The sequence below is a fragment of the Flavobacterium aquariorum genome, assembly GCF_003254745.1.
In the GTDB taxonomy this organism is placed as follows: domain Bacteria; phylum Bacteroidota; class Bacteroidia; order Flavobacteriales; family Flavobacteriaceae; genus Flavobacterium; species Flavobacterium aquariorum.
Genome location: NZ_QKXH01000003.1, coordinates 288358 through 403700 on the forward strand (window position 1 = coordinate 288358; position 115343 = coordinate 403700).

Sequence of the window (115343 nt, forward strand, 5' to 3'; positions counted from 1 at the left end):
AAACTACATTTACTTTGGTTTCATTTGCAGCACCAGCATGAATAAAAGCTTCCAAAATTGATTTATAACAATCTTGCATTTCTACATACTTTCCAATCAAACCTATATTCACAGTATGTTTTGGAAATTTCAATCGACGTAAGAAAGTATTCCAGTTTTTTAAATCTGGAGCTGCTTTTTTAGGTAAATCCAATTTTTTCAAAGCAACAACATCTAGTCCCTCTTCCAACATTAAATTTGGCACTTCATAAATTGTAGAAGCATCAATAGATTGAATAACTGCTTCTCTTTTTACATTACAAAATAAAGCCAATTTATTACGAATTTCATCTGAAATCTCATGTTCGGTTCTGCAAACTAAAATATCAGCTTTGATTCCGCTTTCCATTAAGGTTTTTACAGAATGTTGTGTTGGTTTGGTTTTTAACTCACCCGCAGCAGCCAAATAAGGAACTAAAGTTAAATGAATAACAATCGCATTGTTTTCACCTAAATCCCATACCAACTGACGAACTGACTCAATATATGGCAAAGACTCAATATCCCCGACCGTACCGCCAATTTCGGTAATAACAATATCATAATCACCTGATTTACCAAGCAATTGCATTCTTTCTTTAATCTCGTTAGTGATATGAGGAACAACCTGAACTGTTTTACCTAGAAATTCTCCCCTACGTTCCTTTTCTATTACCGAAAGATAAATTCTACCAGTAGTTACATTGTTCGCCTGAGAAGTTGGAACATTCAAAAAACGCTCGTAGTGACCTAAATCCAAATCAGTTTCTGCACCATCATCAGTTACATAACATTCTCCGTGCTCATAAGGATTCAAAGTTCCTGGATCAACATTGATATAAGGATCAAATTTTTGGATTGTAGTCCTATAACCTCTAGCTTGTAACAATTTTGCCAAAGATGCCGCTATAATTCCCTTTCCTAAAGAAGAAGTCACACCACCTGTAACAAAAATATATTTCGTTTGATTCATTCTGTTGTTGTTTGTATTGTAGTTATGTAAAAAACGTGGCAAAAGTACAAATTTAATTGGAATAGTAGACTGTCCAATTATTAGAATTTTAGACTAAGTAGATTATTGGCTAATTAGCAAACAACTTTAATCCAGCCACCTAAAAATCTAATAAATTAACACTGCAATTAAGGTTTTGGGTACTTCTTTTTTATGTTTCGAATTAATTCTTCGAGTCCGTTAAGTTTTAACTCATAAATTAATTTCAATTGATTCCCCAGTTCTCCTTTAGGAAAACCTTTATTGCTATACCAAACAATGTAGTATTCTGGGATATCAATAAGAAACCATCCTTCATATTTACCAAAGGGCATTTTGGTATGGGCTAGTTTTATGAGTTGTTTTTGATTTTGGTCCATTTTTTTAAGAGAAAAGAAAATAAAGAATAGATGAAATGAAGAAATCTTTATTTTATATTCTGTTTTCTATTTTCTCAATTTTATTATTTCCAATTAAAAGTAATTCGTTTTTCAATATCTGTATTTAAGCTTAGAAAAACAGGGCAAGTCATTGCTGCTCTTTCCAAAATCGTTTTGTCTTTTTGTTCGGTAACACCCTGCATTTCAAAAACAATTTCGATAGCTCCAATTCGTCTAGGTTCGGCATTCATGATTTTGGTAACTGCAGCAGTTGAACCTTTAAAATCAATATTCATATCTCGCGCTTTTATACCCATAATAGTCATCATACAAGTAGCCAAAGCATTGGCAACCAAATCCGTTGGAGAGAAAGCCTCTCCTTTTCCATTATTATCAACCGGAGCATCTGACAGGATTTGAATTCCAGATTGTACATGTATAGAAGAAGTTCGCAAATCTCCTAAATAAGTTACTTTTGAAGTCATCTTTTTTTAAATTATGAGTTGTGAATTATGAGTTTTGGATTATCCGTAATTTACTTTTTGATTACAAAAGACTGCAGACTGCGACCTAAACACTCAATACGCTGTTCTACTTTGCTTCTTTAATAGTCAAATCAGTGTCATAATACAGGATATAAACTCCTTTATTAACATATCCACCTTCTTCTTTTTTGTGATATTCAAACTTGCTTTCAACTTGTTCGGTTATCATCGTTTCGGCAGTTTCCTGATAAGTTTTGTCTTGTGACAAACGCATCATAGTATCAAAAGTAATATCAAAACCACGAATTGCGTAAGTACTTGGATTGACTTTATTCTTTTTTCTATAACTCTGCATGAATATCTGAGCTTCAGGAGAATTATTTTCACGAGTTGCAGAAGGATACATCAAATGAAGTTTGGTCAAATTCTCAAAACTGATTTCATCGGTATCCAAAGTTTCATTTGGCTCCAAAATAACTAATTGTATTTGGTAATTAGACATAACTCCAAGCATTGCATTCATTGTGTATTTAATCATTCCTGTATTACCTGTCTCCAAAATAACATAATTCATTTTGTCTCTTACCAATAATCTTTTAAAATTTTCCACATCCAAACCACCTGTTGCGGTTAATGGCGCAATTTTAACTTCTTTTTGATTTTCTAAAATGTATTTCCTGATCGTTTCTTTTTTCTTATCAATCACCGCTATTACATTTCCTTGCTTAGCGGTCAAAAAATCAAACATCGCTGATTTCATAACAGATGTTGATACAATTGATTGGTATAAATTCGGCATTGGATTTCCAGCATCCTTAGACAATGGCGAAATAACCGGTACATTATTTTGACTAAGTAAACTAGCTGTTCTTTCGACATTGCTTTGATAAAATGGCCCCACTACCGCATCAGCATTGGCGAGATTGTTATCACTAAAAACGGAAGCAACATTTGAAGTTGTTTTAGTTTCATTGGAATCAAAAATTTTCACATCCATAGACACACCTACTTGTTTCGCAGAATCTATTGCCATCAAAGCACCCGAATAAAAATCCAAAGTCATATTCAGAAATTTATCATTGTTCAATCGATTAACGGTTGATGTGATAGTATCTCCCCCATTTTTGGCAATATTAAAAGGAAACAACAATACTAAAGTCTTTTTGTCCTGACTGTTTTTTTTAGTTAAAACAACTTTCTGTTTCGCAGAATTTACCGAAATTTGATTTGATTTTGATGGTACTTTCAAAACCATTCCTTCTTGGACACCTGCTGATAAAGCAGGATTCAATTCGATTAATTGTTGCTGTGTCAATCCAAACACTTTAGATAAACTATAAAATGTTTCTTTTGCTTTCACCGTATAATCAATATAGTTTACTGGTTCAGGAACACTAATAGCTATTTGCTTTTCACTTACAGCTTTAGTTTCCACAGGAACAATTTTGGCAACTGGTTTAGGCCCATTTCCTTTTATCAACAACTCGTATCCCACAGCCAAATTCGAAACAATCTCAGGATTTTTGCGTTCCAATTCTTCAATGGTAATATCATATTTCTTAGCTATCGAATACTTGGTTTCTTTAGGCTGTACCACATGATAAATTGCAACATTCTTTGCTACCACAGGAGTTTTTGAATTGCTTTTTGAAGGAATATTTTTTGAAGGAATATTCAAAACTTGACCTACCTGCAAACCATATTTTTCAAGATCTGGATTGGCTTTTTTCAAAGCTTCATCGCTTACATCGTATTTATTTTCAATTCCAAATAAAGTTTCCTTGGCAATCACTACATGCGTTTTTGGCTGCTGCGTTACCGTTTTTGCCGAAGTCACGCTGCTTTTTCCGGTACTTTTTGGAATCAACAATATACTATTAGGTTTCAATCCGTTTTGTGCATCTGGATTGAGTTTGTAAATTTCGTAGGGAGTTGTTTTAAACTTTTGGGCTATCTGGGCAATCGTTTCTCCTTTACCAACGACATATTTCTCTATTTTTTCTTGCGAAAAACTTGAAGTGACAGAAAATAAAATAGTACAAAATACTACTGAAAAATAGTTCATATTAGCGTGGTTCATTTGTGTTTTTAATTCAGTAAAAATACTGTGTTTATGGCAAATATTCTTTCAATCCTTGTTAATTTATTCCTTAATTGTGTTTTCGGAAATTATATTGGCAAGAAACATTTTTTCAAAAAGCGGTTTCCCTTGTTTTTGAATAAACTCATATTGTGCCTCTTCTTTTGTTGTAAAGGATTTGGAGTAAACATAATACGAAAGTATATTTATATTATAGAAAAAATTAGCATCCAATGAACCTGAATCGGTTAATTTCCGAATAAAAGCATCTCTTTCGCTTGCCACTTGAAAATTCCCCAACACAACATAATATCCAGATTTCAAATCCTTTACACCTTCAACTTTTTCAATTTTAATTGCTTTAACTTTAGCTGGTTGTTTCGCCAATTCTTTTTTAATTTGATCCAAAGTAAGTGAATTAAATACCACTGCTGTTTTAGCTTTAGTATGAGACTCGTGTGCTTTATTCTGATAACTTTGATTTTTCAATTTAGCCAAATTATCATCAAATAATCGCGCTTGCTTACTATAAAAAGTAGCCTTACTGATATGTAATTTCAATTCCGATTTACTCTCATTATTTAAGGAATCCAGTTTAGTAATCAACTTCATGTTGTTCAAATCACGAGTCTGCTGTTCCATTTCCATGTTTTTCAAATCCACCGGAGTGAATTTCACAGTCTTTTGATCAGCTTTTGCTTTACTGTTTTCTCTTATACTTTTCTTATATTCTTGATTCTCTTCCACAACAATTCGCTCCGCTTTGTCCATCAAACCAGAATATACTTTTCTGTTTTCTGCCAATTGTTTTTTGAGTTGTTGTGACAATTCATTCGTCTTTTGAATATTTTCATTGGAAATTTTTTGCAAACGAATGGATTCATCAAGATCAACCAATTCAGTTTTTTTCAATTCATTCAAATCTTTACCCATGGTTTTCACCAATGAATCCAATTTGACCAAAAGAATTTCCTGAATATTTTTGTTAGCCTCCAAAACCAATTTAAGTTTTTCAGCCGAACCTTCTTTCGTATTTTCAATCTCTTTCAGATTCACCAAAAGACCATTAACATTAATTACCTTTTGATTTATTTCTTCTTGTAATACGAGTTTTTCTTTAAGGCTATTAATTTCTTTGGCATTAGCTTTGGATTTTTCAACCACAACTTGTTTTTCTGCCAAAGCGAGCATCAACTCTTCATTTTCATTGGTTGGCTTCACCTCTTTTACATTGATTGCCAATTTATTTCCTTCAGTCAATCCGTTTACAATTTCTGGGTTTTGGGATTCCAATTGTTCTACGGTGATTCCGAATTGTTTCGCTATAGAATACTTGGTTTCTTTGGCTTTTACCACATAAAAAACAGTTTCGGCATTGATAACTCTTACTCTACCGTCAAGAGTTTTCTTTTTATTTGGAATTTTAATTTCTTGTCCAACCTGCAATCCGTCTTTTAAAATAGCCGAATTCGCTTTATCTAAATCTTCAACAGATACATTATAAAGTCTGGCAATACTAAACAATGACTCTTTCGGCTGAACCAAATGAGTATTTTTGGCAATACCTGTTTCTGCTTTCTGAGTAGTATCTTGTGGAATAACTAATTGTTGTCCTACTTGCAGTCCATTGGCTAGAGCTACAGCATTTGCACTTTGAATGGCTTCAACTTTGACATTATATTTTGTCGCTAACCCAAACAAAGTTTCTTTTGGGGCAACAGTATGATTAATTGTATTTTTGGCTTGAGGGAGTAATTCTGGAACTGAAAGAATTTGATTTTCTGTGATTCCGTTTTGAGCTTCTGGATTAAGTCTGTAAATTTCAGAAGGAGTAGTGTTATAGTTTTGAGCGATTTGGGGGATTGTTTCGCCTTTTAAAACTGTGTGTTTTGTTACAGATTGCTGCCCAAAAGAGACATTTGAAACAAAACCGATAAATAATAAAACTCTTAAAAGTCCTTTCATAAATATAATTTTAAAAATTAAGTCGTTACAAATGTAACGACTTAATGTTAAAAAAATTATATTATTCCCACTCAATTGTTGCTGGTGGTTTTGAACTTATATCGTAAACTACACGATTCACTCCTTTTACTTTATTGATAATATCATTAGAAACTTTCATCAAGAAATCATAAGGAAGATGAACCCAATCAGCAGTCATTCCATCTGTAGATTCTACGGCTCTTAGGGCAACAACTTTTTCATAAGTACGCTCATCGCCCATTACTCCAACGCTGTTTACAGGTAATAAAATAGCTCCTGCTTGCCAAACTTTATCGTATAATCCCCAAGATTTCAATCCGTCAATAAAGACTTTATCTACATCTTGTAAAATTTGAATTTTTTCTGGTGTGATGTCTCCCAAAATACGAATAGACAATCCAGGTCCTGGAAAAGGATGTCTTCCCAATAATTCGGGATCAATTCCTAATGTCGCTCCTACTCTGCGTACTTCATCTTTAAAAAGCATACGCAAAGGTTCAACAATTTTAAGTTTCATGTAATCCGGTAAACCACCAACATTATGATGTGATTTGATTGTTGCCGATGGTCCTTTTACAGAAACCGATTCGATAACGTCAGGATATATCGTTCCTTGTGCTAACCAAGTAACATCTTCAATTTTATGTGATTCATCATCGAAAACTTCGATAAAGGCGTTACCAATTGCTTTTCTTTTCAATTCTGGATCACTAACCCCAGCTAAGGCATCGTAAAAACGTTGAGAAGCATCTACTCCTTTCACATTTAATCCCATTCCTTCGTATTGATCTAAAACACTTTGGTATTCATTTTTACGAAGCAATCCGTTGTTTACAAAAATACAATACAGATTTTTACCAATTGCTTTATTTAATAAAACAGCAGCTACAGTTGAATCCACACCTCCAGAAAGACCTAAAACAACTTTGTCATTTCCGATTTTTTCTTTCATTTCAGCTACAATTTCTTCAACGAAAGCGTTTGGTGTAAAATTTTGTGGTACGTGAGCTATTTTTACAAGGAAATTTTCCAACATTTGTTTTCCATCCGTAGAGTGAAAAACTTCTGGATGATATTGAATTGCATAAGTAGTTTCTCCTTCAATTTTGTAAGCAGCAAATTCTACATCGTGTGTACTGGCCAGTTTTACTCCATTAGTTGGTAAGGCTTTAATACTATCACTGTGACTCATCCAAACTTGACTGTTTTCAGAAACACCGTCGAAGAAAGTTTCGTCTTCTTTAATATAAGATAAATTAGCTCTACCGTACTCTCTAGTATTAGAAGCCGCTACTTCGCCTCCACTAAAATGAGATAAATATTGCGCTCCGTAACAAACGGCTAGCATAGGAAGCTTACCTCTAATTTGTGATAAATCTGGATGTGGCGCATCTTCTCCTCTAACAGAAAAAGGGCTTCCTCCAAGAATTACGGCTTTATAACTTGATAAATCATCTGGAAAATGATTGTAAGGAAAAATTTCGCAGAATATATTTAATTCGCGAACTCTACGCGCAATAAGCTGTGTATATTGCGATCCGAAATCTAAAATAAGTACGTTGTGTTGCATGCGCAAAAATACTTTATATATTCGGAATTGAAAAATTGTATTTTGAAAAATTTTTATTTTATTTTTATCGAATAACTTTTCTATATTTTAAGCAAAAGAGTCAAATTAATTCAAGAAAAAGCAGCAAAAAACAAAGAATATCTAATTTATAACCAATTATAAAAAAACAAAACCTATTATTAATTAAAACCAAATCTACAAGCTATGGCAAAAAAAATCTATTATTTCGGTATACTCGGGTTATTGTTATTTGAGATTGCAAATGTTTATTTCATTATGCCAATGCCTGGAAGTCAGGAAATGAACAGCATCGATTTGGCCTATTTTTTATATTCTTGGCGATGGATTTTTAGATTGGTTTTTATACTAATGGTACTTTTTGGCTTTAAAACCGCTTTTCAAAAATCAAAAATTTTCTCTCTATTTTTTTTAGTTATCGCTATTGGGATTGGTTACGCTACAAATTATGTCATGGCAGCAGATTCTATGTTTCATCAAACCACTAACCTAAAAATGAGTGATGCCTCAAAAAGCAAAGTTGATACAAGCCGAATTGTTATTGGCATAACTTACAAAGGAGAATCTAGAGCTTATCCAATACAGTTTTTAGGATACCATCACCAAGTGTTTGACACTATTGCCCAAAATCCGATACTTGTTACTTATTGTACCGTTTGCAGATCTGGACGTGTTTTTGAACCAATAGTAAATGGTAAAAAAGAAACTTTTAGATTAGTAGGCATGGATCATTTTAATGCTATGTTTGAAGACAAAACAACAAAAAGCTGGTGGAGACAAGCTACTGGAGAAGCAATTGCAGGAACATTAAAAGGGCAATCCTTACCGGAATTACAAAGCAATCAAATGTCATTAAAAAAATGGCTCGACTTAAACCCAAAAAGTTTAATCATGCAAGTTGACAAAAATTTCAAAACGGAATACGACAGCTTGAGTAATTACGAATCCGGAAGAAGAAAAGGAAACCTAACGAGGAGAGACACGCTTTCATGGAAAGATAAATCATGGATTGTTGGCATTACCGTTGACAATCAAAGCAAAGCTTATGACTGGAATCATTTTGTCAAGAAAAAAATCATCTACGATGCAATAAACAACAAACCCATCGTATTAATTTTAGCCAATGATAACAAGAGTTTTATAGTACTGGAAAGAAACAATAAAGAACAAAAATTTACTCTTGAAGGAAATTTATTAAATGACGGACAAAACAGCTATACATTCCTTGGCAAACCAACAAACCCATTAATTAATGAGCTAAAGTCCATAAAAGCGTATCAAGAATACTGGCATAGCTGGAGAACATTTCATCCATTGACACTGAAATAATATTCATGCATAATTTCGATTCATATAATAATTACATGGCAAAATCGTTAAATGATGAGATTGTATGTCTAGTTAGATTACATTTGCAAGAAACTCCAAATTATAAATTTGCCTCAAAAAAAATGAAAACAAAAAAAATCACAATTTTAGTTCTTTTAGCCTTAATGATAGTTTCATGTAGTGAAGTAGACAAGTTATTGACTTTTACTATTTCCGACCAGACTACATTTACAGTAAATAGTGGATTGCCTTTTAACTCTCCTTTTGAAGCGGCAACTCCAGATGTTACGACAAATTCTACTTCAGAATTTAAGAACAACAACACGAATGTGGATTTAGTTAAAGATGTAAAACTGGAAGAATTAAAATTGAGTATCACAAGTCCTGCCGATAAAACATTTAGCTTTTTAAAATCGGTTCACATGTACATTTCCACAAATGCCAATGATGAAATAGAATTGGCTTTTCAGGATAATATTAGCTCAACCACAAATATGCTGAATCTAACATGTACTTCACAAAAATTAGACAAATACATCAAGGCTTCAAGCTATAAAATAAGAACATCTGTAACCACAAAAGAAACCTTAACTCAAGAGACTACAGTAAAAGCGGATATGAGATTTAAAGTTACTGCCGATCCGTTTTAATCTTTAAAAAAATCAAAACTACTCTTTGACAATAATAATAGTGGCTTTAAAGCCTGTCCCAAGATTCCATTCACTAGCCGAAACCAGATTTTTTTTATCATCATAAACTCTGAATTCGGCTGTATTGGGGCCTGAGTCTCCTTGATTTAATGCTTCAAAATCTATTTTATTGAATCCTTTTTGCAAAGCAATTTCAAAACCTTTAAAGTTACTATCCAAATACACTTGGGATTGAATAACTTGTCCGTTTAAATATACCCTAATTAAATCACCATCTACATACTGAGCATCTCTATACATTACTTTAGCTGATTCAGAAGTGGATTTATAAGTGCCTAAATTCTGATTGCGACGGTAAGCAACTCCTTCCTGACGATCAGTCTTTTTATTTAATCTGTCTTTTACTTCATCCCCAGGATTAATGAACTCATTCGTAGGAATCATGGAAATCTCACTCTTAACTTTTAGTTTATAGTCTGAAACAGGATTAGGAGGTGACTGTACATTCGGACTTTTATAAACATTGGGAGGAATAATCACAGAAGAATCTATTGGAGGCGTAGGCTTCTTTTCCTTTGGTTTTATATTAACTGGCGGAATGCCTTTGAACTTTGTACTCGACTCAAATTGAGCATACGTACAAGTCGAAAAACCTATTAGAAAAATAAATAAAATTTGTTTCATAGTATTAAAAAAGTAGGTTTTATATCTAAAAACATTTTTTCCAAAAATAAAAAAACAGTGATTATAAAATCACAAAACTAACATAATTTATTTCTCCTGACTTGTTAAGAAATCCTAAATTAAAAAAAACAAAACTACTCAATAAAATTATCGACCAATCATTGAACATCCACCAGAAATTAAAACATCTTGTTTATTTTGTTATAAAAAACGAAAAACTACCTCAAGATACCCTCTCATCGGAATGTGATTCTTTTTTTAATTCTAATTTTTATAAATTGCGCGCTTTAAAGGAAACCGAAGACTCAGCAACCTTTAAACAGCAATTAACAAAACTAAAAAACTAAATAATGAAAAGAGAAAACATCTTAACCGGATCTCCATGGGAAGAGAAAATGGGATATTGCCGTGCGGTTCGCATTGGAAACATCATTGAAGTATCAGGGACTGTTGCAATAGTTGACGGCGAAAAAGTAAAAGCTGATGATGCTTACGCACAAACCCTAAATATCTTAGAAAGAGTAGAAAAAGTATTGGAAGATCTTAAAGTAGGAATGAAAGATGTGATTCGAACCCGAATTTTCACTACTGATATTTCTACTTTTGAAGAAGTTGCAAAAGCTCATGCTACTTTTTTCAAAGATGTAAAACCAACCACCGGTTTTTATGGTATCAATCAATTGGTTGCTCCAGAATACTTAGTTGAAATAGAATTTACAGCAATAGCATCAGAATAGTTCAAAAAATAGTATGAATTGTAATACTTTAGCATAAAATTTATTTAAAAAAAGTAACGCAATCGATGAATTTTGAAAAAATAAAACGAATAATGCTTATCACACTCAAATGGATTTCCATTTGTTGTTTGATAGGCATTTTTTCTGGATCGGCCTCAGCCTTTTTCTTGGTTTCATTAGAGTTTGTAACACAAGTTAGAGATCACCATAACTGGATTATCTGGCTCCTTCCGCTTGGAGGTTTACTTATTGGTTATGTTTACTTTTACTTTGATTCCAAAATTGCAAAAGGGAATAACCTATTATTGGAAGAATACAATAAACCCGAAAAAAAGATTCCGTTCCTGATGGCTCCGTTAGTTCTTTTGGGCACATTAATAACGCATCTATTAGGAGGATCAGCGGGTAGAGAGGGTACCGCAGTGCAAATGGGTGGTGCCATTGCCGATTTATGTACCAATATTTTCAGACTAAATCATTCCGAACGAAGAACCTTGATTGTTCTGGGAATTAGTGCTGGTTTTGCTTCAGTTTTTGGAACACCATTAACTGGAGCAATATTCGCATTGGAAGTTATTTTTTTTCACAAAATTAATTTCAGAAGTATTGTCTGCTCTTTTCTGGTAGCTTATATTGCTTATTTCACTGTTGAATTCTGGGAAATAAAACACACTCATTATAATATCCCTGAAGTTCCAGAAATGAATTTCACCGCTATATTTTGGATACTTATCGTCAGTATTTTGTTTGGCCTGGCAGCTTTGCTTTTTTCAAGAAGTACCCATTTTTGGGGTAAATTATTTTCTAAAAACATAAATTATCCACCATTAAGACCTTTCATAGGTGGAATTATTCTAGCTATATCCATTTATTTTATTGGCACTACAAAATATATTGGATTGGGAGTTCCTATGATTGTAAATGCTTTTTCTATTCATAACGCTCCTTATGATTTTCTTTTAAAAATCCTTTTTACTGGTTTTACACTTGGAGCTGGATTCAAAGGAGGCGAAGTAACCCCACTCTTTTTTGTTGGGGCAACACTGGGAAGTGCTTTATCGGTTCTTGTTCCGTTACCAATTGCTTTATTGGCTGGAATGGGATTTGTGGCCGTGTTTTCGGGTGCGACACACACTCCTATCGCTTGTACGGTTATGGGTATGGAACTTTTTGGTATAGAAAGCGGCGTTTACATCGGAATTGCCTGTATCATTGCTTACTTTTTTTCAGGCTCTATTGGGATTTACAAATCTCAAATTGTGAGAGGTCCAAAATCTATTTTATATCAAAGCATTAGAAAAAAAGGATTGAAATACCTATAGCCTATATTTCTTTATAATTTCTTAAAAGCTTTCAAGTTTTAGTTTAAAAAATGTAATTTCGCAAACTATGAATATACAAGACATACAAGCGATACAGTTGTTATTATCAACTCCAAAAAAAATTGCAATAATTCCACATAGAGGTCCAGACGGAGACGCCATGGGCTCGACATTAGCATTATATCATTTTTTATTAAAAAACAATCACTATCCTACAGTGATTTCTCCCAACGACTTTCCTGATTTCCTAGCTTGGATGCCAGGCTCTGAAACAGTAAAAATTTACGAAAAAGACAAAGAAGTTTGCACTAAAATCTTAGAAGAATCGGAGCTTATTTTTACTTTGGATTTTAACGCTCTTCACAGAGTGGGGGAAATGGAACAGGTTTTAGAAAAACTTACCGTTCCTTTTATCATGATTGATCATCATCAATGGCCAGATGATTATGCTACATATACCTATTCAGATGTTGCTTTTGGTTCTACTTGCGAAATGGTTTACAACTTCATTTCTTTATTGGGCAAAAAACAAGATTTAGATAAAACGATTGCTACTTGTATTTACACTGGAATCTTGACTGATTCTGGTTCGTTCCGTTTTCCAAAGACTACAGGAACAACTCATAGAATAATTGCAGACTTAATTGACCTAGGAGTCGAAAATTCATTGATACCAACCTTATTATTTGACAATAGTTCCTATAATCGTTTGCAACTGCTAGGTCGTGCTTTACAAAATATGAAAGTGATGATGGATCATAAAACATCTTACACTTCATTGACACAAGAGGAATTAAACAGTTTTAATTATGTAAAAGGTGACACCGAAGGCATTGTTAATTATGGTTTAAGCATAAAAGGAATTGTTTTCACAGCTATTTTTATCGAAAACAAAGAAGAGGGAATTATCAAAATCTCTTTCCGTTCTCAAGGAAATTTTGATGTAAATCAATTTGCCAGAGATCATTTTCAAGGCGGAGGACACAGTAATGCTGCCGGAGGAAAATCGGAAGTTTCAATGGAGGAAACGCTGCACAAATTTGAAAGTTTAGTACAAAAATTAAAAATATAATAGCCCATGACCTATTTTAAAGTATTACTAATTACCTTTTTTGCTGCCGTTTTATTGACGAGTTGCAAACAGCATCAAGAAGCCAGAAGACCTGTTTCACAATCATCCGGAAGCTTCATGAAACAATCTATAGCCCGAAACAAGAAAATGATCGCTGGAGAAGAAGACCAAATCGAAGCTGTAATAAAGAGTGATCCCACAAAAAAATACATAGCCTCCAAAAAAGGATATTGGTATTACTACGAAACCAGAAACCTGACCGATAGTCTTACTCCTAAAAAAGGAGATATTGCTTTTTTTGACTATGAAATAAAAGATTTGAAGGGAAATATTATTTATTCTCAAGAAGAATTAGAACCTCAAATCTACAAAGTGGACAAACAGGAAATCATGATGGGATTGAGAGATGGAATAAAACTAATGCGAAAAACAGAAAAAGTACATTTCCTTTTTACTTCGCATATGGGATATGGGTATCATGGTGATAACAACAAAATAGGCACCAATCAACCTCTGTTTTGTACGGTTACACTTCGTGACTTTATGCCTGAATCTAAGTATAATGCGCAAATTCAACCAAATGTCGTTGCAAAAGCCACCACACCGATGCCTATTAAACCAAAATCAACCATAAAAGACACGTTAACAAATTAAAAAAAGAGAATGAAAAAAAATATTTTATTTGCACTACTCCTCATTACAACTTTAATTTCCTGTAACAAAGAGCATAACAATTTACCTGATGGTTTATATGCCGAAATAGAAACCAATAAAGGAAGTATCCTATTAGAATTGGATTATAAAAAAGCTCCAGTAACAGTTGCGAACTTCATTACATTGGCTGAAGGCGAAAATGAATTTGTTGTCAATGATACTTTGAAAGGAAAACCATTTTACAACGGATTAAAATTCCATCGAGTTATCAAAGATTTCATGATACAAACTGGTGATCCATTAGGAACAGGATCTGGAGATACAGGTTACAAATTCAAAGATGAGTTTAGCGATTTGAAATTTGACAAAGGTGGAATTTTGGCAATGGCCAATAATGGACCTGGAACCAATAGCAGTCAATTTTTCATCACCCATTTAGAGACTCCATGGTTAGACGGAAAACACACTATTTTTGGACATGTAGTAGATTACAACCTTGAAGTGGTGAATAAAATAGAGCAAGATGATTTTATAAAAAACGTAACTATCATCCGAAATGGTGAAGATGCCAAGAAATTTGATGCCAAAAAAACTTTTTACGATTATTTCAAAATAGAATCTGAAAGTCAAAAACAAAAAGTAGCCGCTGAAGCCGCTGCTAAAAAAGAATATGAAGCCAAATACAAAGCCGTTTGTGATCAAAAAGTAGCTTCTTTTACGGAATTAAAAAGTAAAGCTAACAAAACAGCAACTGGACTTCAGTATGTAATCACCAAAAAAAGTGGCGGTAAAAAACCAGCAATGGGTTCAACTGTTTATATTCATTATGCTGGATTTTTAGAAAACGGTACTTTATTTGACACCAGTATTGAAGACGTATCCAAAACTTTTGGAAAATTTGATCCAGCAAGAGCGGCAGCTAATCAATACACTCCAATCCCATTTCAAGCAGGAAGAAAAGATGGTTTAATTCCTGGATTTATTGAAGGAATAGAAAAAATGTCCATTGGAGACAAAGCGGTTCTTTTTATTCCATCACATCTTGCGTACGGAGAAGCTGGTGCAGGTGATGTAATTCCGCCAAATACCAATATCATTTTTGAGATTGAGTTAATGGAAAAAATGCCTAATTAATTCAAAAAGCTCAAAGAAGCTAAGAAACTAAGTGACTAACTTTTTAACTTATTTCTATGTTAGCTTCTTAGAGATTTAGTGTCTTAGTATCTAATCAATAATAAAATGAATCTTATAAAAATTCTAAAAAATGAAATCTAAAATCACATTATTACTCTTTTTAGGGTTATTCAATTTACATGCACAAACCACAAAAAAACCAGTCACAACAAAAAAAACTGGATCAACAACGGTAAAAGCTCCTGCTGTTGTAACTCCTGAGGGTATTTATGCCACTATTGCAACCAACAAAGGGAATATCACTGTTGAATTGTTTTACAAAAAAACTCCTGTTACAGTCGCCAATTTTATAAGTTTGGCTGAAGGAAAAAATCCATTTGTAACCGTTGAAAGACTAAAAGGAAAGCCTTTCTTTGATGGCTTAAAATTTCATAGAGTAATCAAAGATTTCATGATTCAAGGTGGAGATCCTGATGGTAATGGTTCTGGTGGACCTGGTTTTGCTTTCAAAGATGAATTTACCGATTCAAAATTTGATAAAGCTGGAATTCTTGCCATGGCAAATTCCGGTCCAGCTACCAATGGAAGCCAATTTTTCATTACTCACAAAGATACTCCTTGGTTAAACGGAAAACATACTATTTATGGTCAAGTAACGCAAGGAATGGCAGTAGTAAATGCTATTGCGCAAGATGATGTGATCACAAAGATTACTATTTCCAGAAAAGGAGAAGCTGCCAAAAAATTTGATGCTGCAAAAGTATTTACCGACTATTACGGAAATAAAGCGGTTGAAGAAAAATTGAAAGCTGAGAAAGAAGAAAGTGAAAGAGCTGCAGCAAATGCTATCGCTTTGAAAGAATTCGCTAACGGACAAACAACAGCAAGTGGTTTAAAATATATTGTTTTAAAAGAAGGTACGGGTGCAATGCCAACCTTGACCAGTAATATCAAAGCACATTACACAGGAAGTTTTGTCAATGGTACTATTTTTGACAGCAGTGTTCAACGTGGAGAGCCAATTGATTTTAATTTAAATCAGGTAATTAAAGGCTGGACAGAAGGGCTTCAATTGATGAAGGAAGGTGCAAAATATAAATTTTATATACCTTATACTTTAGCTTATGGAGAACGAGGGTATCCTGGTGCTATTCCTCCGAAAAGCGATTTAATCTTTGAAGTAGAATTGATTAAAATAAATCAATAAAATAGCATTCAAGCTTAAGTGCTTAGTACTCAATTTATTTTTAGAACTCAGTTCCTAATGATAAATGCAAATTAAAATTTAGCCCCAAATTTAACGGATAAGTTCGTAAAATTTGGGGCTAATTCATAAAATAAACCTTTAACATGAAAGACATAGAATTAGTAAAAACCAAACAGCATTACGAAATCCTTGATGGACTCAGAGGTGTAGCCGCCATATCTGTGGTTGTTTTCCATTTTTTAGAATGGGTATATTCTCAGCCTAGTGAAAATTTGTTTGCCCATAGTTTTCTTGCCGTGGATTTCTTCTTTTGTCTTTCGGGCTTTGTGATTGCATACGCTTACGAAGACCGAATTGAAAAATTGGGAGTTGTCGAATTTTTTAAATCGCGTCTTATCCGATTGCATCCTTTGGTTATAATTGGATCAATCTTGGGATTGATTGGTTATTTTCTCATTCCTTACAGCGATATCGCAAATAGAAGTGTATCTGAAGTCCTACTCCTTTTTGTTTGTTCTCTGCTACTAATTCCGCTTCCTATAATGAAAGAGCGCTTTGGCAATAACTTCGGTTTAAATGCACCTGCTTGGTCATTGTTTTGGGAATATATCGCAAACATCATTTATTCTTTAATCTTGTGGCGTCTGTCCCGTCGTATTTTATTACTGCTGACATTTATAGCCGGAATTGCATTGGCTTATGTTTCATACAACGCAAAAGGCCTAGTGGGCGGTTGGAGTGGTGATACGTTTTGGGATGGTTGTACACGTGTTTCTTATTCCTTTTTGGCGGGTATTTTGGTGTACCGCTCCAAATGGATAATTCAAACAAAATTAGGTTTCTTAGGGCTTACGCTTCTTTTAATTCCTGCCTTTTTATATCCTTTTAATCCAGAATGGAATTTTTTGACAGAACCACTTATTGTATTATTCTACTTCCCTTTTCTGGTTTCACTAGGTGCAGGAGCAATAACTTCTGCTAAAACAAAAAAAATATGTGCTTTTTCGGGAAACATATCCTATCCATTATATATGACTCATTACTTTGCAATATGGATATTCGCAACTTATCAAAATAGCTATAAATTCAGTGGAATTTCACTCTTTGCAGTCGTTTCTTTAGGCACACTCACTTTGATTGGATTAGCCTATCTGACGATGACTTATGTAGATGTTCCGTTACGTAATTATTTGACAGAAAAAAGAAAATCGCATTTAATCGAAAAACAATAAATCCATTCAACTTTTCTTTACGTATAACATGATAAAAATATGGCTTACCGTTTAGTAAGCCATATTTTTAAACCTTTTTATTACTCAATGCTGTTTCCTAAAACTACTGAACATTACTTTTTAAACTTCCAATCAAATTCGTCCTTGTCATTGATTATTGCTCCAATTTCAAATTTAACTACCTCGTCAAATTCAGTTTGAAGAATAATCCAATTTTCTTCATTGAAATAGTTTTCGAATGTATCAAATTCTTCCTGGGTAAATTTGGTTATCCCTTTTTGAGCCAAATCCTTTTTGACATCTGCAATTTTTCTATTGATGATTTTATTACCAAGTAATTCCAAACTTGGGCTTGAGGCCACTAAATACCCCAATTTTAAATCTTCTTCTTCATAAAAAGTCAAACGAATTTTAAGCTCATTATAAACAAAAATCACATTATCATCTTCGTCTTTGTAATTTTTATTAGGCTTACCGTAAACAGTAATAACATCATTTTGCTTCATTCCGAAAATGAGTTTGTCAATTCCGTTTTTTGGATTTATTTTCATATAGATACCTTTTAATTTATTTATTCCTTACTGTCCACAAAGGTATCCTTTTTTAAGGGAATTCCATTTTTACAAAACAGAAACAAAGAATACAATTAAAAAAGAAAAGTTCAATTCTTTAGAAAAATGAAATGAATATTTATGGTTAAATCCAAATTTATATCTTTTGACAAAACAATTCTTAATCAATAATTTACATTAAAAGATGGTCATTATCCCAAATACATTATAGCATCTTAAAAAGACATTCTTTTAAAAATAAATTTAATACTACAAAAAATAATATATTATGAATTTTACCTATTAAAAAGTATCATACATCTATATGTTTACTATTTTTGGTACGATTGTTGAATAACGACAAGACAATATTTTCTATTTCAATATTATTTTAATAAAAAGTTCTACAAAAGCTACAATGAATGTCCTTCATAAAATAAATAAATGGATAATCTGCCTAATCATACTAGGCAACTATGCTTATAGTCAGGATCAAAATTCAGAATCAGTAGCAACATTAAAAATAAAACTTCAGAAAACGATCGCTGATACGACCAAAATAAATATCCTAAACGAAATTGCCTCAACATACAAATATTCCAATCCACAAGAGGGACTGAAATATGGAAGAAAAGCACTATCATTATCCAATAATTTAAATTGGAAAAAAGGAATGGCTGAAGCAAATGAAAATCTGGGAATTTGCTACCAAACTGAATCCAATTATACTGAAGCCACAAATCATCTACAGAAAGCGTTAAAATTGTACACACAAATACCTAAAAAATCAGCTATTTCAGGTACACTAAAAAATATTGCTCTTGTCTATTTGGTACAAAAAAAATATCCAGAAGCACTTTTATATTTTGAGAAAGCATTAAAAATTAACCAACTCAATAACAACAAATTGCTAATCGTTTATGGTTTAAATGATATTGCCGATGTTTATTTCAGACAAAATAATAACTCAAAAGCACTTAAACATTACAAGCAATCCATTAAAATAAATGAAGAAATAAAGGACAATAATGGCCTCGCTTATTGCTACGCGCGTATTGGCGAGATTTATTCAAAACAAAAAGAATATTCAAAAGCAGTAAGTTATTTATCAATAGCTATAAAGAAATACGAAAAAAATCAAACAGCAAACATTGACAATGCACTTAAGCAATTGAGCGAAATTTATCTTCTAATGTCCAAGTCGGATATTATAAATAAAAACAAATATATTGCGCTTTCAAAGAAGGCTTTGAAACAAACATCATCAAAACAAAAACAATATTCCCAGTCAATAGAATCTTTGAAAGAGTCACTCGAAAAAGTGACTGAAGACACCACAAGAATCAACATTCTAAACAGATTAACAAGCAGTTATTTTTACACCAATCCAAAAGAAGGAATTCCTTATGGACAAAGAGCTCTTAAACTGGCAACAAAAATAAACTGGAAAAAAGGAATTGCTTTGGCATACAACAACCTTGGGGTATGCCAATGGGTATTAACTGACTATAATAAGGCCATTAACTATTTTGACCTGTCATTACACAAATATGAAGAACTAAATGACCAAACAGGTATTTCGGAAGCGTATAACAATTTAGGATTAGTATATGTTGAAATAGAAAAACACAATCAAGCGTTTAAATACTTCTATAAGGCATTTGAAATAAACAAAAAAACGGGTAACAAGATATCGATGGTTTATAACTTGAATAATATTGCCTCGGCCTATTATAATCAAAAAAAATATGAAAAAGCTCTTGAGTATTATACCAAATCAAAAGATCTAAATCTTTCAATGCATGATTTAAATGGTTTAGGATATTGCTATTCAAAAATTGGGCAAATATATTCTGACCAAAAAAGATTTGCAGAGAGTCTGGATTACTTCAAAAAAGCTTTAAATAGTTACGATAAAAGTCAAACCTATAACATTGGTAATAACTACATAGAAATGGGAATTACCTATTATAAAATGGCTTTAGTAAATTCAAACAATAGAAAGCAATTATTGACAAAATCCGCTCAATCTCTCAATAATGCTGTGCATTTATTTACAGAAAAAGGTATAATAGACCGATTGAGCATTTGCTATCTTGAACTTTATAAAACCAAAAAAGAACAGGGTAATTTCATCGAAGCCTTAAATTATTTTGAAAAACACAACACAATAAAAGATTCTCAATTTTCAAATGAAAGCCAAAACAAATTAACGAATCTTCAATCCAAACGAGAAATTGATTTAAGGGATAAACAGATTGAGATTCAAAAACTTAAAATAAATAGTAATTATAAGAAAGTATATTTGTTAGTAACTATTACCATCTCAATTGCAATACTTTTTATTTTATTCTTCTGGCTGTATATCATCAAAAGAAATACAAACGAATTATTACTTGACAAAAACGAAGAAATATCAAATATCAATAAGCAAAAGGACAAATTTTTCTCCATCATTGCTCATGATTTAAGGGGACCTTTTAATGGTTTTTTAGGACTGACAGAACTACTGGCCGAAGAAATTGATGATATGGATAAAGAAGAAATTCAATTTGCAGCTATCAACATGAGAAGTTCTGCAAACAATCTGAACCGTCTTTTGGAAAACTTACTTGAATGGTCCAGAATGGAACAGGGATTGATTCCATTTTCTCCTCAAGAAAGCAATTTGGTCGAAGTCATAAAAGAATGTGTAGAATCCTTGCAAGATGCTGCCAACAAGAAATTCATAACAATTGAAACTATTATAGATCAAAATCTCAAAATTTTTGCAGATCATCACATTTTGCAATCTGTTATCCGAAATATTTTATCTAATGCCGTGAAATTCACCCCAAAAAAAGGAATCATAAAAATACATGCATTAGAAGATAAAAAAAACACTATCATAGCAATTGCTGATTCTGGAATAGGAATGAATAATAAAATGATTGAAAATATATTCCAACTCGATGTCAAAACAAACAGAAAGGGAACTGACGATGAGCCAAGTGCAGGATTAGGGCTGATACTTTGCAAAGAATTTGTGGAAAAACACAAAGGAGAGATTTGGGTAAAAAGTAAAGAAGGTAAAGGTTCTACTTTTAATTTTAGTTTTCCAAAAAATAATACAATAAATGCCATTTAAAGTGGCTTTAAAATAATCAAAATGAAAAAATATATCATTTTAATTTGTTTACTTTTTATTGGCATTAATTCATTTTCACAAAAAAGTCAGGAACAGAAAATTGACTCTTTAAAAACAGTAATAAGTCACACAACGGTAGATACCATTAAGATAAAAGCGCTTAGCGATTTATCTGCTTTATTGTATTATAGCGACTCTCAAAAAAGTCTATATTATTCTAACTCTGCATATGCTCTTTCAAAAAAAAACAACTACAAAAAAGGAATAGCTCTTTCATACAATAATTTTGGAGTTTATTACAGGATAAGAGCTGATTTTCCAAAAGCGCTAGATTATAATTATAAATCGCTTCACTTATTTGAAATTCTAAACGACAAAAATGGCATTGCCAAAGCAAATAATGGCCTTGGCACTATCTACGTGGAATTTAAAAATTATAAACAGGCGCTAACTTGTTATAAAAAAGCATTGAAAGAAAGTCAAGAAATAAAGGATCGAAAATCAATTGCCACATATTTAAATAACATTGGGGATGTCTATTTAAGAATGAAAGAGTATCAGAAAGCATTAAGCTATTTTGATAAAGCAATTAAAATGAACGCTTATGAAAAAAGCAGTTATGAGTCTGGGCTAAACTATACCAATATTGGCATTACTTTAAACTTTCTTAAACAATATAAGAAATCTATTGAAGCAACTAACAAATCTATTTCAATTTACAATAATGACCTAAGCCTATTCAATGCCTTCAACAAATTAGAATTAGGTAAATCTTATTATTATCTTGCTTTAGAAGAAAAAAACAAAACAAATCAATTCCAACTTTTACAAAAATCTTTGGATTACATCAAAGAGTCTTTGAAAATTTTTAAAAGAGAAAAATCATTAATAGACATTAGAGATTCCTATTCTTATTTATCTAACATTTATAAAACTCAAAACAAACCAGAACTGGCACTTATGTTTTTTGAAAAAAGTTCAAATCTAAACGATTCCATTTTTTCAAATGAGAACAAAATACAAATAGAATTTCTAAAATCACAGAGAGAAATCGACCTGAAGGATAAAAAAATTGAAATTCAAAATCTTAAAATTAAAAATGAGGCTCGCAAAGTATATTTATTATACACCATAACCATTGCGGTTATAATTCTTTTAACCTTGTTTTTTTGGTTATACTTATCAAAAAGAAAAACGAACTTACAATTAAAAGAAAAGAACAAAGTAATATCCAACATCAACAAACAAAAAGATAAATTCTTTTCCATAATCGCACATGACCTAAGAGGTCCTTTCACTGGTTTTCTGGGATTAACAGAACTATTGGCGCAAGATATTGACAATATGGACAAAGAAGAAATCCAGTTTGCAGCAATAAATATGAGAAGCTCTGCTGTCAATTTAAATCGTTTATTGGAGAACTTACTAGAATGGTCGAGGATGGAACAAGGTTTAATTCCTTTTTCTCCTCAAAAGAGCAAATTTCTTCCTTTAGTAAAGGAAAGCGTTAACACCCTACAAGACGAAGCAAATAAAAAAAGAATCAAAATTCAAATAAAAATACCCGAAGACTTAACCATCTATGCTGATTATCACATTCTGCAATCTGTTATTCGAAACCTACTATCCAATGCAGTGAAGTTTACACCACGAAATGGAAGCATAAAAATAGAGGCTCATGATGATTCGAAAAGTACTGTCGTTTCAATATCTGATACTGGTATTGGAATGGATGCCAAAATACTTCAGAATTTATTCCAACTTGAAGTTAAAACCAATAGAAATGGAACTGAAAATGAACCCAGTATCGGGTTAGGATTGATATTGTGCAAAGAATTTGTGGAGAAACATAATGGAAAAATTTGGGTAGAAAGTGAAGTAAATATAGGCACTACTTTTTATTTTAATTTTCCTCATACCATTTCATAAATTAGTGTATTTTTGAAAAAAATACCGCACTAAATGATTCAAAAAACTACTCAATTATTACTTTTTTTTATCTTTTCAATAGTTCCAACACAAGCACAAAATCCTATTTATAAAACCATTGATTCGTTAAAAATAGCATTAAAACAAACAAAAGAAGACTCGGACAAAACAGTTTTATTAACAAAACTCTCCTCCTATTCAGAATACATTGGACCCGATGAAGCAATAAAACATGCAAAAAAAGCACTTTTTTATGCTCAAAAAAAACATAACGAACATCAGATTGGCGATACCTATGCCAATTTGGGAACCGCATATGAGATAAAATCAGACTATGCTCATGCTTTAAAAAACCTTTATAAAGCACTCGCAATTTATGAAAATTTAAATGATGTTAAAAGTCTAACTACTGTTTACAATAACATAGGACTAATTTACATTGACCTCAAAAATTATAAGCAAGGGCTTATTTTTTATAACAAAGCACTTCAACTAAGCTACCAATCCAAAAAAGAAAGAAATGTTTCGTTGCTATTAAATAATATTGGGGATGTCCATTTGCAAAAAAAAGAATATCCAAAAGCATTAAACTATTTTTACAAAGCCTTAATAATAAATAAAAAACTTGACGACACAGAAGGAATTGGCTTAAATCTTTCCAATATAGGTATTTGTTACATTAACTTAAAAAATTATGAAAAAGGCATTGAAATGCTAAATAAATCAATTGCAACTTATGATGATGATTTAAACCTTTACAATAATTATAATACTTATGATCTTGGTAGAGCTTATTACTTAATGTCCCAAGATGAGAAATATAAAAAGGACAAAAAAGCACTTATTGATAAATCTATCTCTTTATTTGAAAATGCTTTACAAATTTTTAAGAAATATAAATCTTTAAAAGACATTCAAGAAACCTATTTCTATCTTTCCAAAACTAACAAAGCGAAAAGCAATTATGAAGTAGCGCTGGATTGTTTTGAAAAATATTCCCGCATAAAGGACTCTATATTTTCGAAAGAAAGTGAGAAAAAATTAGCTAATCTTGAATTTCAGAGAGAAATAGATTTAAGAGATAAACAAATAGAAATTCAGACCCTTAGAATAAATAGAGATTCAAGAAAAGTATATTTTCTAATTACCATATCTACTGCAGTTGCCGCCTTTTTAGGTTTATTCTTGTTCCTATATGATTCTAAAAGAAGAAATAACCTCTTGCTCAAAGAAAAAAACATATTAATTTCGAATATAAATTCTCAAAAAGATAAATTTTATTCCATTATAGCTCACGATTTAAGAGGGCCATTCAATGGTTTTTTAGGCTTAACAGAGTTAATGGCTGAAGATATAGATATGATGTCCACGGAGGAAATAAAATTTGCCGCCGTTAATATGAGAAGTTCTGCCAAAAATCTTTTTGCTCTTTTGGAGAATTTATTGGACTGGTCACGAATGGAACAAGATTTAATTCCATTTGTTCCAAAAGAATACCCGCTAAAATCAACTTTATTGGAAAGCATTGTCACATTACAAGACAATGCAGATAAAAAAGGAATAATCATCAATACAACTATTTCAAATGCAGCAACTCTTTTTACTGATAAAAATATGTTCCAAGCTATAATTCGTAATATTGTTTTAAACGCTATAAAATTTACACCAAAAAATGGATCAATTGACATCCAAGAGAAAGAAGATTTTTACAACACTGTTATCGTAGTTAAAGATACAGGAATTGGAATGAACCCAAAGACAGTGGAAAACCTATTCAAATTGGATGTACAAAACAACCGAGTTGGAACTGAAGAAGAACCTAGTACAGGGCTGGGATTAATTTTATGCAAAGAATTTATCGAAAAACACAAAGGCAAAATATGGGTTGAAAGTGAAGAAGGAAAAGGAAGTACATTTTACATTAGTTTCCCTAACAAAAACTCGGGCCTTATTTAATTCATTACGCTCTTTTACATTAACCTTATACAAAACCTAAAATCATGTTCAAAAAAATAATTGCATTACTAACACTTTTTATAGTCCTGTCGTCATGTACTTCAAAAACAGAACCTTCATCCGCAAATATAAGTGGATTATGGGCAGATGTAAACTCCAGTAATTTTAAGAATTGCTATGTAATAATTGCCCAAGACGGAAATAAAATAGTCATGACCCATTATCTCGAATTTAAAGGCGATAAAATGGTCGAATATGGTATTGGAGAAATAAAAGAAACAACCGTTACTTATGATGCTGTTGTTACAAAAGCTATCCCTGGTTGGGCAAAAAAAGGAAAGCATCACCTTACATTAAACAAACAAGAAGATACTTTAAGAGGATACTACGAGGATGAGAAAGGAAATAATGGTCCAATTGTATTTGCCAAATTAAAATAATTATAATTTTGCTTTTAAATTTCCTTTAACCTCATTAAACCATTCGTCTTTAAGAATACTCAATACAATGCTATCCCTGCGAACATCACTATCTGCCGTTGGCATCTGACTTCGCATAACTCCTTCAACTTTACACCCAATGCTTTTCATGGCAGCAATGCTTCGCTGGTTATTGTTGTCGGCGCGGAATTCTACTCGCTCCATTCCCAATGTTTCAAAAGCAAATTGCAGTAAAAGATACTTACAGTGTTTATTGAGTCCCGTACCTCTAAAATCTTTTCCATACCAAGTGTATCCCAATTGCAGTGTTTTGAACCCCATGTTGATGTCATAAAAACGCGTACTGCCTGCATATTTCCCCGTTTTTTTGTCTTGAACGATAAAAGGGTATTCGGTTTGATTTTCTCTTGCTTTTAGAGCAATTTGAATATAATTTTGAAGATTTTCCTTTCCGTTGGCACGAACTAATGAATACTCCCAAGTTTCGGGTTCGTTGATTGAAATATCCAATAAGTTTTCGACATCGGTTGCTTGTAGGGGGCGAAGCAAAACCATTTCGTCTTCGAGTATTATATCTTGCGGAAATTGAGAAGTAGACATTATTATTTTTTTTTACTAATTTATAAAAAAAAGACAAATCACAGTATTTTTCTAAATATGCACAGATGTCTTAGCCCAGATAGAAACGAAAAGTCCACGCTGTAAAACACTAATTTTTCTTGTTATAAAAGAGCGACAAACGGAAGCTCCTTTTATGACTTGGAAAAATGGTGTTTTGCAGTGTGGACTTGCAGTGGATAGCTGGATTAGCTCCTTAAAAAAGCTATTCATTCATTTCGTCGTAACGTTCTGGTACTTGAGGATCATATAGCGGGCATTTGAATTCGGCCATAGTATCTACAAGTAAATTCATGGTCTTGCCTTCGGTGCCGTAACAATCTATTTTGATGCTTTGTGGCGTTGTTTTTATTTGAAAAGCGCCTTTCCCATTAGGGTTTTTCCAGCTATTTTCATCTACTTTTTCCCAATTTGAAAAAACGGTATGAAATCTATTTAGGATTACAGTAATAGGAAGTGTTTCCAAACCTTCTACTTCTTGCTGCTCATCAATGGCTTCATAAACTAAATGATGATTTAAATAAAAACCTTCCAAGTATTTCCAGAATAGTAATTCGTACATAATTTACAGCTTTTTAGTTGAAATTAATACTCAAAAGTACCGTATTCACTAGTGATTGTTAGTTTTTTGGAATCAGAGGCTTCTACTCTACCCACAATTTGGGCATCAACATTGAATGATTTTGAAATAGCGATAATATCCTGTGCTATGGCTTCTGGCACATATATTTCCATACGATGTCCGCAGTTGAAAACTTGGTACATTTCTTTCCAATCGGTTTTTGATTGCTCCTGAATCAATTGGAACAAAGGTGGTACGGGAAATAAATTGTCTTTTATGATGTGTAGATTTTTAACAAAATGCAAAATTTTGGTTTGTGCTCCTCCACTGCAATGCACCATTCCGTGAACTTCTCGAGAAGTATATTTATCTAAAATTTTCTTAATGATTGGCGCATAGGTTCTGGTTGGAGAAAGTACCAATTGTCCAGCATCTATAGGTGAATTCTCTACGGCATCGGTCAATTTTACCTGTCCTGAATAAATCAATTCATTAGGAACGGCCGCATCAAAACTTTCTGGATATTTGCTGGCCAAATAGTTGCCGAAAACATCATGACGAGCAGACGTTAATCCGTTGCTTCCCATTCCTCCGTTATAACCTTTTTCATAAGTCGCCTGACCAAAAGAAGCCAATCCAACAATGACATCACCAGCTTTTATATTGGCGTTATCAATTACTTTGGAACGCTTCATTCTAGCCGTTACGGTAGAATCTACAATGATGGTTCTTACTAAATCACCAACATCCGCAGTTTCTCCACCAGTGGAGTGAATAGTAACTCCAAACGATTCCAGCTCTTTTATCAGTTCTTCGGTACCGTTGATAATAGCAGATAAAACTTCACCAGGAATAACATTTTTGTTTCTTCCAATAGTTGAAGAAAGCAAAATATTATCGGTTGCGCCTACACACAATAAGTCGTCAATATTCATGATTAAGGCATCTTGGGCGATTCCTTTCCAAACCGAAATATCTCCTGTTTCTTTCCAATACATATAGGCCAATGATGATTTTGTCCCTGCACCGTCTGCATGCATTATTAGGCAATAGTCTTCGTCCTGTGTTAAATAATCAGGGACAATTTTACAAAATGCTTGAGGAAATAAACCTTTGTCTATGTTTTTAATGGCGTTATGCACATCTTCCTTTGATGCCGAAACACCGCGTTGTGCATATCTTTTTGAAGTATCTGAACTCATTTTTTAGTTGTGTGTATGTTGGGCAAAGATAATTTTAATGTAACAATTATACAATTAAATTTCAATGGCAATAGCTGTGCTAAATTTCAAATTCAGGAATCTGATTTCTGACTTCTAAAATCTTTCCTAATTGGCCATAATTTCAATTTCTACACGGCGATTTGCTTCCCGCTCTCCCTCTGTTTTTTCGGGTAAAGCATATAATGGTTTCGAACTGCCGAATCCAATAAAAGTCATTCTGTTTTTTTCAATACCGTTATATTCCAAAAATTTGCAAATGGCTTTGGCTCTTTGAGTACTTAGATCCCGAACATCTTTCTTAACACAACAAATGTGGCCTTGAATTTGTATTTTTAAATCGGGACAGCTTTGCATGACTGTCAGCAGTTCGAACATTACCGATCTGGATTGCGGCATTATTGCAAAAGTATCTACAAAAAAATTCATGCTTTCCAGTTTTAGCTTCTCCCCTACATTGGCAAGGCTGACTTTTTTCATAAAGACAGTATCAATTTTAATATTGACTGTAGAACCATCTGGATTTTCAAAAACATAAACATCCGAAAATTTAATTTTTGGCTTTATCTTTTCTAATGCAACTTCTTGTTTTTTGGCTATTATTTTTTCTTCGTTTGCAAAATCCTTTGGCAAAATATAATATAACGTGACTTTTCTGTTTTCAGCTTGAATAGGAGATGAAGTATGTAACTCTCCAAAATTTCTTGTTTTGAAATCCTCTCTAATTTTTACTTTGCTCTTTATGATATTAAACACATAATCGATTCGCTTTTTGGCTAAAGTATCATTATAACCAACAGATCCTTCTTCATCACAAAAACCATGGACTCCAACCACTTTTACAGTTTCATTTACATTTAACCATTTATTCAGTTTTAATAACTCTTGTTTTTGCAAAACAAACTTGTTACTTTCAAAAAAAAACGAAACTTGTTCTTGCGCAAAAACACAAGAAACCGTAAAACTAAATAGTAGGGTGGCAAAAAACTTCATGATTCGGGGATTAATTCCTCAAATTTACAATAAAACTTAATCGATAGTTCCATGAAAAAAAAGAAAACACAAATAACAGTTTATAGCTGCTTTAAAAAAACAGAATTATCAATTTGGAGAAATCTACTAAATCAATTTTTCAAAGCATAGAACCTAAAAAAGAAAAACGTCTAAACTCTTCCATAAATTGCAAGAAAAGTTTAAACGTATTTCAACCTTTATAATTTAGACTCTTATAACATCCTTATTTCCATTCTGGCATCGAACCTCCCGAAAACAATAACGTTCTTGCACTTCCTGCAGTACCTGTACCTGTGTTTGTGATTGATGTTTTGTAAACATTTTTTATTGATATTCCGTCATTGGAAGTGTTTGTAAAAATGACTTCCGCTTCATTTGGAGAAAATTTCACATCCAAATCATTAAAGCCATTATCTTTGCTAGTATTCAACTGTGTTATAGTATTGGCTACCTTATCATAAATAAAAATTCTTGAATCAAATCTCCTATAAGTCGAATTTTCATTTCCGGAAACATCTCTGGTAAACACAATTTTTTGCATATCAAAGGACATATTCAAACCACTTACTGCCCCAGTTAATCCCGACAACACACTGTAAAGCACTTGACCAGTCCATTTAATCACGTATATTTCAACATTATAACCTGAAATATCATTTACTTTTAAAACGATCTGTTTTCCATCTTGGCTCCAATCACATTCAGAAATAAATTTTCCATTTGGCGTTCTAAACATTTCAATCAATCCTCCTCCATCAATATTTATTCGGTATAATTTATCAAAATTTGGATAAATAATTTGACTTCCGTTGGTACTCCAGCAAAAGTTGATATTTTCCATATTAAATCCAGCAATAGGAGTCGTATTTGTTATTTTTTTCACATTCGATCCATCAAGATCCATCATGTAAATTTGGTTTTGGGATCCATCTGAACTTATATAGGCAATTTTATTGGATTGCAAATTCTTCCTAGGCCGATAACTGTTAACGGACGAAGACGTCAATTGTAATTCATTGCCAGCTTCATCAGCAGTAAAAATCACGTTATTGCTATTTACCTTTTTGATGTATAAAAATCTTGGGTTCGGAAAGGGCAGCGTAGTAAAAGAACTTGTCAAACTATTGACCGGTGTATTAATTCCGTCAGAAGAAGCTACTTGCCAATAATATTTGGTACTATACTTCAAATCTTTCAAGTCTAAACTTCTTGTTTTTAAATCCTTATATGTTGTAATTTCATCTGTAGTTCCATTTTTAACAGTAACAACATAAGTCAATGAATCCTTATCAATATCGGTTGCAGTCCAGGTTAGCTTTAGATTTATGGCCTGATTTTTGGCAAGATCAGCAGGTGAAGTTAATACCGGAACATCAGGTGGTCTATTATCGGCAGTAGAGACTTTCAACTCAAAAATAATTTGAGTGGTTTCATTTAAATTCACTGTTGCTGCTTCAAACTTAGCAACATATTTATCTTTTCTCGCTTCAAAGGTATACTTTCCCGTTGCTATTCCCGAAAAGGTAAAATACCCATCTTTATCCGTAAAATAGGTATCAGTGGAAGGATTTGAAGAAACCCTTGCATTTTCAATAGGCTCAAAAGTAACGGCATCCACAACTCTCCCTTTTACAGTACCAGTACCGCCATCAGTTATCTTTTCTTCAGAACATGAAGTTAAGATAATTAAGCACAATAAAATTCCGATTCTTAACTTTTCCATTTGTAGGTTTTTTATAAATAACTTATATTATTAGCAAAATCTAAGCATAACTTTAGCATTTCCAAAACAACATTATTTTACTGATTTTTTACCAAAATGCTGAGGCAAATAATAACTCACGCCTAGACCAAAACAATAAAAATAATCATCTCTTTTACCAGCATCTATATAATCAAGGTTATCTGAAAAACTCATATTAAACTCACTATAGGCTTTAATTCCAAAATTATTTGACACTAAGTACTCTAGACCCAAACCACCTTGAATTTTTGATTGCACATTTTCGTAAGCACTGTTGAAATAAGTACCTGTTCCTACATAAACAAATGGGCTAAAAGAATCATAGGGAAGAATTAAAAAATCAAGATTTACATCTATCGACCCATAACCAACATCTAATCTATCTTTATTCCCCACCCGAAAAACACTAAATGAACCGCTTATATCAAAATAGGGGGTAAAGAAGTATCTCATTCCAGCTTTCACCATTGGTTTAGGTGTTGGATTTGCATAATCTCCATCAATATAAGCTGCACCTCCACCTACATCAAATCCAACTTTACCTCTTTTTTCATTTCTGTCTCTGCCATAAAGCAACGCCAAATCGGCTTCTTCTTTTTCTTTAGCATAACTATCCAAAAATGCTTTTACCTCATCATTTGTAGCCTTTACTTCCCAAATTTTATCTTTAATTCCATCAACAACCAAACCTTCAACCGCTTTCTCGATGGCTTCGGTAACGGCAAGTTGAATAGGTTCATTTCTAGTATAACCAGTTTCAACTTCTAAAAGTCGGTTAATATTAACGTATCGAAACAGACTAGCATCAATACTTTGGGAAAGTATTGTTTTAGACACATAAACTGTATTTAGAATTTTACCATTTGAAGTAGAAACTAATCTTAGATAAATAGAAATTCTGTCTTGTCGATATTGGGTCGAAGCTCCTGCTCCAAAATATCTTGCTCCATACCCACCTGTAATAATATTGGAATCGTAGGATATAATCCCACCTTCTAATAGAACACCTGCAAATAATAACGGTGTCAACGGAGCATCTTTGGTATTGGAATCGGTAGCATATTCTTGTCTAGTAGAACGAATAATATTTCTCTCGTTCAAAAGATTGCTAAGGTTTTCTCGCTCAATGGGCACGAACCATTTAGAGTCTTGAAGTGCTTTAATTAGTATGGAAGTAGCACCTTGCGTGACTGCAGTACTAAATGTGCTTCCAATTTCGGTAGGTTTATATTGACCTGTTTGATCTTTAAACTTGTAAACACCTACCACTACTTGCTCTTTAGGGAGAGGCAAACTTCTTAAATTTATTGTTGCAGGCGTATTCTCGCCAAAAACAGCCTTTTGAACTCCAACTGGCTGATTAAAGTACGCACCACAGCTCGTTAAAAGAAGCGCAAGTAAAAATGCAATTGTTATTTTTCGATTCATGAATAAGGTTATTTAACAAAAATTGAGGCAAAATCTATTCTATTACTTTCTATTCTATTAATCCTATAAATACTAACTTCCTGGAACAATTACTTGTGTTTGTTCACCAGTTTCTATATCCAATATATCTACTGTTAAACCAAGATTCGAAGGGTAAACATCAACCGATAATGTTCCAAAATTATAAGTGCCCTGAGATATACCCTTACTTCCAAACTGATCATTGAACAATGAATTTGAAATTTTATTCAACAACTGATTATTTAAATTCTCTTTAAAACGTTCCAATTGTGTAGGCTGTTTAAAACCACTTGTACTATCCTCCTTAAAATCATTTTGCGCATCGGCTGAACTAAGTAACATTTGATAACCAAAAGTATCACCACCAAAATTAGGATTCATAGGTTTGTATACTAACGCCTGAGCATTTGCATGCAAATAAAGACCAAGCATACAAATTAAAGTTAGACATGATTTCATTGTTTTTTGATTTAATTGTTAAAACATAAATTATACTGTACTAAACTCTTAATATCTCATTATAGCCTTGTTTTGCTTTTCGATATTTTTAAAATATTTAAAAACATTATCCGAGACGGTTTCCGCCATGTACTTCATAAAATCTTCATCAGGTCTTGATATGAATTCATTAATTAACTCTCCATCAACTAAAACCATTATTTTTGTTGTTCTTCCAAAAGTCAGTTCTTCTTGAACTGAAACAATTTTATTGGTCTTAATTTTTAATTTGGAATATTCTTTATAAAAGAGTTCGTAGAAATCATTTCCTAATTTTGTCTTGGTATCATTAGACACAATTCCCATCATTTCCAAACCGTCATTAGGTTTTGCTTCAGCATTTTTTGACTCGTCATCAACTCCCATTTCTATTCGAGCTTTACCTATTATGACATTATTTTCATCATAGATAATCAACAACAGGATAATTTGATCATCCTTCCCTTCATTTATTTGAGTTTTTGATAAGACAACTTTTTGTTGAGGATCCAAAATGACCCTTCCATCTTGAGAATTCTTAGAACTATTTGAATTACTTTTATTCTTTTTGAAAACCGTTAATTTATAAGAGATGCTTTTATATTCTGATTTTAAATTTTCGACTGTACCTCTAACGGAAAGAATATTTTCAACTTTTTCAACCTCAATCTTTGCTTTTACTTCTTTATAAATAGCTTGAGAATACATTTTTTGTAGACTAAAACAAACAAACAAACAAATCCATTTTAGTACAAAGCCTTTCATGATCTAACGATTATAGATATAAACAGTACCTGAATTTCCTGTTTGATTGATTTGCAAATTCTTAGAAATAGAATTTGAGCCAGTACTATATAAAGTCAAATTATTTCCATTTTGATTAAATGTCGTGTTAACAGGTTCAGCTGAATAAACCGAAAAATCGCTAATGAAATTATTAGTCCCCGTTTGGCTAATATTTTCATTTAGTATGTAGCCATTTCTATAAATATTAGCAAAATTGTTATCTCCATTCTGATTTAATTGCACCTCAGCTGCATAACTTCTAACATAAACATTTGAATAATTATAATTTCCAATTTGCTGAATTTGAACTAAATTACTATTTTGAAGAAATTGATTGGTACTTTGTGAATTTTCAATATTTACTTTATTATTTCTAATCAATAGTTCTTTTGTCATCAATGAAGCCCCTTCAAGCGAATAATTATCAAATTCCTCTTGAGCCATTAGCATAAACGGAGAAGAAAGAAGTGTGACGAATAAAAATATTTTAACTTTAATGATCATAGCTTTTGGATTTAAAAAAATAACTCCTAAAACAAACTTAAAAAAAATGCTTACCTCAAAAATTCCATACGATAGAAATCAATTTTTAATTGTAAAAAAAATGAAAACATCAAAAACCAAAATTTTAGGAATTCGATAAAAAATCAACGCTTTAAAACTTTAAATTCAATTATAAACTCAAATTTATAAAATGTTTTTAAAACATAACTAACTGAAATAAGCTATTTTAACTCATTGAGTCACTTATTCGATAAAATGCGGCACTAAGTCGTTGAAGGGTAAAGTAGTGTTAAAAAAAAACAAGAAATGCCTTTCTTTTTAAAATTGATTTTAAATATTACAACCATTTAAATTTAAACACAGTTCAAAACAAAAAATAAAGCGATAAAACATTTTTATCGCTTTGAATGCAGGTACGTAAGCTTAGTTATTTAAAATAAAAAAAGGAGAACTGAAGAAATTAAATTCAATTCTCCTTTTTTAAAATTTTCTGCTAATTAATTAGATTGGTATACAATCGCATTATTACCAACTCCAGCTTGAGAGATAGTACTTATGTGTGAATCTCCTAGTTGAATAGTCAATGCGGAATTACCCATTCCATCTTGCATAGTAGTTGCAGAATTGTCAAAACCTAATTGCCAAGTATTACTTTCATTCCAAGAACCTAATTGAGTGGTAGAAGCGGAATTATTGAATCCAAATTGCAATACACCGGCTGTATTATACTCACCTTCTTGATAAATGTCGGATGAATTTCCTATCAAAAATTGCAAAGTAGTTGCGCTGTTATCACTTCCTACTTGAATAGTTGAAGCTGAGTTGAAAGCTCCTAACTGTCCTGTTACAGCATCATTATCATCTCCAGATTGAGATGTTGTTGCTACATTAAATAATCCAAGTTGCCCAACATATGCATCATTTGAATTACCATCTTGAGTAACTGTTGAAATATTTAAAATACCTCCTTGATTAGTGTCAGTTTCATTTGAATCACCAACTTGAGCCACTACAGATATATTGGCTAACCCAATTTGAAAAACATCTGAATCATTAGATGATCCTACTTGGGCAACTAATGCTCCATTAAGCCATCCCACTTGATCAACATTACTTACGTTTGCTTGTGCAAAACCTACTACAGACAATAGCATCGCTGAGATGCTCAAAATAACTTTTTTCATAATAAATATATTTAATTGGTTGTTAATACAAATTATTATGTAGGTTATAAAATAATATAACAGGGGGAATTATATTATGCAATATTGTAGGTTTTTATCAATAGTACAATAGGGGTATATAGTACTATATTGCAGGTTTAAAAAAAAGAAATTTGGGAATTTCTTGCTTAATCACTTCATCCAAACAATCTTAATATAAGTGTCTAATGAAATATTACGAGTCAAATTTATAACTTTATTTTTATAAAAAAAACTTATAACAACCTATTTTATAGACATTTCCAAGTTTTTCGATGAAGTGTAATAGTAAATCGACAAAGAACAAAAAGCACATAAATTTAACTTCAACTATCTCTTTTCTTTTTTAACAACTGTTATAACATTAACCTTTTTATACTCTCTTTATACATTGATTCTACTATTCTCCCTTTTAATATGCAATTTAAAATACATTGTTTATATTCTGATTCAAGCTCTAAATCAAATATTTTTAAAATGCTTTTCTTTTACAATTCTATAAAATCAAACAGCTTTTATCGAATGTTAATCTTCTATTTAAATTAACCACAATGAATTGACTGTAAAAAAATCAAATTACGGACTACTTATCCTATTTCTGAATTTTATTTTCAAGCATATATTTTTACCTATTCAGAATAAAAAAGCAGAACCAATGGGCTCTGCTTTTAAACAATTAAATTTTAGTAATTAATTAGATTGGAAAACCACTGCAACATTACCTGCGCCCCATTGATTTATAGTACTAATATGGTCATTACCAATTTGAGTCGTTGCAGCAAAGTTGCCTAGACCATTTTGCATTATATCAGATGTATTGTCCCAGCCAAGTTGAATTGATGATGCAATATTTCCGATTCCAGTTTGACTTATACCAACTGCATTTCCCCAAAATCCTTGTACATCAAAAGCGGTGTTATCATTCCCATCTTGATCAATTTTAGAATCATTTCCAAATCCGAATTGCCAATTTGTAGCACTGTTGTTATTGCCTTTTTGATTGATTTCAGAATAATTGAAGGCCCCTACCTGCACTATAGACGCATCGTTTGACCAACCATCCTGAGCTATTGCGGCCTCATTAGCTACTCCCAACTGCCCTATAAAAGCCTCATTTGAAGTTCCTAATTGACCTACTACCGCGTCATTAGCTAATCCAATTTGAAGAACATCAGAATCATTAGAAGCACCTACTTGTGTAACTAATGCTCCATTTAACCAGCCGTACTGATCTACGTTACTTACGTTTGCCTGTGCAAAACCTACCATTGTTAATAGCATCGTTGAGACGCTCAATAAAACTTTTTTCATAATAAATATATTTAATTGGTTGTTAATACAAATACTACGTAGGTTTTATAATATAAAAAGGGGAGTTATATTATACTTGCAGGTTATTCTTTAAATGAAAAGTGGGGTGTTTTTCATTGTTGTGATATTATAAGAAAACTTCATTTAAATGCTTCTCTTTTTTTTTACGTGACAAATTTATAAAATGTTCTGAACATTCAAAAAAAGACAACAGTCTATTTACTAATCAATTATGTATTTTCGATAAACTGTAAAACTAAACCGATAAAGCGTAAAACTGGAGAAATATAAACCTATATTTATCCTACTAATTTTACAATTTGTCTTAAAAAAAAAGAGACTTTCTTACGAATAGCCTCTTTTTTAATGAATTTACCAAAACTATTTTGTCAAAAGCAGTTCACGATATTTAGTCAAAGTCCACAGTTCATTATCGACTAATAGTTCTAACTTGTCACAATGATTCCTTATTATTTCAAAATACGGTTTTACGTTATTACAATAAGCTTCAGCCATTGAATGTGCATCGGTCAAATTATTAGCTTTCTTTCTTTCTTCAGTCATTTGCTCTACTTTAGAATTAATTCCTTCAATATGCTCTGAAATCTCCTTTATTAATATGATTTGCTCTTTTGCAATAGATTCAAACTCCGATCCAAAAATATCTTTTAATCCTTTTACATTCTCAATCAAGGTGTTTTGATATTTAATAGCCGTTGGAATTACATGGTTCTTTGAAATATCACCAAGCACCCTGCCTTCAATCTGTATTTTTTTGGTGTATTCCTCCAATTCAATTTCATAACGTGCTTCTACCTCTATTTGATTCATAATTCCCATTTCACCAAATAAATCGATGGCTTGTTTTGAAGCTCTTGCTTTCAATGCTTCCGGAGTAGTTTTAAAATTGCTCAAACCTCTTTTTGCAGCTTCAATTTGCCAGGCTTCACTATAGCCATCTCCTTCAAAAAGGATTTTTTTGGATTGTTTGATATATTCTCTTAAGACATTGAAAATCGCATCATCTTTTTTCATGTCTTTTGATTCAATTAAATCATCAACGGCAATTTTAAAATCCTTAAGCTGTTTTGCCACAATGGTATTCAAAGTAGTCATTGCATTCGAACAGTTTGCAGAAGAACCTACCGCCCTGAACTCAAATTTATTTCCCGTAAAGGCAAATGGAGATGTTCTATTTCTATCCGTATTATCCAAAAGGACATCCGGAATTTTTCCGACAACATTTAGTTTCAAATCGGTTTTTTCCTCTGGCGATAATTTCCCTGTAGAAACCCCTTCCAATTCGGCCAACACTTTAGTTAATTGTTCCCCAATAAATACGGAGATAATTGCCGGTGGCGCTTCATTGGCTCCCAATCTATGGTCATTACTTGCCGTGGCAATGGATCCTCTCAATAAAGCTTCATAATCATTTACCGCTTTGATCGTATTAATAAAGAAAGTCAAAAACTGCAAATTAGTCATCGGCGTTTTACTAGGACTCAACAAATTTACGCCAGTATCCGTAGCCAATGACCAGTTATTGTGTTTCCCGGAACCATTTACTCCTTTAAAAGGTTTTTCATGAAGCAATACTTTTAAATCATGGCGTTCGGCCACTTTCTGCATAACATCCATCAATAAACAGTTATGATCAACTGCCAAATTGGTTTCTTCAAAAATAGGTGCAAATTCAAATTGATTCGGCGCCACTTCGTTATGACGTGTCTTAACCGGAATTCCCAATAACATACATTCTTGTTCTAAATCCCTCATGTAAGTTAAAGCACGAGTTGGAATAGAACCAAAATAATGGTCGTCCAACTGTTGGCCTTTGGCAGAAGTATGCCCTAACAATGTTCTTCCAGTCATGATAAGATCTGGGCGTGAATTAGCCAATGATCTGTCAATCAAAAAATATTCCTGCTCCCAGCCTAAGGTAGCCGTTACTTTTTTAACATTTTTATCAAAATATTTACAAACCTCCGTAGCAGCTTCATCCATAGCCGATAATGCTCTTAATAATGGAATCTTATTATCCAATGCTTCTCCTGTATAGGAAATAAAAATAGTTGGAATACATAATGTCGTCCCAAAAATAAATGCTGGAGAAGTAGGATCCCAAGCAGTATATCCTCTTGCTTCAAATGTGTTTCTTATTCCGCCATGAGGAAAACTGGACGCATCCGGTTCTTGTTGGACTAATTGAGCCCCTCCAAATTTTTCCAATGGATCACTTCCGTCATAAGAAGTTTCAAAAAAAGCATCATGTTTTTCTGCTGTTGTCCCGGTAAGAGGCTGAAACCAGTGCGTATAGTGAGTTACTCCTTTGGACAAAGCCCATTCTTTCATTCCCATGGCAATATAGTCCGCCAATTTTCTATCGATTTTAGTTCCATATTGAACTGCACCTTGTACACCTTTAAAAGCATCTGAAGTCAAATATTGCTTCATAGCCTTATCGTTGAACACATTAGCTCCAAAGAGAACCGATTTTCTGCCTGTCTCCTGAAACTCTACTAACTTTCTATTTGAAGCTTCTTTTAAAGCTTGAAAACGAATTGATGACATATGATAAATCTTAAATTAATAATCATTAATAAACACATACAAATATAAATTATTCTGCTAAACAAATAATTAAAGCACTCATTAATAAATAGCATCTAATTGAGCTAGATGTAATATCAAAAAAAATGTACCAACAGCTTGATTTTTAAATTATAGTAATAAAAATCTTAACTTACAATTAATATTAAAAATCAGCTAATTACGAATTTAATTATTATACCCCTCTAAAATTATATTTTTTTAATTATACCCCTCCTAAAATGCAGTAATGTCAAAAATTAAAACCACTCAAATAAAAACCACCCCCCAATTTTACGACGTAAACAAATTATTTTATATTTGCATCAGAAAAAAAATCAAAAAACAATTTATAATATTATGGCTAAAATAAAATTAGAATACCTTTGGTTAGATGGTTACGAACCAACGCAAAATTTAAGAAGCAAAACTAAAGTTGAAGAGCACGAAAATTTTCAAGGAACTTTAGCAGAAATTGGAAACTGGTCTTTTGACGGTTCATCAACAAGACAAGCTGAAGGTGGTTCTTCTGACTGTTTATTAGTACCTGTTGCTATTTATCCAGATCCAACTCGTATCAATGGTTACTTAGTAATGACTGAAGTTATGAATGCAGATGGAACTCCGCACCCGTCAAATGGTAGAGCAACTATCGAAGATGATGGAGATTTCTGGTTTGGATTTGAACAAGAGTATTTCATCATGGATACTAAAACTTTATTGCCATTAGGTTTCCCAATTGGAGGTTACCCTGCACCACAAGGAATGTACTACTGTTCAGTAGGTGGTAAAAACACACACGGAAGAAAATTAGTTGAAGAGCATGCTGATTTATGTATCGCTGCAGGAATCAACTTTGAAGGTATCAATCAAGAGGTTGCTTGTGGACAATGGGAATTCCAATTATTCGCACAAGGAGCTAAAAAAGCGGGTGACGAAATCTGGGTTGCTAGATACTTACTAGATCGTTTGACTGAAAAATATGGTTACTATATCGAATATCACCCAAAACCACTTGGTGATACAGACTGGAATGGTTCTGGAATGCACGCTAACTTCTCTAACAATGTATTAAGAACTTGTGGTTCTCAAGAAATTTATGAAAAAATATGTGAGGCTTTCCGTCCTGTAACTGCTGAGCACATTGCTGTTTATGGAGCTTACAATGACCAACGTTTGACTGGTAAACACGAAACTGCGTCTATCCACGATTTCTCTTACGGAGTATCTGATAGAGGATGTTCAATCCGTATTCCTTTAATGACTGTTCAAAAAGGATGGAAAGGATGGTTGGAAGACAGAAGACCAGCATCTAATGGTGACCCGTACAAAATTGCTGCAAGAATTATCAAAACTGTAAATTCAGCATTGTAATCATAAGCATACTAAAAACTAAAAAGTGCCTTCAAATTGAAGGCACTTTTTTTATTTAAACAATTACAGTATCTTTAGAAATTCAACAACCATTTATTAAAATTTCAAATTCTATATTTGCAGCACATTTAAAACCAATACCATTATGATTGTTTGGATACTATTTCTTACACTGATATTTATATTTCTCGCACTTGATCTGGGTGTTTTCAACAAAGACCCACACATTATCAACACTAAAGAAGCCAGCAAATGGACCGCTATATGGTTTACCTTATCCATGTTATTTTCTGGTGTGGTTTATTGGCTATATTCAACCGATTATGTATTAAATCCTAATCAATTGAAACCCTCTGTTGCTGCAATGAAATTCGTAACGGGGTACTTAATTGAATTATCATTAAGCATTGACAATATATTTGTAATCGCTTTGATTTTCGCTTCTTTCAAAATACCAAAAAAACACCAACATCGTGTTTTGTTTTGGGGAATCCTTGGAGCGATAGTTTTTAGGGGATTAATGATCTATTTCGGTGTATTGTTGATCAACAAGTTCACATGGACAGCCTATATCTTTGGAGCATTCCTTTTATTCACTGCAATAAAAATGCTGTTTACCAAGGATGAAGAAGAGTTTAATCCTAAAAAATCTGTAATCTATAAAATTCTAGGAAAGATAATTCCAATTTCTACCCATGCCGAAAAAGATCATTTTTTCATAAAAACAGAAAGAGGGAACGCTGCTACTCCGTTATTTGTCGCATTAATAGTCATAGAAGTAATGGATGTTATTTTTGCGGTAGATAGTGTCCCAGCTATTTTAGCCATCACTTCCGATCCTTTTTTAGTATTTAGTTCCAACATTTTTGCAATATTAGGCTTGCGTTCCCTGTACTTTTTCCTTGCCAATATGCTGGAGAAATTTAGTCATTTAGAATACAGCTTGATTGCTATTTTGAGTTTTGTGGGACTAAAAATGTTATTGCATGATTATATCGAAATTCCCGAATGGGCATCCTTAACCTTTATTGCTTTGACTCTTAGTATCGGAGTAATTGTATCTTTACAAATCAGCAAAAAACAGAACAGTAAATAATAATAACATACTTCCATAGTTAATCCATACACATCGATACAAAATCACTCATTTTGACTCATCTAAGAAATAGGATAATTAAGCATAAAAAAAGGGAATCTTACAATTCCCTTTTTTTATGCTTAATTATTTTTAATTTATTTTTTTAACATTACTATCATCAATTTTATACTTCGCTATAACGGCATTGTAATCAGAGTAATCCATTTTATTTACAGATAATTTAGAATTTGGACCACCACTATTAATTCCATCATCCCCTGGAATAATAACAATTCTAAATGTCTTGTTTGTTGTAAAACTAGATGGTAATTGAGCAAAAGGAAAACTTGCATCAATAAAAATTGAAAATTGGTCGAATGAAAAATTATAATTATACTGAGCAGTACCAGCAGTAAAATAATAAATTTGTGGAAGCAATGCCCAAGTATCAATTCCACCATTAGTATTTACCAATTCATAAACTAAAAGATTGTCCCCGGAATAAATCTTTGGATTTAAAGGAAATGTTTCTCCATACTCATTTACTGAAGTAAAATTCATAGTAAGCTCAAATACTTCTGCTATCAATCCATCTTGTCCATCTGCTCCATCTTGTCCAGGCATTCCCGGAGGTCCTTCTGGTCCAGTACATCCCTGAAAACCAAACATTCCTATAACCGCCAAAAGTGTAATTATTTTTTTCATTTTTTTTATGTTTTAAAGTTCTATAAAGGTATTTCAAAAATCAAGCCAAAAAAAATATTCTTTGTAATTTCATTCAAAATAATTCAAACATTTTTTGTTTATCAAAACAATAACGAGACAAAAATCAGAATTTATTATTAAAAAAACATTTTTTACCCAACCCTATATAATATAGTATCAATCTAAAAACAAATACTTTAAACTAAAAATTCATAAAAAAAGGGCTTCTCTAATCGAAAAGTCCTTTCTCTATTTCCAATATTTTTTAATTAATTAGAACACCATTATTTTTTAATATTTTACTAAAAAACAAAACTTGATAAGGCAAAGCATTTTCCCAATATTCCCATGTATGTGCTCCAGGACGTTCTGTATAGTCATGAGAAACCTTAGCATACACTAATCTTCTATGCAATTCTCTATTGGACTCAATAAGAAAATCATCGACACCACAATCTATAATTAATGGTAGTTTGTTGGCTTTAATTTTATCAACCATTCCTATTACTGCATTTTGTTCGTATAAATTAGGATTATTGCTTTGATCACCAAAAACAGGCTGCATTAATTTTATAACTTGGTCATTTGGTTCCCGACCCAACATTGTTCCCATATCCACAGCTCCACTCATGCTTCCTGCTGCACAAAACAATTCAGGATGTTTGGCCGAAAGATAAAGAGCACCATGTCCTCCCATAGAGAGTCCTGCGATGACACGTCCTTTTTTATCGTTTACTGTTCGATATGTTTTATCAATCTTTTGAATTACTTCTTCAGTTATATAAGTTTCAAACTGACTTCCTTTATTTACGGGGCTATTGAGGTAGAAACTGAACGTCTCCCCTTCTGGCATCACCACTATGATATTATATTGGTCTGCTAAATTCTTAACCGTATTTTTATTGGGTGTACTTGATAACCAATCCGAAAAATGGCCGTAAGCGCCATGTAAAAGATACAACACTGGATAAGAAGCTTTTCCTTTTGAGTACGAATTAGGCAGTACTACAGCTGCTTTGTAGGTTTTACTCATAGCAACACTAGAAACTTGTAACGTATCAACAGTTGACGCAAAAGACAAAATGGTATTGCCAAATAAAAATGCAATACATAGTATTAGTAATTTTTTCATATTATTTTTTTTTGATGAAATGTAAATATACAATTTCCAAAAACAAAAACAGAACACTCTCCTTTTGATTAAAGAACACAAAAACACAAAATACTTATTTACAAATATTTAATTCAATATTGATTTGTTTTTGTAATATAAAAACAATAAACCATGAGCTTTAAAAATTACTCGATAAAAGACTTCAATTCATGTCTGTATTGTGAAGCGCTTTTTCCGGTAAACGCTTTAAATGACTTATTAAAATGACTAAAATTATTAAATCCGCTTTCATAGCAAATTTCGGTAATGCTTTTAGTATTCTCAGACAACAGTTTTGAAGCGTGAACCAAACGATAGTCATTTACGAAAGTGGTAAACGTTTTATTGGTAATTTTTTTAAAATACCTACAAAAGGAAGGCGTGGTCATACTAACCATATTCGAAACAGTATCAAGTTGAATAGGTTCCTGAAAATGGTCTTTTACATAATTAAAAACAACGTTAATTCGATCATTGTCCTGAACTTGCAATTCCAACGAAAAACCATCTGCATTCAAAATGGTATAATCATCACTTACGCCTAGATCATTCAGAATCCTAATCATTCTTAATAGTCGATCAAAATTAGACCGTTTTTCCATCTCTTCTATTATAGGTGCAATTCTGTTTATGGTTTCTTTACCAAATGCAATTCCTCCTTTTGCTTTCTTAAAAAGCTGCTGAATGTTTTTCAGTTCAGGTGCATTCAAAAAATCACTTCCTAAAAAATCAGCAGGCATTTGGATAACTATTTCATTTTTATTGCCCGTTTGTTCGTTTGTAAATCCGCAATGGGGCAGATTACTGCCTATAAGTACCAAATCGCCATCCGAATAATACGAAATATGGCTTCCTATCTGTCTTTTTCCAGAACCTCCGTTGACGAAAACCAATTCGATTTCGGGATGGTAATGCCACAAATCTGATTTGCAATTTGCATTCTCAACATATCTGGAAAAAGTAAAAGAACTCCCAAAAGAAGGAGTGATAATTTCAAGTGTTGGACTCATTTTTTTCATTAGACCCATTTTTAAAACTATTCAAATTTACCACAAAACAATTCTATATTATCAAAAATTAACATACATCGTTTTCGTTAAGTTAAAATAACATACAAATAAGAAAATGTAGTTGTTCAATCAAATAGATTATCGTTCTACTTTAGCAATAGAAATTTGATTACTAATTTAAAACAACAGTATTATGAAAACGATTTTAAAATTAAGTCTAGTAGTTTTAGTAGCGATGACTACAATGAGTAGTTATGCGATCGATGGTGATTTTTTACTAAATGTAAAAAAAGGAACTGGGAAAGAAATTAGTTTTTCTGTAAATGAAATTCCAAAAGCGAATGTGACTATCTACGATAAATACCATACCATAATCTATTCCGAGGTTGCAACCGGGAAAGATGGTATTTTGAGAACATATAGCCTTGAAGAATTTCCTGATGGTGTTTACTTTTTGGAAGTAGAAACCAATTTGAAAAAAGTAACCCATGAGATTGTTATTTCAAAAGAAATTTCAACCTTATCCAGAAAAGCAATAGCTGAAGTGTACAAAGGGGAATTGAAAATGAAAAATCAAAATGTAGCTACAACTAATTAATTGAGTTAGTTTATTTAAGAACAAAAACTTGGAATTTTCTAAAAACAGCTCTTCTTTGGGAGCTGTTTTTTTATATTATTTTGTCTGACCTAAAAACAATTATTTACTATCATACAGTTGAATCACCTTTTCCAATTCTTTGCAATAAAGCAATTTATCATTTTGAAAGTTTCTTTTACTTTCTTGGGCTGCTTCATAAACCAGTGCTTTAGTCATAAATTTTATCCTATCGACCATATTTTTAATTGCAATATCTTTACTCTTTGTTTTTCTATCATCTAGCTTTTTTAATTCAATCTTCCAAAATTTAAAATCATTTTCACTTTTGGCTACTTTCAATTCTTTATCAAATTGATTCAAAATTGAATTGGTAATTTCATTTTCTAAAACTGATACTTCATCTCTTTTTGAAATTTGATTCTCATACTCCTTGGATTTTTTTATTGAATCAATAGTTGTTTTTATTTTTTCATCCCCTCTATTGTCATAAATAGCATTGCATCTTTCATATTCCACAATAGCCAAAATCATTTCATTTTTTCCTTTTAAACTATCGGCTATTTTTAGATTTTCATCATAGATTTTTTTAATGGTAGTTTCCTTGGGTTTTCTAATGCTATTTTTAGAAGCTTGTATTTCTAACCAATCAAAAGCCCGAAGCATTTCTTTTTGCGATGGCCAAGTATGTATTTGATGGCTAACAAACAAAGTGTTTTTTACCATCATTTTGTTCAACCATTCTTCATTTTTAATCATTTCCTGATAATTCATATCCTTGTCACCTACCATACCCACATATGAAAAACTAGCATCATGCAAAGCAAACTTATCCATTTCATTAAACGAAGCCCCACAAGCAATTACTCCCTGAAAAGCACCCGAAGAAACAGCCATGCTGCCCGCCAATCTTGCTCCTCCTGAAAAGCCTGAAATATAAAGCTCTGAAGGATTTAAATTAAATTCCGTTGATACACTTTCAAAGAGATGATTTGCGATCTCCAAATTAACATCAGTTGGTCCATTTTTTGAATTATTGGAACACACCAAAATATATTTATAGGTTTCCGCAGCCAAAACAAAAGGTTCAATTCCTACTTTCCCTCTTCCACCGGGATCAAAAATAAAAACAATCGCAGAAGGTACCTCTCTCCTATATTGCTTTGGCAAATAAACGGCATAAGATTCATTATCAGTATTTGCTATTTTAACCGAATCGACAATTACTCCTTTTGGCAACAATTGTTTTTCTTGCGAATAACTACAAATACTAATGAGAAGTATAAAAAGACATAAAAAAGTGTTTTTCATAACACGAATTTATAAAAATAAAACCAAAAAAAAGACTCTTCATTTTTGAAGAATCTTTTTGATTTTTAATAGTAATTATCCGCTTCCGCGAAAGACAAAAAGTATGTGCTTATTTTACATATTTCTTCTATACTGACCACCAACTTCAAACAAAGCTTCGGTGATTTGTCCCAAAGAACAAACTTTCGTAGCTTCCATCAAATGTCCAAATAGGTTTTCACCTTTGATAGCAGCTTCTTGAAGGGTATTCAAATGCTCTTTTACCAAAACAGCATGACACTGATGCAAATTATCCAACATGGTAATTTGATATTGTTTTTCTTCTTCGGTGGCACGAATCACTTCGGCTGGAATTACAGTTGGAGAACCTTTGGAACTCAAGAATGTATTTACACCCACAATTGGAAATTCTCCTGTGTGTTTCAAGGTTTCATAATACAAACTTTCCTCTTGAATTTTAGAACGTTGGTACATAGTTTCCATAGCACCTAGCACACCTCCACGTTCTGTAATTCTGTCAAATTCTTGCAAAACGGCAGCTTCCACTAAATCCGTTAATTCTTCGATAATGAAAGAACCTTGAATTGGATTCTCATTTTTGGCAAGTCCTAATTCTTTGTTGATAATCAACTGAATTGCCATTGCTCTACGAACAGATTCTTCCGTAGGAGTTGTAATCGCTTCATCATAGGCATTGGTATGCAATGAATTACAATTATCATAAATCGCATACAAAGCTTGCAAAGTAGTACGAATATCATTGAAATCAATTTCTTGTGCATGTAATGAACGCCCCGAAGTTTGAATATGGTATTTCAACATTTGAGCTCTTTCATTGGCGCCGTATTTATTTTTCATGGCTTTCGCCCAAATTTTACGAGCCACACGACCAATAACCGCATATTCCGGATCGACACCATTCGAGAAGAAGAACGATAAATTTGGTCCAAAATCATTGATGTCCATACCACGGCTCAAATAATATTCCACATAAGTGAAACCATTTGAAAGCGTAAAAGCCAATTGGGTGATTGGATTGGCACCAGCCTCGGCGATATGATAACCCGAAATAGAAACCGAATAAAAATTCCTTACATTTTTGTCAATAAAATATTCCTGAACATCCCCCATCAATCGCAAGGCAAACTCAGTCGAGAAAATACAGGTGTTTTGGGCTTGATCTTCTTTTAAGATATCAGCTTGGACTGTACCACGAACTTGTGAAAGTGTTTTTTCTTTAATTTCATTATACACTTCCAAAGGCAATACCTGATCACCGGTTACTCCCAATAGGAATAATCCCAAACCATTATTTCCTTCGGGTAAATCACCTTGATAGTGAGGACGTTCTACACCCTTTTGTTTGTAGATTTCGTTGATTTTTTCTTGTACCGATTCGGTAAGCTCGTGCTTTTTGATATAAATTTCGCATTGCTGATCGATAGCGGCATTCATGAAAAATCCTAGCAACATAGGTGCCGGACCATTAATCGTCATACTCACTGAAGTCATGGCGTGTACCAAATCAAAACCAGAGTATAATTTTTTTGCATCATCCAAACAGCAAATAGAAACTCCAGCATTTCCAATTTTTCCGTAGATATCAGGTCTTAAGTGTGGATCGTTACCATATAAAGTTACACTGTCAAAAGCTGTAGAAAGCCTTTTGGCTGGCAATCCCGCACTCACATAATGAAAACGTTTGTTGGTTCTTTCTGGCCCACCTTCACCGGCAAACATTCTTGATGGGTCTTCACCTTCACGTTTAAAAGGATACAAACCAGAAGTAAAAGGAAATTCTCCAGGAACATTCTCCTGCAAACACCAACGCAAAATATCGCCCCAAGCTTGATACTTTGGCATCGCTACTTTAGGAATTTGAGTGTGCGAAAGCGATTCCGTATGCGTAGCCATTTTTATTTCTTTGTGACGTACTTTAAACGTATATACCGGATCTTTATACTTATTTACTTTTTCATCCCAATTAAGAATCAATTTCCAATTGTGAGGATCTAAATCCATTTTTACCTTATCAAATTGATTTAGCAAAAGATTTAAAAATATTTTATTTTCAGCTCCACCCGGTTTTTCGGATTCTAAAGCGCTTGGCAATACCGAATCTTCATCGATTCCCGCTTTATTGATCATGGGAACCCTTCCGGAAACACTTTCTATTGTTTTGAATACCCCGTATAATTTTTGCGCCACTTGCTCTTGGCTTAAAGCTGTTGCATCGTATTTCCTGTTGCTTTCGGCAATCTCAGATAAATATCGCGTTCTGTGTGGCGGAATCACAAAAATCTTCTCACTCATTTCACGGGTGATTTGGAAAGTCGATTTCAAATCGGAATCGGTTTTCTCAACGATCTTATCCATTATGGATTTATATAACGTATTCATCCCCGGGTCATTGAACTGAGAAGCAATAGTCCCATAAACAGGCATTTCGTCTGGATTTACATCCCACAGATTATGGTTGCGTTGGTATTGTTTTTTTACATCACGAATAGCATCCAAAGCACCGCGTTTGTCGAATTTATTTAAGGCTACCAAATCGGCAAAATCAAGCATGTCGATTTTTTCCAATTGGGTTGCTGCGCCAAATTCGGGTGTCATTACGTATAATGAAACATCCGAATGATCCATAATCTCCGTATCGGACTGACCAATTCCTGAAGTTTCAAGGATTATAATATCGTATTTTGCCGCTTTTAAAACCTCAATGGCCTCTGCTACATATTTTGATAATGCCAAATTCGATTGGCGGGTTGCCAATGAACGCATATAAACTCTAGAGTTGTTAATGGCATTCATACGAATTCTGTCTCCTAATAACGCTCCACCCGTTTTACGTTTGGATGGATCGACAGAAATCAATCCGATTGTTTTTTCTGAAAAATCGATTAAAAAACGGCGCACCAATTCGTCCACCAATGATGATTTTCCTGCTCCACCTGTTCCTGTGATTCCAAGAACAGGAATCTTTGAGGATTCATTCTTAGTATGGATTTTATCAAAAAATGGTTTGGCTATTTCAGGGAAATTCTCAGCTGCCGAAATTAAACGAGCAATTGCCGTTGGTGTTTTATTTTCAATTAAATCCAGTTCATTAGTCAATTTATCTCCGATAGGAAAATCAGAACGTTGAACCAAATCATTAATCATTCCTTGCAATCCCATTGCACGTCCATCGTCTGGGGAATAAATTCTAGTAATTCCGTATGCCTGTAACTCGGCTATTTCCGAAGGCAGGATTACACCTCCACCTCCACCGAAAATCTTGATATGACCGGCTCCTTTTTCCTGAAGCAAATCATACATATATTTAAAGTATTCGTTGTGTCCACCTTGATAGGAAGTCATGGCAATAGCATTAGCATCTTCTTGAATCGCAGTATTCACCACTTCCTCTACACTTCTATCATGTCCCAAATGAATTACCTCAACTCCTGTGGACTGAATAATTCTTCTCATTATATTAATTGCGGCATCGTGACCATCAAAAAGTGATGCAGCAGTTACAATTCGGACTTTATTTACGGGTACATACGGTTTAAGTAATTCCATTTTGTGAATATGATAATTTAAGGGTGCAATTTACATAAATTTTAAAATAAAAATCATTAAAAATAACACAAAACACAAAATATGATAACATTGTTTTTTATTAAGAAAACGAGCTTAGTTTTCGGAAAAAATTGGTATTTTCGAGGTCTAGCCCCGATGGAAACGAAAAGCCCGGAATGGATGAAACTAGTTTTTCTTGCTCCAAAAAAGCGACTAAAAGAAGCTCTTTTTGGAGCTTAGAAAAACAGTTTTATCAATGAGGACTTGTAGTGTACAGCGGGATTAGCTCCTAATTATTTTTAGAAAATTTTAAACAAATGCAAAAAATTACCATACTTATCCATTGCGAAGACAAAAAGGCTATTATTGCCTCGGTAACGAATTATATTGCTTCGATTGATGGAAATATCACTTATCTGGACCAGCATGTTGATGCCGACGAAAATGTGTTTTTTATGCGACTGGAATGCGAGTTCAGTAAAGACACTTGGAATATTGAAGCTATAAAAAGTCACTTTCAAACCAATCTGGCTACTCCATTTAACATGACTTGGGATATGTATCCTCAGAATGAAAAACCAAAAATGGCTTTGTTTATTTCAAAATATGACCACTGCCTATATGACCTTCTGGGTCGTTTTTGTGCGGGTGAACTACCGCTTCAAATTCCGCTAATCATCAGTAATCATGAAGATCTGAAACCCGTTGCCGAGCGATTTAACATTCCGTTCTTCCATGTTCCTTTTACGAAAGACAACAAGGAAGAAGGTGAAAAGGCACAAATTGAATTGTTAAAAAAATTTGATATTGATTTTATTGTTTTGGCTCGTTATATGCAAATTATCACTCCAAATTTGATTGCGCTTTACAAAAACAAAATTATTAATATTCACCATTCCTTTTTACCGGCATTTCCAGGGGCCAAACCTTATCATTCTGCTTTCAAGCGTGGGGTAAAAATTATTGGTGCCACAAGCCATTATGTCACAGCGGAACTGGATGAAGGACCAATTATTGAGCAGGATATTTCGAGAGTTTCCCACAGCCATTCAATAGAGGATTTTATCATGAAAGGACGTGATTTGGAGCGAATGGTACTTGCTAGAGCAGTAACATTACATGCCGAGCGAAAAACAATGGTCTATAATAACAAAACGGTTGTATTCTCTTAGGAAATAGAAACGTTTTTTTAAATCTACAAAATCTGCGTGCTAATTTTTTACGCAGATTTTTTCAGATCCAGCAGATTTTTTTACTCTTAAATTACTTATAAGCTATCGCCGCACTTGCAGGCCCTGTCAAAGGAACAATTGATGTCGATTTGAAACCCACACTTTTTGTCCATTTATTAAAACTGGCAAAAGTATAATCAAAACCGGTTCCGGTTTCAATAAGCATGTTTAAACTCATCATCATTCCGAAAACATTTTTGGATCGCTCATCATCGATAATATTCTCTATGGCTACAAATGTACCGCCTTCGGGAAGGGCATCATATGCTTTTTGAAGAAGCAATAATTTCTTAGGTTCATCCCAGTCGTGCAGTATATTCCCCATGACGATAACATCAGCTTTTGGAAATGGATCGGCAAAAAAATCACCACTTGCGGTTGTAACTCTATCCGAAAAAGATGTCTTTGCAATTTTTTCTTTTGCAATAGGCTCCACAACCGGAAGATCAAAACTGGTACACTTCATATGAGGCTGGTGCTTAGCAATTGTAGTAGACAATACTGCACCGCATCCGCCAACATCGGTCAAAGTTTTGTATTTTGAAAAATCAAAACTCTGAGCAAATGCATTAAAATTTCCTATCTGAATGCTACCCATCGCATTGATAAATTCCAATAACCTTTCGGGTGATTTATAAAGTTCATCAAACAAATTATCATCACCTGCCTTAATTTCATTTTGTGGCAGACCCGTAAGCAAACCTTCCTCCAAGTTCCCCCAAAATTGGTACAAACGATTATTCAGCATATCGAGCATTCCACCAATATAGGCTGGTTTGTTTATAACCAGAAAAGCATCCGTATTGGTGCTATTGGAATAAATTGCTGACTCCAAAAGCCCTTCCCTATTTAAAAAACCTAATCCCGCTAAGGCATCCAAAAAATCAAACAAATGAATATCAGTACACTTCAGATTCAGCATCGTCTTTATTTCCTGAGCCGACATTGATTCCTTTTCAGCAAGCTTTGTAAATAATTGAAATTTTACTGCTGCCAACAATAATTTTGAGGTCCAAAACCCAGATCCGATTTGCATAATACCTCCCGGTGATGGCTGATAGTCTTGATTTTCCATTTTTTCCTAAATTGATTTTACATTCCTTAATTTGACTTTATTTATTTTGAAACTTCCAATACTCTGGTTTCTCCTTCATGATTAAAAACTACTTTTGTCCAAAATGATTTTGATTTCTTATCTGTTGGATACCAATCCCTGTTTTCTTCCACAAGGATAAAAAGACCAGTTACGGTACCCAAAACAATAAATTTGGATAATTTTGGTTGTTTGGAATAGGGTGTTAGTCCATATTTATCAAATAGTTCATCGCATTGTGCAGTTACATTTTTCGAAACCAATCCAATCTCACTAACCGACAGAATAGATTTGCCATCAAACGATTTCTCAGAAGCGTTATCCAAATCGTTTCTCGCAATGAACTCCAGAATATTTCCGTTATTGTCGTAAAAATAAAAGGACTTGGCATTCCAGTTGTAGAAATCGGCAATTTTATCGGGCGGAATTACATACATGATTGCGGTTTTGCTTTCTATCCAACAAAAAGCTTCCAATAGCTTATTATTGGGTACATCAAAAGCAAAATGATAAACTGGTTTTACATTTTTGGAAGAATGAAAAGTCAGTTTTGTAGCCCTTGCACGGAATGAAACACTGGAATTATCTCTATATAAAGTTTCCAATCCCAAAACTTGGTTATAAAAAGCTTCCGTTTTTGAAACATCATCCGACAGTAATTCCAATTCCAATATTTTCATTTTTAAAAATTGCAATTTTATTAATTAAAAACACATAAACATCTTAATTTCAATATATTACAAATATAATAAATAAACTCAACCGATTATTATAAACGAAGTCAATCATTTTTTAGCATTTCATTGGGAAATTGCTCTTCATTAGTAAATATTGTTTGTCTACTTTTGAAAAAAATAAAAATAAAATGAAAAAAGCCTTAGTCCTACTCTTTATTTTACCTGCAATAAGTAATGCTCAATTCAAAGACATTTTTGCAAAAGCAACCGAAAAAATCAATGCAGTCACCAAATCAAACAGCAACTTAGACATTGCCTCGGGATTAAAAGAAGCTTTAAACAAAGGAGTTACCGAACAAGTATCTAAACTAACAGCGACTGATGGTTTTTATAAAAATGAAGCCGTGAAGATTCTAATGCCCGAAGAATTAGCCAAATTGGACAGAACACTGAGAAAAATGGGAATGTCAAAATTAGCCGATGAAGGTATATTAGCCCTGAACAGGGCAGCCGAAGATGCTGTAAAAGAAGCAACACCTATATTTGTATCGGCTATCAAAAATATCACCATAACAGATGCTAAAAGCATTTTACTTGGCAAAGACAATGCTGCAACTGTTTATTTGCAAACTGCAACTACTACTCCACTTTACGCCAAATTCAATCCTGTGGTTCAAAAATCAATAGGCAAAGTAGGTGCCGACGTAGTTTGGACAGCTATAATAAAACAGTACAATACAATTCCTTTCGTATCAAAAGTAAATCCGGACATTACGGATTATGTGACCAATAAAGCACTGGAAGGTGTTTTTAAAATGATAACCGTGGAAGAAAAAAATATCAGAACCAATATCAATGCCAGAACATCAGAAGTTTTAAAGAAAGTATTTGCATTACAAGACAAAAAGTAATCCGCAATTTCAATGGGAATGTAGATTTCAATTCAACACTTTTAAAAATAAAATATCATTGATTTACAGTTAGTTAAGTTTTTATAAAATCAGAATTTTAATATGTTAAAATTAAATTGTAAAACTTAACTTTTCAAGAAAAAGTAATAACAGTTCCTTAACAACAAAAAATAAACATTATGCTGATCTTTGCAATGTAATAAACTGGTTATTTATTACTTTGGTTTTGGTTAGTTATAAAATTGCCTGTATCGACATGATACAGGCATTTTTTGTTTAGATAAATAACACTAATTCAAAAGATAAATCTAAACGATTAAATGTCTTAAAAACAAATTAGTCTAAACTTTCAGGAAACCGATATTATATTACATTTACTAAAAAATTTAAAATCTGATTTCTCTATACATCTTTATATTCAGACAATTTCTAAGAATTTAATTTCTTTTGAGGAAAACTAAAAAGTAGTGAAGTTAAAATAGGCACAAAGAAAATAGCAACTGTTAAAACAGAGATGCCAATATCAGCAGTATGACTTCCTAAAAATACACTTATTGCACTTTCCGGATAAAAATGTTCCCATAAGGAAAAACTTAATTTGAGTCCTAATAGTGCAATTACAACAAATGCTGCCGTTTCAAGAAAGCTATATTTTTCCATAAGTGTAACAAACCATTGCGCAATGAATCGCATGGCTAAAATCCCGATAAATACGCCTATGCAGACTAAAATTATGTTTGGGGTAAATGCAACTGCAGCAAATACATTATCTATAGAAAAGGCCATGTCCATTAATTCGATTAAAGCTACAGTGGCCCAAAATGTTCCCAGAGAACCAACTGTTACTCTATAGAGCCAATTACTGCTTTTATCTAATGTGTCGTTATCAAAATCTTCAGCATGCTTGTTTTTCCAATAATCATAAGCCAGATAAAGTAAATAAATTCCACCGATAGGTTTTAGCCACCATATTTTAATTAAAAATGCTGCAAAAAGCATTGCTATGCCTCTAAAAAAGTAGGCTCCAAATATTCCGTATTTTAAAGCTTTATCCCGTTGTTCACTTGGTAAATCCATGACCATTGTTGCTAATATTGCTGCATTATCTACAGAAAGCAAGCTTTCAATAATAATTAAATTTCCAATTATTGCTAATGAGGCTCCTGGATGAAGAATAATATCCTGCCAAAGAATACCCCATTGCTCTAAAATTATTTCCATTGTAAATTTGTTAAATATTTGATTATTAATAAATAAAAAAAATGCCATTCTACTTCCTCTCATCAATTATCCTTCTAATCTGAGAAAAAATCAATTAAAAATATCTCCAACAATAAACGGATACTTCTTTTAGAATTGCTAAGATATCTTAAAGGTTAACACTTAAAAAATAAAAAAATGACCTTTAGCGTCCACAAATCAGATAATTTATAGAGAAGTTCATCATACATATTAAAGAGCAATTAGCTCTGCTAATGTGCCATTTTCTACATACCAGTTTTTCCAAATTCCTCCATTCCCTTCTGTCCAATTGTTTAGATTAAAAGTGTTTTTACCGTCATTAGTTCCTTTAACTTCATACACAGTAATAGCTTTTTTATCGAGATTCCATTCTAAAGCTTTGTTAGGACTACACAATTCAGGTTTATTATTTGGAATATCTGCGTTTGGTTTTATAAAATAGGCTACATCCTCTTTTGCGGGATAGCTTCCAAATATTCTTGCAATCCCTTTTTCATCAATACAAACAGATGTATATTCATCACAGGCAATCCCTTTGGCTGAGATATCATAGTCCGTTATAATACGCGCTATAAATGCTATATGTCGGCCTTTTCTATTAGGATTATCATAATGAGTATCTGTTATCACATTTTTTAAAATAGAATTATCAAGAAAAGGTTCATTCGAAACCGTTAGTTTTGAATCAAAAGGATTCTGTAATGCTTCTGAAGACGTTATTGTTCCCTTTTGAGCAGAAAAATAAAAGCCTCCTTGAATTGCCATTCCTGCACTTGTGCCTCCAATAATAATGTTGTTTTGTGCAATTGCATCGTTTATAGCTTTTGAAACCGGACTATTTCTCCAATAGGAAATGTAGTCCCATTGGTCACCACCAGCAAACCAAATGGCTTCAGCATTTTTTATTTTAACAAGAATCTCACTATCTGAACTGGCGGCACTATTTTTAAAAAGAATAGTTTCAACAGAATTTACTTTTACTCCTAATGAAGAATACAAATAAGAATTATAGCCATCAGTACCCGAAGTTCTTAGAACTAGAACATCACCTCCATTTGCTCTTTTTAGGAACCATTTCATCGCTTCATCATTCTCTGTAGCACCTCCCATCAGACAAATTCCACCGAGTGCCTTGTTTTTACTGTCGGTTTTATTTCCAGCAAAATAAGACGTGTAGTTTTTAACTCTAGGCACGACTGCTTCAGGTAACGTTGACTCAGGCACGTTTGAATCGTTGTCTGAAGCGCATGAACATAATGCCAACAAACTAATACATATAATTGTTTTCATCTTTTTTGTTTTACCATTTAAATAAAAATAATGGTGGAAGTAATAACAACATTGATGCTATTAAAAATACCAACATTCTGGGCAACATCCATTTAAACCATTTGCTGTATGGAATTTTGGCTAGAGTAAGTGCTCCCATCGTAACACCACTGGTTGGAATGATAAGATTCGTAAGTCCATCGCCTAATTGAAAAGTCAATACAGCCATTTGCCTGCTAATGCCTGATACATCACAAATTGGAATAATAATAGGCATTGTTAATGAAGCTTGTCCTGAGCCTGATGGGATAAAAAAGTTCAAAAAGGACTGAAAGAAAAAGATACATACCGCAGAAATTGCTGGTGCGGTATTTTGGGTGATGGTTACAATTGAATTTAAAATTGTGTCAATAATTTTCCCGTCTTGTGAAATAATTAAAAGCCCTTTTGCTAAACCAATTACCAAAGCAGCAGTCATCATATCTTTAGCTCCATCTACAAAAGCGTCTACTGCTTTAGATATTGGCATTCTATAAATGATAGCAACAAAAATGGCTAATGCTAAAAACAAACCCGCAATTTCATTTATGTACCAAGCGAAATTACTTACTCCGTAAATTAAGATGATAATTGCAGCTAAAAGTGCTACCAAAACTATTTTTCTAGAACCAGTTAATTCAAAATCTGAAGCTTCAATATTGCTTTCATCTTTATCTGATTTAATACCAAATAACAGACTTTTCTCTGGATTTTTTTCAATCTTTAGTGCATAATGTGTTATTACAGCACACGCGACACTTGTCAAAACAAACCACACAAAAATTCGATATTCCATTCCGCTAAAAATCGGAATTTGCGCAATTCCTTGAGCAATACCAATAGTAAAAGGATTACTGAATGCTCCGCCAAAACCAACGCCTGTACCCACAATTGGTATTGCCGCGCCAACTATTGCATCATAGCCCATCGCTTTTGCCATTGGAACAGTTATTAGAATGAAAATTAAAATTTCTTCACTCAGTCCAAAAGTGGCTCCGGCAAATGAAAATAATATTATCAGAAAAGGAAGAATCAAAACTTTGTATTTTGGTCTTTTTTGACTTAATTGAATCACATTAAATAGACCTGCGTTTATTGCACCAGTTATGTTGATGATTGCAAACGCTCCTCCTACTAAAAAGACGAAGCCAATAATTTGTGCCGCCGAAATAAATCCTTTGATAGGAGCTACTAAAAATGCTTCAATGCCTTGAGGAACCGCCGCTACATGTTTATAAGAACCTGCAATAATTTTCTCCGTATTATTAACGATGGCTCTGTCGAATTCTCCTGCCGGGATAACCCACGTTAATCCAATAAACAGAACGGTTATCGCTAAAATTATAGTGATTGTGTCTGGGAATTTTTCTAATATTTTCATCTTTTATATTTTAAATTTTTCTCCTGGAAGAAGGATTTCTAACTTGATATTTTTACCGCCTAATAACCCACTTTTTGTATGAATACCTTTCTTTTCACTGTTCTGAATTAAAATTACCTGCGAATCGCCACAAACCGTTGCGGAGTCGCCATCTACTATAATAGCAGTAGATTCATCAATTCCAATTGCTATTTGATCAGGATTTTCCAGCGCTACAGCTAATAAACGATTCATCCTCATCCGACGAATAAAATGCTGATCAACAATAGCGTTTGGGAGTAAACCCAATCCTGTTTTTATCTCAAAGTTTTGAGCTTCAATGGCACGAAAATCTCCAGTATATTTTGGATGTTTCAGTTCATTTCCCGATATCATTTTTTGGCTCATCACAGCTGCGCCAGCACTTGTTCCTGCAATGGTTGTTCCATTTTGATAAGCGGTAGAAATAGCATCATAAGCCGAAGTATTCAAAACAGATTTCATAAACAAATTCTGATCACCACCCGTAATATAAATTAAACTTGCGGTTTTAAGAGAATCTATTTGCCCCTTTGTTTGATTCTTTGGATTAAGATTAAAAGATTTTATCTTCTCTGGACGGACACCTAAGGAAATAAACTGCTTTGCAGTATAATAAACCGCCGAATCAGGTTCTTCACTAGCCATTGGAAGGATTATCATGAAATTTTCTTGTTCGAGTTTGCTTAAAGTGATCAATTCCGAAATCAAAGCATCTGACTTTTTTCCCCCTCCAATAATAAATAATTTCCCGAGAGCTTTATTTTTAGATTGCTTCTCTAATTCATAAATCGGTTGTTTTTTACCAGATTCGCTCTTAGACTGGCAAGAAATTTGAAAAAGCGAAAACGCTAAAATAAAAATTGGAATAATTTTCATATCTATACTTTTTTTTGACTATGGAAATACATAGCCGCTATTGATGTTTACAACCAAATCACGGCTATGCTCATTTTAGATTGATAAAGATTATATTTCTTCGTTATCCCAAATATAGATTTTCTTCTCATTCGTTTTCTCACTAACATATCCACGATACATTCCTTGAGAATTAAAGGAAAAGTTCACATTTCCTTCGTTATCAATTGCAATTAATCCGCCTTCGCCTCCCAATTGAGTTAAATGTTCCTTAATTGTTATTTCTGTTGCCTGCTCCAGTGTTTTGTCTCCATATTCCATTAAGTTAGAGACCATCGAAGCAACCGTTGCCCTAATAAAATATTCACCAACACCAGTACAGGATACACCACATGTTTTATTGTTGGCATATGTACCCGCACCAATAATAGCTGTATCACCAATACGTCCATCTAATTTATTTGTCATTCCACCTGTAGAAGTTGCTGCAGCAATGTTACCTTGCTTATCAATAGCAACGGCTCCAACAGTTCCCATTTTTAGATTCGTGTGATCTAAATAAGTCCCTGTTTCTGAAATTTTTTGAGCTTCTATAAGTTGTTCTTTTCTAAAATTAGTATCAAAATAAGTATTTTCAACCATTTCGTGATTGGTTTCTTCCGCTAATTTATCTGCACCTTTACCCGAAAGTAATACTATATTTTCTTCTGCTAATAGACTTTTTGCAAATAAAACAGGATTTTTAATTCTCCTGCTATTAGCAACTGCTCCTGCCTTAAAAGTGGCACCGTCCATTATGGATGCTTCAAGTAAATGTTTTCCAGTTCTAGTATAAACAGCCCCTTTTCCAGCATTAAAATGAATACTATTTTCTAATGCTACTACGGCTGCTGCAACTGCATCTATAGCGCTTCCCCCTTTTACTAAAATTTCTTCACCTGAATTCAAGGCAAGCATTAAATCAGCATTTATTAATTTTTTATCCGCTTCCGAGAGATTTTCGGGAGTTATTACGCCTGCACCTCCATGAATACATAATGCGAATGGTGTATGTTTTGTCATTTTTTTTTTTTTGAAAGAAAGAAGAACTAATCGGAATCCTCATAATTAGATGGATTCCGATTTAGCACCTTCTTTTGGGGATTTTTAATAGCCAGGATTTTGTTCTAAAACACCTTTGGCAACAGTAATTTCATTTTGAGGTATAGGATAAACCGTTCTAAAAGCAGGAATATTCAATTCTGATGTTGCTCTTCCTAAACGAACAAGACTAAACCATTTATGCCCTTCAAAACCTAATTCTCTACCATTTTCATCAAGTAAAATGGTAATAAAAGCATCTAGATTTGGAACATCTATGATAGTATATGGTTTTGAAGGTAAAGCTCTTTGACGAACCACATTCAAATCTGCTAAAGCTAATGTTAAATCATTTGGCGTTTTCTTAGCCAAAGCTTCTGCTCTAATTAGATACATCTCTGATAATTTGATGATAATGGAATTTCCGTCAATTACATTTTTATTTGTACCATACTTGTCAACATAAACTACTTTGCCATCATCATAATAACGGTAGCTTCTTGGATCATTATCATCATCCATTGGTGCGAAAAAATTGCTATAGTCAGCAGAAACTTCAGGCGGAGATACTGATATTAATCCAGTTAAACTATTTCCATCAGTACCTAAAAATTGTAATTCAAATATAGCTTCGCTTGAACCTTCTACATCATAAATATCATTGTATTTGGTATTCAATTTATAAGTGGTATTTGCAATCACTTTACTCGAATATACAATAGCATTGTCATAGTCCCCTTTATACAAATACACCCTAGCAAGTAGTGCTTCAGCAGCAGCTTTTGTGATTCCAAATCGATTAGTATCATACTTCAATATTCCCATGGCATCATTCAAATCGGTAATGATTTGTTGGTACGATTCTGCTACAGTTGATCTTGAAATTCCAACCGCTGATTTTGCATCCACATAACCAGTAGAAAGAGGGATGCCGAATTTTGAGTTAAGGTCTGTAAATTGTCCAAACTGTCTCAAAGCATCAAAATGGCCTAATGCTCTACAAAAAAGCGCTGTCCCTTTTGAATTATCATCCACAAGCTGTAATTCATTCATTTTTGATAAAATCAAATTACTAGCGTTTACCAAGTTATACACATCAACCCAGTTGTTTTGAATATAGGCGTTAGATGGCGGAACAATAGCTTTATCTAGCTGCGCAAAACGCTCTTGAAAACCAGTAGCATCAGCTATACCACCTGTTAAATCTTGGGCCAATATAAATTCACCTCCATAATACGTTCCACTTTGCATTATATCGTATAATCCAACTGCAGCAGATTTTAATGAAATGGCATCTGTTATGGCATTTTCTACTGGAACTTCAGCATCCAATTTCGTATCTAATATGTCATCACAACCTAAAAAAACAAAGGCAAGTAACATATATAGACATGCGTATATATTTATTTTTTTCATGATATTTAATTTAAAACGTTGTACTTAATCCTATAGTAAATGTGCGTGCCTGACCTAAAGTTCCAAAATCTTCCCCTTGCATGCTATTCAAATCTTGCTGACTTGAGGTATTCGTCGAAACCTCAGGGTCAAAACCTAAATAATCTGTTATGGTAAATAAATTTTGAGCTTGGATGTATAAAGACAAATTATTTAAACCAACTGTATTAATTATTTTAGAAGGGAATTTATATGAAAGACTTAAAGTTTTTAATCGAATATAATCTCCATCTTCTAAATACTGAGTACTAAAACGTTGCATTTGTCCAGCTTTTGTTGATGGTCTTGGCACATCAGTGATTTGGCCCGGAGTTCTCCAATAATTATCATATACCCTTTCGCTTATATTAGAATACGGTATTCCGCTTTTTGTAAAACCATAGTTATCATAAACATGTCGGCTTTGATTGAATATTTTGTTTCCTCCAGAGAACAGAAAGTTAGCTGTCAATGTAAAGCGCTTATAGCTAAGGTTGTTAGTCCAACCTCCATAATAAGTTGGTATTGCTCCTCCAACAATCTGTCTGTCAGAAAAATCAATAATTCCATCTTTGTTAACATCATCAAACTTAGCATCTCCTGTTTGAGGATCTACACCTAAAAACTTAATCAAATATAACGTACTAACCGCTTCGCCTTCTTTTAGGATATGGTTTCTTCCAATTTCTTCACCATCGTTGTTCAATTTTTTAACTTTATTATCCAACATAGTAAGGTTTACTCCGGTATTCCATTTGAATTGTTCTCCGTCAATAACAGCGGCATTAATTGCAAACTCAAATCCTTTATTTTGTATAGCTCCTACATTTTGGAAAACAGAATTAAAACCTGTCAAACCTGAAACTTTAGATTGTAATAATAAATCATCCGTTTGCTTGTCAAAATAATCTGCAGTGAATGTAAGCCTGTTTTTAAATAAACCAAAGTCTAAACCAATATCTAGCTGTTTCGTGCTTTCCCAACCCAAATCCGGATTTCCTAAACTACCAGGAGCAATACCTGGAACACCATTATAACTGGCATTTAAGGAGTATGTACCTCTCCAGTTAGAGCTAATTTCTTGATTTCCTGTAAGCCCGTAACTAGCACGAATTTTAAAGTCTGATATCGTTTCAATTTTGAAGAAATCTTCTTTATTAACTCTCCAGGCTACCGATCCAGAAGGGAAATAACCATACTGATTGTTTTCTCCAAAACGAGAAGAACCGTCTGCTCTTACTGTAAATGAAGCTATGTATTTATCATTATAAACATAATTTACTCTTCCAAAGAAAGATTGTAAACCATATTGACTTTTGCCAGAAGTACTTGAAGTAATTGTACTTGCTGCAGATATGCTTGCTGTAGTATTGGTTGCATACCCAACACCCGATTGGTCTGAAAATAATGCTTCGTTTCCTTGTAATGTCCAACCTAAAATTGCTCCAAAATCATGCTTATCTCCAAACTTTTTGGTGTAGTTTAAAGTATTTTCCATAAGCCAATTGGTTTCTTCATAAGTGGCATAAATACCCTCACCTGTCTTGGATTTATTAGTTCCAGAAGGCACATAAGAACTCTCTACTAAATTAGAATAATCTAAAGACAAAGCAGTTTTGAATTTTAAATCTGGAATAATTTTCCATTCCAAATAAGTAGAACCTTGAAAACGTGTAGATTGTGAAGTATTTTTGTATTCATTCGCAACTTGTACTGGATTTTCTAATGGCCACCAAGTGTTATATTTAAAAGGATTGGTATACTTCCCCTTATCATCATATATTGGCTCTGTAGGATCCCAACCTTGAGCATTAATTACTACTCCATATTCATCATTTTCACCAATAGTTCTTTGGTGATTGCTTCGAGTAACAAACACAGTTGAACCTACTTTAAATTTATCATTAATTGTATGATCTACATTTAAACGACCACTCAATCTTTTAAAGCCCTGTCCAATTTGAATACCATCTTGATTAAAATAATTTCCACTTAGATAGTAATTTGTTTTTTCACTACCACCTTTTAAATTCAAATCTAGATTTTGAGCAATTCCTAATCTAAAAATTTCATCATAAATATTGGTATTAATCCCTTTCGAAGTGTCAATCCAATCAAAATAGTCAGAACCTAAGCCATCAAATTCGGCAGCAGTGTTGAAGAAGCTTTTAAATTTATTACTATCAACCATTTTAGGATAATTTGTAATTTCAGAAATAGCTGTATAATAATTCACATCAATAGAACTTGCGCCTGTTTTACCTCTTTTGGTCGTAATCAATATAACTCCATTAGCTCCTCTAGAACCATAAATGGCTGCTGCTGCTGCATCTTTTAGGACTGAAAATGATTCGATATCTGATGGATTCAAATCCGCCAAAGGGTTAACAGGTTGAATATTGGCATTCAAAGCGGAATTATTTCTGGATACCATTGGAACTCCATCAATAATATACAGCGGTTGGCTACTTGCTGAGATAGAGGATACTCCACGAATATTTACACTAACCGCACTACCTGGCGTAGCAGATGAAGAGCTGATATTTACCCCTGCGGTTTGTCCTTGCAATGAGTTTTCAAAACTTGAAGATGTTCCTTGAGGTAAATCTTTTGTTTTAATTGATGAAACACTTGAACTTAAATCTCTTTTGGATACTGTCCCATAACCAATAACTACAACTTCTTTTAAGTCTTGGCCCGAGCTCATGTAAACATTGTAATTAGTGCTTCCATCTATTGCTACTTTTTTGTTTTGGTAACCAATATAAGAAAGCTCTATTGAGGCAACATTATCGGGTAATTCTAATTGAAATTTCCCGTCAAATCCTGATATAGTTCCTGTTTTTGAATTGGAAGAAACTATATTAACTCCTGCCATTGGCAGATTTGTTTGTTTGTCTATAACAGTTCCTGTTATTTTTTTTTGTGCGTAGGTTGAAATACATGCCAACAACACAACAAACAGTATTAAATTACTATTGAATTTCATTTTTTTAATATTTTAAATTTAATAAAATTGATAATAGATACCCTAACTACTCATCAAAGCGAAAGTTTGGGTATTGAAATCTGTAAACTGTGAAGAACAAGTTTTCTAACAATTGAATATTGGTTGCAAGCCTTTTAGAGAAAGAGATTTGCAATCAATACATACGTGGAATAGATTGATAAGATTCATTTGGTTTTGGTTAGGGTAATAAAAAAACAATAACTATATATCATCTAAACTCAAGAAGAGTTTTTCGAAGCCATATAAATCAACAATTGAAGATAGGTTGAAGGCCCCTTAAAGTAAGAGATTTAGTTTTTATCATGGTATTTATTTTTATTAAAATCAAAATGGATTACTTTAACTTTCAAGCTTTAAATTCCAAATGGTTTTATTTTGAAATTATTAGTTTCGAGATCACTTTATCTTCTCCTTTATTAATACTTATAATATATTGACCAGATTGCAATTCAGATAAATCAATCTCCATATTATTAATACCAGCAGAAACATTTGTAATTAAACTTTTTACCATTGAACCACCAAGATTATAAATTAAAATTTGTGCTTCTTGTTTTTGTTCTGATAGAAAGTTAATTCTAACTAAATCTTTAGCAGGATTTGGATAAAAAGCAACTGTAGTATTCTCAAATTCTACTTCTTTATTTTTAGATATTTTTGCAGTTCCACTAACAACATTTAATGTATAATCTTCTGTCTCACCATAATTATAAGCACCACATGAAGAATTTATTGAATTATAACTTACTATAATTCGCATTCTAATATTTCCCGCAGAAGCAGAAGTTGGAATGGTAATTTTTGGTGTTAAAGTTTGATTACTAAAAATAGAATATACTTCCTCACCTGAGTCTGTAAAAAGACCATTATTGTTTAAATCTATAAATACGTTCCAATATAAATTTCTTGTTGCACTGAAACCAGGAGTTAAAGTTAAAGTAGTTGCCACTCCTTTAGTTATATTACTAACCTGAGAAGAAAAGTCAGCATAACCTCCATTTGAATTGCTTAAATTGCTAATTGTACCAATTGCAACTTTCTTTATCCATTCCCTACTAGAATCACCTCCTTGTGAAGTACAATAAGAAACGGTTCCTCCTCCAGATGTTGAAGTTTCTGTTAACGTGCCATTTATTACTTTTATAACACCATAAACTGCTTTACTTCCATTTACTATTGACCAATTGTTCAAATCTATTGTCGTAGAACCCGAGGTATCACCTTCAATTTTAATAATTTTCACCCCTTTCCCACTATTGTTCCATGTTAATGGAGAACCAGAAACTAATGTTTCAGGAGTAGAAGAGGTATCAAATTGATAAAAGTAAGCGTAATTACCCGTTGCTGGTGCAAAAACTTTAGCAATGCCATTTTGGTCAATACAAACGGCTGTTTTTTCATAAACGCCGATGCCTTTTGCATTTAATCCAGCTCCTAAATCTTTCCACATTCTGGCAATAAAAGCAGTTTGTCTTCCCCTACGATCAGGGTTATTGTAATGTGTATCTGCAATGACATTTGATAAAATTGGATTGTTTATAAAATCATTAGCCCCGATAGTCATATCCGTGTTATACGGATTTGCTAATGCCTGAGCAGATGTAACACTAGAATTTGTAGCACTATAATAATATTTGCCCTGTATGGCACATCCAGCGCTAGTACCACCAACAGGAACTTTTTTTGTGTTTATCAAATAATTTATGGCATCTTCTACTGGTGTGTCTTTCCAATACGAAACATACGTGGATTGGTCTCCTCCTGCTATGAATAAAGCTTCAGCATTTCTAATTTTAGTTGCAATCTCAGCAATACTTGCTTTGGCTCTGGTATCAATCAGAATTGTTTCTACAGAATTTACTGTTCCCAAACCATAGATATAATCATTATAACCCTGAGTTCCAGCAGAGCGAATAACTACAAAATCACCACCTCCTGATTTTTGTATCATCCATTTTATGGCGTCATCGTTATCTGTTCCGCCACCCATCAAGCAGGCACCACCTGTAGCAGTTGTTGTAACATCTGCAATACTTCCGGTAATCCAGCTTGTGTAACTTTGTGAATATGCAGGGCTTATTGCTGAAATAAAAAGGAAAATAATGATTTGATTTATTTTTAAAATATTGTTTTTCATGATTTAAAACTTGCTAAATGTTAATAATCGGGAATTAACAATGCTACTAATCAGAAATTTTGTTTATTTAAATTTGGAATAACAATAATTATTTCCAAACAAATAGCTTTAAATTACTATTGAATCGCACTTTTTAATCTTTTAAAATGGAATATAAATAATCATAGTTGCCCAATAGAAAAACATTTAAGCACTACAATCATTAAATCTGGAAGAGATTTTTTAACAATTAAATATTGGTTGCAATCCTTTTAGAGAAAAAGATTTACAATCAATACATACAAGTATTAATTTAATAAAATTCATGGTGTCTTAATTAAGAAGAAAAAAACAATAACTAAATAGGAAGTAAAACTCAAGGGATAGAGTTTTTTGAACCAATTTTAAATCAGCAATTAAATACAGGCTGAAGTCCTCTTAAATAAAGAGATTTAGTATTTATAACTATATTTGTTTTTCTTAAAATCAAAATAAGGTGTTTTTATTTTTTGTTAAAAGTATAAAAAAAAAAGTACCAACAAAATAAATTTATACTTTTTATTAGATTTTCTTTATAAGTTTTCTTTTAACACTGCATATTACATAGAAAAATAACATTTTTTTTAAACAAATAAAAAAAACATTATTGATTCTTTTTTCGAAAAAAGCTCAGTATGATTTACTGAGTAGTATGAATAAAAGACAAAACAGCTGAATTAAAAGCGTTAGGCTGTTCTACATTGACCACATGTCCACAATTTTCAATTACGAATAACTTGGATGATTTATAATGGCTTTCGACAACTTTACGAACTGACGGCAAAAACATATAATCTTCTTCTCCCATAACATAAAGCGTAGGAATATTCAATTCAACCTGTCGAAACCACTTCAGCACCGGATTTATCTCGGCAGTTAATTTAAACCACTTAATAAATTCTTTTTGGTATAATTTCTTGGCTTCATTTATAAAAAGCGAACGAGATTGCTTGTGACTTTTCTTGGGCATTATCACAAAAGCAAAAAACTTATATAAAACTAAATAAGGCAATACATACTTAAAAGTGTTTCCCAAACGCATTAATATCTGGGAACGGAAATTCATTTTTAAGATGGCTCCACCAAGAATCATACTTTGCACTCTAACTGGATACATTTCAGCCAATTGTCTGATAAGAATTGTTCCTAATGAAATTCCAACAAAATGTGATTTTTCAATTTTAAGATGATCCAAAACCTCCAGAATATCATTGGCCAAAGCCGAAAAAGTATATTTTTGTTTGAAGGCGGTTTTCAAAGTCGTTTTGGATTCTCCATGACCTCTCAAGTCCAACAATAAAATATTGTAGCTTTTTTTGAAATCCCTGATTTGTTTGAACCAAATGGATGAACTTCCTCCAGCGCCATGCACAAATGTGACCCACTGATCGCTGTTCTCGTTCTTATATACTGTATAGTTAATCACTTAGTTTTTTTTTATTGGACAAATATAGTTTTTTTTCGGAATTCTTAATCCCTTTGTAATCTTATCAAATACTGTTATGCAAGTATTTAAAATAATCAAAGGCCTTAAGTAATCGGCTTCCATACCATGAAAACATTTCTCCGTCTACCAAAATGGCTTGAGCTTTATCTGTAGATTTGACAATTTCATAACCATCTTCCGCTTTAAAAGGAAATGGTTCCGAGGAAAGTAAAATCAAATCCAAACCGCCTTCTTCTTCCATTCTATCAAGTTCAATTTCGGGATATCTCTCTTTTGAAGCAAAATGATTTTGAAAATGATTCAGCTTTAATAACTCATCTATAAAAGTCCCTGAACCAGCAACCATATAAGGTTTTTTCCAAATAAAATAGGCGACCTTTCTAACTGGAACATCATTGATAAATTTTTTAAAATCGCTCAAGGCAAAAGCCAATTTGTCGTTCCATTTTCTGGCTTCGGTCCTTTTATCAAAAAGCTGACCAAAGTCGGTTATCATTCTAAAATTATCTTCAATAGTCACAATATTGGTTACCCAAACCGCGCAAATTTTACGCAGCTCTTCCACCATTTCCTGTGTATTTTCCTCTTTGTTGCAAATGACAATGTCTGGTTTCAATAATCGGATTTTATCATAATGCACATTCTTGGTTCCTCCAATTATTTTTTTTGTTGATTTTAAATGATAAGGATGAACACAAAACTTGGTAATTCCCACTATTCTATCTTCCAAACCCAAATCATATAACAACTCGGTTTGGGAAGGCACTAGAGAAACGATTCGCCTAGGAGAGGAATCAAAAGTGTGAGTAATTCCGAGTTGATCTATGAATTGTTTCATTTTGTTTAAAGTTTAAATTGTTTAAAATTAAAACCTGAACTGCTTTAAACTTTTAAAACTAAAACTTTGAATTCATAATCTCCTCCATCTCCTGTTGCATTTTCAAAGCTTCAGTTCTTGCAGCATCGGCAAAATCAGTTCCATTGGAAGCATAAATAATGGCACGTGAAGAATTGATTAGCAATCCAACATTGTCATTCATTCCGTATTTACAAACTTCTTGAAGACTTCCTCCTTGTGCGCCAACACCTGGAACAAGTAAGAAACTCTTTGGAACAATTTTACGAACTTCGGTAAAATATTCGGCTTTGGTAGCACCAACTACGTACATTAGATTTTCAGAATTCTTCCAAGTTTTGGATGTTTCCAATACCTGTTTGTACAATTCTTTTCCGTTAACCTGTAAGGTTTGGAAATCAAAAGCACCGTCATTAGAAGTCAACGCCAACATTATGGCATGTTTATTTTCGAAAGCAAGAAAAGGCTCAACTGAGTCTTTTCCCATATAAGGAGCAACTGTAACGCTGTCAAAATTTAGATCTTCAAAAAAAGCTTTGGCATACATTGATGAAGTATTCCCAATATCACCGCGCTTTGCATCGGCAATAGTAAAAATATTAGGATGTTTTTCGTTGATATAGTTAATTGTCTTTTGCAATGACATCCAACCTTTTATTCCATAAGCTTCAAAAAATGCAATATTCGGTTTATAGGCTACAGCCAAATCATGGGTTGCATCAATAATGGCTTTATTAAATTCAAAAATAGGATCTTCAGTCTCCAATAAATGCTTTGGAATTTTATTTAAATCCACATCTAAACCTACGCATAGAAATGATTTTTTTATTTTAATTTGTTGAATTAATTCTTGTGTCGTCATCTCTATTTTTTTTTAAATCACTATTAATTTATGTGAAATAATTCACTTTTATTTGGCATGCAAAAATAAAAAAAGCCATTCAATTAAGAACGGCTTTTTTTTAGAATTAAAAAATTATAATTTTCCTTCGTATATAGTCCCTACGTGAATCACTTCGGTTCTTCTGTTTTCAGCTCTTCCCTTTGCCGTTTTATTACTTGCAACAGGTTTCGTAGCTCCAAATCCTTTATAAGTTAAATTTTCTGGATTAACCCCTTTTGCAATTAATGCATTCATAACCACTTTTGCTCTAGCCTCAGAAAGTTTTTGGTTCGCTTTAGCATTACCTACGTTATCTGTATGCCCTTCGATAGAGAATTTTGCATTTGGATAATTTTTGATAATTTCTTTAATAGCATCTAATCTTCCGTCAGTTTGTCCTTTATCAGCATTTTGTAAAACTGCTTTCCCAGTTACAAAAAACACTGCTCTTGCTTGAACTTTAAGTTCTTTTAATACTTCTTTAGTAACTTCAGGACAACCTTTATTGCTTGCTGGTCCGGCAACAGTAGGACAAGCATCTTCTTTATCCGTCACACCATCTTTATCTGCATCTAGCTCAGGACAACCTGCATTGGCAACCAATCCTTTTTCGTTTGGACATTTATCGTCTTTATCCAGCACTGAATCTCCGTCAGTATCTGGCCACGGGCATCCTTTATTTTCAACAGGCCCTGCAACAGAAGGACAAGCATCAACATTATCCAAAACTGTGTCTCTATCAGCATCGCCCCAAGGACATCCTTTATTCTCAACGGGACCAGCAACGGTTGGACATTTGTCATCTTTATCGACAACAGTATCTGCATCGGTGTCTGGCCAAGGACAACCTTTATTCTCAACGGGACCAGCTACAGTTGGACATGAATCTTCTTTGTCTAAGATTCCGTCCTCATCCGTATCTTTAAATTTCTTTTCATACACTGGAATTTTGAAACCAAAATAAACATCAGCCGCTTTTGATTCTTTTGAAAGCCAATTCGTAATTAAAGAACTAGATCCAACAAACAAAGGTCCAAAACGCAATCCAGTACCTACTTGCATTCCGCTATATTCCATATAATTAATAGGTAGAGAGAATGTAAACCATCTCGTTTCATAACGTGGTGTCAAAATCCAAGTATTTGCCGAACTCGTTTTACCCAGAGCCGATTTATCTACTAAACTAAGATTTCCATTTAAGTTCAAATAGAATTTTTTGTACATATTCCAATCAGCATCCAAGTGCATTACTGTAGGCAAATTTGCTTTTTTGGAAAAATATCTTGTCGTAGGTGTTCCATAATGAGTTTCTAAAAAATCGCCTAGGTCTCCGGCATCATCAATATCTTGTTGAGACACTACACCATTAATATTATAAAAATCTTCTTTTAAATTATTGTATTTAATAGATCCAATATCTGTAATCGATAATCCGAAACGCAATTTATATTTATTTAAGTCTCTAAAATTATTGTCAACTGCTTTGGTTTTGCCCAAATCATAAGCCTCATAATCAGGTCTCCACTCATAGATCAAACCAAAATCAGCACCATATCCTCTTGAATTAGGGTCAAATTTAAAATCCTCATCTCCAGTAATAAAATCAGGATTACTCCCAATGGTAAGGCTTCCTGTAGTTGTCAAACTACTTGTTGCCGGATCGTTGGTCTGAATAAACGCAGCTGTAGCATTTTCACCATTCATATAAGAATTTGCACCTCCTATTAAATATTTGGCAGTAAAACCTCCTTTAAGGAAATGTTGCTTGCTTTGCCATAAAACAGCAGCATAAGATGCTCCTACTTCCCCCCAAGTATGTCCAACGACATTTGGATTTCCAACATTAATATTAAAACTGGATGCATCATCCAAACCATCTTTTAATTGGTCGTATAATGTTCCATTTATATCATTGGCATTTATGATAGCTCTGGCTCGCGTATAAATGGCGATTGCGTGTTTTGGGGCAATATTAAACATAAATGAAGGTCCCATCACGTCAGAATATACAATCCCACCATTATTTTTAGTGGGTGTTCTTTTGCCATCTTTATTCGCATCATAAGAGCTTTTCGACAAATCAAACAAACTTAGGCCATAATAATCATTGTTTAACGAGCTACTGGTCGAAAAAATATTAATGTCTGTTTTAAAACGAGAATCGACAATAGAGGCCGGATTAAAAAGTACTCCCTGCACTCCAGCATAATTATCAGGAATATACCCCATATACGATTGGGCATTTGCTTGTGCAATTGAAAATAGAACAATTAAAAATAGTAACGATTTTTTCATCAAATTGATTTAAGGTTAATAATAGTATTATGATTGTTTTAATAAGATTTTAATTCGTTTAAAATGAGAACGACACAAAAAAAACACTTAATCGATTCTATCCGATTAAGTGCCTGTAAAATAAACAGAGTTAGTTTTTAAAAAACTTCGCTTGCTTCTTTTAATTTTTCCATATTGTTTACCAATTGCAATTCATCTACGATTTTCTGAATGTCACCATTCATGATGTTACCCAAATCGTATAATGTTAACCCAACACGGTGATCAGTCACACGCCCTTGAGCATAATTGTAAGTACGAATCTTAGCCGAACGGTCACCAGAACTAACTTGAGATGTACGTTTGGTAGCATCTTCAGCCTGTTTCTTGGCCAATTCCTGTTCATACAAACGAGAACGTAAAACGCCCAAAGCTTTGTCTTTATTCTTATGTTGTGATTTCTGGTCTTGACATTGCGCCACCAATCCAGTTGGAATGTGCGTCAAACGTACAGCCGATTTCGTAGTATTTACCGATTGTCCACCAGGTCCTGACGAACAGAAGAAATCCACACGAACATCGTTCATATCGATCTGAACGTCAAACTCCTCAGCTTCCGGAAGTACCATAACCGTCGCCGCCGATGTATGTACACGTCCCTGAGTTTCCGTTTGGGGAACACGTTGCACACGGTGAACACCTGCTTCAAACTTCAAAGTTCCATAAACATCTTCTCCTGTAACTTCAAAAATTACCTCTTTGAAACCACCCGAAGTTCCTTCGTTCATATCCACAACTGAAGTTCTCCATCCTTGTCCTTCACAGTATTTAGTGTACATTCTGAACAAATCTCCTGCAAAAATACTCGCTTCATCCCCACCCGTTCCAGCGCGAATCTCCACCATCACGTTTTTCGCATCTTCAGGATCTTTCGGGATCAGCATGAATTTAATTTCATCTTCTAGTTCCGGCAATCTCTCTTTGGCTTCGTCCAACTGCATTTTGGCCATCTCCGTCATATCGGCATCACTACCGTCAGCAATTATTTCGTTTGCTTCCTCGATATTTGCCATCAAAAGCACGTATTCATCACGCTTTTCAGCCAAAGCTTTTAAATTCTTATACTCTTGATTCAATTGCACATAACGTTTCTGATCTGAGATTACATCCGGCTGAATGATCAAATCCGAAATCTCATCGAAACGTTGTTTTACTATTTGAAGTCTATCTAACATTTTCTTATTCCTTTTATTGGAGTGCAAAAGTACAAAAAAACTATTCAGTTTACAATTTACTATAACCAGAGAATATCATTAACATAATTTAGGAGGCTTTTTCGTTTTTTTAGGAGCTGATTCCTGCTATACGCTATATCTTTTCCTTGCTAAAGGAGCAAGAAAAAGGATGCCGCTTCTATCAGGGCTAGGGGTTTTGTGCTAAAAACAGCAATTCGTTTTTAGTGAAATTTATAAATTTAATGAGGTTATTTTTGACAAAGGGATTTTTAATCAGCTTAGCAAAGTTTCAGTACGCACGCTAACGGGAACGTCCCGCTCATGTATACAATCTAAACAATTTTATTCATTCAATTTCATAATAGAAATAAGATAATACTAAGTATAATCGAGACCAAAAGACTAACTTTAAGCCTTAAGTATACAATCATCTTGTAAATACAACTAACCCTAATACTACCTGAAATGCTTAAATACCTGTTATACTGGTTTCCGATGCTTTTACTTGCTGTGCTCAATGGAATAGCGAGGGATTTATGGTATAACAAATATGTTAGTGCATTAGTGGCGCACCAAATCTCTACATTTTCTTTAATTATTCTTATTGGGATTTATTGTTGTTTAGTTATAAAATGGTTTCCGCCAAATTCTGAAAAACAGGCTTTATCAATTGGAATTATTTGGACACTTTTAACTTTGGCATTTGAGTTTAGTTTTGGATTACTACGTGGGAATTCATGGAAACAATTATTGCATGCCTATAATTTTACTGAAGGGCAAATTTGGATTCTTATTCCAATTTGGGTTGCAATAGCACCTTATATCGTTTACAGATTTATGTCAAAATAAGTTAAGCGCAGCATTCCATAAAAAAGCTAAAACTGTTTTTTTTAGTCTGCTCTGTGGAGTCTTATGACTTCGTCACACACGCTGAGCACGTAATAAAAATTGCAATGACTCAATTAAATATATAGTTTCATTAAACTCCTAATATTTCCATCTTCCACAAAATAATTCTCAAAATATTTGCGTAGCTACTTAACTACACTTATATTTGTAGTCAAATAACTTCACGATGAATTTAAGAAGAGACGTTTTTCAGGCAATTGCCGATCCCACACGCAGGGCAATACTGATGCTGGTAACCACACAATCGATGACTGCGGGAACAATTGCATCCAATTTTGACACGGCAAGACCAACGGTTTCCAAGCACCTTCAAATTTTAACCGAATGTGAACTGCTCACCGCCGAACAAAGTGGAAGAGAAATTTATTACCATCTGAATGCAAAAAAAATGAAAGAGATTGCCGATTTTATCGAACCTTTCCGAAAAATGTGGGACGACCGATTTAATAAATTGGAAGACATTATGAAAAACTATAAACCAAAGGAATAAATATCATGGAACTAAAAACAAAAATTAATGCCGTTGACGGCAAGCAGGAATTGGTAATCACAAGAGCATTTGATCTGCCTTTGGAATTACTGTTCAAAGCCTATGCAGAACCCGAAATTGTCGAGCAGTGGATGGGAACAAAAGTGCTGAAACTTGAAAACAAAAATCACGGCAGTTACCAGCTTGAAACCACTGACCCGAAAGGAAACAAACACGGCTTTAACGGAACAATCCATGAGTTTGTCCTTAACGAAAAAATTATAAGAACATTTGAAATGAGTAATACTCCTTTTGGTGTTCAGCTTGAATTTTTAGAATTTGAAAAAGTGACTGACAGCACCAGTAAACTTACAATGCACGTGGTTTATAAATCAGTTGAAATAAGAGACCAGATTCTGAAACTGCCATTCGCACAAGGAATAAATATGGCGCATAACCGCCTGCAAGAAATCGTTAACCAATTAAAATAATATATCATGACAAAGAGAAACAGAATAATTTATTGGACAGCCACAGCACTTTTGTCTGTCGGCATGTTAGGAAGCGGTATCTCACAGTTACTGCACACCAAAGAAATGAATGAACTTATTGCACACACTGGCTATCCGATGTATTTTATGAACATTATCGGGGTTTGGAAAATCCTTGGGGTAATCGCTATTTTAATTCCAAAAAACAAACTTTTAAAAGAATGGGCATACGCAGGATTCTTTTTCCTAATGACAGGCGCATTATTTTCGCACTTGGCAATGGGCGATGCTGGGAAAGCAATTTTTGGACCGCTATTTCAAACTATTTTTGTAATTGTATCTTGGTATTTCAGACCTGCAGACCGCAAAATTAATTTGGATAATTTTGTTACGGCAGAAAATTAGTCACTTATAAACCTACAGAAAATTTAAAAAATGAAAACTTATTTTGTTGACTCATTTACGAATGAAAAATTCAAAGGAAATCCAGCTGCGGTTTGTCTCCCTGAGGAAGAATTAGATGCATCAACCATGCAGAATATTGCAATGGAAATTGGATTTTCTGAAACTGCGTTCCTAAAACAAATCACAGGAAACACCTATAGTATCAGATTTTTTACACCAAAGATTGAAATCCCGCTCTGCGGACATGCCACTTTGGCTTCATCCAAAATCATTTTCAGCAGCACTTCATTTGACAGTATAAAATTCATCAACTGCGACAATGTTGAACTGCTTATTGAAAAAGCGGATAATAAAATCCAAATGCAGTTTCCTGTCTACGACACTGAAGAAACCGAAGTACCTCAAGAGATGCTGGACGCACTTGGAATTTCTAAAATTGTAAATAAAAGATACAGTCCGAACAATAAAATAATTCTACTTGAAATTGAGAGTACGGTTGAACTGGCAAATTTAAAACCCGATTTCACAGCATTGATAAAATCCCATACGGGAATAAACGGAGTATTAGTAACCGCAGTTTCAGACAATGAAAATTTTGATTTTCATTACAGGTATTTTTGGCCATGGGCAGGAACTAATGAGGATCCTGTCACTGGTGGTGTACAAACTTTTTTGACCAAATATTGGGCATTAAAATTGAATAAAACAAAATTGAATGCTTTTCAGTCTTCATCAAGAACCGGAACAATGAGTACCAAACTTTTACAGGACAAAGTCAGCATTTTAGGAGAAGCAGTAATTGTATTGGAAGGGGAATTTATTTTATAATTTTCCTCCTGTCAATATCATTAAGTTAAACCACAGAAGCTTTCGAAAATGCGGGATGCATCGCATATAAAATATTCAGTGGATTGCTGCTATAGAACATTATCAATCATTATTTGGTCTGCATATTTAATAATGCTTCAAAATTAGCTACCTTACAATATTTATAAATAATTTTATGCTTTTCAGTAGTAAGTATTTAATCGGACATAAAACAAAAAATGAAACTCTTAATCATTCAAATTATGAAAAACAACACATTATCGCTCATTTTCTTTTTAGCTCTGTTTATAAGTGCATGTTCAAGCTCAAAAACAACAAATAATCTCTCAAATGCAAAATGGGAATTGGAATACATTTCTGGAACACGGATTGCTTTTGAGGGTTTGTATCCCAACAAAAAACCACAAATTGCATTCAATACCGCAACGAATGAAGTTAGCGGGACTAACAGCTGCAACGGATATATGGCAAAATACACCTCTGACGGAAAATCAATTTCATTTGGAGAACCAGGACCAGCAACCATGATGTTCTGTGAAGGCGGCGGTGAACAGGCTTTTTTGCAAATGATGAAAAAAGTCAACAATTACTCCATCGATAAGGAAGGAAAACTCAATCTGAATATTGATGAAGTACCAATGATGCGGTTTAAAAAAACAAATTAGTACCAGAGTATGAAAAAATTAATAGTAGCCTCGTTCGCAGCATTAACCATGCTAAACTGCAAAAACAAAGAGCAAACAACAGAAACAACAAACACGGATCCCCAGGAAATTATTGCAGAAAAAACAACTGCTCTAAATTTAGGCTGTTATGTTTTTGATGACGGTAAAAACATTGTGTCCTTGGAAATTACCGAAAACGGAGAAGAAATCAAAGGAAACCTTACCTATGCTTTGTCTGAAAAAGACAAAAATTCAGGAAAATTTACAGGAAAATTAAAAGAGGGAATCTTGATAGCAGATTATACTTTTCTGTCAGAAGGAAAAGAATCGATTAGACAAGTTGCTTTTAAAACCGAAGAAAACAAGCTTATAGAAGGTTATGGCGAGCTAAATAATGAAGGCACTGCATTTAAAGACATTAGCAATATCCAATTTACATCAACGATGCCACTTACAAAAACGGAGTGTAGCAAATAAATAAGTCTCTTTGCTTAAAAACGAACCCCTGCTAGCGCTAGCGGGGCGTTCGCACTAACCTAAAAATTAAATAATCTTGTTATCAACTGCAAAAGAAAGGGCTTCAGCGAAATTTTTAACCTCAAAAATTTCGAAAATTTTTCTTCTGTAATATTTTATGGTATCGGGCGAAACAAACATTTTTTCTGCAATCTGATTTATCGTTAACCCTTGAGCATACAATCGGAGTATTTCCAATTCTTTGTCTTTGAGTTTGGTTTTTTCTTTTGCAATCCAAACTTCTTTTTTCAAATCCAATTCCCAAAAAATAGCTGAACCTTCTTTATTTATGATAACATTTCCAGCCTTTTTATTGTGCGAAATAGACACTATGCACAATGATTTCCAAACAGCTCCTTTTTCATTTAGAAAAAGCGGTGTCAGTTTATGATTGATGAGAATGGGTTTATTATACTTCCCTTTTAAATGAAAATCATACGAAATGCTGTATAATTTGCGCTCCTCATTGTTTGGCAGTTTATCATAAAAATCAAATCCGGAATTGTTAATCATATTTAACAACCTCAAATCATCTTCGGGAACATTTTTAAAATAGAATTCATACCCCATTTCAAGCACTTCTTCGGGAGAATATCCGCATAAAAATAAAGGATTATTCGAAACATACTCAAATTTAATCTCCTCATAATCTATCACATAAACACTCTGATAAGTCATCTTTGCAAAAGATTTTACTACTTCCAGGTAATTGCCAAGCTGAAGTTTATCCACATCAAATACTGCATCTATTTTGTTTCTGCTGAGTAAGGAGTGCTTTTCATTTTCCATTTTATAAAAATAGTAAAAACTACACAAAAGTGTAAAGCGAAATTAAAAACGATTCGCTTTTTTTGTACAGCACTTTAACTTTTTTATCATGAAGAAAAAATATTTGTCTGAATCTTTATTAAAATATAAATGACTTGCAAAAACTGTACTAACGAAGTAAATCATAACTTTTGTCCAAACTGCGGACAGCCTTCAAAACTAAAAAGAATTGACGGACATTATATAGCTCAAGAAATTGAACACGTTTTACATTTTGAACGCGGCATTTTATTCACAGTTAAAGAGCTTATTATAAATCCAGAACAAAATATTAGAAATTATATTTCAGAAAACAGAAGCCGTCTTGTAAAACCAGTCATTTTTATAATTCTGACATCTTTAATTTATACGCTCATAAGTCATTTTTTTCATATTGAAGATGAATACATAAAATATGAAGGAATGGAAAAATCTGCCTTTGTAAATATTTTAGGGTGGCTTCAGGCAAATTATGGATATATGAATATTTTGACAGGAATATTTATTGCTTTTTGGCTAAAAATATTTTTTAAAAAATATGATTACAACTTTTTTGAACTGCTCATTATGTTGTGTTTCGTACTGGGTATTTCAATGCTAATCTTTGCTTTTTTCGCAATTATCGAAGGAATTCTGCATATTAAATTATTAAACATTACTGGAATAATCGGCGTGATTTATTTAACTTCGGCAACAGCAAATTTCTTTGAAAAAAATAAGCCCGTTAATTATTTCAAAGCCTTGTATTGCTATTTATTAGGAATGATAACATTCTTCGTTTTAACATTAGCAGTAGGAATAACAATTGACATAATAATAAAACATTAAAAATATGGAAAACAAGAAAATACCATCATTTGCTTTTGGTATAATAGCAATCATTTTAGGATGGACATTGATAAAACATTTCGACTTTGAAAACTTCAGCTTTCAAAAACCGCTGTTAGACGCTCTATATCTAATAGTTTTTGTATTCTCAATTTATGCTCTGATAAAAAATTACAAAAATCGAACTGTAAAATAAAAAAAGATCCATCCAGCCCGTTCACAACTCGATAAAATTTCATTTCAATACCAAATTCTAAATTCCTAATTTGCGCCTTCAAATCAGTAGGAGAAAATGAAGGTCTGTATAGCCGAAAAACCAAGTGTCGCACGAGAAATCGCATCCGTTCTGGGAGCCAATACCAAGCATGATGGTTATTATGAAGGCAATGGTTATCAGGTAACTTACACCTTTGGGCATTTATGCACCCTAAAAGAACCCAACGATTACAAGCCCAATTGGAAAAGTTGGGATTTGAACAACTTGCCCATGCTTCCCGAAAAATTTGAAACCAAAGTGGTGCAGAATTCGGGAATTCAAAAGCAGTTCAGAATCGTAAAAAGTTTATTTGACAAAGCGGAATTGGTCATCAACTGTGGGGATGCTGGACAAGAAGGAGAACTCATTCAGCGATGGGTCATGAACGAAGCCCAGTACAAAGGCGAGGTACAACGTTTATGGATTTCGTCCCTAACCACCGAAGCCATCAAAGAAGGTTTTGAAAATCTAAAACCATCCGCCAATTACGATAATTTATACTATGCAGGATTTTCCAGAGCCATTGGCGACTGGTTACTTGGCATGAACGCCACCCGTTTGTACACCGTAAAACATGGCGGGTACAAACAAGTATTGTCTATTGGCCGGGTACAAACTCCAACCTTGGCAATGGTCGTTGACCGATTCAAAGAAATTGAGAATTTTAAACCTCAGCCTTATTGGGAGTTGCAAACTATGTACCGAGAGACACTTTTCAGCTACGAAGATGGGCGCTTTTTGAAAAAGGAAGACGGTGAAATTTTGGCCAATAAAGTCAAAGAAAGCGAATTCGAAATTGTTTCTGTCGAAAAAAAGAATGGTAATGAGTATGCGCCAAAACTGTTTGACTTAACAGGCCTGCAAGTCTATTGCAATCAAAAATTTGGGTTTTCAGCAGACGAAACGCTCAAAATTGTGCAAACTTTATACGAACAAAAAGTAGTCACCTATCCGAGAGTTGACACCACATTTTTACCAAACGACATCTACCCGAAAGTACCGGGAATTCTGAAAAATCTAACCAATTATTCCGAATTGACCCAACCTCTTTTAGAAAAAAAGATTAAAAAATCACCCAAAGTTTTCAACGATAAAAAAGTAACAGACCACCACGCCATTATTCCAACGGGAGTACAATCCAATTTGCAATATAATCAGCAACAAGTGTATGATATTATTGTGAAACGGTTTATCGCCGTATTTTATGACGATTGTTTGGTTGCCAACACTACAGTAATTGGAAAAGCTGCCGATGTACTATTCAAAACCACCGGAAAGGAAATCTTAAAAAAAGGATTTCGCATAGTTTTTGAAGATCCAAATGCTAAAGAAAAAGAAGCCGATATACTGCCGAGTTTTGTTGTAGGTGAAAAAGGACCACACGTACCCTCATTTTTGGAAAAAGAAACTAAGCCACCCAATCAGTTTACGGAAGCTACTTTATTGCGTGCCATGGAAACCGCCGGCAAGCAAGTCGATGATGAAGATTTGCGTGAATTGATGAAAGAAAACGGTATTGGTCGTCCGTCAACACGAGCCAATATTATTGAAACGCTTTTCAAACGCCAGTACATCGTTCGAAACAAAAAACAAGTTTTGCCAACGCCTACAGGAATTCAACTGATCGACACCATTCAGAATGAATTGATAAAATCGGCTGAACTTACGGGTTCTTGGGAAAAGCAGTTGAAAGATATTGAAAAAGGAGAGTTTACCGCCGGTGCCTTTATCATCAATATGAAACGCATGGTAGAAGCTTTGGTTTATGAAGTGCGAAGTGAAACCAGACGTGCCAATATTTCGCATGCAGGAAGTATCCAAAAACAGGAAGCAATAGTTGAGAAAAAGAAAGCGGCAGGAATCTTGGCAGAAGTTTGTCCGAAATGCAAAAAAGGAACGCTTGTAAAAGGAAAATCTGCTTATGGATGTGCCGATTATAAGACAGGCTGTAATTTTGTACTACCTTACACTTTTGCCGAGAAAAAAATATCGGAGAATCAATATTTACGATTGCTCCAAAAAGGCTCAACCGTAAATCTAAAAGACTTTAAAACGGATACTGGCATCGTGGAAGGTTTGCTTCGCTTTGACGAAAATTTCAAACTCAAATTAGAACCAAAGAAAATTGCAGCAAAAACAACTCCTGATAGTTTGACTTGCCCAAAATGCAAAAAAGGAACAATTATGAAAGGAAACACCGCGTATGGATGCGGTGATTATAAATTGGGTTGTGATTTTAAAGTAACTTTTGATGTGGTTAGAGCGAAACTGAAAGATCAAAAACCGACCAAAGAATTAGTGCATTCTATTCTGAACGAAAGTGTTTAAAATTTTATTATAACCATATAAGTAAAGAAAGTTAGTTTGTCACATTGGCTAAAAGAGAGTATAAGTTAAAAACGTTCTGTGAGCTATGTGACTTTGCTTACATGAACTGTTTTTTTTACTTAATTTTATTCAAATTAAAACTTATATGACTTATATGGTAAACCTTTAAATCCAAAACTAAAAAAACAACACTATTCTATTTTTTCATAATTTAGCTTATTCAAAATAACACCAAATATTTACAAAAATGTTTCAAAAAACAACTCTTTTACTGCTTTTGCTAGCCATTGTTTCCTGCAAAAACTCTGAAGCAACTGAGAAAGACCAAATAAAAACAGCCAATTGGCTATTGGGAAAATGGGAAACCAAAACTGCTGACGGTAATCTTTCCGAAAGTTGGAAACAACTTAACGACAGTACTTTTCAAGCTGAATCCTTTTTCATCAAAGGCAAGGACACTTTGCATTTTGAATCCATAACATTACAGCAAAAAGGTGAAGACTTATTCTATAACGCCACAGTAAAAGGACAAAACGAGAACAAAGCAGTCTCTTTTAAACTCACAACAAAAACCGCAAAACAACTGGTTTTTGAAAACTCCAAACACGACTATCCGCAAAAAATCACCTATACACTAATTAATAAAGACAGCCTTGTTGCATCCATTTCTGGAGTGCAGCTCGGGAAACCAAGCTCCGAAAAATACGGAATGAAAAAAAATTCGATAACAAAATAACAACTTTTATCTTACTAAATACCAACCTTGCTCTAAAACAGCAAGGTTTTTTTATGTCCTAAAACCTAATAAATCATTGACTTAAATCTTTTATTTGTAATTATTCTAAATAAGTGTTGTTAAATTAAGTATAATTTTTACATTTGCATTATTCTTATTTATTCTAAATAATAATAGAAACGTATTAAAAAACATTTACCTCTTAACCTATGAAATATTTGAATCAACAATTACCTCTATTTAAATTGCTATTATGTCTATTTATCCTTACCACGGCTACCACATTTGCCCAAAGTACAGGAAGTCTAAAAGGAACCATTCAAACCAGTGACAATAAACCCGCTGAAGGAGTTTCGGTTACTGTAAAAGAATTAAATAGGACAACCATTGCCGATAATAACGGTGTTTATACAATTAAAAACATACCTGCTGGCAACTATACCTTAATAGTGACATTAGTTGGTACCAGTGATGTCCAACAAAACGTAACAATAGTGGCTGGTGAAACTGCAACCGTAGACATCAATCTTTCCTTATCCAATAATGAATTAAACCAAGTGGTTGTTTTAAGTAACAAAAGTGTTTTCAAAACCAACCGTGTTTCTTCTTCACTTCGTTTACAATCTCCTATTATAGAAATCCCACAAAATATTCAAGTCGTAACAGGAAAACTTATTCAAGACCAACAAATCAATAATATGCTTGAAGGTGTAACCCGAAACGTGAGTGGAGCCACACGGGTAGAGCATTGGGATAATTATGCAAATATTACTATGAGAGGTAGCCAAGTTGCTGCTTTTAGAAATGGTATGAACGTAAGTACAACTTGGGGTCCGCTGACGGAAGACATGAGTATGGTAGAGCGTATCGAATTTGTAAAAGGCCCTGCAGGATTTATGTTATCAAACGGAAATCCGAGTGGCTTTTATAATGTGGTAACCAAAAAACCAAGCGGAAGAAACAAAGGAGAGGCAAGTTTGTCTTTGGGTAGTTATGGAATGTATAGAGGTACATTGGATTTAGACGGTAAATTGACTAAAGATGGAAAACTTTTGTACCGCTTCAATGTAATGGGGGAAAAGAAAGACAGTTACCGTGATTTTGACTTTAATGACCGTTATACTTTTGCACCTGTATTAAAATATTTATTTACAGACAAAACTTCTGTAACACTAGAATATACACAACAATTTTCGAAAGTAAATGCAATTGGTAGTAACTATGTTTATGCCAAACACGGTTACGAAGAATTACCAAGAAGCTTTACAACTTCTGAAAAAGAATTAGATCCTACACAAATGCTGGAAAGAAGTCTTTTAGGTATTTTTGAACATAATTTTAATGACAAATGGAAAGTTACAGCTCAGGGTTCCTACTTAAATTACGAACAAGAAGGAATGTCTTTATGGCCAAGTGGTTTTGATCCTACAAATGATGCTATACTTAAAAGAGCTGGTGGAAATTGGGATATTCTAGGAAAAATATATGTTGGACAAGCTTATATAAATGGTCAGGCTCAAACTGGATCTGTTTCCCACAAAATTTTATCGGGAATAGACATGAGTGATAAAACCTATTATCATGACTGGTCCCAATCATTCACTTTACCAGATTTAGATATTTATAATCCTGTGCACGGTATACCAGCTTCTCCAAAATTTGACAGAAGTAAAGACATGGAAGATAGAGGTGTAAAATATTATAATAATTACAAAGGTTTTTATGCACAGGATGAGTTAGGTTTCTTAGATAATGACTTTCGTTTAACATTGGCCGGAAGATACACCATATTAAAAGCGGGCGATGTATATTCTGGTGGTTCAAAAAACGAAAAATTCACTCCACGTATTGGATTGAGTTATTCTATTGACAAGAACACATCTGCTTATTTTGTAAGAGATGAGTCTTTTACAGAAAATTATGGAAGCGATTGGCAGGGGAAAAGTTTCAACCCCCAAACTGGAACAAATTTAGAATTAGGTTTCAAAAAAGACTGGCTAAACGGAAAATGGAATTCCACTTTTGCAGCCTATCAAATTACCACAGACAATGTACTTACATTGGACGCTGAACATTCTACACCAGCCAAGCAATATAGCAAAGAAAATGGTCAACAAAAAGTTAAAGGTTTTGAAGCTGACATTAGGGGAGAAATCTTTAAAAATTTAGATGTTGTTCTAAACTATGCTTTCACAGAAGGAAAAACCACCAAAGATACCGACCCCAATATGGTAGGAAATCAAATACCGGGAAGTACAAAACATATTCAAAACACCTGGTTACATTATAAAGTTGATAACGGATTACTGAACGGATTGGGCCTTTCATTGGGATATCAATACCAAATAGGAAGAGCCCCTTGGTATATTTCACCTGATAACACTACTACGCTACCTGATTATTTCCGTTTGGATGGCGGTGTATCCTATCAAATCAAAAAAGTATATATAAACCTTATTGTTAACAACCTGCTCAACAAATACTTGTATTCTGGTGGGTATTATAGCTACACCGATATGTATTACTGGCAAGCTGAAGCAGGTACTAATGCAAGAGTAACTGTAAGTTATAAATTCTAAGATTGTTTTTGTTTTGTTTAACTAAACTCCTCATCTCAGTGGGGAGTTTTATCCATTTTTGATGAAAAATAATATTTTAAAAAAAACGATAGGAAAAATACATTTATGGCTCGGATTATCTTCGGGCATAATTGTATTTATTATTGCCATAACGGGCTGTTTGTATGCTTTTCAGGAAGAAATACAAAATATTACCGAAGAATACCGTTTTGTTCAAAAAGAAAACAAACCTTTCCTCCCTCCTTCCCAATTGGAAGAAATTGCTAAAAAAGAACTTCCGGACAAAGCCTTACACGCCATCAAATACAATGGAACCGAAAAATCGGCCGAAGCAATATTTTTTCATTACGAGCCTACTTACTATCATATCGTTTACCTAAATCCATATTCGGGCAAAGTACTGGAAACTGCCAATATGGAAGAAGGATTTTTTAGATTCATACTCAACGGACATTATTACCTTTGGTTTCCCCCAGAAATTGGACAACCTATTGTAGCCACAGCGACCTTAATATTCCTTGTACTTCTACTTTCAGGGCTGTATCTTTGGTATCCCCGAAACAAAAATGCAGCCAAACAGCGCTTTAGGTTCAAATGGAAAAATGAAACAAAATGGAAACGCAAAAACTATGATTTGCATAATATCACTGGTTTTTATGTTCTTTTAATTGCGCTTATTTTTGCAATTACTGGTTTGGTTTGGGGCTTTCAATGGTTTAATTACTCTTATTACACTATAATTGGCGGGGAAAAATCATTGATTTACGAGGACCCAGTTTCAGCAAAAAAGACAACCGCTTCAGGCAAGTCGTTGGATAAAATATGGCTTTTAATGCAAAAAGAATACCCAACGGCAAAATCCATTGAAGTGCATCCGCCCGAAAATGACAGTACTGCTATTGCCGCCAATGCCAATCCTGAGGAAGGAACTTACTGGAAAACAGATTACCGTTATTTTGACCAATATACTTTGGAAGAAAAAGAAGTAGAACACATTTTCGGCAAATATGGAAATGCCAACACAGCCGATAAATTAATGCGAATGAACTATGACCTTCATACTGGAGCGGTTTTCGGACTGGCGGGAAAAATATTTGCTTTTTTAATCAGCTTGCTAATAGCAACTCTTCCCATATCTGGATTTTATATTTGGTGGGGACGAAATAAAAAGAAAAAAGAAACAAATAGTAAGGTTTAAAGTGATTCGCTTTAAACCTTTTTCTTTTTTTACATTCTAAAACAAAACAGAATAAAAAAAACTATTTAAAGCTTAAAATAATCATTGGTATTTTACTATTTATTTTTACATTTGCGCTATTTTTATTTATTCTAAATAATATTTATTTTTTAGTTATAAAATAATAAACAGACTTAATTCCCCTATTAATAACAAACCATTATGAAAAAAAATATTTTTATTTCTTTTGCATTAGCCTCGGCATTATTTGTAAGTGCACAGCAAAAAAATACGCTTTTGGAACAGTCTTTCTGGAAAACAAATCCAGATGTAGCAACTGTTCAAGCCGAAATAGCAAAAGGTAACAATCCGTCAGAATCCAATGACAGAGCCTTTGATCCAGTTGTACTGGCAATAAATAATGATGCTCCAAACGCGACCATAAAATTCTTATTGGAACAACCTGGAAATGGAGTTAATAAATCGACACACGACAATCGTATTTATCTTCACTGGGCTGCCGGTAAAGGAAACCTAGAAATTATACAATACCTAATAGCAAAAGGTTCAAATATAAACTTAGAAGATAGCCACAGTAGCTTCCCAATTACTGCGGCGGCGAGTAATGGTCAAAAAAACATAGCAGTATATGATGCTTTTTTTAAAGCCGGAATCGACCCAAAGAAAAAATATCAGGACGGTGTAAACCTACTTCTTATAGCTGTACCGTACGACAAAGACCTAACGCTTACGAACTATTTCATTACTAAAGGAATGTCTCTTAAAGACGTTGACAATGATGGTAATACTGCTTTTAACTATGCTACAAAAACGGGGAATATTCCTTTGCTAAAAACACTTTTGGAAAAAGGAGTAAAATACACTGACAACGCACTTATTTTTGCAGCTCAAGGTTCTCGTAGAGAAACAAACACTCTTGAAACCTACAAATACTTGGTGGAGGATTTAAAAATAAAACCGACTGCAACTAGCAAAACTGGAGAAACGGTTCTTCATTTTTTGGTAAGTAAACCCAACCAAACTGAGATTATCAATTACTTTTTAGCCAAAGGAGTAGATGCAAGCAAAGCCGATAACGAAGGAAATACGCCTTTAATGGTTTCTGCTTCAGCCAAAGAAACTGCATCATTAGAACAATTATTACCAATTGTAAAAAATGTCAACGCACAAAACGGAAAAGGAGAATCAGCACTAACAATTGCTATTAAATCTGGAACTCCAAGTGCAGTAGAACTTCTTTTGAATAAAGGTGCTGATGCAAAAGTAATAGACAAAGAAGGTAATAATCTAGGTTTTTACGTAATACAATCTTACAAACCGCAAATGGGTCGTGGTCCAGAAGGTGCTAATGGTCAAAAACAAGATCCTTTTGGAGCTAAAATAAAATTACTGCAGGACAAAGTATTAAACTTATCCACTCCTCAAAAAGACGGAAATACACTTTATCATTTGGCAGTAATTAAAAACGATTTAGCTTTGCTAAAGAAAATTGCCGACTTGAACATCGATGTAAATGCCAAAAACAAAGATGGTTTGACAGCTTTGCACAAAGCAGCTATGATTTCCAAAGACGATACTATCTTGAAATACTTACTCTCTATTGGTGCCAAAAAAGAAATTGTAACCGATTTTGACGAAAGTCCATACGCTTTGGCAAAAGAAAATGAGTCATTTACGAAAAACAAAACTGACCTGGAATTTTTGAAATAACAATTCATTGTCAATTAAACTTATAATTCATAACTAACAATTCATAACTCAATATGAAGTCTATATTAAAAATAAGCCTAACAGTAGCACTAATCGGTCTTTTATCTTTCCAAGCCGCTGCACAAACTAGTAAATACAAATGTATGCTCCAAATGTCCAACTATATGGGAGAAGGAGCTTATATGGTGGTTTCAATTATAAACCCAAAAGGGGATTATGACAAAACACTTTATGTAATGGGTGACGATAAAAAATGGTATAAAACGTTAAAAGAATGGCATAAATTCTATTCCAAAAGACCTACCGATATCAGTGCCAAAACAGGTGCATCAGTTACTGGTGGTGACCGTAGCACTACTACATTAGAAATTGAAGATTCTAAAATTAATAAAGGATATAAATTACGATTTGAAACAGCTGTAGAAGATCAAAAATATTATACTGCAGATTTAGAAATCCCACTTACTACCGAAGCAATGGCTAATAAAACAGAAGGTAAAGGATACATCAGATACGTTAGATTAAACAAAATCTAAAAAATATTTTTTTTATCTGCGGAAATCAGAGAAATCTACGTGAAAATATTAGCACTTAGATTTAGTGGATTTTCGCAGTTTTTTTTGTCCAAGCAATAATTTATAAAATACAATTTATCAATGACTCTTTCTTTTTGGCGTTATTCACACTTGGCTCTAGCAGTGTTTTCTTCTTTGTTTTTACTATTGGCATCCGTAACCGGTACCATACTTGCTGTAGATGCAATTCAGGAGAAATTACCGTCGTACCGAGTAGAAAATTTCGAAAAAATAACGCTTGGGGAAACCTTACCGATTCTAAAAAAAACGTACCCCGAAATAACCGAGTTAAGTGTCGACCACAATCAATTTGTAACATTGCAAGCCATTGATCAAGACGATAATGACGTTAATGCCTATATTGATCCAAAAACAGGTAAAACATTAGGAAATCCTATAAAAAAAAGTGATTTTATCCAATGGGTTACAGCACTTCACCGTTCTTTATTTCTTCATGAAACCGGGCGATTTATTGTGGGCTTTATTTCGTTTATATTGATTTTGATTTCCATTTCGGGGTTCGCACTCGTGATTAATCGACAAAGAGGGATTCGCAACTTCTTCTCTAAAATCATAAAAGACTATTTTGCTCAATATTATCACGTCGTACTGGGTAGATTGGCGTTAATTCCCATTCTTATAATTGCTGTTTCGGGAACGTATTTGACATTGGAAAAATTCAATTTTTTCATGCCAATAACGGATTCAGAACAAAAAACTGAAAAAGTAATAACCGCACCCCTTTCAAAAAAAGGAACTGAAACTTCTGTTTTTAAAAACACGCTTCTGTCTGATGTAGAAAAAATTGAATTCCCTTTTTCAGACGATCCAGAGGAATATTATATCATTAAATTAAAAGACAGAGAAATAGAAGTCAATCAAATTTCGGGAGCAGTTGTAAGCGAAAAACCATTTCCGATGACAACGCTTCTGTCGGACTTGAGTCTTGATTTGCATACAGGCAGAACCAGTATTTTTTGGGCTATAATTTTGGGATTAGCGAGTTTAAATATTTTGTTTTTTATCTACTCCGGTTTTGCGATGACTTTAAAAAGAAGAGCTAGTCGCATTAAAAACAAATTCAATGCCGAAGAAAGCAAATTCATTTTATTGGTCGGGTCCGAAAACGGAAGTACACTCCGATTTGCCAATGCCATTCACAAACAATTACTGGCTCACGGAGAAAAAGTTCACCTTACTGAAATGAATAATTATTCCGTTTATCCAAAAGCGGAACATCTAATCGTTTTTACTTCAACCCACGGATTGGGCGATGCACCTTCAAACGGAAGCAAATTTAAATCCTTAATATACAAGACAGAGCAAAAGCAAAAAATCAATTTTTCGGTGGTCGGTTTTGGATCGACAGCCTATCCCGATTTTTGCGGTTATGCTCATGACATTGACTTTTTATTGGAAAAACAGCCTTGGGCAGAACGTATTTTAGAACTGCAGACCATAAATGATAAATCTGCTGAAGAATTTGTCAATTGGATAAAATTATGGAGTACAAAAACCAAGATTCCTCTTTCTACAACCCCATCATTATACAATCATGTTCCAAAAGGTCTGCAAAAACTGATGGTATTGGACAAAACCGCCATTTCTGACAGCGAACATACGTTTTTACTTACCCTACGTGCAAGCATGAGAGCCAAATTTACTTCAGGAGATTTATTAGCCATTTACCCAGCTAATGATACTCGAGAACGCCTCTACTCTATCGGTAATCACAACGGCAACATACAATTGGTGATAAAACTACATCCTTCTGGTTTAGGATCAGGCTTCTTGTATAATCTTGAACCTGGCGAAGTCATAAAAGCGCGAATCATCAATAACCCTGCTTTCCATTTCCCTAAAATGGCATCCAAAGTGGCATTAATTTCCAACGGCACCGGTATCGCTCCTTTTCTTGGAATGATTGAGCAAAACAAGAAAAAAACTGAAATTCATATGTATTCTGGTTTTCGAAAGGAAACAGAAACAGTTTTGGGGTATAAAAAATTCACTTCGGAAAGCATTCAAAAACAGCAACTCAAAAGTTTCCATTTGGCACTATCCCGTGATGCAAATCATGATTATGTGATGGATTTAATAAAAAGCGACGCTGATTTTTTTACTAATTTGCTCACACAAGGAGGTGTTATAATGATTTGCGGTTCACTTGCAATGCAAAGAGACGTAGAGCATGTTCTTAATGAATTGTGCCTAGACAAAACAGCCGAGGGAATTGCTGATTACAAAATCAAAGGACAAGTGCTGACCGATTGTTATTAATAATATGAACTTCAATTATTTATTTTGGAGCAAAAGCATTTGTTTTTATAACAACATCAATCCCGCTATCCGTTACAATCTTATAAGCCGAACCCCGGCTTATAAGGATTTTCACTTCTATCGGGGCTAAAAAGAAAGATTTTGTAATTATCAAAAAAATAAAATTGCAAAAATAAATTTTAGAATCTGTAACAGTAGAATAGCATCCAAAACATAAACTATCCAATATGAAACCGAAATATAGATTTCTACCAGATCAGCTTCTATTTTTTATATTAATCATTTCCAGTTTTTCCAGCAACAGCCAAGTCTTGCGGAAAAGAACCACCATGCTTATGGGAGGTCGTTTTGATATTACCATTGTAGCAAAAGATTCCCTTTCGGCAGAACAAAACATAGACGAAGTAATTGCCGAAATCACAAGAATAGAATATTTAATTTCCGATTGGAAGCCTACCTCACAAATTTCGGAAGTAAACCAAAATGCAGGAATCCGACCAGTAAAAGTAGATAGAGAAGTTTTTGAATTGACCCAAAGAGCACTCCATTTTTCAGAAATTACTAATGGCGGTTTTGACATCAGCTTTGCTGCGATGGATCGAATCTGGAAATTTGACGGTTCCATGACCGAAATGCCATCTGCGGAAGCGATCAAAAAATCGGTACAAAAAGTTGGGTACAAAAATATAGTTTTAGACAGTATTCAATCGACCATTTTCCTGCAGTTAGAAGGTATGAAAATTGGATTTGGGGCTTTGGGCGAAGGATATGCCACTGATAAATGCCGAGCCATGATGAAAGCCAAAGGCATCAAATCTGGAATCATAAATGCCTCCGGAGACATGAGTACTTGGGGTAAACAACCAAACGAAAAAGATTGGAATATTGGCATTACAAACCCATTTGACACAGATAAACTTATTGCTGTCGTTCCTATAAATGATGGAGCAGTAACTACCTCCGGAAGCTATGAAAAGTTTGTTGCTCTTGATGGAAAGCGCTATTCGCATATCATCAATCCAGCAACGGGTTACCCCGCAACGGGACTTTGCAGTGTGACGGTTTTTGGACCAAATGCTGAAACAGCAAACGGCTTGAGTACTTCATTAATGGTACTAGGAAAAACTGCAGGCCTAAACTTACTCAACCAATTCCGGGATTATAGTTGCATAATGATTACCGATAATGGGAAAGTAGTAAAATCTAAAAACTTCCGAATTAAAAAGTTTCATCCGCGTCTTTAATACCCTTTTAATTGGTTCACAGATTTTTTACAACAAATTTTCTGAAACACTGCAAATAAAAAAATGATTTCCAATTATCATCAACTTCGAAAAAAATCTACAGTATCATTTCTAGATATAATCTCACAAATTTAAAAGCTAAAAATGTTTAATTTCTACAAAAAAATATTAAAAAAAGACATTTTTTATTAAAGAAATATTTTTAAATAAAACATAAATAGCTATAAAACAACAAGTTAAATATTTACAAAAATATTATTAATATTTAGTCTAAATAAGTTGTAGTATCGAAAATGAGTTTTTATATTTGCACTGTTATTTTTAATTATTCCAAATAAAGAACATGAAATATATTTTACTCCCCCTAACTTTTTTAACATTCTGTTTCAACAGCCAAGCCCAAGAAATAGCAAGTAATACAAATAGTCCAAAAGATAATACCCTTTACTATTTTTCAAATGACAGTATTAAATCTATTAGTGACACTGTTAAAAACAAAAAAGGACAACAATTAAAAGAAGTTGTTATAACTGCAAACAAACAACCTAAACCAGTTACTGCTTTGCGTTCGGGATTAAAACCAATGGACACACCACAAAGCGTACAAGTTATAGGCTCTGAAATTATCGAACAACAACAAGCCATCCGATTGAGTGAAGTACTTAAAAATGCCAATGGTGTTTATGTAGGTTCAGCACGAGGTGGAGCTCAAGAATCTTTTTTCTCAAGAGGCTATGATATGTCTGCCAACAATATGTTTAAAAATGGTTTCCGCTATAACGCAGGTTCTATTCCTGAGGTTTCTTCTTTAGATAAAGTAGAATTCTTAAAAGGTGGTTCTGCTTTATTATATGGGAATGTAGCACCAGGAGGAATCTTGAACTTAGTAACTAAAACACCTTCTTTCAAAAGTGGTGGGGAAGTATCTATGCAAATAGGAAGTTACTCTTTCTACAAACCTTCTGTAGATTTTTATGGTCCATTAAACAAATCTATTGCCTATAGATTTACAGGTTCTTATGAAAACTCCGAAAGTTTTAGAGATGTTGTAAAAAGAGAGCGTATTTATGTTAACCCCTCTTTACTTTTCAATGTAACCGATAAAACTCAAATTACAGTACAAGGAGATTTTTTAAGTGACGATTGGACTCCTGATTTCGGAACTGGAATAATCGGAACTGAAATTGTTGATGTACCACGAAGTAACTTTTATGGAGCTCTTTGGTCAAATGGAAAAACAAATTCTGCTAGTGCATCAGCATTGGTAAACCATGATTTCAACAAAAACTGGAAACTAAATTTCAACAGTTCATTTCAATCTTACGATAGAGAATCAAAATCGACAGCTCAATTATCAACTGTTAAAGACAATGGTGACTGGACTAGACCATTGGTTCAAAATAAAAACTTAGAGCAAATACTTGGTGATCAATTGAGTTTGCAAGGACACTTTAATACCGGATCAATAAAACACCAATTGTTTACTGGGGTAGATTGGGAAAACTCATTTACAACAGCTTACACTTATACTTTTACTCCTGCTAATTATGACACTATCAATCTCTATAATTTCGACCCATCAACACAAAGAAACGATATTCCAAATGGTACCGTTACTCAAATCGTAAAAACAGATACTAATCGTTTTGGAATCTACGCACAAGATTTAATTTCATTTACAGAGCAAATTAAACTTTTAGCTGGTATTCGTTGGTCTTGGCAAGAATCTCAAGCAGAAACTAACAATTTAGTAAAAAACACGATTACTGAAGGTGCAAAACGTCCAGATAATGCTTTCTCTCCAAAAATTGGATTAGTATATCAACCAACAAAAGACATGTCTTTATTTGCAAGCTACTCTAACTCTTTTACTCCAAATACAGGAACTACAGTTGATTTGCAACCAATAAAGCCTTCGATTATAGATCAATATGAAGCAGGTATTAAAAAAGATTTCTGGAGAGGAGTTTTGAGTACCAACGTTACTGTATATCAAATCACAAACAACAATTTAGCACAAACTGCAGAATTCAAAGCTGACGGATCTGCAAATACGGATACCTCGATAAAAACATTGAGTGGAGAAACAAAAAGTAAAGGTATTGAAGTCGATGTTACCGCTAGACCAATTGAGGGTCTGAGTATTATTGCAGGTTACAGTTACAATGACATGCGTTATACTAAAACTTCTGGTTTAAACGGTAGTTTTATAGAAGGAGATCGTGTTGTAAGAACTCCTGCAAATACAGCCAACTTAAGTTTTTTCTATACATTGCAAACTGGAATGCTAAAAGGTGTTTCTCTTGGAGCAATAGGAAACTATATTGGTGACCGTCTTGGAGGTTGGAACAACCAATACAACAATGACCTAACTAAATACCCTGATGGAATTTGGCACAGAGAAATCCCATTGGAAGGATACACAACCATTGACGTCTCTGCAGGTTATAGTTGGAAAAAAATATCAGTTCTTTGCAAACTGGCAAATATTACAAATGAATTAAATTACACGGTACACGAAAATTACAGTGTAAATCCTATTGCTCCACGTCAAGTATTGGTAAGTTTAAAATATCAATTATAAAAACTTAATTTGATTTTTAATTATATCGAAACATTTTTTTTTGCAACATCATTTGCAATAAACATAAAAACCTCGTTTAGCAATAAACGAGGTTTTTATGTTTGTAAATGGAAGTGTATTTTAACTATATTTGATAGTATTCTCAAAATCAATCATTAACTAATCCATTCCTTAACCTAACGATAAAAGCATGACAGAAACCAAGCAGAACCAATTAAAAAAAAGTCTAGGGTTAAGTTTTAATATTGCTGTTTTAATTGGAGGTACAATTGGTGTTGGTATTCTTCGTACACCTGGCGCTATTGCAGGAATGTTAAATGATTATTGGCTTATAATTATCTGTTGGATTTTTGGAGGAATATATATACTAATTGGCGCCAATTCCTATGCCGAATTAGCAACAATGTTACCAAAAGCTGGAGGTTCATACAATTATATAAAAAGAGCTTTTGGAGATTATGCCGGTTTTATATCAGGATGGTTTGATTATATAACCAATGTGGTTCCACCTGCTTTTTACTGCATCGTGATTAGCGAATACATTGTTATTTTATTTCCAAATTTGGAAAGTTACTCAACAGTCATTGCTATTGCCTTTTTAATTGGGTTTGTGTTTATACATATCAGCGGAATAAAAAATGGGAGTCTGATTCAGCAAATAACTAGTTTAATTAAAGTCATTTGCTTTGTGGCATTAATTGTGGCTTGCTTTATGTATTCGGGAGTAAAATTAAATCCCATCGAAAAAAACAGTTCTTTTTTTGAAATAGGAATTTTGTTTGGCTTTTTCAAATCACTCCAACTCATCATTGGTACTTACGACGGTTGGTATTCCGTTTGTTTTTTTGCCGAAGAAGATAAAAATCCAAGTAAAAACATTCCTAAATCATTATATACTGGAGCCATACTCGTCATATTAATTTATGTATTAATCAATATTGCTTTTTTCCATGTCTTACCGGTTGCTTCATTGGCTAATTCGCATTTGGCGGCTGCTGATGTATCCAAAGTAGTTTTTGGTGATAAAGGAGCCATTATAGTAACCGTTATCGCTATATTATCTTTGATTAGTATTCTAAATGCCTATATGATGATTCCTGCAAGAATATTGTATGGACTGAGCCGAGATGGTTTTTTCTTTCAAAAAGGGACAACTATCAACAAAGGTGGTACTCCAATAGTAACACTCTTAATTTCTTCCTTATTTAGTTTAGTCTTAATTGGCATCGGCACATTTGAAGTATTATTTTCATTTGGAACGTTCATGTCAGTTATTGTTTGGGGATTAGCTTATTGCTCGCTGATAAAATTAAGAACTAAAGAACCTAATTTAGCAAGACCCTATCGATCTAGGTGGTATCCTTGGTCAACGGTAATTGCAATTATGGCAACTTTTGGATTATTGATTGGTTTCGTTTATAGTGACACCAAAAACTTTGTAATCATAGTAATCATCACGATAATTTCCTATCCTTTATTTTTAGTACTAAATCACAGAAACGAAAAGAATAAATAATTAATCCATAAAACAAAAAAATCCCAATTCCGAAAATTTCAGAATTGGGATCTTATATTTTAGAAAAGGCCTGTTATTATTTCAAACTCACTAAACTCTGCTCAATCGTAGCAATTTTAGAAAGTGCATCGGCTTCTTTTTGTCTTTCGTTAGCCAAAACTTTTTCTGGCGCACCATTCACAAATTTCTCATTCGAAAGTTTGCTTTGAACAGATTTCAAGAATCCTTGCGTATATACTAACTCAGCAGTAAGTTTCGCAATTTCTTCCTCAACATTGATATTTCCAGTGATTGGAATAAAATATTCATTCGATTTAACTCTAAATGACAACGCTCCATCCACTTTATCCGAAACATATTCTAAGGAAGTAATGTTCCCCAATTTAGTCACAACTGAATCAAAATAGGTAGACGCTTTATCATTGTTTACTACTTTCAATTCAATCGTATCCTTGAACGGAATATTCTTGTCTTTACGAATGGTTCTAATTCCGGAAATCACATCGATTGTATTTTCAAAATCAGTAATTAACTGCGAATTAAAAGGTTTCATTTCTGGCCAAGTCGAAACAATTAATGCTTCCTCAGTTGTTCTTTCTGCCAATATTTGCCAAATCTCCTCTGTCAAGAAAGGCATAAATGGATGCAATAATTTCAAATTATTTTCCAACATTTCTATTGCTTTCGCAAAAGTTACGCTGTCAATTGGCTGTTGGTACGCAGGTTTTATCATTTCCAAGAACCAAGAACAGAAATCGTCCCAAACCAATTTGTAAATTCCCATCAAAGCATCTGAGATTCTGTATTTTTCAAAATTGTCTTCAATTTCCAACAGGGTTTGTTGCAATTTGGCTTCATACCACTCGATTGCTACTTTTGAAGATTCTGGTTGAGGAATTTCAGTAGACACTTCCCAGCCTTTTATCAATTTGAAAGCATTCCATATTTTGTTGGAAAATGCTTTTCCTTGGTTGCATAATTCCTCGTCAAACATAATGTCGTTACCCGCAGAAGCACTTAAAAGCAATCCAACACGAACTCCATCGGCACCAAATTTTTCAATTAATTCTAATGGTTCAGGTGAATTACCCAAAGATTTAGACATTTTACGTCTTTGTTTGTCGCGAACCAATCCGGTCAAATACACATTCGTAAAAGGTTTTTTTCCAGTATATTCATATCCGGCAATAATCATTCTCGCGACCCAGAAAAACAAGATATCTGGACCAGTTACTAAATCATTGGTTGGATAATAGTATTTAAAATCTTCATTCTCTGGATTCATAATTCCTCCAAAAACGGACATTGGCCACAACCAAGATGAAAACCAAGTATCTAGCGCATCAGCATCTTGTTTCAAATCGGAAGCAAGAAGAGAAGGATTAGAAGTTTTTTCTTGCGCCAATTTTAAAGCTTCTTCGATAGTTTCTGCAACCACAAAATCTTCTTTTCCGTCTCCGTAAAAATAAGCCGGAATTTGTTGTCCCCACCACAATTGACGTGAAATATTCCAATCACGGATATTATTTAACCAATGTGCATATGTGTTTTCAAAACGTTTTGGATGTAATTTAATGTCACCATCAACCAAAACAGATTGTATGGCTGGTTTTACCAAATCTTCCATTTTCAAGAACCATTGATCAGACAAACGAGGTTCAATCACTGCTTTGGTTCTTTCAGAAGTTCCCACTTTATTCAGGTGCGTTTCAGTTTTTGCCAAAGCACCATTCGTTTCTAATTCTTTTACAATCTCGGTACGAACCACAAAACGGTCTTTACCTTGATAGTGCAATCCAAAACTATTTAGCGTAGCATCATCATTGAAAATATCAATAATCTCCAAATTATGTTTTTCTCCTAGCGTTTTATCATTCATATCATGCGCTGGAGTCACTTTCAAACAGCCCGTTCCAAATTCCACATCTACATATTCATCTTCGATAATCGGAACTACTCGACCGCAAATTGGCACAATTGCTTTTTTTCCTTTCAAATGGGCAAAACGTTCGTCATTTGGATTGATACAAATAGCTGTATCCCCAAAAATAGTCTCTGGACGCGTAGTGGCTACCGTCAAGAAATCTTCAGTTCCTTCTATTTTGTACTTTAGGAAATATAATTTTCCTTGTTGCTCTTCGTATATAACTTCTTCATCAGACAAAGTCGTTTTGGCTTCAGGATCCCAGTTTACCATTCGATATCCACGATAAATCAGGCCTTTGTTGTATAAATCCACAAAAGATCGAATTACAGATGCCGACATGTCGGGATCCATTGTAAATTTAGTACGTTCCCAATCACAAGAACAACCTAACTGCTTTAATTGATCAAGAATAACTCCGCCATATTTGTCAGTCCATTCCCAAGCATGTTTCAAGAACTCTTCTCGGGTCAAATCATTCTTGTTGATTCCTTCCGCTTTCAATTTAGCAACTACCTTAGCTTCAGTGGCAATAGAAGCGTGATCCGTTCCCGGAACCCAACAAGCGTTAAAACCTTTTAAACGTGCTCTTCGAATCAATACATCTTGAATTGTGTTGTTAAGCATGTGTCCCATATGCAAAACTCCAGTTACATTGGGAGGTGGAATTACGATGGAGTAAGGCGTTCTATGGTCTGGCTCCGAATGAAAATAATTATTTTTCATCCAATACGCATACCATTTATTCTCGATAGTTTTAGCGTCAAATTGTGCTGGAATTGTCATTTTATTGTGTATTCGTTGGATTGTTTATTCATTTATTCGCTTATTCTTTGATTTGTTTGTTGCTTCTTTATCTGAATTAAACAAACGATTCTACAGTTAAACGAGTAAACCTTTCTACTTTGGTTTGATTTTTGATATGTATATAAAGCACAAAAGTAAATAATTAAGCACAGTATAAAAAGGGAAATAAAAAATTGTGCATTAATTAAAAGATACTATATTTACTATACCTACTAAAAAAACATAAGGAAATGAAAAATATTACAGCTTTTATCGTCTTGCTATTTTTAAGCAACATTGGTTTTGCACAAAGCGGTCCAAAAATCAACATTCTTCAAGCAGAAAACACAGTTGACTATGGAAAAGTGTACAAATCAAGTGACAATGGTGTCCGAAGCTTTACATTTACCAATACTGGTGATACTCCTTTAAACATAACTGGAATTCAATCTACAGCAAGCTGCACCATATTGTACAAACCTAGCCAGGCAATTGCTCCAGGGAAATCAGACCGAATTGATATAAAATACAACATGGTTCCAGGACCAATCCGTAAAACCATTACTTTAGAGACCAATGCGGTAAACTATGAAGAAGGTCGGGTACCATTAAAAATTAAAGGAGAAGTACTCACAAACTAAAACAATTTTATTAAAGACGCTTTTATTTCAAAAGCGTCTTTTTTTTATAAAATGTCCTGCAGTTGGAAGGCAAATTTCAATATTTGATTATTTCGTTCTACTTCCAAATATATCCATTTATCATCCTCAGATTTAAACATTTCATTCAATTTTTGCAATGAATACCGATACGCAGGTGATTTATTGACTGAAATAATAATATCTCCAACCTGCAAACCAGAATTTGCTGCAGGCGATTTTTTTCTAATGTTGGCAATCTCATATATAGGTTTGAGTTGAAACTTATATTTAAAATCATTGGTTATATTCTTTCCGCTACTATCAAATGTAACACCCCCTGACAGAGGAACCGTTTCCAACTTTACAGTTTCTTGCACCCATTGCAAACCATTATGTTTTATTTCAATACCACTTTTATTATAAGTAAATGGTTCACTGAAATTAGAATTTTTCTTTAAATACAGCTTTTCATTTTTATAATCAAAAATCACTGAAAAACGTTTTAAAATTTCACCACCAACTGAACCTATTCGATTTTGAACCATGCGAACACTTTTTATGGAACTGGAATCCGGAAATGCAACAATCGGAGATTTAAAGTCATACTTATCAAACGAAAACTCAGAAATTCTAGCTCTTTTTCCTTCTATATCCCCACTAAAACCTTTTCCCAAAAAATCTTCAAAATACCTGGGAGGTACTTTAATTTGTTCCGATAAATTTTGAAAAAGCCAAACCGAATCACTATTCCCAATATCAATCAACATTTTCACGTCCACATTTGATTCATTCATAACAACATTACCTTTCAAATAAGGTTTGAATTTCTCAATCGTAATTGGGACTATACTAAATTTTTTTTTAATTTTTTTCCTTCTTTCATCATCATTTTTATAAATGATTACCTTTTTACTGGCGTAATCTATACGAACCAAATTATCTTTAAAAAACTGGTAGCCAATAATCCCATTTACCGGTATACCAATTTGTGAAGATAAATTAAAACTCTGATCCAAAATAACATAAATAAGTTGATTATGAGACGTCAAACCATCCATATCCAAAATATTATTGGTAGTTTTTAGCCCCTCAATAGCATCTTCACTACCCAAACCTTTCAAAGTTATTTTTTCGGAATTATAAAAATTAACATCCGGATTATCCTCCAAACTAAAAAGAATAGTTTCCTCTACACCGGTATCTAAAAGAAAATTCAACTCAACCCCATTTACTTTTATCGGAATAAAAACCAAATTATTGATTAAAACCAACGGCACGGTAACTTTTTCGATTCCTTTGTCAAATACAAAACCATCCTGGGCAAAAACAGGCATTATTGTTAGTATTAAAAGAAAAAATATACATTTTTTTTCCATTTAGTTATATTTCTATATTATTACCCAATTATACGATAATAATGGACGAAAAACAACAAAATTGATACATTGTTTACAGTGATTTTGAAAAATAAATTGCAAATTTGCACCTCAAATTTTACAATCATGCCTGAAATTTCAATCAGAGGTCGAAGAATGCCGGAATCGCCAATCCGAAAATTGGCTCCTTATGCAGACATAGCTAAAAAAAATGGACGTAAGGTTTATCATTTAAACATTGGACAACCTGATATAAAAAGCCCCGAAATTGCTATCAAAGCGATAAAAAACATTGATTTAACGATCATCGAATATGGTCCTTCAGCGGGATACGAAAGTTACCGAAAAAAACTAGCTCAATTTTACACCAAACAAGATGTAAAAGTAGGCTATGAAGATATAATGATAACTACAGGAGGTTCTGAAGCACTTTTATTTGCTCTTGGAAGTATCATGGATCCAGGAGATGAAGTCATTATTCCTGAACCTTTTTATGCCAATTACAGTGCTTTTTCGGAAGAATCAAGCGCAAAAGTTGTGCCTGTAATTTCTAATATTGAAAGTGGATTTACACTGCCAACAATTGAAGAATTCGAAAAAGCAATTACGCCAAAAACAAAAGCTATTTTAATTTGTAATCCAAATAATCCAACAGGATATTTATATTCAGAATCTGAAATTAACCAGCTGGGAGAATTGGTAAAAAAACATGATTTGTTTTTAATCGCAGACGAAGTATATCGTGAATTCATATACGACGAAAGAGACCAACATTTTTCAGTAATGAATCTAAAAGGAATCGAACAAAATGTAATCATGATTGATTCGGTTTCTAAAAGATATAGTATGTGTGGAGCACGTATTGGTTGTATGGTGACTAAGAACAGAGAAGTTATTGCTGCCGCAATGAAATTTGCACAAGCTCGTTTGTGCCCGCCAACAATCGAACAAATTGCTTGCGAAGCTGCAATTGACACGCCTCAAAGTTATTTTGACGAAGTAATAGTTGAATACAAAGAGCGAAGAGATATTTTAATTAGCGAATTGAACAAAATTGAAGGCGTGGTCGTAAAGACACCAAAAGCCGCTTTTTATTGTATCGCTCAATTGCCTATTGATAATGCCGACGATTTTGCACAATGGCTTTTGGAAAAATACGAATTGAATGGCGAAACAGTAATGATAGCTCCTGCTGCTGGATTCTATTCCACTCCTGGAGTTGGTTTAAACCAAGTGCGTATTGCTTATGTTTTGAAAAAAGAAGATCTAATCAGTGCTGTTCGAATTTTGAAAGAAGCAATTACCGTTTATAATAAAAAATAAAAATTACCTTATAATTTTAAAAAGGCAATATCAATCAAATGGTATTGCCTTTTTTGATTTAATATTGAATTAATCAATCTTTTCATCAATTTTTGCTATAATTAAAACCCGAAACGATAGAAAATGTTTCCTTTTTATTAATTATCTTTACCCCTTAAAAATAGACACTCATAATAATAGTACCTTTTAATGATAAACAACGAAGAATTTCAAGACGAAATAGGAAACAATCATATTAGTACCAATGCCAAGAATCCAGTAAGAGAGGATGCATTTGCCATTACAGATGAAGAAAAGATTGATAAAATAAAAAAAGATGTCGAAAACATTCTATTAACATTAGGAATGGATTTGACAGATGACAGTATGAAGGGTACACCCCACCGTGTAGCCAAAATGTTTGTAAAAGAAATTTTTGGCGGATTGAATCCTGACAAAAAACCAAAAGCTTCCACTTTTGAAAACAATTACAAATACGGAGAAATGTTAGTTGAAAAAAACATTACACTCTACTCTACCTGCGAACACCATTTATTACCTATCATTGGAAGAGCCCATGTTGCTTACATTTCTAGTGGAAGAGTAATTGGTCTTTCAAAAATGAACCGTATTGTGGAACATTACGCCAAAAGGCCTCAAGTACAAGAACGCTTAACGATGCAAATTGTTCAAGAACTACAACAAGCTCTTGGTACTGAAGATGTAGCTTGTGTAATTGATGCTAAACACCTTTGCGTGAACTCAAGAGGAATCAAAGATATCGAAAGTAGTACGGTAACTTCAGAATTTGGTGGAAAATTCAAAGATCCACAAACAAAAAGAGAGTTTTTGGACTATATCAAATTAGACACTAAATTCTAATATTTAGAAAAAAGCTCATTATTACCCTAAGGCCCTAGCCCTGATTGCAGTGGAAATCCTTTTTTTCTGTCTCGCCTTTTGGACGAGACAGAAAAAAAGATTGAAACGGAAAGCAGGATAAAGCTCCAAAAAATAAATTTTATGTCCTTATATAAAAGTCAGACCTTAAAAATATACAATTCTCTTTCGGGAGAAAAAGAAACATTTACACCAATTAACGAAGGAAATGTGGGGATGTATGTATGCGGACCAACGGTTTACAGCAATGTGCATCTTGGAAATGTGAGAACTTTTATGTCTTTTGATGTAATCTTTAGGTATTTATTGCATTTGGATTATAAAGTCCGCTATGTTCGAAATATTACAGATGTAGGACATATTGTGGACGATGTGGATGAAGGTGAAGATAAAATCGCCAAAAAAGCGCGTTTGGAGCAACTGGAACCTATGGAAGTTGTGCAACGTTACACGGTTGATTTTCATGATATTTTGAATGCATTTAACTTTTTGCCTCCTAGTATCGAACCTACCGCAACTGGACATATTATTGAACAAATCGAAATCATAAAAACCATTATTGACAAAGGAATTGGTTATGTAGCCAATGGCTCTGTTTATTTTGACGTTGTTAAATTCAACGAAACCAATCATTACGGAGTATTAAGCGGTCGTAATATTGAAGATATGCTGGCCAATACCCGTGATCTTGACGGACAGTCGGACAAAAGAAATTCACAGGATTTTGCACTTTGGAAAAAAGCCGAACCACAACATATTATGCGTTGGCCCTCACCTTGGAGTGATGGTTTTCCAGGTTGGCACTTAGAATGTACTGCGATGAGCACAAAATATTTGGGTAACCATTTTGATATTCACGGTGGTGGAATGGATTTAAAATTCCCGCACCACGAGTGTGAAATTGCACAAAATGAAGCTTGTACTGGCCATACTCCCGTAAATTACTGGATGCATGCCAATATGCTTACTTTGAATGGTAAAAAAATGGCCAAATCTACCGGAAATAACATTTTGCCTGGAGAGATTTTAACTGGAGATAATGCTTTTTTAAGCAAAGCATTTTCGGCATCGGTAGCCCGTTTTTTCATGCTACAGGCACACTACAGAAGCATTCTTGATTTCTCTGACGAAGCGATAATTGCAGCCGAAAAAGGATACAAAAGATTGATGGAAGCGATGGATTCTTTAAAAGAAATTTCGGAAAATACCAACAGTTCAATAGACATTACTGAGTGGAAACAATTGTGTTATGATGCCATGAATGATGATTTCAATACACCAATTCTTATTGCGCAATTATTTGAAGGAGTCCGTTTTATTAATTTATTAAAAGACGAAAAAGAGACTTTAAATGCCGTTGATTTGAAACTATTCACAACAACTATGCAAGCTTTTGTATTTGATGTTTTAGGATTGGAAGAAGAAAAAACCAATGGTAACACTGAGAAATTAGAAGGTGTCGTAAATATGCTTATCGGTATGCGCAAACAAGCAAGAGACAATAAGAATTTTGCATTGTCGGATCAAATTCGTGACCAGTTAATAGCTCTTGGAATTCAATTGAAAGACGGGAAAGAAGGGACTACGTTTAGTATTCAGTAAGCAGAAAATAGAAGTCAGATTGCAGAACCGAGATTTAGAATTAAGATAACAACATCTAAAATGTTTTCAAGAATAATAGCTTATCCTTTTATACTACTCGTTCGGTTTTATCAGGGAGCTATATCCCCTTTTACTCCTGCTGCTTGCCGATTTGAGCCGACTTGTTCAAGCTTCATGATTCAGGCTTTACAAATTCATGGATTATTTTACGGAGGTTATCTAGGACTAAAAAGAATTTTGCGATGTCATCCTTGGGGCGGAAAAGGATATGATCCAGTCCCTGAGAAAAAATGCAGTCACAAACATTAAAAAAGAAAAATTCATATATAGCTAATATTGTTTATTTTGGAATATGTAATTCGCACATCCTCATTGGTATTGCAGCCAATTTATGATTAAGCTCATTTCTTACCTTTTAATTAACACAGTCAATCAAATCAAAATAGTATTTTCACAAAAAATAAAAAATAAATGACACACGCTTTAAACATTGTATGGAATCCTTCCGAAGGTATTGATTTAGGTTTTTTTATTATTCGCTTTTACAGTTTAATGTTTGTAATAGCCTTTGGATTGGGATGGTACATTATGAAACATATTTTTGAAAGAGAAAATGTTTCTGTCGAAAAGTTAGACTCTTTATTTGTCTGGACGGTATTAGCCACCTTAATTGGCGCCCGATTAGGACATGTTTTCTTTTACGATTGGGAATATTACCGAAACAATCTGGCCGAAATTATTTTGCCATTCCGATTGAGCCCCAAATTCCAATTTACAGGATACCAAGGATTAGCGAGTCATGGCGCTGCTATTTCGATTATTGTTGCAATGTATTTCTTTAGCAAAAAAGTACTTCAAAAGCCATTATTATGGATATTGGACAGAGTCGTTATTCCTGTTGCCAGTGGAGCAATTTTCGTTAGACTGGGAAATTTTTTCAATTCGGAAATTGTAGGTAAAGAAACTACCTCTTCGTTTGGGATTCGCTTTGTGAGAGATCAATTTACTCCAAGAGAAGCTATCAATGCGACTCAACTTCCTACGCCAAAAGAAGCATACAATGCTATTGCCACCAATCCACAATTCGCCAACTTATTAGAACAAGTTCCCGCCAAACATCCAGCCCAATTATATGAAGCTTTTTGCTATATATTTGTATTTGCAGCATTGTTTTTCCTTTATTGGAAAACAGATGCCAGAAAAAAATCAGGATTTTTATTTGGTTTGTTTTTAGTACTTTTATTCACGGTTCGTATCATAGTGGAGTCAGTAAAAGAAAGCCAGGGAGGTTTCGAAAGTGATTTAGGAAACATATTGTCAACTGGACAATGGTTAAGTATTCCGTTTATAATAGTTGGATTGTATTTTGTAATTACCGCAAAAAAGACAACTGAAATATAAATTGAACCTATCATAATTTAAAAATAGCCACTAAAAATTCAGTGGCTATTTTTTTACTACTTAATTCTTGAAGTCTCAAAAACTGTTGTTTTTTCTTCTAAAAAAAGTTCAGAAACCTGATTAAATTTCAAGAAATACAATTCTTCTTTATGTAAATCCAGCCCCTCTTTATTTTTCCAAACTTCATGAAGAATAAAGACATTCGGGTCTTGTATACTATGATGCAAATCATATTGAAGACAAGGCTTCTTCTTTCCTAGAATTCTTTGATAAATCTATCAAAATTGACCGCAATTCTTCTCTATACTCTGATTTAGATTTAATAATTACTGTCAAATTTATCTCCATAATTAGTTCAAAAATAATTGAGTCAAATGATTTCTGTACATTTCTAAATCACTATCAACGTTTGCCCCTTTCATAACATCATGAAAATGCAAGCTTTCTAAAGGTTTCATCCCAGTAAAAGCATTCATTCTGTGGAATCCAAATAACACTCCATCGTCAACGCTTGTTTCCCCAAAGAATTCACCAGGCAAGGTGAAAGCTTCTTTCGGTGCATTCCAAGAAGAAGTGATCATGTATTTTCTGCCGTGTAGCATCCCTCCTGTACCGTAATTAATTGCAGGATTTTTAGAGGATCGCCCGTCACTTTTGTAAATACCGTTGTCATGGCCTTCGGTAAAAACTACATCAATGTATTTCTTGAAAGCGTGTGGCAATTGAAACCACCAAATTGGAGTATGATAAATAATCACATCGGCCCAAACAAATTTTCCCACTTCTTGAGCTGGATCAAACTCATCGTTTACATCAGTACTTTTCACTTCAAAATCTTTGTGATTTAAAAAAAAATCAGCAGTCGCATTGGCTATAGTTTGATTGAATCTTCCACCTGAATGTCCGAACTTTTGTCCCCCATTTATTATAAATATCTTTTTCATAGTATCTTATTTTAATTTGATGATGCAAATTTACCACCAACAAGTCTATTATTAAAATAACATAATTCATACCTTTGTATCATAAATATAATACTTATCGACATGGTAAATTTAGAATGGTATAGAACTTTCAAATACATTTACAAAACCGGCACCTTAACTGGCGCGGCAGATGCATTGTTTATTTCACAACCTGGGGCTAGTTTGCACTTAAGTTCGCTCGAAAGTTATGTTGGCTATAAATTATTCGACAGAAGTAGCAGAAAAATGATTCCTACCGAAAAAGGGAAAGTACTCTACAATTTTATAACCGATGCATTGACAAAATTGGAAGAGGCGGAGAAAAATTTTCAGAGAAGCACCGAAAAAAACACCCCAACCATTAGCATTGGAATGTGTTTTGAGACATTTCAGATTACTTTAGAACCGTATTTGGCAACCTTTCCGTTTAATGTGATTATTCAATTTGGAGAATACCCACAGATGATTGAAAACCTAGACAAAGGAATTTTAGATTTAATCATTACCCCGCAAATCATAGCTAAAACCACAATCGATTACCAAGCCTTCTCTTCAGAAACGATTGTTCTTATAGGTGGTAACGAAACAGATTCAGAAACCTTTGACACTTTAAAAAAACAAAATGACTTAGAAGCAATTGAACTCTGGCTAAAACAACAAAGATGGTATGGAACCACCGGAGACATGGAGCATTTGAGACGCTTTTGGCAGCTTAATTTCAACAAACATGCTGATTTCAGACCAAATTACATTGTCCCGAATTTAAACTCCATAGTACGTTGTTTAAGCAACAGTAGTGGCTTGGCGGTAATTCCGGATTTCTTGTGCAAAACAGAACTAGAAAGTGGAAAAATAAAGCTTTTATGGCAGGGGAAAACTCCTTTAAAGAATACTCTCTATTTCGCTAACAAAAAGAAAACAATTTACACAGATGAAATACAATTAATAAAAGACACTTTCATGAAAATAATGTAGCAATTTTTAAGCATAAATATTTACACACTAATCCAAAAAAAAAAGATTCAACTTACGTTGAATCTTTTTTTATAAATATATGTTGCTAATTACTAGCTTTCTTGGTGTTTAACCTCAACATTATGTTTCTCATCTTTAGAAATGGTATCAACCAATACTGGAGTTGCAATAAACAATGAAGAATAAGTACCAATTATAATACCAATAAGCATCGCAAAGATAAATCCTCTAATAGATTCTCCTCCAAAAATAAACATGATTAACAATACAAAAATCATTGTCAATGAAGTATTGATTGTTCTTGACATTGTAGAGTTAATAGATTTGTTTACAATTTCTGAGAATGAACCTTTTGTTTTACCATCCAAGAACTCACGTACCCTGTCGTATACAATTACGGTATCATTCATAGAGTAACCAATAACCGTCAAGATAGCCGCAATAAAGTGCTGATCAATCTCCATACCGAAAGGCATGTATTTCCAAAGCAATGAATAAACTCCTAATACAAAAATAACGTCATGCGCTACCGCTGCAATAGCACCTAAACTATATTGCCATTTTCTGAAACTGATTACCAAATATAAACCTACAATAAGCATTGCTCCTAAAACAGCCCAGTAAGCATTTGTTTTAATATCTTCCGCTACAGTTGGACCAACTTTGGATGCTTGTACAACACCTAACTTTTTACCTTCATAAGCATTTATAAATTTATCATAAGTCATATCAGCACCATAATGCTTTTTCAAACTTTCAAATAATTTTTTATTTACATCTTCGTCAGCAGCACTACCTGTCTCTTGAATCTTATACTTAGTTGTAATTTTTAACTGATTGTCTTCACCAAATATTTTAACCTCAGCACTACCAAATACCGCAGTTAACTCTTCTTTAACCAACTCAGGCTCCATTGATTTTTCGAAACGAACTTGAAAAGTTCTTCCTCCAACAAAATCGACACCTTGATCAAAACCGTGAGTTGCAATAGATGCAATACTTACAATAGTTACAATAATAGAGAAAAGGTAAGTCCATTTTTTAATTCCAAGGAAATCAAAATGGAAGTTAGTAAAGAAATTTTCAGAAAACTTAGTTACAAAAGATAAATCATTTTTACCTGCAATATTTCTGTCAATAAAAATTCTAGCAATAAAGATAGAAGTAAACAAAGAGGTGATGATACCAATTAATAAAGTAGTAGCAAATCCTTTGATTGGCCCAGATCCAAAAATAAACAATACAGCACCAGTCAAGATGTGCGTTACGTTTGCATCAACGATAGAACGCATAGCACCTGTCCAACTATAAGAAGCTTTAACAGCCTCATCCAAAGTTTTACCGGACCTTAATTCCTCTTTCGCTCTTTCATAAATAATGATATTCGCATCAACCGCAGTACCCATCGTTAAAACGATACCTGCAATACCAGGCAATGTAAGTACAGCACCTAAGCTTGCCAAAATACCAAACATAAATAATAAGTTGACTGCTAAAGCAATATTTGCATACCAACCTGCTTTACCATAATAGATCATCATCCAAAGAGATACTAAAAGCAATCCAATTACTGCAGAATTAGTACCATTATCAATAGCTTCCTGACCTAAGGATGGTCCTACAACTTCAGACTGAATTATTTCAGCAGCAGCCGGTAGTTTACCTGCTCTTAATACATTCGCCAAATCTTTAGTTTCTGTAACATCAAACTGTCCCGAAATCTCAGATCTACCACCTGCAATCGGTCCACTCGAAACACCTGGTGCAGAATATACAATATCATCAAGAACAATAGCAATATTGCTCTTTTGAGTATAAGCTCTTCCTGTTAATTCTTCCCACTCTTTTGCTCCTACGTTATTCATTTGCATAGAAACAGCAGGTTTTCCTAATTGATCAAAAGTATCGCTAGCGTCAGTTACAACACCGCCACCCATTGAAGCAACATTATCTCTGTTTCCTTTTAAAGCATACAACTCAACAACTTCAACGTCTTTCTCTTTTGCATCTTTAATGGTAGTGGGTTTTCCCCATACAAATTTTGCATAACGTTGTTCACCTGCCAATAAAATTCTTATGTCAGCTCTTTTGAAGTAAGAATTGATTGTAGCAGTATCTTTTGGAGAGAAAAGACCTAAAACTGGTCCACCACCTTGTGCAACAATTTTGTCAATGATAGGATTATTTCCTTTTTTAGTAGCAGTAGAATCTTTTCCGTCAGTCAATAACGCACTTAATGAATCTTTCGCAACAGTTTTAGTTTCAACTTTAGCAACTTCAGTTTTTTTCAAAGCCTCATTAGCAGCCATGATGAAATTACCAATTTCTTCAACTTTATAAGTCTCCCAAAACTCTAATTGAGCAGTACTCTGCAATAACTTTTTGATTCTATCAATATCTTTAGCACCTGGAAGTTCCACAAGAATTTGTCCAGACTCCCCTAATTTTTGAATATTAGGTTGAGTTACACCAAATTTATCTATACGTTTTCTCAATACACCAAAAGCACTTTCAACAGACTCATCAACTTTTCTTTTGATTACTTTCTGAACTTGAGCATCTGTCATTTGAAAAGTAACTCCACCTTCACCTTGCAAACTTCTGTTAGCAAAAATATCTGGTGATGCTAATTTTACCGAACCTTTAGAATTAGCTTCAAAAGCTTCAAAAAACGCATCAATGTAAGCTTGATTTCCTTTTTTATTTGCAGTGGCATCCGCCAAAGATTTATTAAAAACTGGATTTTTCGAATTATTTGATAATCCTTTCAAAATGTCTTTAACAGAGATTTGAAGAGTCACATTGATTCCTCCTTCTAAGTCAAGACCTTTATTGATTTGTTTATCTTTTACTTCATTGAATGTAAAATCAGTAAAACCTAAGCTAAACACTTTTTCTTTACCAATTGAATCCAAATATTTTACTTCTTTTTCTGGGTTTCCGCCAGCGAAAGATTTTGCATCACTTTTTATTTTGCTTGAGACAAAAGTGAACGAAAGTTGGTAAATACTTACCAATGCAAATAGAATTGCGAAAAATTTAATAAGTCCTTTATTCTGCATTATTACTAAAAATTAATTATTTTTATTTATTATTTTTTTGTTTTAAACCCTATAAAATAAGCCATTACGTCATTTTTGAAAAACAAAAAAGATGTGCACGATTTATATCATTTTTTTTAAACCGAGCAAATATATAATTAACGGAAAGATTAACCAATTTATTTATTAATTAAAATCAAAAAAAAGACTGCAGAAATTGCAGTCTTCTTTTTTTATACGTAAATTATTATGCCAAAACAGTTTTCAAATCAGCATTCATGCTTCTTACAGCCTCTGCACTTTTTGCAAAAGCAGCTTTTTCAGCATCATTTAATTTAATATCAACAATTTGTTCAATTCCATTTTTACCTATAATACAAGGTACACCTATACAAATATCACTTTGACCGTATTCACCATCCAACATAACCGAACAAGCAATCATTTTCTTTTGGTCATTCAAAATACTATCTACCAAATAAGCAACAGAAGCTCCAGGCGCATACCAAGCTGAAGTTCCCAACAAACCTGTTAATGTAGCACCACCTACCATAGTGGCAGCCGCAACTTTTTCCAACTCTTCTTGAGACAAGAATTCAGAAACTGGAATACCATTATAAGCAGCCAATCTTGTCAAGGGAATCATTGTAGTATCACCATGCCCACCAATAACCATAGCAGAAATATCATTAGATGGCCTATCCAATGCTTTAGACAAATAATATCTAAAACGGGAACTATCTAAAGCTCCACCCATTCCGATAATTCTATTTTTTGGTAATCCAGTAGCTTTCAATGCCAAATAAGTCATTGTATCCATTGGATTAGACACTACTACAACAATACAATTTGGTGAATGTGCCAATACATTCTCTGCAACAGTTTTAACAATTCCAGCATTGATTCCAATTAACTCTTCTCTTGTCATTCCTGGTTTTCTAGGAATTCCTGAAGTAATCACAACTACATCGCTGTTTGCTGTTTTAGAATAATCATTAGTAACTCCTGAAACATTAGTATTAAAACCAGTATTTGTAGCACATTGCATGATATCCATAGCTTTACCCTCGGCAAAACCTTCTCTAATATCCAATAATACTACTTCACTTGCAATTCCTCTATAAGAAATTGAATCTGCACAGGATGCTCCCACATTCCCTGCTCCTACAATGGTAACTTTCATTTTTATTTGTTTTTTTTATTAATTTCAAACCAAAAAAGAAAAATACAGTTACTCTAAAAACTACGCATCGATATTTGCGTAAACTGCATTTTTCTCGATAAACTCTCTTCTTGGCGGCACTTCATCTCCCATTAACATAGAGAAAACTCTATCCGCTTCTACCAAACTATCTATTGTAACCTGTCTTAATGTTCTGAAACCTGGATCCATCGTAGTTTCCCACAATTGCTCCGCGTTCATCTCTCCAAGACCTTTATAACGCTGAATCGCTGCACTTCCACCCATTCTTTCATTTGCTTGATCACGTTGAACATCTGTCCAGGCATATTCTTTCTTATTTCCTTTTTTAACCAAATACAAAGGAGGAGCCGCAATATAAACGTGTCCTTCTTCAATAAGCTCTTTCATGAAACGGAAAAAGAAAGTCAAAATTAAAGTAGCAATATGACTACCATCCACATCGGCATCACACATGATGATTACTTTATGGTAACGCAATTTCGATATATTCAAAGCCTTGCTATCTTCTTCTGTTCCAACAGTTACTCCAAGTGCCGTAAAAATATTTCGAATCTCTTCATTTTCAAATACTTTGTGGTGCATTGCTTTTTCTACATTCAGAATCTTACCTCTCAAAGGCAAAATTGCCTGAAAAGCACGGTCACGACCTTGTTTTGCCGTTCCCCCTGCCGAATCTCCCTCGACAAGATATACTTCACATTTCGCTGGATCTTGCTCAGAACAATCTGATAATTTTCCTGGCAATCCACCGCCACCCATAACGGTTTTACGTTGTACCATTTCACGAGCTTTTTTGGCTGCATGACGTGCTTGGGCTGCAAGTATTACTTTTTGAACTATAATTCGAGCATCATTTGGATTTTCTTCCAAATAATTTTCAATCATTTCGCTCACCGCCTGACTTACCGGAGAAACTACTTCACGGTTTCCAAGCTTAGTTTTAGTTTGACCCTCAAATTGAGGTTCAGCCACTTTTACCGAAATAATTGCAGTAAGACCTTCACGAAAATCATCTCCAGCGATATCAAACTTCAATTTATCCAACATTCCGGAAGCATCTGCATATTTCTTCAATGATCTCGTAAGACCCGTTCTAAAACCTTGCAGGTGCGTTCCTCCTTCGTGTGTATTAATATTATTTACATAAGAAAAAATATTCTCAGAGTAACTTGTGTTATAAATCAAAGCCACTTCTACAGGAATTTCTCCTTTTTCGTTATCCATAGAAATTACGTGTGCAATAATTGGCTCGCGATTTCCATCTAAATATCGAATATATTCTTTTAATCCTTCAGAAGAATGAAAAATTTCTGAAACAAAATTTCCGTCTTTATCTTTTTCTCTTTTGTCTGTAAAAGTAATAGTGATTCCTTTATTCAAAAAGGACAACTCACGCATACGAGCAGACAAAGTATCATATGAATACTCAATTGTTTGGGTAAATATCGAAGGATCCGGATAAAAAGTAACGATTGTACCTCTTTTGGTAGTTTCTCCAATTTGTTTTACCGGGTAAAGCGCTTTTCCTTTTTCGTATTCCTGCTCGTATACTTTTCCGTCACTGCTATGAACCGTTGCTCTTAAATGATTTGACAATGCATTTACAACAGAAACTCCAACACCGTGAAGACCTCCAGAAACTTTATAAGAATCTTTATCAAATTTACCTCCTGCACCAATTTTGGTCATTACAACCTCTAATGCAGAAACACCTTCTTTTTTGTGAATACCGACTGGAATTCCACGCCCATTGTCTTCTACAGTAATTGATCCATCTTCATTGATATCAACTCGTATAGTATCACAATGGCCTCCCATTGCCTCATCGATGGAGTTATCTACTACTTCATAAACTAAATGATGTAACCCTCTTACACCTACATCTCCAATGTACATTGATGGACGCATTCTCACGTGCTCCATTCCCTCTAAAGCTTGGATACTGTCTGCTGAATAATTGTCCTTCTTGATTTCTTCGCTCATATTAATTTAATCTAAAAAAAATGTGTTTTTCGTCTAACAAGCAAATATATAAAAATGTAATCTATATAAGCGTTTTATTCCAATTATAAGAGGCTAAGTTATTAACAAAAGATGTCAATTTCAATGATATAAATCAGTTTTAATGGCATTATCAAAAATTCAGTTTCAATATCAATAACAATGGCAAAAATCAATAGCAATAACAATAAAAAAAAGACAAGGATAATGACAATGAATATCCAATAAATTGTATCCAAAAGGGTTTTAAGCAAAATATTAAACCTTTCTAATCAACAGTATTCCTGCCATCATTCCTAACCTTTTGATACCCTTAAAAACAGCGGAATTCACAAGGCTTATCTCTTCTGTCGGGACTAAAAAAGCAAAATCAGGAACACTTGGAAGCAATAATCTAGTATATTTTTTTTTAAACAAACGCAAAAACAACAATTTCAATGGCAATGAAAAAAATCAATAGCAATCACAATTAAAAAATATTATAAAATACAAGTTTCCAAAACGAACATTTAAAATGCTGTCTTGGAAACTTTATAAATTGAGCAATTCCTATTTCAAATTGCCATTGATATTGTTATTGAAATTACTATTTAATAATTCTCACATTCATTTCCTCTACCTTTTTATCAGATAGAAGCGATGGCGCTCCGAATAAAAGATCTTCGCTAGTTCCGGTCTTTGGGAAGGCCATTACTTCCCTAATAGATGCTTTTTTCTCTAAAATCATCATTAAACGATCAATACCCCAAGCAATTCCTCCGTGTGGCGGTGCTCCGTATTGGAAAGCTTTATGCATCGTTCCCACACTTTTTATCATTTCTTCTTTATTGTAACCCATATTTCTATAAGTAGCTTCCAGAATTTCAGATTTATGGGCACGAACTGATCCTCCTCCAATTTCGTAACCGTTTAAGATTATATCGTATTGTTGCGCGATAATTGTTCCAATTTCATTGTCATCGCCTTTCATATGCTTTTCTAAATCATAAATCGCAGGCATTGAGAACGGATTATGCGTAAAGGTCCATCTTCCTTCATCTGTTCTTTCAAACATCGGGAAATCAACAACCCAAGCCGGACATAATTCCTTCGGATTAATTAAGTGCAATATTTTACCCATTTCTTGACGAACAGCATCCAAAGCTTTGTTGGCAGTGGCGTAATCTGCTGCTGAAAAGAAAACAATATCCCCCACTTGTGCGTCAGTTGCTTTTATAATTCCTGCTGCAATATCTTCGCCTAAAAACTTAATAATCGGTGACTGAAGTTCATCTTCATTTACAATAATATAAGCCAATCCGCCTAAGCCGTGCTGCTGAGCAATAGCCGTAAGGTTTTCGATTTGACCTTTAGACATACGCTTATTTCCTTGCTCTTTGGCCGAAA

General features: G+C 33.6%; 92 protein-coding genes (2 of these 92 only partly in view). 43 read left to right on the plus strand and 49 right to left on the minus strand.

Annotation, left to right across the window (positions count from 1 at the left end; genetic code table 11):
• The 6 genes from DOS84_RS06600 to guaA all read right to left on the minus strand — a co-directional run.
• Positions 1–991, minus strand: the 5' portion of a protein-coding gene (locus DOS84_RS06600) for a CTP synthase (RefSeq protein ID WP_111409327.1). Its footprint begins 623 nt before the window's first position; only the first 991 of its 1614 coding nucleotides appear in the window; it begins with the start codon at positions 989–991; its stop codon lies beyond the left edge, outside the window.
• Positions 992–1158: 167 nt separating this feature from the next.
• Positions 1159–1389, minus strand: a complete 231-nt coding sequence (locus tag DOS84_RS06605) for a DUF3820 family protein (protein ID WP_111409328.1) — start codon at positions 1387–1389, stop codon at positions 1159–1161.
• Positions 1390–1472: 83 nt separating this feature from the next.
• Complete coding sequence (locus DOS84_RS06610; protein ID WP_111409329.1) at positions 1473–1874, minus strand: OsmC family protein; 402 nt, start codon at positions 1872–1874, stop codon at positions 1473–1475.
• A 106-nt stretch (positions 1875–1980) separates the two neighbouring features.
• Positions 1981–3954 carry a LysM peptidoglycan-binding domain-containing protein gene (locus DOS84_RS06615; protein ID WP_243636329.1) on the minus strand — a complete coding sequence of 658 codons (1974 nt, stop codon included), beginning with the start codon at positions 3952–3954 and terminating at the stop codon, positions 1981–1983.
• Between the two features lie 63 nt (positions 3955–4017).
• Positions 4018–5919 (minus strand): LysM peptidoglycan-binding domain-containing protein, encoded by a 1902-nt coding sequence (locus DOS84_RS06620; protein ID WP_111409331.1) that lies wholly within the window; start codon positions 5917–5919, stop codon positions 4018–4020.
• Positions 5920–5980: 61 nt separating this feature from the next.
• Positions 5981–7510 carry a glutamine-hydrolyzing GMP synthase gene (gene guaA, locus DOS84_RS06625; RefSeq protein WP_111409332.1) on the minus strand — a complete coding sequence of 510 codons (1530 nt, stop codon included), beginning with the start codon at positions 7508–7510 and terminating at the stop codon, positions 5981–5983.
• Positions 7511–7714: 204 nt separating this feature from the next.
• On the opposite strand from guaA, the gene DOS84_RS06630 reads away from it, so the two are divergent.
• Complete coding sequence (locus DOS84_RS06630) at positions 7715–8857, plus strand: DUF3179 domain-containing (seleno)protein (RefSeq protein WP_111409333.1); 1143 nt, start codon at positions 7715–7717, stop codon at positions 8855–8857.
• 122 nt (positions 8858–8979) lie between these two features.
• Complete coding sequence (locus DOS84_RS06635; RefSeq protein WP_111409491.1) at positions 8980–9507, plus strand: hypothetical protein; 528 nt, start codon at positions 8980–8982, stop codon at positions 9505–9507.
• Between the two features lie 18 nt (positions 9508–9525).
• On the opposite strand, the gene DOS84_RS06640 is transcribed toward DOS84_RS06635, so the two are convergent.
• Positions 9526–10191, minus strand: a complete 666-nt coding sequence (locus DOS84_RS06640; RefSeq protein ID WP_111409334.1) for a hypothetical protein — start codon at positions 10189–10191, stop codon at positions 9526–9528.
• Between the two features lie 350 nt (positions 10192–10541).
• On the opposite strand from DOS84_RS06640, the gene DOS84_RS06650 reads away from it, so the two are divergent.
• From DOS84_RS06650 to DOS84_RS06680, 7 genes are all read left to right on the plus strand, one after another.
• A complete protein-coding gene (locus DOS84_RS06650; protein WP_111409336.1) occupies positions 10542–10928 on the plus strand; it encodes a RidA family protein in 387 nt (128 codons plus the stop codon).
• Between the two features lie 65 nt (positions 10929–10993).
• The gene (locus DOS84_RS06655) at positions 10994–12250 is read left to right on the plus strand and encodes a voltage-gated chloride channel family protein (protein WP_111409337.1); all 1257 of its coding nucleotides are present in this window, start codon (positions 10994–10996) and stop codon (positions 12248–12250) included.
• Positions 12251–12317: 67 nt separating this feature from the next.
• Positions 12318–13322 carry a DHH family phosphoesterase gene (locus tag DOS84_RS06660; protein ID WP_111409338.1) on the plus strand — a complete coding sequence of 335 codons (1005 nt, stop codon included), beginning with the start codon at positions 12318–12320 and terminating at the stop codon, positions 13320–13322.
• A 6-nt stretch (positions 13323–13328) separates the two neighbouring features.
• Positions 13329–13976 (plus strand): gliding motility-associated peptidyl-prolyl isomerase GldI, encoded by a 648-nt coding sequence (gene gldI / locus DOS84_RS06665; protein ID WP_111409339.1) that lies wholly within the window; start codon positions 13329–13331, stop codon positions 13974–13976.
• 9 nt (positions 13977–13985) lie between these two features.
• The gene (locus tag DOS84_RS06670) at positions 13986–15110 is read left to right on the plus strand and encodes a peptidylprolyl isomerase (protein WP_111409340.1); all 1125 of its coding nucleotides are present in this window, start codon (positions 13986–13988) and stop codon (positions 15108–15110) included.
• Positions 15111–15240: 130 nt separating this feature from the next.
• Positions 15241–16317, plus strand: coding sequence for a BamJ family beta-barrel-assembly machinery protein (gene bamJ, locus DOS84_RS06675; protein ID WP_111409341.1), 1077 nt, complete (start codon positions 15241–15243; stop codon positions 16315–16317).
• 143 nt (positions 16318–16460) lie between these two features.
• Entirely contained in the window at positions 16461–17549 is a 1089-nt protein-coding gene (locus DOS84_RS06680) for an acyltransferase family protein (RefSeq protein WP_111409342.1), read from the plus strand.
• 113 nt (positions 17550–17662) lie between these two features.
• Here DOS84_RS06680 and DOS84_RS06685 read toward each other — a convergent pair whose 3' ends face one another.
• A complete protein-coding gene (locus tag DOS84_RS06685) occupies positions 17663–18100 on the minus strand; it encodes a hypothetical protein (RefSeq protein ID WP_111409343.1) in 438 nt (145 codons plus the stop codon).
• A gap of 418 nt (positions 18101–18518) precedes the next feature.
• On the opposite strand from DOS84_RS06685, the gene DOS84_RS06690 reads away from it, so the two are divergent.
• Genes DOS84_RS06690 through DOS84_RS06705 form a run of 4 tightly spaced genes read left to right on the plus strand, consistent with a single transcriptional unit; the run spans position 18519 to position 25552 of the window.
• Positions 18519–21227, plus strand: coding sequence for a tetratricopeptide repeat protein (locus tag DOS84_RS06690; protein ID WP_111409344.1), 2709 nt, complete (start codon positions 18519–18521; stop codon positions 21225–21227).
• A 21-nt stretch (positions 21228–21248) separates the two neighbouring features.
• A complete protein-coding gene (locus DOS84_RS06695) occupies positions 21249–23156 on the plus strand; it encodes a tetratricopeptide repeat-containing sensor histidine kinase (protein WP_111409345.1) in 1908 nt (635 codons plus the stop codon).
• 33 nt (positions 23157–23189) lie between these two features.
• Positions 23190–25112 (plus strand): tetratricopeptide repeat-containing sensor histidine kinase, encoded by a 1923-nt coding sequence (locus DOS84_RS06700; protein ID WP_111409346.1) that lies wholly within the window; start codon positions 23190–23192, stop codon positions 25110–25112.
• Between the two features lie 44 nt (positions 25113–25156).
• On the plus strand, positions 25157–25552 hold the full coding sequence (locus DOS84_RS06705) for a hypothetical protein (RefSeq protein ID WP_111409347.1): 396 nt from the start codon (positions 25157–25159) through the stop codon (positions 25550–25552).
• On the opposite strand, the gene DOS84_RS06710 is transcribed toward DOS84_RS06705, so the two are convergent.
• The 12 genes from DOS84_RS06710 to DOS84_RS06765 all read right to left on the minus strand — a co-directional run bounded on the left by DOS84_RS06710 (position 25553) and on the right by DOS84_RS06765 (position 39010).
• The gene (locus DOS84_RS06710) at positions 25553–26152 is read right to left on the minus strand and encodes a GNAT family N-acetyltransferase (protein ID WP_111409348.1); all 600 of its coding nucleotides are present in this window, start codon (positions 26150–26152) and stop codon (positions 25553–25555) included.
• 223 nt (positions 26153–26375) lie between these two features.
• Positions 26376–26732, minus strand: coding sequence for a hypothetical protein (locus tag DOS84_RS06715; RefSeq protein WP_111409349.1), 357 nt, complete (start codon positions 26730–26732; stop codon positions 26376–26378).
• A 23-nt stretch (positions 26733–26755) separates the two neighbouring features.
• Positions 26756–27934 (minus strand): AIR synthase related protein, encoded by a 1179-nt coding sequence (locus tag DOS84_RS06720; RefSeq protein WP_111409350.1) that lies wholly within the window; start codon positions 27932–27934, stop codon positions 26756–26758.
• A 126-nt stretch (positions 27935–28060) separates the two neighbouring features.
• Positions 28061–28945: an OmpA family protein gene (locus tag DOS84_RS06725; protein ID WP_111409351.1), complete on the minus strand. Its 885-nt coding sequence runs from the start codon at positions 28943–28945 to the stop codon at positions 28061–28063.
• A 244-nt stretch (positions 28946–29189) separates the two neighbouring features.
• Positions 29190–30689 (minus strand): carboxypeptidase regulatory-like domain-containing protein, encoded by a 1500-nt coding sequence (locus DOS84_RS06730; protein WP_165830402.1) that lies wholly within the window; start codon positions 30687–30689, stop codon positions 29190–29192.
• A gap of 72 nt (positions 30690–30761) precedes the next feature.
• Entirely contained in the window at positions 30762–32138 is a 1377-nt protein-coding gene (locus tag DOS84_RS06735; RefSeq protein ID WP_111409352.1) for a CsgG/HfaB family protein, read from the minus strand.
• A gap of 72 nt (positions 32139–32210) precedes the next feature.
• Positions 32211–32618, minus strand: coding sequence for a curli production assembly/transport component CsgF (locus DOS84_RS06740; RefSeq protein WP_111409353.1), 408 nt, complete (start codon positions 32616–32618; stop codon positions 32211–32213).
• A gap of 48 nt (positions 32619–32666) precedes the next feature.
• Positions 32667–33344 carry a CsgE family curli-type amyloid fiber assembly protein gene (locus DOS84_RS06745; protein ID WP_165830403.1) on the minus strand — a complete coding sequence of 226 codons (678 nt, stop codon included), beginning with the start codon at positions 33342–33344 and terminating at the stop codon, positions 32667–32669.
• A 60-nt stretch (positions 33345–33404) separates the two neighbouring features.
• On the minus strand, positions 33405–33926 hold the full coding sequence (locus DOS84_RS06750; RefSeq protein WP_111409355.1) for a hypothetical protein: 522 nt from the start codon (positions 33924–33926) through the stop codon (positions 33405–33407).
• A 497-nt stretch (positions 33927–34423) separates the two neighbouring features.
• Positions 34424–35110 (minus strand): hypothetical protein, encoded by a 687-nt coding sequence (locus tag DOS84_RS06755; RefSeq protein ID WP_111409356.1) that lies wholly within the window; start codon positions 35108–35110, stop codon positions 34424–34426.
• Between the two features lie 708 nt (positions 35111–35818).
• A complete protein-coding gene (locus DOS84_RS06760; RefSeq protein ID WP_111409357.1) occupies positions 35819–36439 on the minus strand; it encodes a hypothetical protein in 621 nt (206 codons plus the stop codon).
• A 381-nt stretch (positions 36440–36820) separates the two neighbouring features.
• Positions 36821–39010 (minus strand): glutamine synthetase III family protein, encoded by a 2190-nt coding sequence (locus DOS84_RS06765; RefSeq protein ID WP_111409358.1) that lies wholly within the window; start codon positions 39008–39010, stop codon positions 36821–36823.
• 378 nt (positions 39011–39388) lie between these two features.
• On the opposite strand from DOS84_RS06765, the gene DOS84_RS06770 reads away from it, so the two are divergent.
• Together DOS84_RS06770 and DOS84_RS06775 are read left to right on the plus strand one after the other, a co-directional pair.
• Entirely contained in the window at positions 39389–40402 is a 1014-nt protein-coding gene (locus tag DOS84_RS06770; protein WP_077377029.1) for a glutamine synthetase beta-grasp domain-containing protein, read from the plus strand.
• Between the two features lie 145 nt (positions 40403–40547).
• Positions 40548–41498, plus strand: coding sequence for a TerC family protein (locus DOS84_RS06775; RefSeq protein WP_111409359.1), 951 nt, complete (start codon positions 40548–40550; stop codon positions 41496–41498).
• Positions 41499–41630: 132 nt separating this feature from the next.
• On the opposite strand, the gene DOS84_RS06780 is transcribed toward DOS84_RS06775, so the two are convergent.
• The 3 genes from DOS84_RS06780 to DOS84_RS06790 form a co-directional block, all read right to left on the minus strand.
• Positions 41631–42185, minus strand: a complete 555-nt coding sequence (locus DOS84_RS06780) for a hypothetical protein (RefSeq protein ID WP_111409360.1) — start codon at positions 42183–42185, stop codon at positions 41631–41633.
• Between the two features lie 265 nt (positions 42186–42450).
• Entirely contained in the window at positions 42451–43317 is an 867-nt protein-coding gene (locus DOS84_RS06785) for an alpha/beta hydrolase (protein WP_111409361.1), read from the minus strand.
• A 167-nt stretch (positions 43318–43484) separates the two neighbouring features.
• The gene (locus DOS84_RS06790; RefSeq protein WP_111409362.1) at positions 43485–44357 is read right to left on the minus strand and encodes an AraC family transcriptional regulator; all 873 of its coding nucleotides are present in this window, start codon (positions 44355–44357) and stop codon (positions 43485–43487) included.
• A 184-nt stretch (positions 44358–44541) separates the two neighbouring features.
• Between DOS84_RS06790 and DOS84_RS06795 the strand changes: the two genes are divergently transcribed.
• Positions 44542–44946, plus strand: coding sequence for a secretion protein (locus DOS84_RS06795; RefSeq protein WP_111409363.1), 405 nt, complete (start codon positions 44542–44544; stop codon positions 44944–44946).
• Between the two features lie 99 nt (positions 44947–45045).
• Here DOS84_RS06795 and DOS84_RS06800 read toward each other — a convergent pair whose 3' ends face one another.
• Positions 45046–46254, minus strand: coding sequence for a hypothetical protein (locus DOS84_RS06800; RefSeq protein WP_111409364.1), 1209 nt, complete (start codon positions 46252–46254; stop codon positions 45046–45048).
• 114 nt (positions 46255–46368) lie between these two features.
• Entirely contained in the window at positions 46369–49821 is a 3453-nt protein-coding gene (locus tag DOS84_RS06805) for a methylmalonyl-CoA mutase family protein (RefSeq protein ID WP_111409365.1), read from the minus strand.
• Between the two features lie 317 nt (positions 49822–50138).
• Here DOS84_RS06805 and purU point away from each other — a divergent pair, with 317 nt between their 5' ends.
• Positions 50139–50993: a formyltetrahydrofolate deformylase gene (gene purU, locus DOS84_RS06810; RefSeq protein WP_111409366.1), complete on the plus strand. Its 855-nt coding sequence runs from the start codon at positions 50139–50141 to the stop codon at positions 50991–50993.
• 91 nt (positions 50994–51084) lie between these two features.
• Here the strand turns inward: purU and DOS84_RS06815 are convergent, their stop codons facing one another.
• Together DOS84_RS06815 and DOS84_RS06820 are read right to left on the minus strand one after the other, a co-directional pair.
• Positions 51085–52128: a methyltransferase gene (locus DOS84_RS06815; RefSeq protein ID WP_111409367.1), complete on the minus strand. Its 1044-nt coding sequence runs from the start codon at positions 52126–52128 to the stop codon at positions 51085–51087.
• Positions 52129–52169: 41 nt separating this feature from the next.
• Complete coding sequence (locus DOS84_RS06820; protein ID WP_111409368.1) at positions 52170–52826, minus strand: VOC family protein; 657 nt, start codon at positions 52824–52826, stop codon at positions 52170–52172.
• Between the two features lie 185 nt (positions 52827–53011).
• Here DOS84_RS06820 and DOS84_RS06825 point away from each other — a divergent pair, with 185 nt between their 5' ends.
• A complete protein-coding gene (locus tag DOS84_RS06825) occupies positions 53012–53734 on the plus strand; it encodes a DUF4197 domain-containing protein (RefSeq protein WP_111409369.1) in 723 nt (240 codons plus the stop codon).
• A 429-nt stretch (positions 53735–54163) separates the two neighbouring features.
• On the opposite strand, the gene DOS84_RS06830 is transcribed toward DOS84_RS06825, so the two are convergent.
• The 13 genes from DOS84_RS06830 to prfA form a co-directional block, all read right to left on the minus strand.
• Entirely contained in the window at positions 54164–54955 is a 792-nt protein-coding gene (locus DOS84_RS06830; RefSeq protein ID WP_111409493.1) for a DUF475 domain-containing protein, read from the minus strand.
• 231 nt (positions 54956–55186) lie between these two features.
• Positions 55187–56266 (minus strand): cyanophycinase, encoded by a 1080-nt coding sequence (locus DOS84_RS06835; RefSeq protein ID WP_111409370.1) that lies wholly within the window; start codon positions 56264–56266, stop codon positions 55187–55189.
• A 10-nt stretch (positions 56267–56276) separates the two neighbouring features.
• Entirely contained in the window at positions 56277–57665 is a 1389-nt protein-coding gene (locus DOS84_RS06840; protein WP_111409371.1) for a YfcC family protein, read from the minus strand.
• Positions 57666–57668: 3 nt separating this feature from the next.
• Positions 57669–58562 (minus strand): cyanophycinase, encoded by an 894-nt coding sequence (locus tag DOS84_RS06845; protein WP_111409372.1) that lies wholly within the window; start codon positions 58560–58562, stop codon positions 57669–57671.
• Between the two features lie 90 nt (positions 58563–58652).
• Complete coding sequence (locus DOS84_RS06850; RefSeq protein WP_111409373.1) at positions 58653–59603, minus strand: isoaspartyl peptidase/L-asparaginase family protein; 951 nt, start codon at positions 59601–59603, stop codon at positions 58653–58655.
• Between the two features lie 84 nt (positions 59604–59687).
• The gene (locus tag DOS84_RS06855; RefSeq protein ID WP_111409374.1) at positions 59688–61037 is read right to left on the minus strand and encodes a RagB/SusD family nutrient uptake outer membrane protein; all 1350 of its coding nucleotides are present in this window, start codon (positions 61035–61037) and stop codon (positions 59688–59690) included.
• A 10-nt stretch (positions 61038–61047) separates the two neighbouring features.
• Positions 61048–64044 (minus strand): SusC/RagA family TonB-linked outer membrane protein, encoded by a 2997-nt coding sequence (locus DOS84_RS06860; RefSeq protein WP_111409375.1) that lies wholly within the window; start codon positions 64042–64044, stop codon positions 61048–61050.
• Between the two features lie 391 nt (positions 64045–64435).
• Positions 64436–66202 (minus strand): GEVED domain-containing protein, encoded by a 1767-nt coding sequence (locus tag DOS84_RS06865; protein WP_111409376.1) that lies wholly within the window; start codon positions 66200–66202, stop codon positions 64436–64438.
• A gap of 658 nt (positions 66203–66860) precedes the next feature.
• Positions 66861–67646 carry an alpha/beta fold hydrolase gene (locus DOS84_RS06870; protein ID WP_111409377.1) on the minus strand — a complete coding sequence of 262 codons (786 nt, stop codon included), beginning with the start codon at positions 67644–67646 and terminating at the stop codon, positions 66861–66863.
• Between the two features lie 64 nt (positions 67647–67710).
• Entirely contained in the window at positions 67711–68505 is a 795-nt protein-coding gene (locus DOS84_RS06875; RefSeq protein ID WP_111409378.1) for an ABC transporter substrate-binding protein, read from the minus strand.
• Positions 68506–68563: 58 nt separating this feature from the next.
• A complete protein-coding gene (gene pyrF / locus DOS84_RS06880) occupies positions 68564–69385 on the minus strand; it encodes an orotidine-5'-phosphate decarboxylase (protein ID WP_111409379.1) in 822 nt (273 codons plus the stop codon).
• Between the two features lie 114 nt (positions 69386–69499).
• The gene (locus tag DOS84_RS06885; RefSeq protein ID WP_111409380.1) at positions 69500–71701 is read right to left on the minus strand and encodes a DUF5723 family protein; all 2202 of its coding nucleotides are present in this window, start codon (positions 71699–71701) and stop codon (positions 69500–69502) included.
• Between the two features lie 137 nt (positions 71702–71838).
• Positions 71839–72915 (minus strand): peptide chain release factor 1, encoded by a 1077-nt coding sequence (gene prfA, locus DOS84_RS06890; RefSeq protein ID WP_111409381.1) that lies wholly within the window; start codon positions 72913–72915, stop codon positions 71839–71841.
• Between the two features lie 465 nt (positions 72916–73380).
• On the opposite strand from prfA, the gene DOS84_RS06895 reads away from it, so the two are divergent.
• From DOS84_RS06895 to DOS84_RS06925, 7 genes are all read left to right on the plus strand, one after another.
• Entirely contained in the window at positions 73381–73764 is a 384-nt protein-coding gene (locus tag DOS84_RS06895) for a hypothetical protein (RefSeq protein WP_111409382.1), read from the plus strand.
• 226 nt (positions 73765–73990) lie between these two features.
• Positions 73991–74314 carry a metalloregulator ArsR/SmtB family transcription factor gene (locus tag DOS84_RS06900; protein WP_111409383.1) on the plus strand — a complete coding sequence of 108 codons (324 nt, stop codon included), beginning with the start codon at positions 73991–73993 and terminating at the stop codon, positions 74312–74314.
• Between the two features lie 5 nt (positions 74315–74319).
• On the plus strand, positions 74320–74784 hold the full coding sequence (locus DOS84_RS06905; RefSeq protein WP_111409384.1) for an SRPBCC domain-containing protein: 465 nt from the start codon (positions 74320–74322) through the stop codon (positions 74782–74784).
• A 6-nt stretch (positions 74785–74790) separates the two neighbouring features.
• Positions 74791–75189, plus strand: coding sequence for a DoxX family protein (locus DOS84_RS06910; RefSeq protein WP_111409385.1), 399 nt, complete (start codon positions 74791–74793; stop codon positions 75187–75189).
• A 30-nt stretch (positions 75190–75219) separates the two neighbouring features.
• Positions 75220–76017, plus strand: a complete 798-nt coding sequence (locus DOS84_RS06915; RefSeq protein WP_111409386.1) for a PhzF family phenazine biosynthesis protein — start codon at positions 75220–75222, stop codon at positions 76015–76017.
• Between the two features lie 218 nt (positions 76018–76235).
• Entirely contained in the window at positions 76236–76682 is a 447-nt protein-coding gene (locus tag DOS84_RS06920; protein WP_243636330.1) for an META domain-containing protein, read from the plus strand.
• A gap of 9 nt (positions 76683–76691) precedes the next feature.
• Entirely contained in the window at positions 76692–77159 is a 468-nt protein-coding gene (locus DOS84_RS06925) for a hypothetical protein (protein WP_111409387.1), read from the plus strand.
• 66 nt (positions 77160–77225) lie between these two features.
• On the opposite strand, the gene DOS84_RS06930 is transcribed toward DOS84_RS06925, so the two are convergent.
• The gene (locus DOS84_RS06930; RefSeq protein ID WP_111409388.1) at positions 77226–77987 is read right to left on the minus strand and encodes a response regulator transcription factor; all 762 of its coding nucleotides are present in this window, start codon (positions 77985–77987) and stop codon (positions 77226–77228) included.
• 129 nt (positions 77988–78116) lie between these two features.
• Here DOS84_RS06930 and DOS84_RS06935 point away from each other — a divergent pair, with 129 nt between their 5' ends.
• From DOS84_RS06935 to DOS84_RS06995, 11 genes are all read left to right on the plus strand, one after another.
• Complete coding sequence (locus DOS84_RS06935) at positions 78117–78833, plus strand: DUF3667 domain-containing protein (RefSeq protein WP_111409389.1); 717 nt, start codon at positions 78117–78119, stop codon at positions 78831–78833.
• Between the two features lie 292 nt (positions 78834–79125).
• Positions 79126–81417, plus strand: coding sequence for a type IA DNA topoisomerase (locus DOS84_RS06945; protein ID WP_111409391.1), 2292 nt, complete (start codon positions 79126–79128; stop codon positions 81415–81417).
• Between the two features lie 247 nt (positions 81418–81664).
• The gene (locus tag DOS84_RS06950; protein ID WP_111409392.1) at positions 81665–82153 is read left to right on the plus strand and encodes a DUF6265 family protein; all 489 of its coding nucleotides are present in this window, start codon (positions 81665–81667) and stop codon (positions 82151–82153) included.
• A 209-nt stretch (positions 82154–82362) separates the two neighbouring features.
• On the plus strand, positions 82363–84732 hold the full coding sequence (locus DOS84_RS06955) for a TonB-dependent receptor (RefSeq protein ID WP_111409393.1): 2370 nt from the start codon (positions 82363–82365) through the stop codon (positions 84730–84732).
• Between the two features lie 61 nt (positions 84733–84793).
• A complete protein-coding gene (locus DOS84_RS06960) occupies positions 84794–85930 on the plus strand; it encodes a PepSY-associated TM helix domain-containing protein (protein ID WP_111409394.1) in 1137 nt (378 codons plus the stop codon).
• A gap of 201 nt (positions 85931–86131) precedes the next feature.
• Positions 86132–87640 carry an ankyrin repeat domain-containing protein gene (locus tag DOS84_RS06965; RefSeq protein ID WP_111409395.1) on the plus strand — a complete coding sequence of 503 codons (1509 nt, stop codon included), beginning with the start codon at positions 86132–86134 and terminating at the stop codon, positions 87638–87640.
• A 53-nt stretch (positions 87641–87693) separates the two neighbouring features.
• The gene (locus DOS84_RS06970; RefSeq protein WP_111409396.1) at positions 87694–88176 is read left to right on the plus strand and encodes a DUF2271 domain-containing protein; all 483 of its coding nucleotides are present in this window, start codon (positions 87694–87696) and stop codon (positions 88174–88176) included.
• Positions 88177–88296: 120 nt separating this feature from the next.
• Positions 88297–90495, plus strand: a complete 2199-nt coding sequence (locus DOS84_RS06975; RefSeq protein ID WP_111409397.1) for a PepSY domain-containing protein — start codon at positions 88297–88299, stop codon at positions 90493–90495.
• Positions 90496–90722: 227 nt separating this feature from the next.
• Positions 90723–91739, plus strand: coding sequence for an FAD:protein FMN transferase (locus DOS84_RS06985; RefSeq protein WP_111409399.1), 1017 nt, complete (start codon positions 90723–90725; stop codon positions 91737–91739).
• Positions 91740–92082: 343 nt separating this feature from the next.
• A complete protein-coding gene (locus tag DOS84_RS06990) occupies positions 92083–94323 on the plus strand; it encodes a TonB-dependent siderophore receptor (RefSeq protein ID WP_111409400.1) in 2241 nt (746 codons plus the stop codon).
• Positions 94324–94513: 190 nt separating this feature from the next.
• Positions 94514–95839: an APC family permease gene (locus DOS84_RS06995; RefSeq protein WP_111409401.1), complete on the plus strand. Its 1326-nt coding sequence runs from the start codon at positions 94514–94516 to the stop codon at positions 95837–95839.
• A 76-nt stretch (positions 95840–95915) separates the two neighbouring features.
• On the opposite strand, the gene DOS84_RS07000 is transcribed toward DOS84_RS06995, so the two are convergent.
• Positions 95916–98549: a valine--tRNA ligase gene (locus DOS84_RS07000; RefSeq protein ID WP_111409402.1), complete on the minus strand. Its 2634-nt coding sequence runs from the start codon at positions 98547–98549 to the stop codon at positions 95916–95918.
• A 251-nt stretch (positions 98550–98800) separates the two neighbouring features.
• Here DOS84_RS07000 and DOS84_RS07005 point away from each other — a divergent pair, with 251 nt between their 5' ends.
• Positions 98801–99190 (plus strand): DUF1573 domain-containing protein, encoded by a 390-nt coding sequence (locus DOS84_RS07005; RefSeq protein ID WP_111409403.1) that lies wholly within the window; start codon positions 98801–98803, stop codon positions 99188–99190.
• 44 nt (positions 99191–99234) lie between these two features.
• On the opposite strand, the gene DOS84_RS07010 is transcribed toward DOS84_RS07005, so the two are convergent.
• The gene (locus DOS84_RS07010; RefSeq protein ID WP_243636331.1) at positions 99235–100524 is read right to left on the minus strand and encodes a PDZ domain-containing protein; all 1290 of its coding nucleotides are present in this window, start codon (positions 100522–100524) and stop codon (positions 99235–99237) included.
• A gap of 168 nt (positions 100525–100692) precedes the next feature.
• Between DOS84_RS07010 and DOS84_RS07015 the strand changes: the two genes are divergently transcribed.
• From DOS84_RS07015 to lgt, 5 genes are all read left to right on the plus strand, one after another.
• Complete coding sequence (locus tag DOS84_RS07015; RefSeq protein WP_111409405.1) at positions 100693–101889, plus strand: pyridoxal phosphate-dependent aminotransferase; 1197 nt, start codon at positions 100693–100695, stop codon at positions 101887–101889.
• 189 nt (positions 101890–102078) lie between these two features.
• Positions 102079–102750 carry a GTP cyclohydrolase I FolE gene (gene folE, locus DOS84_RS07020; RefSeq protein ID WP_111409406.1) on the plus strand — a complete coding sequence of 224 codons (672 nt, stop codon included), beginning with the start codon at positions 102079–102081 and terminating at the stop codon, positions 102748–102750.
• Positions 102751–102891: 141 nt separating this feature from the next.
• A complete protein-coding gene (gene cysS, locus DOS84_RS07025) occupies positions 102892–104370 on the plus strand; it encodes a cysteine--tRNA ligase (protein ID WP_111409495.1) in 1479 nt (492 codons plus the stop codon).
• A 60-nt stretch (positions 104371–104430) separates the two neighbouring features.
• The gene (gene yidD / locus DOS84_RS07030) at positions 104431–104679 is read left to right on the plus strand and encodes a membrane protein insertion efficiency factor YidD (protein WP_111409407.1); all 249 of its coding nucleotides are present in this window, start codon (positions 104431–104433) and stop codon (positions 104677–104679) included.
• A 162-nt stretch (positions 104680–104841) separates the two neighbouring features.
• Positions 104842–105771 (plus strand): prolipoprotein diacylglyceryl transferase, encoded by a 930-nt coding sequence (gene lgt, locus DOS84_RS07035; protein ID WP_111409408.1) that lies wholly within the window; start codon positions 104842–104844, stop codon positions 105769–105771.
• A 56-nt stretch (positions 105772–105827) separates the two neighbouring features.
• Here lgt and DOS84_RS19465 read toward each other — a convergent pair whose 3' ends face one another.
• Positions 105828–106046 (minus strand): putative quinol monooxygenase, encoded by a 219-nt coding sequence (locus DOS84_RS19465; protein ID WP_111409409.1) that lies wholly within the window; start codon positions 106044–106046, stop codon positions 105828–105830.
• Between the two features lie 75 nt (positions 106047–106121).
• A complete protein-coding gene (locus DOS84_RS07045) occupies positions 106122–106715 on the minus strand; it encodes an NAD(P)H-dependent oxidoreductase (protein ID WP_111409410.1) in 594 nt (197 codons plus the stop codon).
• 102 nt (positions 106716–106817) lie between these two features.
• On the opposite strand from DOS84_RS07045, the gene DOS84_RS07050 reads away from it, so the two are divergent.
• On the plus strand, positions 106818–107711 hold the full coding sequence (locus tag DOS84_RS07050) for a LysR family transcriptional regulator (RefSeq protein ID WP_111409411.1): 894 nt from the start codon (positions 106818–106820) through the stop codon (positions 107709–107711).
• 92 nt (positions 107712–107803) lie between these two features.
• On the opposite strand, the gene secDF is transcribed toward DOS84_RS07050, so the two are convergent.
• From secDF to gatB/aspS, 4 genes are all read right to left on the minus strand, one after another.
• On the minus strand, positions 107804–110773 hold the full coding sequence (secDF, locus tag DOS84_RS07055; RefSeq protein ID WP_111409412.1) for a protein translocase subunit SecDF: 2970 nt from the start codon (positions 110771–110773) through the stop codon (positions 107804–107806).
• Positions 110774–110999: 226 nt separating this feature from the next.
• The gene (locus DOS84_RS07060) at positions 111000–111935 is read right to left on the minus strand and encodes a malate dehydrogenase (RefSeq protein WP_111409413.1); all 936 of its coding nucleotides are present in this window, start codon (positions 111933–111935) and stop codon (positions 111000–111002) included.
• A gap of 60 nt (positions 111936–111995) precedes the next feature.
• Positions 111996–113939 carry a DNA topoisomerase (ATP-hydrolyzing) subunit B gene (gene gyrB, locus DOS84_RS07065; protein WP_111409414.1) on the minus strand — a complete coding sequence of 648 codons (1944 nt, stop codon included), beginning with the start codon at positions 113937–113939 and terminating at the stop codon, positions 111996–111998.
• A 604-nt stretch (positions 113940–114543) separates the two neighbouring features.
• On the minus strand, positions 114544–115343 hold the final stretch of the coding sequence (gene gatB/aspS, locus DOS84_RS07075) for a bifunctional amidotransferase subunit GatB/aspartate--tRNA ligase AspS (protein WP_111409416.1). 2530 nt of this gene lie beyond the right edge of the window; the window shows 800 of its 3330 coding nt (coding positions 2531–3330); the start codon falls outside the window, past its right edge; the stop codon is at positions 114544–114546.

Coding starts and splice junctions, on each gene's coding strand:
- DOS84_RS06790 (WP_111409362.1), bottom strand. CDS start 44,357: ATGAAAAAAATGAGTCCAACACTTGAAATTATCACTCCTTCTTTTGGG.
- DOS84_RS06975 (WP_111409397.1), top strand. CDS start 88,297: ATGACTCTTTCTTTTTGGCGTTATTCACACTTGGCTCTAGCAGTGTTT.
- DOS84_RS06785 (WP_111409361.1), bottom strand. CDS start 43,317: ATGAAAAAATTACTAATACTATGTATTGCATTTTTATTTGGCAATACC.
- DOS84_RS06970 (WP_111409396.1), top strand. CDS start 87,694: ATGAAGTCTATATTAAAAATAAGCCTAACAGTAGCACTAATCGGTCTT.
- DOS84_RS06755 (WP_111409356.1), bottom strand. CDS start 35,110: ATGAAAAAAGTTATTTTGAGCATCTCAGCGATGCTATTGTCTGTAGTA.
- prfA (WP_111409381.1), bottom strand. CDS start 72,915: ATGTTAGATAGACTTCAAATAGTAAAACAACGTTTCGATGAGATTTCG.
- DOS84_RS07000 (WP_111409402.1), bottom strand. CDS start 98,549: ATGACAATTCCAGCACAATTTGACGCTAAAACTATCGAGAATAAATGG.
- DOS84_RS06750 (WP_111409355.1), bottom strand. CDS start 33,926: ATGATCATTAAAGTTAAAATATTTTTATTCGTCACACTTCTTTCTTCT.
- DOS84_RS06690 (WP_111409344.1), top strand. CDS start 18,519: ATGAATGTCCTTCATAAAATAAATAAATGGATAATCTGCCTAATCATA.
- folE (WP_111409406.1), top strand. CDS start 102,079: ATGATAAACAACGAAGAATTTCAAGACGAAATAGGAAACAATCATATT.
- DOS84_RS06740 (WP_111409353.1), bottom strand. CDS start 32,618: ATGAAATCATGTCTAACTTTAATTTGTATGCTTGGTCTTTATTTGCAT.
- DOS84_RS06865 (WP_111409376.1), bottom strand. CDS start 66,202: ATGAAAAACAATATTTTAAAAATAAATCAAATCATTATTTTCCTTTTT.
- DOS84_RS06765 (WP_111409358.1), bottom strand. CDS start 39,010: ATGTCATCAATTCGTTTTCAAGCTTTAAAAGAAGCTTCAAATAGAAAG.
- DOS84_RS06950 (WP_111409392.1), top strand. CDS start 81,665: ATGTTTCAAAAAACAACTCTTTTACTGCTTTTGCTAGCCATTGTTTCC.
- pyrF (WP_111409379.1), bottom strand. CDS start 69,385: ATGACGACACAAGAATTAATTCAACAAATTAAAATAAAAAAATCATTT.
- DOS84_RS06695 (WP_111409345.1), top strand. CDS start 21,249: ATGAAAAAATATATCATTTTAATTTGTTTACTTTTTATTGGCATTAAT.
- DOS84_RS06840 (WP_111409371.1), bottom strand. CDS start 57,665: ATGAAAATATTAGAAAAATTCCCAGACACAATCACTATAATTTTAGCG.
- DOS84_RS06910 (WP_111409385.1), top strand. CDS start 74,791: ATGACAAAGAGAAACAGAATAATTTATTGGACAGCCACAGCACTTTTG.
- DOS84_RS06955 (WP_111409393.1), top strand. CDS start 82,363: ATGAAATATTTGAATCAACAATTACCTCTATTTAAATTGCTATTATGT.
- DOS84_RS06715 (WP_111409349.1), bottom strand. CDS start 26,732: ATGTACGAATTACTATTCTGGAAATACTTGGAAGGTTTTTATTTAAAT.
- DOS84_RS06630 (WP_111409333.1), top strand. CDS start 7,715: ATGGCAAAAAAAATCTATTATTTCGGTATACTCGGGTTATTGTTATTT.
- secDF (WP_111409412.1), bottom strand. CDS start 110,773: ATGCAGAATAAAGGACTTATTAAATTTTTCGCAATTCTATTTGCATTG.
- gldI (WP_111409339.1), top strand. CDS start 13,329: ATGACCTATTTTAAAGTATTACTAATTACCTTTTTTGCTGCCGTTTTA.
- bamJ (WP_111409341.1), top strand. CDS start 15,241: ATGAAATCTAAAATCACATTATTACTCTTTTTAGGGTTATTCAATTTA.
- DOS84_RS06725 (WP_111409351.1), bottom strand. CDS start 28,945: ATGAAGTTTTTTGCCACCCTACTATTTAGTTTTACGGTTTCTTGTGTT.
- DOS84_RS06610 (WP_111409329.1), bottom strand. CDS start 1,874: ATGACTTCAAAAGTAACTTATTTAGGAGATTTGCGAACTTCTTCTATA.
- DOS84_RS06720 (WP_111409350.1), bottom strand. CDS start 27,934: ATGAGTTCAGATACTTCAAAAAGATATGCACAACGCGGTGTTTCGGCA.
- DOS84_RS06620 (WP_111409331.1), bottom strand. CDS start 5,919: ATGAAAGGACTTTTAAGAGTTTTATTATTTATCGGTTTTGTTTCAAAT.
- DOS84_RS06925 (WP_111409387.1), top strand. CDS start 76,692: ATGAAAAAATTAATAGTAGCCTCGTTCGCAGCATTAACCATGCTAAAC.
- DOS84_RS06685 (WP_111409343.1), bottom strand. CDS start 18,100: ATGAAAATAAATCCAAAAAACGGAATTGACAAACTCATTTTCGGAATG.
- DOS84_RS06990 (WP_111409400.1), top strand. CDS start 92,083: ATGAAATATATTTTACTCCCCCTAACTTTTTTAACATTCTGTTTCAAC.
- DOS84_RS07045 (WP_111409410.1), bottom strand. CDS start 106,715: ATGAAAAAGATATTTATAATAAATGGGGGACAAAAGTTCGGACATTCA.
- DOS84_RS06770 (WP_077377029.1), top strand. CDS start 39,389: ATGGCTAAAATAAAATTAGAATACCTTTGGTTAGATGGTTACGAACCA.
- DOS84_RS06780 (WP_111409360.1), bottom strand. CDS start 42,185: ATGAAAAAAATAATTACACTTTTGGCGGTTATAGGAATGTTTGGTTTT.
- DOS84_RS07005 (WP_111409403.1), top strand. CDS start 98,801: ATGAAAAATATTACAGCTTTTATCGTCTTGCTATTTTTAAGCAACATT.
- purU (WP_111409366.1), top strand. CDS start 50,139: ATGCAAAAAATTACCATACTTATCCATTGCGAAGACAAAAAGGCTATT.
- DOS84_RS06835 (WP_111409370.1), bottom strand. CDS start 56,266: ATGAAAACAATTATATGTATTAGTTTGTTGGCATTATGTTCATGCGCT.
- DOS84_RS06985 (WP_111409399.1), top strand. CDS start 90,723: ATGAAACCGAAATATAGATTTCTACCAGATCAGCTTCTATTTTTTATA.
- DOS84_RS06900 (WP_111409383.1), top strand. CDS start 73,991: ATGAATTTAAGAAGAGACGTTTTTCAGGCAATTGCCGATCCCACACGC.
- DOS84_RS06885 (WP_111409380.1), bottom strand. CDS start 71,701: ATGAAAAAATCGTTACTATTTTTAATTGTTCTATTTTCAATTGCACAA.
- DOS84_RS06930 (WP_111409388.1), bottom strand. CDS start 77,987: ATGGAAAATGAAAAGCACTCCTTACTCAGCAGAAACAAAATAGATGCA.
- DOS84_RS06830 (WP_111409493.1), bottom strand. CDS start 54,955: ATGGAAATAATTTTAGAGCAATGGGGTATTCTTTGGCAGGATATTATT.
- DOS84_RS06965 (WP_111409395.1), top strand. CDS start 86,132: ATGAAAAAAAATATTTTTATTTCTTTTGCATTAGCCTCGGCATTATTT.
- DOS84_RS06935 (WP_111409389.1), top strand. CDS start 78,117: ATGACTTGCAAAAACTGTACTAACGAAGTAAATCATAACTTTTGTCCA.
- DOS84_RS07015 (WP_111409405.1), top strand. CDS start 100,693: ATGCCTGAAATTTCAATCAGAGGTCGAAGAATGCCGGAATCGCCAATC.
- DOS84_RS06850 (WP_111409373.1), bottom strand. CDS start 59,603: ATGACAAAACATACACCATTCGCATTATGTATTCATGGAGGTGCAGGC.
- DOS84_RS06820 (WP_111409368.1), bottom strand. CDS start 52,826: ATGAAAATATTGGAATTGGAATTACTGTCGGATGATGTTTCAAAAACG.
- cysS (WP_111409495.1), top strand. CDS start 102,892: ATGTCCTTATATAAAAGTCAGACCTTAAAAATATACAATTCTCTTTCG.
- DOS84_RS06745 (WP_165830403.1), bottom strand. CDS start 33,344: ATGTATTCTCAAGCTATTTATAAAGAAGTAAAAGCAAAGATTGAGGTT.
- DOS84_RS06710 (WP_111409348.1), bottom strand. CDS start 26,152: ATGTCTACTTCTCAATTTCCGCAAGATATAATACTCGAAGACGAAATG.
- gyrB (WP_111409414.1), bottom strand. CDS start 113,939: ATGAGCGAAGAAATCAAGAAGGACAATTATTCAGCAGACAGTATCCAA.
- DOS84_RS06735 (WP_111409352.1), bottom strand. CDS start 32,138: ATGAATCGAAAAATAACAATTGCATTTTTACTTGCGCTTCTTTTAACG.
- DOS84_RS06795 (WP_111409363.1), top strand. CDS start 44,542: ATGAAAACGATTTTAAAATTAAGTCTAGTAGTTTTAGTAGCGATGACT.
- DOS84_RS06905 (WP_111409384.1), top strand. CDS start 74,320: ATGGAACTAAAAACAAAAATTAATGCCGTTGACGGCAAGCAGGAATTG.
- DOS84_RS06855 (WP_111409374.1), bottom strand. CDS start 61,037: ATGAAAAAAATAAATATATACGCATGTCTATATATGTTACTTGCCTTT.
- DOS84_RS06875 (WP_111409378.1), bottom strand. CDS start 68,505: ATGAAACAATTCATAGATCAACTCGGAATTACTCACACTTTTGATTCC.
- DOS84_RS06915 (WP_111409386.1), top strand. CDS start 75,220: ATGAAAACTTATTTTGTTGACTCATTTACGAATGAAAAATTCAAAGGA.
- DOS84_RS06680 (WP_111409342.1), top strand. CDS start 16,461: ATGAAAGACATAGAATTAGTAAAAACCAAACAGCATTACGAAATCCTT.
- DOS84_RS06605 (WP_111409328.1), bottom strand. CDS start 1,389: ATGGACCAAAATCAAAAACAACTCATAAAACTAGCCCATACCAAAATG.
- DOS84_RS06825 (WP_111409369.1), top strand. CDS start 53,012: ATGAAAAAAGCCTTAGTCCTACTCTTTATTTTACCTGCAATAAGTAAT.
- DOS84_RS06670 (WP_111409340.1), top strand. CDS start 13,986: ATGAAAAAAAATATTTTATTTGCACTACTCCTCATTACAACTTTAATT.
- DOS84_RS07060 (WP_111409413.1), bottom strand. CDS start 111,935: ATGAAAGTTACCATTGTAGGAGCAGGGAATGTGGGAGCATCCTGTGCA.
- lgt (WP_111409408.1), top strand. CDS start 104,842: ATGACACACGCTTTAAACATTGTATGGAATCCTTCCGAAGGTATTGAT.
- DOS84_RS06815 (WP_111409367.1), bottom strand. CDS start 52,128: ATGGAAAATCAAGACTATCAGCCATCACCGGGAGGTATTATGCAAATC.
- DOS84_RS06945 (WP_111409391.1), top strand. CDS start 79,126: ATGAAGGTCTGTATAGCCGAAAAACCAAGTGTCGCACGAGAAATCGCA.
- DOS84_RS06660 (WP_111409338.1), top strand. CDS start 12,318: ATGAATATACAAGACATACAAGCGATACAGTTGTTATTATCAACTCCA.
- DOS84_RS06960 (WP_111409394.1), top strand. CDS start 84,794: ATGAAAAATAATATTTTAAAAAAAACGATAGGAAAAATACATTTATGG.
- DOS84_RS06730 (WP_165830402.1), bottom strand. CDS start 30,689: ATGGAAAAGTTAAGAATCGGAATTTTATTGTGCTTAATTATCTTAACT.
- DOS84_RS06635 (WP_111409491.1), top strand. CDS start 8,980: ATGAAAACAAAAAAAATCACAATTTTAGTTCTTTTAGCCTTAATGATA.
- DOS84_RS06895 (WP_111409382.1), top strand. CDS start 73,381: ATGCTTAAATACCTGTTATACTGGTTTCCGATGCTTTTACTTGCTGTG.
- DOS84_RS06920 (WP_243636330.1), top strand. CDS start 76,236: ATGAAACTCTTAATCATTCAAATTATGAAAAACAACACATTATCGCTC.
- yidD (WP_111409407.1), top strand. CDS start 104,431: ATGTTTTCAAGAATAATAGCTTATCCTTTTATACTACTCGTTCGGTTT.
- DOS84_RS06640 (WP_111409334.1), bottom strand. CDS start 10,191: ATGAAACAAATTTTATTTATTTTTCTAATAGGTTTTTCGACTTGTACG.
- DOS84_RS06805 (WP_111409365.1), bottom strand. CDS start 49,821: ATGGAATTACTTAAACCGTATGTACCCGTAAATAAAGTCCGAATTGTA.
- guaA (WP_111409332.1), bottom strand. CDS start 7,510: ATGCAACACAACGTACTTATTTTAGATTTCGGATCGCAATATACACAG.
- DOS84_RS06800 (WP_111409364.1), bottom strand. CDS start 46,254: ATGAAAAACACTTTTTTATGTCTTTTTATACTTCTCATTAGTATTTGT.
- DOS84_RS07050 (WP_111409411.1), top strand. CDS start 106,818: ATGGTAAATTTAGAATGGTATAGAACTTTCAAATACATTTACAAAACC.
- DOS84_RS06615 (WP_243636329.1), bottom strand. CDS start 3,954: ATGAACCACGCTAATATGAACTATTTTTCAGTAGTATTTTGTACTATT.
- DOS84_RS06995 (WP_111409401.1), top strand. CDS start 94,514: ATGACAGAAACCAAGCAGAACCAATTAAAAAAAAGTCTAGGGTTAAGT.
- DOS84_RS06860 (WP_111409375.1), bottom strand. CDS start 64,044: ATGAAATTCAATAGTAATTTAATACTGTTTGTTGTGTTGTTGGCATGT.
- DOS84_RS06650 (WP_111409336.1), top strand. CDS start 10,542: ATGAAAAGAGAAAACATCTTAACCGGATCTCCATGGGAAGAGAAAATG.
- DOS84_RS06700 (WP_111409346.1), top strand. CDS start 23,190: ATGATTCAAAAAACTACTCAATTATTACTTTTTTTTATCTTTTCAATA.
- DOS84_RS06845 (WP_111409372.1), bottom strand. CDS start 58,562: ATGAAAATTATTCCAATTTTTATTTTAGCGTTTTCGCTTTTTCAAATT.
- DOS84_RS07010 (WP_243636331.1), bottom strand. CDS start 100,524: ATGCCTGTTTTTGCCCAGGATGGTTTTGTATTTGACAAAGGAATCGAA.
- DOS84_RS06775 (WP_111409359.1), top strand. CDS start 40,548: ATGATTGTTTGGATACTATTTCTTACACTGATATTTATATTTCTCGCA.
- DOS84_RS06760 (WP_111409357.1), bottom strand. CDS start 36,439: ATGAAAAAAGTTTTATTGAGCGTCTCAACGATGCTATTAACAATGGTA.
- DOS84_RS06705 (WP_111409347.1), top strand. CDS start 25,157: ATGTTCAAAAAAATAATTGCATTACTAACACTTTTTATAGTCCTGTCG.
- DOS84_RS06655 (WP_111409337.1), top strand. CDS start 10,994: ATGAATTTTGAAAAAATAAAACGAATAATGCTTATCACACTCAAATGG.